The sequence below is a fragment of the Pseudomonas palleroniana genome (assembly GCF_022836895.1).
Classification (GTDB): domain Bacteria; phylum Pseudomonadota; class Gammaproteobacteria; order Pseudomonadales; family Pseudomonadaceae; genus Aquipseudomonas; species Aquipseudomonas palleroniana.
In genome coordinates this window covers 3,972,249-4,086,738 of record NZ_CP092411.1, presented here as the reverse complement: position 1 = coordinate 4,086,738, position 114,490 = coordinate 3,972,249, and the positions used below count along the sequence as shown (strand labels likewise).

The 114,490-nt window shown below is 61.1% G+C and carries 97 protein-coding genes and 1 pseudogene (2 of these 98 only partly in view); 40 read left to right on the top strand and 58 right to left on the bottom strand.

Translation table 11 applies throughout. From position 1 onward, the window contains the following. Positions 1–758: the 3' portion of a cell division protein ZapE gene (gene zapE, locus MJP36_RS18510; RefSeq protein WP_244383708.1), read on the top strand. 364 nt of this gene lie to the left of the window's left edge; only the last 758 of its 1,122 coding nucleotides appear in the window; the start codon falls outside the window, past its left edge; it ends in the stop codon at positions 756–758. Positions 759–908: 150 nt separating this feature from the next. Then, positions 909–1,400: a GNAT family N-acetyltransferase gene (locus MJP36_RS18505; RefSeq protein WP_090371465.1), complete on the top strand. Its 492-nt coding sequence runs from the start codon at positions 909–911 to the stop codon at positions 1,398–1,400. 100 nt (positions 1,401–1,500) lie between these two features. Here MJP36_RS18505 and MJP36_RS18500 read toward each other — a convergent pair whose 3' ends face one another. The 3 genes from MJP36_RS18500 to MJP36_RS18490 all read right to left on the bottom strand — a co-directional run bounded on the left by MJP36_RS18500 (position 1,501) and on the right by MJP36_RS18490 (position 3,943). Then, entirely contained in the window at positions 1,501–1,722 is a 222-nt protein-coding gene (locus MJP36_RS18500) for a hypothetical protein (protein WP_205343669.1), read from the bottom strand. A 158-nt stretch (positions 1,723–1,880) separates the two neighbouring features. Next, on the bottom strand, positions 1,881–3,623 hold the full coding sequence (locus MJP36_RS18495) for a phosphoethanolamine transferase CptA (RefSeq protein WP_090371463.1): 1,743 nt from the start codon (positions 3,621–3,623) through the stop codon (positions 1,881–1,883). A 158-nt stretch (positions 3,624–3,781) separates the two neighbouring features. After that, on the bottom strand, positions 3,782–3,943 hold the full coding sequence (locus tag MJP36_RS18490) for a DUF6026 family protein (protein ID WP_244385645.1): 162 nt from the start codon (positions 3,941–3,943) through the stop codon (positions 3,782–3,784). A gap of 284 nt (positions 3,944–4,227) precedes the next feature. Here MJP36_RS18490 and gnd point away from each other — a divergent pair, with 284 nt between their 5' ends. From gnd to MJP36_RS18475, 3 genes are read left to right on the top strand one after another with little or no spacing between them, the layout of a single operon-like run. Beyond that, entirely contained in the window at positions 4,228–5,211 is a 984-nt protein-coding gene (gnd, locus tag MJP36_RS18485; protein WP_090371461.1) for a phosphogluconate dehydrogenase (NAD(+)-dependent, decarboxylating), read from the top strand. Then, positions 5,208–6,731, top strand: coding sequence for a glucose-6-phosphate dehydrogenase (gene zwf / locus MJP36_RS18480; protein WP_161549500.1), 1,524 nt, complete (start codon positions 5,208–5,210; stop codon positions 6,729–6,731). The genes gnd and zwf overlap by 4 nt, the downstream gene beginning before the upstream one ends. Beyond that, positions 6,728–7,552, top strand: coding sequence for an HAD family hydrolase (locus MJP36_RS18475; protein ID WP_104993468.1), 825 nt, complete (start codon positions 6,728–6,730; stop codon positions 7,550–7,552). Before zwf ends, MJP36_RS18475 begins: the two co-directional genes overlap by 4 nt. Positions 7,553–7,618: 66 nt before the next feature. Here the strand turns inward: MJP36_RS18475 and MJP36_RS18470 are convergent, their stop codons facing one another. Continuing rightward, positions 7,619–7,879, bottom strand: coding sequence for a hypothetical protein (locus MJP36_RS18470; protein ID WP_025857279.1), 261 nt, complete (start codon positions 7,877–7,879; stop codon positions 7,619–7,621). Positions 7,880–8,225: 346 nt separating this feature from the next. On the opposite strand from MJP36_RS18470, the gene MJP36_RS18465 reads away from it, so the two are divergent. Further along, positions 8,226–9,551 carry a sigma-54 dependent transcriptional regulator gene (locus MJP36_RS18465; protein WP_244383707.1) on the top strand — a complete coding sequence of 442 codons (1,326 nt, stop codon included), beginning with the start codon at positions 8,226–8,228 and terminating at the stop codon, positions 9,549–9,551. A gap of 104 nt (positions 9,552–9,655) precedes the next feature. Here MJP36_RS18465 and MJP36_RS18460 read toward each other — a convergent pair whose 3' ends face one another. The 7 genes from MJP36_RS18460 to MJP36_RS18430 all read right to left on the bottom strand — a co-directional run bounded on the left by MJP36_RS18460 (position 9,656) and on the right by MJP36_RS18430 (position 15,661). Then, complete coding sequence (locus tag MJP36_RS18460; protein ID WP_244383706.1) at positions 9,656–10,957, bottom strand: hypothetical protein; 1,302 nt, start codon at positions 10,955–10,957, stop codon at positions 9,656–9,658. A 47-nt stretch (positions 10,958–11,004) separates the two neighbouring features. After that, positions 11,005–11,748: a hypothetical protein gene (locus tag MJP36_RS18455; protein ID WP_244383705.1), complete on the bottom strand. Its 744-nt coding sequence runs from the start codon at positions 11,746–11,748 to the stop codon at positions 11,005–11,007. Positions 11,749–11,785: 37 nt separating this feature from the next. After that, entirely contained in the window at positions 11,786–12,466 is a 681-nt protein-coding gene (locus MJP36_RS18450; protein WP_104993471.1) for a C39 family peptidase, read from the bottom strand. A gap of 61 nt (positions 12,467–12,527) precedes the next feature. Next, positions 12,528–13,274 (bottom strand): hypothetical protein, encoded by a 747-nt coding sequence (locus MJP36_RS18445; RefSeq protein WP_244383704.1) that lies wholly within the window; start codon positions 13,272–13,274, stop codon positions 12,528–12,530. Positions 13,275–13,341: 67 nt separating this feature from the next. After that, positions 13,342–13,893: an adhesin gene (locus tag MJP36_RS18440; protein ID WP_244383703.1), complete on the bottom strand. Its 552-nt coding sequence runs from the start codon at positions 13,891–13,893 to the stop codon at positions 13,342–13,344. Then, positions 13,893–14,342, bottom strand: a complete 450-nt coding sequence (locus tag MJP36_RS18435; protein WP_104993473.1) for a hypothetical protein — start codon at positions 14,340–14,342, stop codon at positions 13,893–13,895. The genes MJP36_RS18440 and MJP36_RS18435 overlap by 1 nt, the downstream gene beginning before the upstream one ends. A 317-nt stretch (positions 14,343–14,659) precedes the next feature. Then, entirely contained in the window at positions 14,660–15,661 is a 1,002-nt protein-coding gene (locus MJP36_RS18430; RefSeq protein WP_244383702.1) for a FecR family protein, read from the bottom strand. Between the two features lie 653 nt (positions 15,662–16,314). Between MJP36_RS18430 and MJP36_RS18425 the strand changes: the two genes are divergently transcribed. Beyond that, positions 16,315–17,343, top strand: a complete 1,029-nt coding sequence (locus MJP36_RS18425) for an Ldh family oxidoreductase (RefSeq protein ID WP_161549504.1) — start codon at positions 16,315–16,317, stop codon at positions 17,341–17,343. Positions 17,344–17,379: 36 nt separating this feature from the next. Here MJP36_RS18425 and MJP36_RS18420 read toward each other — a convergent pair whose 3' ends face one another. Further along, a complete protein-coding gene (locus MJP36_RS18420; protein WP_016979401.1) occupies positions 17,380–17,700 on the bottom strand; it encodes an ElaB/YgaM/YqjD family protein in 321 nt (106 codons plus the stop codon). A 163-nt stretch (positions 17,701–17,863) separates the two neighbouring features. Here MJP36_RS18420 and MJP36_RS18415 point away from each other — a divergent pair, with 163 nt between their 5' ends. Then, a complete protein-coding gene (locus tag MJP36_RS18415; protein WP_060757089.1) occupies positions 17,864–18,118 on the top strand; it encodes a hypothetical protein in 255 nt (84 codons plus the stop codon). Here MJP36_RS18415 and MJP36_RS18410 read toward each other — a convergent pair. Then, on the bottom strand, positions 18,111–19,004 hold the full coding sequence (locus tag MJP36_RS18410; protein ID WP_081087101.1) for a LysR family transcriptional regulator: 894 nt from the start codon (positions 19,002–19,004) through the stop codon (positions 18,111–18,113). The two genes, MJP36_RS18415 and MJP36_RS18410, sit on opposite strands and share 8 nt — an antisense overlap. Before the next feature lie 82 nt (positions 19,005–19,086). On the opposite strand from MJP36_RS18410, the gene MJP36_RS18405 reads away from it, so the two are divergent. Next, positions 19,087–20,013, top strand: coding sequence for a carbon-nitrogen hydrolase family protein (locus tag MJP36_RS18405; RefSeq protein ID WP_244383701.1), 927 nt, complete (start codon positions 19,087–19,089; stop codon positions 20,011–20,013). A gap of 45 nt (positions 20,014–20,058) precedes the next feature. Here the strand turns inward: MJP36_RS18405 and MJP36_RS18400 are convergent, their stop codons facing one another. Genes MJP36_RS18400 through MJP36_RS18390 form a run of 3 tightly spaced genes read right to left on the bottom strand, consistent with a single transcriptional unit; the run spans position 20,059 to position 22,518 of the window. After that, complete coding sequence (locus MJP36_RS18400) at positions 20,059–20,610, bottom strand: GNAT family N-acetyltransferase (RefSeq protein ID WP_244383700.1); 552 nt, start codon at positions 20,608–20,610, stop codon at positions 20,059–20,061. A 5-nt stretch (positions 20,611–20,615) separates the two neighbouring features. Further along, on the bottom strand, positions 20,616–21,077 hold the full coding sequence (locus MJP36_RS18395; RefSeq protein WP_060757085.1) for an LEA/WHy family protein: 462 nt from the start codon (positions 21,075–21,077) through the stop codon (positions 20,616–20,618). A gap of 13 nt (positions 21,078–21,090) precedes the next feature. Then, on the bottom strand, positions 21,091–22,518 hold the full coding sequence (locus tag MJP36_RS18390; RefSeq protein WP_104993477.1) for a nucleobase:cation symporter-2 family protein: 1,428 nt from the start codon (positions 22,516–22,518) through the stop codon (positions 21,091–21,093). 231 nt (positions 22,519–22,749) lie between these two features. Here MJP36_RS18390 and MJP36_RS18385 point away from each other — a divergent pair, with 231 nt between their 5' ends. Next, positions 22,750–24,375, top strand: a complete 1,626-nt coding sequence (locus tag MJP36_RS18385; protein WP_161549507.1) for a methyl-accepting chemotaxis protein — start codon at positions 22,750–22,752, stop codon at positions 24,373–24,375. 158 nt (positions 24,376–24,533) lie between these two features. Here MJP36_RS18385 and MJP36_RS18380 read toward each other — a convergent pair whose 3' ends face one another. The 5 genes from MJP36_RS18380 to MJP36_RS18360 form a co-directional block, all read right to left on the bottom strand. Further along, a complete protein-coding gene (locus tag MJP36_RS18380; RefSeq protein WP_104993479.1) occupies positions 24,534–25,511 on the bottom strand; it encodes an NAD(P)-dependent oxidoreductase in 978 nt (325 codons plus the stop codon). Beyond that, positions 25,508–26,800, bottom strand: a complete 1,293-nt coding sequence (locus tag MJP36_RS18375; RefSeq protein ID WP_244383699.1) for an MFS transporter — start codon at positions 26,798–26,800, stop codon at positions 25,508–25,510. The genes MJP36_RS18380 and MJP36_RS18375 overlap by 4 nt, the downstream gene beginning before the upstream one ends. A gap of 83 nt (positions 26,801–26,883) precedes the next feature. Next, positions 26,884–27,828 (bottom strand): sugar kinase, encoded by a 945-nt coding sequence (locus MJP36_RS18370; protein WP_060757080.1) that lies wholly within the window; start codon positions 27,826–27,828, stop codon positions 26,884–26,886. Continuing rightward, positions 27,821–28,603, bottom strand: a complete 783-nt coding sequence (locus MJP36_RS18365; protein WP_244383698.1) for a sugar phosphate isomerase/epimerase family protein — start codon at positions 28,601–28,603, stop codon at positions 27,821–27,823. The genes MJP36_RS18370 and MJP36_RS18365 overlap by 8 nt, the downstream gene beginning before the upstream one ends. 67 nt (positions 28,604–28,670) lie before the next feature. Continuing rightward, on the bottom strand, positions 28,671–29,684 hold the full coding sequence (locus MJP36_RS18360; RefSeq protein ID WP_279613725.1) for a LacI family DNA-binding transcriptional regulator: 1,014 nt from the start codon (positions 29,682–29,684) through the stop codon (positions 28,671–28,673). Positions 29,685–29,943: 259 nt separating this feature from the next. Between MJP36_RS18360 and MJP36_RS18355 the strand changes: the two genes are divergently transcribed. The 3 genes from MJP36_RS18355 (at position 29,944) to MJP36_RS18345 (ending at position 35,872) form a co-directional block, all read left to right on the top strand. Continuing rightward, entirely contained in the window at positions 29,944–31,191 is a 1,248-nt protein-coding gene (locus MJP36_RS18355) for a hypothetical protein (protein WP_060757077.1), read from the top strand. Between the two features lie 130 nt (positions 31,192–31,321). Continuing rightward, positions 31,322–33,325, top strand: coding sequence for a hypothetical protein (locus MJP36_RS18350; RefSeq protein WP_244383697.1), 2,004 nt, complete (start codon positions 31,322–31,324; stop codon positions 33,323–33,325). 282 nt (positions 33,326–33,607) lie between these two features. Further along, positions 33,608–35,872, top strand: a complete 2,265-nt coding sequence (locus tag MJP36_RS18345; RefSeq protein WP_060757075.1) for an autotransporter outer membrane beta-barrel domain-containing protein — start codon at positions 33,608–33,610, stop codon at positions 35,870–35,872. Between the two features lie 63 nt (positions 35,873–35,935). Here the strand turns inward: MJP36_RS18345 and MJP36_RS18340 are convergent, their stop codons facing one another. The 4 genes from MJP36_RS18340 to MJP36_RS18325 form a co-directional block, all read right to left on the bottom strand. Further along, complete coding sequence (locus tag MJP36_RS18340; protein ID WP_060757074.1) at positions 35,936–36,397, bottom strand: hypothetical protein; 462 nt, start codon at positions 36,395–36,397, stop codon at positions 35,936–35,938. 264 nt (positions 36,398–36,661) lie between these two features. Further along, positions 36,662–37,303 carry a DUF1345 domain-containing protein gene (locus MJP36_RS18335; protein WP_244383696.1) on the bottom strand — a complete coding sequence of 214 codons (642 nt, stop codon included), beginning with the start codon at positions 37,301–37,303 and terminating at the stop codon, positions 36,662–36,664. Positions 37,304–37,340: 37 nt separating this feature from the next. Beyond that, positions 37,341–40,439 (bottom strand): efflux RND transporter permease subunit, encoded by a 3,099-nt coding sequence (locus MJP36_RS18330; protein WP_060757072.1) that lies wholly within the window; start codon positions 40,437–40,439, stop codon positions 37,341–37,343. A 6-nt stretch (positions 40,440–40,445) separates the two neighbouring features. Continuing rightward, positions 40,446–41,600, bottom strand: coding sequence for an efflux RND transporter periplasmic adaptor subunit (locus MJP36_RS18325; RefSeq protein WP_244383695.1), 1,155 nt, complete (start codon positions 41,598–41,600; stop codon positions 40,446–40,448). A gap of 290 nt (positions 41,601–41,890) precedes the next feature. Here MJP36_RS18325 and MJP36_RS18320 point away from each other — a divergent pair, with 290 nt between their 5' ends. The 4 genes from MJP36_RS18320 to MJP36_RS18305 all read left to right on the top strand — a co-directional run bounded on the left by MJP36_RS18320 (position 41,891) and on the right by MJP36_RS18305 (position 45,583). After that, positions 41,891–42,592: a response regulator gene (locus tag MJP36_RS18320; protein ID WP_060757070.1), complete on the top strand. Its 702-nt coding sequence runs from the start codon at positions 41,891–41,893 to the stop codon at positions 42,590–42,592. Positions 42,593–42,595: 3 nt separating this feature from the next. Then, a complete protein-coding gene (locus MJP36_RS18315; RefSeq protein WP_244383694.1) occupies positions 42,596–43,900 on the top strand; it encodes an ATP-binding protein in 1,305 nt (434 codons plus the stop codon). A gap of 35 nt (positions 43,901–43,935) precedes the next feature. After that, entirely contained in the window at positions 43,936–44,706 is a 771-nt protein-coding gene (locus MJP36_RS18310) for a class I SAM-dependent methyltransferase (protein ID WP_244383693.1), read from the top strand. A gap of 91 nt (positions 44,707–44,797) precedes the next feature. Continuing rightward, positions 44,798–45,583: a sulfite exporter TauE/SafE family protein gene (locus tag MJP36_RS18305; RefSeq protein ID WP_060757067.1), complete on the top strand. Its 786-nt coding sequence runs from the start codon at positions 44,798–44,800 to the stop codon at positions 45,581–45,583. A gap of 210 nt (positions 45,584–45,793) precedes the next feature. Here the strand turns inward: MJP36_RS18305 and MJP36_RS18300 are convergent, their stop codons facing one another. Next, positions 45,794–47,038, bottom strand: coding sequence for an acyl-CoA dehydrogenase family protein (locus MJP36_RS18300; protein ID WP_090371410.1), 1,245 nt, complete (start codon positions 47,036–47,038; stop codon positions 45,794–45,796). Positions 47,039–47,304: 266 nt separating this feature from the next. Between MJP36_RS18300 and sfnG the strand changes: the two genes are divergently transcribed. Further along, positions 47,305–48,390: a dimethylsulfone monooxygenase SfnG gene (gene sfnG / locus MJP36_RS18295; RefSeq protein ID WP_161550238.1), complete on the top strand. Its 1,086-nt coding sequence runs from the start codon at positions 47,305–47,307 to the stop codon at positions 48,388–48,390. Here the strand turns inward: sfnG and MJP36_RS18290 are convergent. Beyond that, positions 48,386–48,835: pseudogene (locus tag MJP36_RS18290) on the bottom strand (GNAT family N-acetyltransferase); the annotation flags it as partial. The gene sfnG and the pseudogene MJP36_RS18290 overlap by 5 nt on opposite strands. 94 nt (positions 48,836–48,929) lie before the next feature. Here MJP36_RS18290 and MJP36_RS18285 point away from each other — a divergent pair. After that, positions 48,930–50,516, top strand: coding sequence for a RimK family protein (locus MJP36_RS18285; RefSeq protein WP_244383692.1), 1,587 nt, complete (start codon positions 48,930–48,932; stop codon positions 50,514–50,516). Positions 50,517–50,643: 127 nt separating this feature from the next. On the opposite strand, the gene map is transcribed toward MJP36_RS18285, so the two are convergent. Both map and MJP36_RS18275 read right to left on the bottom strand, forming a co-directional pair. Beyond that, a complete protein-coding gene (gene map / locus MJP36_RS18280; RefSeq protein WP_090371402.1) occupies positions 50,644–51,399 on the bottom strand; it encodes a type I methionyl aminopeptidase in 756 nt (251 codons plus the stop codon). Next, a complete protein-coding gene (locus tag MJP36_RS18275) occupies positions 51,399–51,599 on the bottom strand; it encodes a ParD-like family protein (RefSeq protein WP_060757061.1) in 201 nt (66 codons plus the stop codon). Before MJP36_RS18275 ends, map begins: the two co-directional genes overlap by 1 nt. 272 nt (positions 51,600–51,871) lie before the next feature. On the opposite strand from MJP36_RS18275, the gene ilvA reads away from it, so the two are divergent. Next, a complete protein-coding gene (gene ilvA, locus MJP36_RS18270; RefSeq protein WP_081087100.1) occupies positions 51,872–52,894 on the top strand; it encodes a threonine ammonia-lyase, biosynthetic in 1,023 nt (340 codons plus the stop codon). 250 nt (positions 52,895–53,144) lie between these two features. Then, a complete protein-coding gene (locus MJP36_RS18265) occupies positions 53,145–53,414 on the top strand; it encodes a DUF1652 domain-containing protein (RefSeq protein ID WP_060757060.1) in 270 nt (89 codons plus the stop codon). A gap of 123 nt (positions 53,415–53,537) precedes the next feature. Here MJP36_RS18265 and MJP36_RS18260 read toward each other — a convergent pair whose 3' ends face one another. The 10 genes from MJP36_RS18260 to MJP36_RS18215 all read right to left on the bottom strand — a co-directional run bounded on the left by MJP36_RS18260 (position 53,538) and on the right by MJP36_RS18215 (position 64,704). Continuing rightward, a complete protein-coding gene (locus MJP36_RS18260) occupies positions 53,538–53,819 on the bottom strand; it encodes a DUF2790 domain-containing protein (RefSeq protein WP_060757059.1) in 282 nt (93 codons plus the stop codon). Positions 53,820–53,902: 83 nt separating this feature from the next. Further along, positions 53,903–54,844 carry a carbohydrate kinase family protein gene (locus tag MJP36_RS18255; protein ID WP_244383691.1) on the bottom strand — a complete coding sequence of 314 codons (942 nt, stop codon included), beginning with the start codon at positions 54,842–54,844 and terminating at the stop codon, positions 53,903–53,905. 12 nt (positions 54,845–54,856) lie between these two features. Then, positions 54,857–56,338 carry a xylulokinase gene (gene xylB / locus MJP36_RS18250; protein WP_244383690.1) on the bottom strand — a complete coding sequence of 494 codons (1,482 nt, stop codon included), beginning with the start codon at positions 56,336–56,338 and terminating at the stop codon, positions 54,857–54,859. A gap of 135 nt (positions 56,339–56,473) precedes the next feature. Continuing rightward, positions 56,474–57,955, bottom strand: a complete 1,482-nt coding sequence (locus MJP36_RS18245; RefSeq protein WP_205343684.1) for a mannitol dehydrogenase family protein — start codon at positions 57,953–57,955, stop codon at positions 56,474–56,476. Between the two features lie 16 nt (positions 57,956–57,971). Continuing rightward, entirely contained in the window at positions 57,972–59,075 is a 1,104-nt protein-coding gene (locus MJP36_RS18240; protein ID WP_060757055.1) for an ABC transporter ATP-binding protein, read from the bottom strand. Between the two features lie 37 nt (positions 59,076–59,112). After that, positions 59,113–59,943 carry a carbohydrate ABC transporter permease gene (locus MJP36_RS18235; RefSeq protein WP_060757054.1) on the bottom strand — a complete coding sequence of 277 codons (831 nt, stop codon included), beginning with the start codon at positions 59,941–59,943 and terminating at the stop codon, positions 59,113–59,115. Between the two features lie 10 nt (positions 59,944–59,953). Further along, positions 59,954–60,844: a carbohydrate ABC transporter permease gene (locus MJP36_RS18230; protein WP_060757053.1), complete on the bottom strand. Its 891-nt coding sequence runs from the start codon at positions 60,842–60,844 to the stop codon at positions 59,954–59,956. A 92-nt stretch (positions 60,845–60,936) separates the two neighbouring features. Continuing rightward, complete coding sequence (locus MJP36_RS18225; RefSeq protein WP_425226348.1) at positions 60,937–62,220, bottom strand: ABC transporter substrate-binding protein; 1,284 nt, start codon at positions 62,218–62,220, stop codon at positions 60,937–60,939. A gap of 216 nt (positions 62,221–62,436) precedes the next feature. Further along, positions 62,437–63,342 (bottom strand): AraC family transcriptional regulator, encoded by a 906-nt coding sequence (locus tag MJP36_RS18220; protein WP_060757051.1) that lies wholly within the window; start codon positions 63,340–63,342, stop codon positions 62,437–62,439. 72 nt (positions 63,343–63,414) lie between these two features. Beyond that, entirely contained in the window at positions 63,415–64,704 is a 1,290-nt protein-coding gene (locus tag MJP36_RS18215) for a glycosyltransferase (protein WP_244383688.1), read from the bottom strand. Positions 64,705–64,860: 156 nt separating this feature from the next. Between MJP36_RS18215 and tpx the strand changes: the two genes are divergently transcribed. From tpx to MJP36_RS18180, 7 genes are all read left to right on the top strand, one after another. Next, entirely contained in the window at positions 64,861–65,361 is a 501-nt protein-coding gene (gene tpx / locus MJP36_RS18210) for a thiol peroxidase (RefSeq protein WP_244383687.1), read from the top strand. Positions 65,362–65,592: 231 nt separating this feature from the next. Then, complete coding sequence (locus MJP36_RS18205; protein ID WP_244383686.1) at positions 65,593–66,900, top strand: MdtA/MuxA family multidrug efflux RND transporter periplasmic adaptor subunit; 1,308 nt, start codon at positions 65,593–65,595, stop codon at positions 66,898–66,900. Continuing rightward, entirely contained in the window at positions 66,897–69,998 is a 3,102-nt protein-coding gene (locus MJP36_RS18200) for an MdtB/MuxB family multidrug efflux RND transporter permease subunit (RefSeq protein WP_060757047.1), read from the top strand. Before MJP36_RS18205 ends, MJP36_RS18200 begins: the two co-directional genes overlap by 4 nt. Further along, on the top strand, positions 69,995–73,102 hold the full coding sequence (locus MJP36_RS18195) for an efflux RND transporter permease subunit (RefSeq protein WP_244383685.1): 3,108 nt from the start codon (positions 69,995–69,997) through the stop codon (positions 73,100–73,102). The genes MJP36_RS18200 and MJP36_RS18195 overlap by 4 nt, the downstream gene beginning before the upstream one ends. After that, the gene (locus tag MJP36_RS18190) at positions 73,099–74,574 is read left to right on the top strand and encodes an efflux transporter outer membrane subunit (protein WP_060757045.1); all 1,476 of its coding nucleotides are present in this window, start codon (positions 73,099–73,101) and stop codon (positions 74,572–74,574) included. The genes MJP36_RS18195 and MJP36_RS18190 overlap by 4 nt, the downstream gene beginning before the upstream one ends. A 287-nt stretch (positions 74,575–74,861) precedes the next feature. After that, positions 74,862–76,958: a putative bifunctional diguanylate cyclase/phosphodiesterase gene (locus MJP36_RS18185; protein ID WP_244383684.1), complete on the top strand. Its 2,097-nt coding sequence runs from the start codon at positions 74,862–74,864 to the stop codon at positions 76,956–76,958. A 53-nt stretch (positions 76,959–77,011) separates the two neighbouring features. Further along, positions 77,012–77,758, top strand: a complete 747-nt coding sequence (locus MJP36_RS18180; protein WP_060757043.1) for an SDR family oxidoreductase — start codon at positions 77,012–77,014, stop codon at positions 77,756–77,758. Here the strand turns inward: MJP36_RS18180 and mapR are convergent. The 3 genes from mapR to MJP36_RS18165 form a co-directional block, all read right to left on the bottom strand. After that, a complete protein-coding gene (mapR, locus tag MJP36_RS18175) occupies positions 77,755–79,164 on the bottom strand; it encodes a GntR family transcriptional regulator MpaR (protein ID WP_161550227.1) in 1,410 nt (469 codons plus the stop codon). The two genes, MJP36_RS18180 and mapR, sit on opposite strands and share 4 nt — an antisense overlap. Positions 79,165–79,637: 473 nt before the next feature. Continuing rightward, positions 79,638–81,047: a cytochrome c oxidase accessory protein CcoG gene (gene ccoG, locus MJP36_RS18170; protein ID WP_060757041.1), complete on the bottom strand. Its 1,410-nt coding sequence runs from the start codon at positions 81,045–81,047 to the stop codon at positions 79,638–79,640. A 185-nt stretch (positions 81,048–81,232) separates the two neighbouring features. Then, complete coding sequence (locus MJP36_RS18165; protein WP_060757040.1) at positions 81,233–81,472, bottom strand: DUF3203 family protein; 240 nt, start codon at positions 81,470–81,472, stop codon at positions 81,233–81,235. Between the two features lie 123 nt (positions 81,473–81,595). On the opposite strand from MJP36_RS18165, the gene MJP36_RS18160 reads away from it, so the two are divergent. After that, positions 81,596–82,090 carry an MgtC/SapB family protein gene (locus MJP36_RS18160; RefSeq protein ID WP_090371370.1) on the top strand — a complete coding sequence of 165 codons (495 nt, stop codon included), beginning with the start codon at positions 81,596–81,598 and terminating at the stop codon, positions 82,088–82,090. Here MJP36_RS18160 and MJP36_RS18155 read toward each other — a convergent pair. Next, positions 82,068–82,244: a hypothetical protein gene (locus tag MJP36_RS18155; protein WP_178126910.1), complete on the bottom strand. Its 177-nt coding sequence runs from the start codon at positions 82,242–82,244 to the stop codon at positions 82,068–82,070. The genes MJP36_RS18160 and MJP36_RS18155 overlap by 23 nt on opposite strands. 207 nt (positions 82,245–82,451) lie before the next feature. Between MJP36_RS18155 and MJP36_RS18150 the strand changes: the two genes are divergently transcribed. The 4 genes from MJP36_RS18150 to MJP36_RS18135 are packed head-to-tail and all read left to right on the top strand — an operon-like array spanning position 82,452 to position 91,308. Further along, a complete protein-coding gene (locus MJP36_RS18150; RefSeq protein ID WP_244383683.1) occupies positions 82,452–84,440 on the top strand; it encodes an alpha-1,4-glucan--maltose-1-phosphate maltosyltransferase in 1,989 nt (662 codons plus the stop codon). Positions 84,441–84,487: 47 nt separating this feature from the next. Continuing rightward, entirely contained in the window at positions 84,488–87,841 is a 3,354-nt protein-coding gene (treS, locus tag MJP36_RS18145) for a maltose alpha-D-glucosyltransferase (protein WP_104993506.1), read from the top strand. Then, positions 87,838–90,075, top strand: a complete 2,238-nt coding sequence (glgB, locus tag MJP36_RS18140; RefSeq protein ID WP_244383682.1) for a 1,4-alpha-glucan branching protein GlgB — start codon at positions 87,838–87,840, stop codon at positions 90,073–90,075. The genes treS and glgB overlap by 4 nt, the downstream gene beginning before the upstream one ends. A 51-nt stretch (positions 90,076–90,126) precedes the next feature. Beyond that, the gene (locus MJP36_RS18135; protein WP_060757035.1) at positions 90,127–91,308 is read left to right on the top strand and encodes a GGDEF domain-containing protein; all 1,182 of its coding nucleotides are present in this window, start codon (positions 90,127–90,129) and stop codon (positions 91,306–91,308) included. 3 nt (positions 91,309–91,311) lie between these two features. On the opposite strand, the gene MJP36_RS18130 is transcribed toward MJP36_RS18135, so the two are convergent. The 6 genes from MJP36_RS18130 to MJP36_RS18105 all read right to left on the bottom strand — a co-directional run bounded on the left by MJP36_RS18130 (position 91,312) and on the right by MJP36_RS18105 (position 99,229). Beyond that, the gene (locus tag MJP36_RS18130) at positions 91,312–93,498 is read right to left on the bottom strand and encodes an ATP-binding protein (RefSeq protein WP_244383681.1); all 2,187 of its coding nucleotides are present in this window, start codon (positions 93,496–93,498) and stop codon (positions 91,312–91,314) included. A 167-nt stretch (positions 93,499–93,665) separates the two neighbouring features. After that, positions 93,666–94,520 (bottom strand): CAP domain-containing protein, encoded by an 855-nt coding sequence (locus tag MJP36_RS18125; protein ID WP_060757033.1) that lies wholly within the window; start codon positions 94,518–94,520, stop codon positions 93,666–93,668. 81 nt (positions 94,521–94,601) lie between these two features. After that, positions 94,602–95,927: an MFS transporter gene (locus MJP36_RS18120; protein WP_244383680.1), complete on the bottom strand. Its 1,326-nt coding sequence runs from the start codon at positions 95,925–95,927 to the stop codon at positions 94,602–94,604. Positions 95,928–95,985: 58 nt separating this feature from the next. Further along, positions 95,986–97,179 carry an L-2-hydroxyglutarate oxidase gene (gene lhgO / locus MJP36_RS18115; RefSeq protein WP_244383679.1) on the bottom strand — a complete coding sequence of 398 codons (1,194 nt, stop codon included), beginning with the start codon at positions 97,177–97,179 and terminating at the stop codon, positions 95,986–95,988. Positions 97,180–97,282: 103 nt separating this feature from the next. Next, entirely contained in the window at positions 97,283–97,993 is a 711-nt protein-coding gene (locus tag MJP36_RS18110) for a FadR/GntR family transcriptional regulator (RefSeq protein ID WP_090371356.1), read from the bottom strand. 54 nt (positions 97,994–98,047) lie between these two features. Next, positions 98,048–99,229 carry an MFS transporter gene (locus MJP36_RS18105; RefSeq protein ID WP_244383678.1) on the bottom strand — a complete coding sequence of 394 codons (1,182 nt, stop codon included), beginning with the start codon at positions 99,227–99,229 and terminating at the stop codon, positions 98,048–98,050. Positions 99,230–99,342: 113 nt separating this feature from the next. On the opposite strand from MJP36_RS18105, the gene MJP36_RS18100 reads away from it, so the two are divergent. Beyond that, entirely contained in the window at positions 99,343–100,248 is a 906-nt protein-coding gene (locus MJP36_RS18100) for a LysR family transcriptional regulator (protein WP_244383677.1), read from the top strand. Positions 100,249–100,269: 21 nt separating this feature from the next. Continuing rightward, entirely contained in the window at positions 100,270–100,938 is a 669-nt protein-coding gene (locus MJP36_RS18095) for a GNAT family N-acetyltransferase (RefSeq protein WP_198761677.1), read from the top strand. A 28-nt stretch (positions 100,939–100,966) separates the two neighbouring features. On the opposite strand, the gene MJP36_RS18090 is transcribed toward MJP36_RS18095, so the two are convergent. Beyond that, positions 100,967–101,563 (bottom strand): TetR/AcrR family transcriptional regulator, encoded by a 597-nt coding sequence (locus MJP36_RS18090; protein WP_104993515.1) that lies wholly within the window; start codon positions 101,561–101,563, stop codon positions 100,967–100,969. 83 nt (positions 101,564–101,646) lie between these two features. Here MJP36_RS18090 and MJP36_RS18085 point away from each other — a divergent pair, with 83 nt between their 5' ends. Continuing rightward, a complete protein-coding gene (locus MJP36_RS18085) occupies positions 101,647–102,246 on the top strand; it encodes an NAD(P)H-dependent oxidoreductase (protein WP_161550216.1) in 600 nt (199 codons plus the stop codon). A gap of 1 nt (position 102,247) precedes the next feature. Here the strand turns inward: MJP36_RS18085 and MJP36_RS18080 are convergent, their stop codons facing one another. Both MJP36_RS18080 and aroA read right to left on the bottom strand, forming a co-directional pair. Then, positions 102,248–102,637 carry a hypothetical protein gene (locus MJP36_RS18080; RefSeq protein WP_060757024.1) on the bottom strand — a complete coding sequence of 130 codons (390 nt, stop codon included), beginning with the start codon at positions 102,635–102,637 and terminating at the stop codon, positions 102,248–102,250. Between the two features lie 33 nt (positions 102,638–102,670). Further along, a complete protein-coding gene (gene aroA / locus MJP36_RS18075) occupies positions 102,671–103,927 on the bottom strand; it encodes a 3-phosphoshikimate 1-carboxyvinyltransferase (protein WP_244383676.1) in 1,257 nt (418 codons plus the stop codon). A 358-nt stretch (positions 103,928–104,285) separates the two neighbouring features. Here aroA and MJP36_RS18070 point away from each other — a divergent pair, with 358 nt between their 5' ends. Then, entirely contained in the window at positions 104,286–104,915 is a 630-nt protein-coding gene (locus MJP36_RS18070) for a lytic polysaccharide monooxygenase auxiliary activity family 9 protein (RefSeq protein ID WP_060757022.1), read from the top strand. 6 nt (positions 104,916–104,921) lie between these two features. Here MJP36_RS18070 and MJP36_RS18065 read toward each other — a convergent pair whose 3' ends face one another. Both MJP36_RS18065 and MJP36_RS18060 read right to left on the bottom strand, forming a co-directional pair. Further along, positions 104,922–105,476 (bottom strand): UPF0149 family protein, encoded by a 555-nt coding sequence (locus MJP36_RS18065; RefSeq protein WP_104993518.1) that lies wholly within the window; start codon positions 105,474–105,476, stop codon positions 104,922–104,924. Positions 105,477–105,537: 61 nt separating this feature from the next. After that, positions 105,538–106,806: a chloride channel protein gene (locus MJP36_RS18060; protein ID WP_244383675.1), complete on the bottom strand. Its 1,269-nt coding sequence runs from the start codon at positions 106,804–106,806 to the stop codon at positions 105,538–105,540. Between the two features lie 193 nt (positions 106,807–106,999). Here MJP36_RS18060 and MJP36_RS18055 point away from each other — a divergent pair, with 193 nt between their 5' ends. Continuing rightward, entirely contained in the window at positions 107,000–107,812 is an 813-nt protein-coding gene (locus MJP36_RS18055) for a crotonase/enoyl-CoA hydratase family protein (RefSeq protein ID WP_060757019.1), read from the top strand. A gap of 5 nt (positions 107,813–107,817) precedes the next feature. After that, positions 107,818–108,651: an NAD(+) diphosphatase gene (gene nudC / locus MJP36_RS18050; protein ID WP_060757018.1), complete on the top strand. Its 834-nt coding sequence runs from the start codon at positions 107,818–107,820 to the stop codon at positions 108,649–108,651. Here the strand turns inward: nudC and MJP36_RS18045 are convergent. The 3 genes from MJP36_RS18045 to MJP36_RS18035 all read right to left on the bottom strand — a co-directional run bounded on the left by MJP36_RS18045 (position 108,619) and on the right by MJP36_RS18035 (position 111,296). Continuing rightward, positions 108,619–109,398, bottom strand: a complete 780-nt coding sequence (locus MJP36_RS18045; protein WP_060757017.1) for a TSUP family transporter — start codon at positions 109,396–109,398, stop codon at positions 108,619–108,621. The genes nudC and MJP36_RS18045 overlap by 33 nt on opposite strands. Before the next feature lie 114 nt (positions 109,399–109,512). Beyond that, complete coding sequence (gene pcsA, locus MJP36_RS18040) at positions 109,513–110,232, bottom strand: phosphatidylcholine synthase (protein WP_060757016.1); 720 nt, start codon at positions 110,230–110,232, stop codon at positions 109,513–109,515. 149 nt (positions 110,233–110,381) lie between these two features. Further along, positions 110,382–111,296, bottom strand: a complete 915-nt coding sequence (locus MJP36_RS18035; RefSeq protein WP_244383674.1) for a class I SAM-dependent methyltransferase — start codon at positions 111,294–111,296, stop codon at positions 110,382–110,384. 191 nt (positions 111,297–111,487) lie between these two features. Between MJP36_RS18035 and mdeB the strand changes: the two genes are divergently transcribed. Continuing rightward, on the top strand, positions 111,488–114,166 hold the full coding sequence (mdeB, locus tag MJP36_RS18030; protein ID WP_244383673.1) for an alpha-ketoglutarate dehydrogenase: 2,679 nt from the start codon (positions 111,488–111,490) through the stop codon (positions 114,164–114,166). Between the two features lie 76 nt (positions 114,167–114,242). On the opposite strand, the gene MJP36_RS18025 is transcribed toward mdeB, so the two are convergent. Further along, positions 114,243–114,490, bottom strand: the 3' portion of a protein-coding gene (locus tag MJP36_RS18025; protein WP_060757013.1) for a DUF1289 domain-containing protein. The gene runs 241 nt beyond the window's last position; only the last 248 of its 489 coding nucleotides appear in the window; the start codon falls outside the window, past its right edge; its stop codon occupies positions 114,243–114,245.

The following is a 114,490-nucleotide window of genomic DNA, read 5'->3' as shown; positions in this document are numbered from 1 at the left end:
ATGACATCGGTGACGCGATCATCCTCGGTCGCCTGTTCCAAGTGATGTTCGAGGAAGGGGTAGTGATGGTCTGCACGTCCAACCAGCCGCCGGAGCAACTGTACGCCGATGGTTTCAATCGCGAACGCTTCCTGCCGGGTATCGAGGCCATCAAGCGGCATATGCGGGTGGTGGCGGTGGACGGCGCTGAAGACCATCGTTTGCATCCGGGAGCCGGCCTGCAGCGTTATTGGGTTAATCAGCCGGAGGCGCTTGCCACGCTGTTCAAGCAATTGAGCGAAGGGCAGGCGGTATCCGACGGGCCGCTCAGCGTGGGCCACCGAAGCCTCGCGGCCGTGCGCTTCAGCGACAGCGTAGTGTGGTGCCGCTATGCCGATCTGTGCGAGCAACCGCTGTCGGCAATGGACTTCATGCTGTTGTGCGATCGATTCAAGGCCATCCTGCTCGGTGAGGTTCCCTGCCTGAGTGCGCAGACCCGGCCAGGCCGCATCGCCCGGGGTACCGAAGATGGTGCGCAACGTGTCGAGGCCGGTGATCGAGAATTACCGGCCCTGTCGGTGCACGATGACAGCGTGCGGCGTTTCATCGCGCTGGTGGATGAGTGCTACGACCGCAAGGTCCCGCTGTTTATCGAGGCGCAGGTGCCGCTGCAGCAGCTCTACACCGAGGGCTACCTGGAATTTGCGTTCCGGCGCACCTTGAGCCGCTTGCAAGAGATGCAGTTGCAGCGTTTCGGCGGCGGGGAAAAATCCACGTAAAACCGAGTTGGCGCGTTTTGGAAACGCACAACCTTCGTGCTTTCTGTCGGGCATTTGTAGTTAATCTCCTTCATCTGCGTCCGGCTCCGCGCTTACAATCCTCGTTCTCAAAGGGAACCGGTTCCCTTGTTGTCGCGATCGAGGAAGGCAATGGACACCCCAGATATCCTGGTGCTGCAAGCCAGCTACACAAACCCTGTGCACGCCGAGGCCATTGGCCAAGTGCTTAATCACTACGCGCAGGACCCGATGGGCGGAGGCCATGCCTTGCCGGCCGACCTGTTGGAGCAACTGCCTGCCGAATTGGCCAAGCGCCCCCACGCATTCAGCGTACTGGCGTTCGTCGGTGGCGAGCCGGCGGGGTTGGTCAATTGCTTTGAAGGTTTCTCGACCTTCGCCTGTCGCCCGTTGGTCAACGTCCACGACGTCGTGGTGATGCAGGCGTTCCGTGGCTTGGGGCTGAGCCAGAAAATGCTGCAGAAGGTTGAAGAGATCGCGCGTCAACGCGGTTGCTGCAAGATCACTCTGGAAGTGCTGGAGGGTAACGCGGTGGCGCAATCGGCGTATCGCAAGTTTGGCTTTGAAGACTCGGTCTTTGATCCGGCCCACGGTCGCATGTTGTTCTGGAAGAAGTCGCTTTAATAAACACAGGCATAAAAAAGGCGCCATCAAGTGGCGCCAAGTTAACCTTTGCCACAGGAGCGAAGTGGCACAGGGGTATACGGATTAAGTCAGCGTTAAATCAACTTTTCGGAAGCGACTCTGAACTATTCTGTTCAACACTGGAGGCTTTTACCGACTTGCCATCGGCGGACGCAGTCTGTTCATTCGTGCCGTGGGTTTGCTGCTGGACGAGGTTGAAGTTGTTGTAGAACTCTTTCGAACGCTCTGAACCGCCTTCGGCAAAGGCGGCGGCGGAAGTCAGGGTCATCAGGCTGGCAAGCATTAAAGTCGAAAGTTTCATGGCAGTATTCCCGTTAAGAGTGAAAGGTATCCAGTCGTTCCGTGATTAGATTCATGGAGCGACTATGGGCCTATCTTATTAACTGGGGGTTAACGCGGTGATGACCCGAAGTTAACGTTTTTGTTAACTTCGGGAATATCGGAATAATCAGTCAATGATTACTTGAGAACGACGTCGGAAGCGTCCGCGGCTTTTGGCTTGAGCAAGCTGAAATCAATCAAGCTCTTCTGCTGGCGTGCATAGGGGTCGCCAATCAAGCGGGGGCGTGGCTTGAAGCTGTCGTTGACCAGGCTCTTGCTGCGGTCCCACTCATCGAAACTCAGCCCGGCCAAGTCGGCCCAGGTGTGGATCAGCTGTGCGCTGCTGTACGGGCGCTGCAAGTCTGCGGCGAAGCTCCAGTCGTGGGTTTCACGCCACTTGGGCGAGGCGTAGGCCATGAATGGAATCGTGTACATCGGCGCTGTCGGTTTGCCCTCGTTACGGCCCAGCGTGCTGTGTCCGGCCGAGTCGTAGACGTCCTCGCCGTGGTCCGACAGGTACAGCAGGAAACCGTTCGGATCGGTCTTGGCGTAGTCCTTGATCAGGCTCGAGACCACGAAGTCGTTGTACAGCACAGCGTTGTCGTAGCTGTTGTAGATCGGCAACTGTTCATCGCTGATGCCCTCGGGCACGCCCTGGCGATCGGTGAATTTCTCGAAGGTTTCCGGGTAGCGGTACTGGTAGCTCATGTGCGTGCCCAGCAGGTGCACCACGATGAACTTGCGCTCTGCGGTATCGGCCAGGGCCTTGGAGAAGGGTGCCAGCACGTCACCGTCGTATTGGCGAGCATTCTGGTTACGGTTGTTGTTCAGGTACACCTGCTCGTCGGCCTGCTCGGAGAAGGTCGTGAGCATGGTGTTGCGCTTGGTCATGGTCTGCTGGTTGGTGATCCAGAAGGTCTTGTAGCCGGCCTGTTTCATCACGCTGACGATCGACGGCGTCTTGAGGTAAAGATCCGGGTTCTCTTCGTCGGCGAAGGTCAGCACCTGTTGCAGCGCTTCGATGGTGTAGGGGCGCGGGGTGATGACGTTATCGAACACGGCCAGTTGGTCGCGCAGCTTGTCCAGCTCCGGCGTAGTGTTGCGCGGGTAACCGTAGAGGCTCATGCGCTGGCGGTTGGTGGACTCACCGATGACCAGTACCAGGGTCGACGGTTGGCCGGCCATGGTGTCCTTGAGGTTTTTCAAGGGGGGAATCTGGCTGGCACTGGTCAGCATGCCTTGCATGTTGTTCAGTTGCTCGGTGTAGCGGCGATAGGCAACGATCATCTGCCACGGCACCGCCGGCTCGATGCGGCTTTCGAAGCGCTCAATCGCTTGTTCCCGGGTGTCGCTGGTGGCGAACTGCTTGACCAGTGGGTAACCGACCACGGCTACGACGATCGCGACGGCGGCCAGTATCGACTGGCCACGAGGCAGGTAGACCGGGCGCAGGCGCGTCCACAGGAAAACCGCCATGGCGGTATGGGCGATGAACGCCAATATGATCCACCAGGCAAAGTATTGGGTGGCATATTCGCCGGCTTCAGAGATGTTCGATTCGAACATGATGAAGATGACGCTCTGGGAAAATTCCTGCTGGTAGATGAAGAAATAACCCAGGCTGGCCATGGAGCATGCCCACAGCACGACACCGATCAAGGCGGCGAGCAGGCGCGTGCGGCGCGGGAACAGCAACATGGGTGCCAGCCACAGCGCGCTCAGGAAGAAGGCTTGCCGGAACCCACTGAAGCCGGACGTGCCGGTCAGTTGGATGAGTAGTTGGGTAATACCCGAGAAATACCAGAAAAACAGAAACAGCCAGCCCAGGCCGGCCCAATCAAAGCCTTTCGCAGTCGTCGTGCTGCGTTTGAACATCGCCATCCAGCGCCCCATCAGTCAATGATTGCCGCGCACACGCGCACGGCATCAGGCCGCTCGGTAAGTGAGCGGCATCGCGGATCGGAAGTATCGGGACAGGTATGTGAAAACTTTGTGAGTTTTCTGTAGGCATTGCCTTGCAACGCTCTGGCGTGCGGCGCTTAGCAGAGTGCAGGCTTGGTGCCCGACGGCTGTTCCAGCTGGGCTTGCAGTTGCGAGCGTAGGCGCAGAATCTCTTGCTGCAACTGATCGCGTTCGTCTTTGAGCTGGCGCAGTTCATCGCGACGAACGGTGACGTAGAGGGTTTGCGGCGGTTTGGTCATTTGTACTGCGCTCATTGCTTACCTCGCAAATAGCCGGTAGATCGCGGTGCCGGAGTGCTCGGTTCGAGGTTCTCGGCATCAGTCGAGAGCAAGTCTGAATTCTTTTTTGGATCAAGGGAACTTTTTTATTTTTGGTGGTCGTGTGACTTTTGGTGGGGTGATGTTGAAACGATGGCGACTTTTTTGTCATGAAACTACACGGATCTGCTCTGGACTAATCCTCATTAGCCTCATTGCGCTATAAACTATGTCACACATTTTTTAGTAGTTAGGAGCATCAGCACATGCAACTGGGGATTATCGGACTAGGCCGCATGGGCGGTAACATTGCGCGGCGCCTGATGCTCAATGGGCATACCACCGTTGTATACGACCGTAACGAAGCATTCGTCAAAGGCTTGAGCGAGGAGGGCGCCACCGGCGTTGCCGACCTCAAGGCCCTGGTTGCCGGGCTGCAGAAGCCGCGTACCGTCTGGGTCATGTTGCCGGCAGGCGCGCCCACCGAAGACACCATCAACGAACTGAGCACACTGCTTGAAGACGGTGACGCCATCATCGATGGCGGCAACACCAACTATAAAGACGATGTGCGTCGCGCCAAGGCCTTGGCCGAAAAGGGCCTGCACTACGTCGACGTGGGCACTTCCGGCGGCGTCTGGGGCCTGGAGCGCGGTTATTGCATGATGATCGGCGGCGACGCGCAGACCGTGCAGCGCCTGGACCCGATCTTCAAGAGCCTGGCGCCGGGTCTGGGCAGCATCCCTCGTACCAAGGACCGCGCCGCCGATGCCGACCCACGTGCCGAACAGGGCTACATCCACGCCGGCCCTGCGGGCTCCGGCCACTTCGTCAAGATGATTCACAACGGCATCGAGTACGGCATGATGCAGGCGTTCGCCGAAGGTTTTGACATTCTCAAGACCAAGAACTCGGAAAACCTGCCGGAAGACCAACGCTTTGACCTCAACGTCGCCGACATCGCCGAAGTGTGGCGCCGTGGCAGCGTGGTCTCTTCGTGGTTGCTGGACCTGACCGCCGACGCCCTGGCCACCGACCCGAAACTCGACGGTTACTCCGGTTCCGTCGCCGACAGTGGCGAAGGTCGCTGGACCATCGAGGCCGCCATGGAGCAAGCGGTGCCGGTGCCGGTGCTGTCCACTTCGTTGTTTGCACGTTTCCGTTCGCGCCAGCAGAGCACCTACGGTGACAAAATGCTGTCTGCCATGCGCTTCGGCTTTGGCGGTCACGTGGAGACTTCCAAAAAATGACCGCCAACGGCAAGAAACCCAAGGCCGAACCCGCTCCACCCACCACGCTGTTTCTGTTTGGTGCCCATGGGGATCTGGTCAAGCGTCTGCTCATGCCGGCGCTGTATAACCTCAATCGGGATGGGTTGCTGGGCGATGGCCTGCGTATTGTTGGCGTTGATCACAATGCTATCAGTGACGCCGACTTCGCCAAGAAGCTTGAAGATTTCATTCGCACCGAGGCGGCAAGCAAGGTCAGGGGCAGTGCTGGAAACGCATTGGACCCTGAGCTGTGGGCGCAGTTGGCCAAAGGTATCAGCTACGTCGAGGGCGACTTTCTCGACGACACGACTTACGCCGATATCGGCAAGAAGATCGCCGAAAGCGGCACCGGTAACGCGGTGTTTTACCTGGCCACCGCACCGCGTTTCTTCAGTGACGTGGTGCAGCGCCTGGGCAGCGCCGGGCTGCTCAACGAAACGGACGAGGCCTTTCGCCGTGTGGTCATCGAAAAACCTTTCGGTTCCGACCTGGCCACTGCCGAGGCGCTCAACGCGTGCCTGCTCAAGGTGATGAGCGAGAAGCAGATTTATCGCATCGACCATTACCTGGGCAAGGAAACGGTGCAGAACATCCTGATCAGCCGTTTCTCCAACGTGCTGTTCGAGGCCTTCTGGAACAACCATTACATCGACCACGTACAGATCACCGCCGCCGAAACCGTCGGCGTGGAAACCCGGGGTAATTTCTTCGAGAAAACCGGCACCCTGCGCGACATGGTGCCCAACCACCTGTTCCAGTTGCTCGCGATGGTGGCGATGGAACCTCCGGCAGCGTTCGGTGCCGATGCGGTGCGCGGCGAGAAGGCCAAGGTCGTCGGTGCTATCCGACCGTGGTCCCTGGAGGAAGCCCGGGCCAACTCGGTACGTGGCCAGTACACCGCCGGTGAGATCGGCGGCAAGTCGCTGCCCGGTTACCGCGAAGAGGCGAATGTTGCGCCCGACAGCAGCACTGAGACCTTCGTTGCCCTCAAGGTGATGATCGACAACTGGCGTTGGGTCGGCGTGCCGTTCTACCTGCGTACCGGCAAACGCATGAGCATCCGTGACACCGAGATCGTGATCTGCTTCAAGCATGCGCCCTATGCCCAGTTCCGCGACACCGAGGTGGATGAACTCAAGCCGACTTACCTGAAAATCCAGATACAGCCCAACGAAGGCATGTGGTTCGACCTGTTGGCCAAACAGCCTGGGCCGACCCTGGAAATGGCCAATATCGAATTGGGCTTCGACTACAAGGACTTCTTCGAAATGCGGCCTTCGACGGGGTATGAAACCCTGATCTACGACTGCATGACCGGCGATCAGACCTTGTTCCAGCGCGCCGACAACATCGAGAACGGCTGGCGCGCCGTGCAGCCGTTCCTCGATGCCTGGAAAGAAGATGACGGCATCCAGGCCTACAAGGCCGGTGAAGACGGCCCGGCAGCCGCCGACGCCTTGCTGGCCCGTGATGGCCGCAGTTGGCACTCGCTGGGATGAATGACGTAGCGATTCATCCCATCCGATTCGTCTTGAGTGATATGGACGGGACGCTCTTGCGTCCCGATCATCAGCCCAGCCAACGCACCCTGGATACGGTACGCGCGCTGCGCGATGCCGGCGTGCTCTTCAGCCTGGCCAGCGGGCGGCCGCCCAAGGCCATGTTGCATATGATCGAGGCCTTCGGGATCGATGTGCCGGTTGCGGGCTTCAATGGCGGCACGCTGATCAACCCGGACGGCAGCATCCTGGTCGCCCACCACTTGCCGGCGGAGGCGGCGTTGGTGACGTTGGCGCTGTTCTCCGGTGAGCCGGACGTAGAGGTCTGGGTATTTGCCGATGGCGACTGGTTGCGTCGCGACCCGCCAGGTCCGATGGTACAGCGTGAAGCCGATGGTCTTGGCTACGGTCCGAAAGTGGTCGAGAGCTTCGAGCCGTACCTGGATCGGGTCGACAAGATTGTCGCGGCCAGTCAAAACACCCAGTTGCTGGTGGAGCTGGAAGCACGCTTGCAGCCCAAAGTGCAGGGTTTGGCCCAGGTCTCGCGTTCGCAACCGGTTTATCTGGATGTGACGGCCATGCTGGCCAATAAAGGCGAAGCCCTGAAGACGTTGGCGGCGCACCTTGGCATACCGCTGGAGCAGACAGCCGCCATCGGTGATGGCGGCAATGACCCGGCGATGTTTCACGTGGCGGGTTTTTCGATTGCCATGGGCCAGGCGGAAGAAACCGTCAAGCGCCAAGCCAGTGTCGTCACCGGCAGCAATCTCGAGGATGGCGCGGCGCAAGCGTTTGAGCGCTTTATTCTCGCGGCGCGATAAACCCTTAAGTTCCAATGCCAAACTTGCGCTCGCTGTTCTACAGTGAGCGCAAGTTAGCGCAGCGGCTTACTTGGGCATTGCCCAGGACTGCAACTGGTAGCCATCTTTGTCGAGTTCGGCGCGGGCCTGCAACAACAAGTCTTCCAATTGTGCCGGGTCGGTATAGGCGCTCGACGAAAGTTGTTTGCTGCCAATACGGGTATTAGTGCGGTCGATGACGCTCAGGCTGAGGGCACCATTGCCATCGTGCCAGGCTACGCACTGAAAGGGCTGGAAAGCACGGTCTGCGATCAAAAGAGCTTCGTTGATGCGGAGCGGGGCGTTCATGTGGGTCGTCTCTCTCAATGCCCATTCAAGTGAAATGCCGTCGGTTGGGCTGACCGTGCGGCGGGTTACTTGTACTGATGCACGATGGCGGGGTACGGGTCACATGTTAAAACAAGAAATTTCGACTTTTCCTGATTAGAGTCATGTAAGCGGCTGTTTTGAAAGCTGAATGAAAGTTTGCGCGCGCCGCAACTTTTTTGTAAATGCGCTAAGAAAGTGGCTTTTTGCCGCCTCCTTATAGCGAATTAGTACAAAGCCTGCGTCAAGATCTTGCTAGGGTTATCAGCAGCTGCCACAAACTATTGTTTCTAAATAACTTTAGTCATTTTGACGTCAGGGAATAGTCATGGTTGTTACACCTGTCCAGCGCCGCCTGCTCGTGGTTGACCCCTGTGACGATTGCCACGGGCTGTTACCCGGTTTACGCAGCGCCGGATGGGAGGTGGACAGTTGCGACCTGGAAGCCGTGGGCGAGCGATCCTGCGATGTCGGCCTGTTGCGTTTGCACCCCTCGCACCTGGAACGCCCGGAGGCGGTCAAGGAGTTGATCAGCCGCAGCGGTACCGAATGGATCGCCGTACTCAGCCAGGATGTGCTGCGCCTGCAAAACGTCGGCGATTTTGTCTGTGAATGGTTTTTCGACTTTCATACCTTGCCGTTCGACGTCTCCAGGGTGCAGGTCACCCTGGGCCGTGCCTTTGGCATGGCGCGCCTGCGTGGCAAATGCCACGCGCGGGTCGACGAGCCCGAGCATGAGCTGCTCGGCGACAGCCGCCCGATCCGCGAGCTGCGCAAACTGCTGGCAAAACTGGCGCCCACCGAGTCACCGGTGTTGATTCGTGGTGACAGTGGTACCGGCAAGGAGCTGGCGGCCAAGACCCTGCATCGCCAGTCACAGCGCCAGGGCAAGCCCTTTGTCGCCATCAATTGCGGCGCGATTCCCGAACATTTGATCCAGTCCGAGCTCTTTGGCCACGAAAAAGGTGCGTTTACCGGTGCCCATCAGCGCAAGGTCGGGCGGATCGAAGCGGCCCATGGGGGTACGCTGTTCCTGGATGAGATCGGTGACTTGCCCATGGAGTTGCAGGCCAACCTGTTGCGCTTCCTGCAAGAGAAACAGATCGAACGGGTCGGTGGCAGCCGGCCCATCCCGGTGGATGTCCGGGTACTGGCCGCGACTCACGTCGACCTGGAAGCCGCCGTGGCAAAGGGCACGTTTCGTGAAGATCTGTATTACCGGCTCAATGTGCTGCAGGTGGTCACTGCGCCGTTACGCGAGCGTCACGGTGATGTAGGGATGCTGGCCAACCATTTTTCGCATTTCTACAGCCAGGAGACCGGTCGTCGTCCGCGCAGTTTCAGTGAGGATGCGTTGGTTGCCATGGGCGAGCACCTGTGGCCGGGCAATGTGCGCGAGTTGGCCAACCGTGTACGGCGCGGCTTGGTGCTGGCGGAGGGGCGGCAAATCGAAGCCGCCGATCTGGGTTTGCAAAGCCGGCAGGCAATCGCGCCAGTGATGGCTACACTGGAAGATTACAAGCACCGCGCCGAACGCCAGGCGCTGTGCGATGTGCTCAACCGGTACAGCGACAACCTGAGTGTCGCAGCCCGTGTACTGGGCGTATCCCGGCCAACGTTCTACCGGTTGCTGCACAAACACCAGATCCGCTAGGGCGGGTAAACCAAAAAGCCCCGCAACGACCCTTATCGTTGCGGGGCTTTTTCTTGTCGGGCCTTTCCTTTTGAGTGTTCCAGGCTGCAAAGCAGCCCTTTGCGTCAGAAGTAGTACGGGAACTTCAGGCTGAAACTGAACGAAGGCGCATCCGGCGTGATGCCGATGGCCAGGTTCGGCACGATGGTCAGGTTGTCGGAGGCCGCGATGGTCATGCCCACGTTGAAGTAGCCGGCATTGGCATCGCTGGAAACCACCGACTGCCAGTCGCGGCCATCCGGCTTGAGCTTGCTCTTGCGCTGCACGAGGTCGGACACCGAGAACGACATGCTCATCTTCTCGTTGAGCGCGAAGGCGACGCCGGCGCCGAGCTGGAAGCTGTCGCCCAGGCGCACCTTGCCGCCCGTTTTCTGATTGACGTCGCTGTTGATATCGTCAAACGACTCCTCGAAATTGTGGGTGTAGGACAGCGAGCCAAACAACACCGCCGGGTCAAAGGTCTTGACCAGGGAAATGCCGGGGGTGATCGACCAGACACCGTTACCCGTTGGCAGGCTTTCAGGCAGGAAAAGGTTGTCGTTGTCCGGTTGCTTGATCAGCTTGATGCCAAACGGGTCTTTACCCGTAGGTGCCTTGACCCGCAGAGAAACCACTGCATCCGGCAGGCTCGGAGTTTCGTCGAGGAATTTGTACGCCACGCCGAAGTTCACGTCACCCAGGGTTGGATTGCGGGTGACTGAAGCTTCCGATGTCGCGGTGGCATCGTTGCCGGCGCCGCTCGACTGATAGGTCGACTCGCGGTATACCACCGGGGCGTTCACGTCGAACTGCCAACGGTTATCGACGTTGTAGCGCGCGGTCAGATCAAGGGTCCAGCTATCGGACTTGATCCGGTCCAGGTTGAGATTGCCCAGGAAGATCGAATCCAGCGCCAGGAAGCCGTTGAGGGTCAATTGGCGCGCATCGTAGCGGGCATAGGTAATGCCGGTTTCAACGCTGAACTTGCCATTGCCGAAAAAGCCGCTGGCTTCGTTATAAAGGTTGCTCACACTTTGCGCGGGGGCCGAATCATCCTTGAGAGACTGCCCGTAGGAACTGCCGCCGCCTGCAGCGCCTCCGGACGCCGCTGCGGCACCTGTGCCGGCGACAGCCGTGCCGCCTTTCTTGAAGTCGGCGGGCGACTTGACCAGGCGGCGCGGCGCGGGTGTTGCCGGTTGGTCTTCGACCTGGCGTACGCGCTGTTCCAGCACCGCGAGGGCTTTTTGCTGCACTTCGTAACGCTTTTTGAGCTCGAGGAGCTCCTGTTTGAGGGTTTCGACATCGGTATCTGACGCTGCATACAACATGGATGCGGGCAGGAGTGTACTCAAACAGACCACCGCACGTAGCGATAACGATCGTTGCATGAAATAAGCCGTCCTTTTAATGCTTAAGTGTCGAGGGTCAGCGTAGTTCAATAACCGAGATTGCGTAGGCCTTTGAGTTGATCCAAGTTGCAGTTCAACGCGCGATTGCTCAGACCATTGTTCATCACGACATTGAGCTGGGTCATGTTGTTGACGAAGTTGGAGTTGCCGGTCAATACCGTACCTTGCAACACATTCCCGCCGCCGATCTGCTGCAGGCTGTTGCCTTGGTTATGATTGGCCTGGATCGCCATCTGCAGGCCGCCGTTGTTGGCTGACACGCTCACGCGGCCTGCCGCGCTGTCGCCGGTGACGGTACCGCCGGCGACCAGCACTTGCCCCGATTGCACGGCATTGGCAGGGGCGAAGCCGTTCTGGCTGATGTTGATGCCCACATCGTTGTAGGCGGTGTTGCCATCGCCGGCCGTGCGCACGCTCTGGGTCACGCCCTGGCCGCTGCCCAGGCCCGCGCCGCCTACCACGTTGCCGGTACCGGTGTGCTGGTTAGTCCCGCTACCGGTGGCGCCGGTAGTCTGTACGTAGAACTGCGGGGTGATCGTGGTTTTGTCGATCTGCATGCTGGCCTTGCCGGTAATGGTGTCGCCCACGGCGTTGGTCCAGGTGCTGCTCATCACAATGCCGAAGCTGATGATTCGCCCCGGCATTACGTAACGGCCACGCAGATCGGCCATTTCCGAATCCTTGAGTTCGATCGGTTTGAACCCCGACGACGCATAAGCAGGCATTGAGGCTGCCAGACACAAGACGGTCAGCCAGCGGGAAGTGTTCATCTTCAGCTCCTGGAGCGTCCTGCTCCTTATTGCGCTTCTAGAAGAAGTCGCTTTGGATAAAACCGAAGTCCATCAGCTCGGTATCGGCCAGAGGCTTGAACTTGTTCATCATGTTCCTGGCGGTCAGTGGGGTGGGCGGGTCGAGCAAGACATTGGTCTTGTCGTAACCCTCACCCAGCACGGCGAATACGATGCCGTTCCAGCCCTTGACGAAGTCGTCCTTCGAGTAGCGTTTATGGCCCAGCACGGGGTCGCCGATATACACCCAGTCCTTGTCGGCGCGCTGCATCACCACAAAATGCTTGTAGCCTCGAATTTCCAGCAATACCACTACGGGGATTCTCACCGTCACCAGCGTCTCAGGCGCAATTTTGTAGCCTCGGGCACGCATGCCGATGCTTTCGAGATAGCGCTTCATGTCCAGCATGGAAAAGCCCTGGGTACGCACCAGATTCTGGTCGGCGGTCACCAGCATGCCTTTGATGACATGATCTTCGTCGACGTCCAGCCAATAGGCTTGGCGCAGGATGGTGGCGAGTGCCGCAGCACCGCAGCTGAAATCGGTTTTCTGTTCCACCAGGTTGGCGAAGCGCCGCTCACGAATACTCTCGACCTTCTTGAAGATGACTGCACCGCCAGGCATGGCGGAAACCGCCATGGTGCCCGCCCACGCAGGGCCGGTGAGCAGCATCAGGAGGGTGAGGGTCGCGAGGCGCATGATCGTATGACCTGTTGGACACTGGAATAAAAAAGGGCCTTGTTGCCAAGGCCCCATTGCATCAGAAGCGCACGCCGCTGGCGCAGACGCTGCAACCCTGGCCGATCGACAGGCTGTTGCTGCCTTGGTTACCACCGCCCGATTGCAGGTTCACACCCACGTTACCGGAGTTGTGGTTAACCGAGTTGTCGAGGCTGGAGTTGTTGGACACGTATTGAGGCTTGCTGCCCCAGCCATAGCCATGGCTGGTAGCCGCGGCGTTGAGGTAGGTGTTGTTGAGCGAGTTTTGCTCGGTGTTGGAGGCTGCCGCGATGTTTTTACCATCGGCGGTGGTGATCGCCAGGTTGTTTTTACCCTGGTTGCCCTGGCCGGCTTGACCGTTGTAGCCCACGTTGCCGGAGTTATTGTTCACCGAGCTGTCCAGCGACGCATTGTTTTGCGTGCCTTTGTTGGTGAAGGTGTTGTGGGTGCTGGCTTGATCCACGTCGATCACTGCAAACACCGTTGCAAAGTCGCCTTTGGCACTGGAGATAGCACCGGCGTTGTCAGCCTGGTTGCCCGAACCCGCCTGCGCGTTTACCCCAACGTTACCGCTGTTGTTGGTGACCGAGCCATCAGCCGAAGCATTGTTTTCGGTTTTGGTATCGTCGAATTTGTTGTGTGCACTTTTTTGCACATCGGTCACGACGGAGGCAACAGTACCGGTGGGTTGAGGGGCAGGGTGCCAGCCACCACCTGCTTGAGCAGCAGCAGCCATGAGTGCGGCGAGAGCGAAAACCAGTGGTTTCAGAGCCATTTGAGGTTTCATGGTGTTTCTCCTTGCTTCTAATTAGTTGGTTAAGTGTTGGTACGGTCTAACGTGTGCTACCAAGCGCTTACTTGATAGTGATGCCCAGGGTGTTAGCCACTCGGTTCCCCACCCCGGCACTCTGGTTCACCTGAATCACTCCTCGGCTGCCGGTGAAGGCCTGGTCGCTTGTCACGACCTGGCGGCTGCCAGTGGTGGGGGTGAGCCCTGAGTCGGTTGCCAGCGTCGTGGTGTTCTGTTGCAACAAGACGCTGTCGTCGATGCTGAGCGGGGCAGGGTTTACGCTGATCCGCACGGCATTGACTGATTGGTTATTGGCCCCGGCCGACTGGTTGAAGCCCAGTACACCGTTGCCGTTGCTGAAAGAGGTGCCCTGGATCGCCGCCTTGGCGTTCAGGGAGGGATCGACGTTGCCATCCATTCGCTGGATGTTGAGAGTGGTGGCCTGGCCGCCCAGGGTGACGGCGCGGTTGTTGGCCATCTGTTGCTGGCTGCCTGCAGCCTGGTTGATCGACAGGTTGCCGCCGTAGTCCTGCCCGCTGTTGTTGATTGTCGCGGTGTTGTCGGCCATGGCCGCAGCACTACCCAGCAGGGCAAGTAGCACCAGGGAACGGTTCATCATTTGCCCCCCATCATGCTGCCGATGTTGTTCAGGGGCGCCATGCCGCGCTGGATCGAGTCGCTGATCTGCCCACCCACGCCGCTGCCTGCACCGTGGCCGGCGGCAGAGCCGGCACCCAGGGTCGACATGCCGTTCTGAGTGGCTTGCAAGTGGGTCAAGTTGCTGCTGGATTGGACCGCTTGCACGATGCTCGAACCGCTGCTGATGCCGCCGATCGCCGCATCACTGAGCTCGCCCGTGGCGCCTATGACTTCCCGGCTTGGGTTGGCGTTGGCGGTGGTGGGGTAGGGGTCTGGCCCGAAAGGGGGACGCCCGTACATGTGACCTTGTACATCGCGGCCTGTCACGATAACGCCGTCACCCGCATAGCTCGGAACGCTGAGGCCGACACTGAGTGCACAGCTGATCAGCAGCATGTTCATCGAAACTTGAGTGAGTGTGGCCACGGCGGCGTTCCTTATTCTTCGCGCTGACCCTAAACAGCGCTGTAAGGAATAGAGCAGAAGCTGTGCCGCTTTTTATTTATCGTTGTTATTCAAAGGGTTGAGTTTCTTGTGGGGCGAAGTGATGGCCAGGGTGTTTCATTGATGAAACAACAGCCCTCTGATGGGATATGCCCAGTCTTGTCTGAAGGTGTCTCAGCAATGAAACACTGCGCATGACAAAACGATGAATTCGCCTAGAGTGGGCGATCCAGAGGCGCAAGGTGTTTCAAAAATGGACACTGCGGGCACGAACGAAGCGGCCTTGGCAGGTAGAAGGCTCAACCTTTGGGGGCTTTACGCGGGATGGAATTGAGGACGGGGTTGCCTTCCAGGTTCTGGGTCAGGTAGACCGGCAGCACTTTAGGCAGGGACGGGATGAGGTTGTTGACCTCATTGATGTTGTAGATGCCACCGATGCGAATCGCCCCGGTACTGGCGTCCGCCAGCATCACCGGTTTGTCCAGGTAGCGGTTGATCAAAGGCAATGCGTCGGAAAGCGCCAGGTTGTCGAGGATCAGCTTGCCCTGGCGCCAGGCCAGCGCGGTATCGTTGGGGGCCATCGCCTGCACGCGCGGTGTCGCGTCGCCGGGTTGGTAGCTGGCCTGCATGCCGGGGTTCAGCGGTACGCTGGCGTGCAGGTTGTCGCTGGCGACCTGTACCGAGCCCTCCAACAGCGTCACCCGCACCTGGTCTTCATATTTCCAGACGTTGAACTGGGTGCCGGTGACCCGCACCTGGCCTTCGCCGGCCTGCACGATAAACGGGTGGGCACGGTCATGGCTGACGTTGAAGAAGGCTTCGCCTTTTTTCAGCGTGACCCGACGCTGGTCCTTATAGTTGCTGTAGACCAACTCTGTGCCGAGGTTGAGTTCCACCTGGCTGCCATCGCCCAGGGTGACCTGGCGCAACCCGTGCGTGGCGTCATAGCGTTCATAAGCGCTGGGCACCCAGCCCGCTTCCCAGCCGGTGAAGGCCGCCAGGGGCAATGCCACCAGGCTGATCGCCGCTGCGACCGCATAAGTGCGCCAACGGCTGCGTGGCTTGAACGGCAGCGGTACTGCCCCAGCGCTGGGCTCATGGCGTGGCAGGTGGTCGGCGACGTCCCAGATCTCCAGCATCGCGGCGTATTCAAAAGCGTGCAGGGGGTGGGCGTCGTGCCATTGGGCAAAAGCCTGACGTTCAGCGTGCGTGCAATCGCTGGCGTGCATGCGCATGCACCAATGCGCGGCCGCATCGGTGATGGCGTCATATTCGGCTTCTGAAAGGGACTTTTCGGTCATCAACTCATCCTGATTTCGCACATTCTAACCTCCGTAGCAGGATGACGAGAACTGCCATCATGGTGATTGCATTTCAATTGGGAGTGGTTCTCGTTTGTTGTCTTCCTGAAGCCTGGGTATCTCCATAACTCTGGTGCCAAGCTGGAACCTTGTGGCGAGGGAGCTTGCTCCCGTGGCAGTTTGTCAGTCGACCGGGATGTTAGGTAGATCGCGTACATATCCATTGCTGCGGTAACGGCGGCTTAGGGTTCCGCTCTTACAGCGGGTCACTTTTGGAAGGACCCAAAAGTAACCAAAAGGTCCTTGCCCCACCACTCGGCACCTCGCTCAGGCTCGGTGTGCCCGAACACAGGCTTGAATCCGTGGGCCGCCGTCATGGGCCATCCCTGGCCCAGGACGGCTAACCCGGCGTCCTGCCGGGTTACCCACGGATTCAAGCCTGCGTTCGGCCAGCGTGGTTTGACGGGGCGCTTTAGATCAAAAGCAAGATCAAGATCAAAAACACGGGATCAGGGCCATCATTTGTGCAGATACCTATGCTTCTGAATGCACCGAAAAACGCAGGTTGACAGTGGGCTTGCCCCCCGGTGTTTAATCGTCGGCCTGGCTACCCAGTCTTGTTGCCCCTTCCAATCATAAAATCGGAGCTTCAGATGTCACAGGTCCATGAGCGGGCGTTGGTCCGCATCGGTTTTGCCGAGCTGGTGGCGTTGCTGCATCGGGTCTTCGTATTGCACGGTACCTCGCCGCAGGTGGCCGCGACCTTGGCCCGCAACTGTGCCGGCGCCGAGCGCGATGGCGCGCATAGCCACGGGATTTTCCGTATACCCGGTTATGTCAGCACCCTGGCCAGCGGCTGGGTGAATGGCAAGGCCGAACCGGTGGTCACCGATGTCGCTTCAGGCTTTGTACGGGTCGACGCCGGCAATGGTTTCGCCCAGCCGGCGCTTGAGGCTGCGCGCCCGCTGCTGGTGGAAAAAGCCCGCAGTGCCGGAATCGCACTGTTGGCCATTCATAACTCCCATCACTTTGCCGCGTTGTGGCCTGACGTCGAGCCGTTCGCCGAAGAGGGGCTGGTGGCGTTGAGCGTGGTCAACAGCATGACCTGCGTGGTGCCCCATGGCGCCGACCGTCCGTTGTTCGGTACCAACCCGATTGCTTTCGCCGCCCCGCGTGCCGATGGCGCGCCGATTGTGTTTGACCTGGCGACCAGCGCCATTGCCCATGGTGATGTACAGATCGCGGCACGCAAGGGCGAGCGCCTGCCGCCGGGCATGGGCGTGGACAGCCTGGGCCAGCCGACCCAGGATCCGAAGGCCATATTGGAAGGGGGCGCGTTGCTGCCCTTTGGCGGGCACAAGGGTTCGGCCTTGTCGATGATGGTGGAGTTGCTGGCGGCGGCCTTGACCGGCGGCAATTTTTCTTTCGAATTCAGTTGGGCCGACCATCCAGGGGCGCGTACGCCATGGACGGGGCAGTTATTGATTGTGATCGACCCGAGCAAGACCGCCGGGCAAAGCTTTGCCGAGCGTAGCCAGGAATTGGTGCGCCAGATGCATGCGGTGGGGTTGCGGCGGTTGCCGGGGGATCGGCGTCATCGCACACGGGAGCGGTCGGATGCGCAGGGTATCGAGGTGGATGCCGAGGAGTTGGCGCGGCTGCGAGAGCTGGCCGGCGAATAAAACAGGCTGCGCCAGCGCCGGCGCAGCCCGATTCGATCAGTTGCGGCGGCCCAGCAACAGGCCGACGACCAGGCCGAAGCCTGCGGAAATCGCCACGGTCTGCCATGGGTGGCCACCGATGTAGGTTTCGGTGGCATCGACCACCGGCTTGCTGCGTTCACGTACGTTGGACACCGAGTCCAGCGCTTGCTTGAGTTTGATGGCAACCTGCTCGCGCAGGGTTTCTCCTTCTTCACCCACCAGGGATGCGCTGCTTTTGAGCAGCTTGTCCGACTCTTCTATCAGCGCGGTCAATTCGCTGAAGGCTTGATCCTTGATTTGGTCTTCGACGGCTTGGGCAGCGGTTTTGCGGGCCATTGGGTGACTCCTTGCAAGTGGATGTGACAGTGAACAATGGAGTATCGGGCCTCGGCAAAAGTTGCAGTTTTTTTGCGCCGAGGCCGTTGAAGGCTAAATCCGGATCAGGAAGTTTCGACCTACAGTGTAAGATGTCGCCTATTTGTGCAGCAGGTAATTCAACATGAGCTTCAATCTCGCCAACAAGACCCTCGCCGAGCGCGCCGAGCTGGAAGATGAAAAGTCCCGACTTTACGAGCTGTGGCAGACCAACCTGGGCAAGGCCAAGGGGGAGGCCGCGCGGCTGTTCGGCGAGCGTGCCAAGCGCAAGGGCAAGTGGGCCGAATGGGTCCGCGCGGAACTCGACGGCATGTCGCCGCCGGAGTTTTCCAACATGGTGCGCAGTGAAGTCAACAAGCTGATGGCGGCGGCTAAATAAAGCACGCCACGATCGCCTCGCGTACCTTCAGCAACAGGGGGTCGAGCTGGGCCTGGGTGCGCCAGCCCAACTCCACCGGATAGCGCGGCAGCGCCAGCGGGCAGGGCAGTACGCGCAAGCCGGTCATGCGCGCAATCGCCTCGGCGGCGTGCCCCGGAATGGTGGCGACCGCCTGGCTGCCCTTGAGCAAGTACGGCAGCGCCGCAAAGTGGCTGGTGGATGCACACACCTGGCGGCTCAGCCCCTGCGCCGCCAACCCCTCATCGGTAATCCCGATAAACCCGCCCGACGACACCAGCACATGTTCGCGTGTGACGAACTCGTCCAGGCTGATGCTGGCCTGGTCCGAGTCCACCAGGCAGCGGTAATCACCTTCTCCCACGACTTGGCGACTGAGCCGGCCTTGGGCGAAACCACCGGCGGTGATCGCCAGGTCGAGGGTGCGATCAAGCAGGGCGGCTGCGACAATCTGGCTGTGGGTCTGACGGAAAATCACCCGCAGTTTCGGTGCGCGTTGTGCGATTGCCTCCATCAGCCGACGGCCATAGGCAATCTCGAAATCATCGGACAAACCCACCACCACCGAGCGTCCCTGATACTGCTGGTTACCCGGGTCGACCATTGCCAGGCTTTGGCGACAGCGGTCCAGCGCTTCGCTGATGACCGGTTTCAATTGATTGGCGCGCAACGTCGGCGCCAGGCCACGTCCGGTACGCACAAACAATTGGTCGCCATACACCTCGCGCAGGCGTCGCAAACCCGCGCTGATGGCCGATTGCGTGACGCCCAGGCGCAAGGCCGCCCGGCTGGCACTCGACTCGTCGTGCAGGGCTTCGAAGGTTTTCAGCAGGTTCAGGTCGACCTGGGTGATATTCATTTGGCTCATATCATTTAGCACTGAGGTGGGCTTTATTCATGATCGAGGCTGGCGGGAAAATGGGCAACCCCCCTCATTCGGAGTGAACCTGATGCCTGTTTCGATAGTGGCTGCCCTGCAAATCGGTGCCTTGCCTGGCGGCAAGGCCGAAACCCTTGAGCAAATCCTGGCGTATGAGCAAGAAATCAAACGCAGCGGCGCACAACTGGTGGTGATGCCGGAAGCCCTGCTGGGCGGTTATCCCAAAGGTGAAGGGTTTGGCACGCTATTGGGTTACCGCCTGCCCGAAGGTCGCGAAGCTTTCGCCCGCTATTTTGCCAATGCCATTGATGTGCCGGGCGCGGAGACGCAGGCGCTGGCCGAGTTGTCGGCGCGTACGGGGGCGAACCTGGTGCTCGGCGTGATCGAGCGCAGTGGCAGCACCTTGTATTGCACCATGCTGTATTTCGAACCGACGGGCGGCCTGGTGGCCAAGCACCGCAAGCTGATGCCCACCGGCACCGAACGATTGATTTGGGGCAAGGGCGACGGCTCGACCCTGCCGGTGATCGACAGCGCCATAGGGCGCATCGGCGGCGCCGTGTGCTGGGAAAACATGATGCCGTTGCTGCGCACGGCGATGTACGCCAAGGGCGTCGAAGTGTGGTGTGCGCCGACCGTGGATGAACGCGAGATGTGGCAAGTCAGCATGCGCCATGTGGCCCACGAAGGTCGCTGTTTTGTGGTCAGCGCCTGCCAGGTGCAGCCATCGCCCGAGGCGCTGGGTGTGGAAGTGGCCAACTGGCCGGCGCAGCGCCCGTTGATCGCGGGCGGCAGTGTGATTGTCGGGCCGATGGGCGATGTGCTCGCCGGGCCATTGCGCGGTGAAGCAGGCTTGTTGACGGCGCAGATCGATACGGACGAACTGGTGCGTGCGCGCTATGACTACGACGTGGTGGGGCATTACGCCCGGCCGGATGTGTTTGAGTTGACGGTCGATGAGCGGGCCAAGCCGGGCGTACGCTTCATCGCTGACTAAACGCCGCTCAGCTGTGTGGGAGGGCCGGCTCCCACATTTGCAACCTCATTGGCTCAGGCGTGGGTATTCCAGCCATTGCTCGCGAGTCATTTCCCAGAGGTCCCGCGGGAAGGTGCCTTCAACGAACTTGCCTTGATCCGTGCGCACCCAGCGCATCCCTTCACGCTCGGAAATCCGGCGCGACGCCAGGTTCGGCGCCGCCTTGGGCACCCTCAACAGTGGCCGCTCCAGTACGCCAAACCAGTAGTCGTTCACCGCCGCACAGGCTTCGCGCATCAAGCCTTGCCCTTGCCATTGTGGGCCGAGCCAAAAACCACGGTTGTTATCGTGTTCGTCCATCAGGCTGATATTGCCGATTAACTTGTCCGGCGCGCTTTTCAGGCGGATCGACCAATGCCATTCCTTACCACGGGCCATGGCGGGCAGGGCGATTTGTTCCAGATAGGTGCGTGCGCCATCGGCCGGATAGGGCCAGGGCACCAGGGCGTTGAGGTAGCGCACGACTTCCCAGTGCGGGAATTGCTGTTGGATGCCCTCGGCGTCGGCCAGGGTCAGTGGTCGCAGGATCAGTCGTTCGGTGAGCAAGGTCGGTTGCATGGTCGTTACCAGGTAGCCGTGTTCGGCAGGTCCAACGTGCCACGCTCCACAAAGCGCATGGTGCCGAACAACCCGCCCGCCAGCTTGCCGCGCAGCACGTAGGGCAGGTTGTTCAGGCTTTGAGTCTGGCTCAGGCCCAGGGTTTGGCGCAGTACGGAAAATGCCGACACACTCACCGGCACCATCAGCACGGTCTCGGAAAAGCGCGGCACCGAGCCTGCCTGGTCACTCACGCCTGATGCCAGCGGCCGGCCATTGACGTCCAGGTCCAGGGCGATGCCGCTGTAGTCGATGGCTGTTTCATTGGGGTTCTGCACCCGCAACTTCACGGCGAAACGCACTTCCAGGTCCTGGCTTTGCAGGGGCTCGATCCCCACCACCGTAATGTTGACCGGGTCGCGGTTGGGGAACAGCGCGCAGGCGCTCAAGGTCAGCAGCAGTAACGATAGAACCATGAGCTTGCGCATCTGAAAGTTGCTCCTATTGGGTAACGTCCGGGTCTTGCATGACTTTGAGGGTAGAAGACTCCGGGTCGAATTCGTCTTCTTCCAGCTCTATGAACTCTTCGGGCAGGAAAATGTTCAGCACGATCGCACAAAATGCGCCCACGGTGATCGGCGATTCAAAGATGTTGTGCAGGGCCTTGGGCAGGTCGCGCAACACTTCCGGCACGGCGGCGACGCCCAGGCCCATGCCCAGGGAGATCGCCACGATCAGCACGTTGCGTCGGTGCAGCCCGGCTTCGGCGAGGATCTTGATCCCGGCCACGGCCACGGTGCCGAACATGATCAACGTCGCGCCACCGAGCACCGGCTTGGGCATCAGTTGCAGTACCGCGCCGATCATCGGGAACAACCCCAGCAGCACCAACAGGCCGGCGATAAAGTACGCCACGTAGCGGCTGGCCACGCCGGTCAGCTGGATCACGCCGTTGTTCTGGGCGAAGGTCACCATCGGCAGGCTGTTGAAGGTGGCGGCCATAGCCGAATTGAGGCCGTCGGCCAGCAGGCCGGACTTGATGCGCTTGATGTACAGCGGGCCCTTGACCGGCTGTTGCGAAATCATCGAGTTGGCGGTCAGGTCACCGGCCGCTTCAAGCGGCGAAATCAGGAAGATCACGGCAACCGGGATAAACGCGACCCAGTCGAACGAGAACCCGTACTTGAACGGCACCGGTACGCTGATCAGCGGCACCTGGGGCAGGGCGGCCATGTCCACGCGGCCCATCCACCAAGCCACGACAAAGCCCAGGGTCAGGCCTATCACGATCGAACCCAGGCGCAGGAACGGGTTGCTGAAGCGGTTGAGGACCACGATGGTCAGCAGCACCAGTGCCGCCAGCCCCATGTTGCCCGCCGCGCCCAGGTCGCTGGAGCCAAAGCCGCCGGCCATGTCGGTGACCGCCACCTTGATCAGCGACAAACCCATCAGGGTAATGATGGTGCCGGTGACAACCGGGGTGATCAGTTTGCGCAGTTTGCCGATGAACTGGCTGAGCACCACTTCGATAAAGGCTGCAAAAAAACAGATACCGAAGATCGTCGAGAGAATTTCATCGGTCCCGCCGCCCCGGGCCTTGACCATGAAGCCGGCGCTGAGGATCACACTGATAAACGAAAAACTGGTGCCCTGCAGGCACAGCAGGCCGGAACCCACCGGGCCGAACTTGCGCGCCTGCACAAAAGTCCCCAGCCCCGAGACGAACAGCGCCATGCTCACCAGGTACGGCACTTCACTACCCAGTCCCAGAACACCGCCTACAATCAGGGTGGGCGTGATGATCCCGACGAAACTGGCGAGCACGTGCTGTAACGCGGCAAAAATCGCTGCGGTGAAGTGCGGACGGTCTTCCAGGCCGTAGATCAGGTCGGATTTATAGCGCGGTTGGGGGGCATGAGCGTCAGACAAAATGAGGGCTCGGGTCAGAAAATGGAGACGCAGGATGCCAGAAACTGCTAATCGTCAGAAGTGTAAAAAAATATTTATAAAGACCCTGCATAAACCGCCGGTGCTTGCCGATAGCCTGGGCAGGTCACCTATCAATTACAACAATGGTGACCAAGGTCTGAGCCGCGCGTTGACGCCGACGGATCGTTCGCGGCAGGGACGCATGCAAACACATCTTATGAGAGCGCATCTATGTCCCTTCGCCATCTGAATATTGCCCCTCGAGCTTCTCTCGGTTTTGCATTGATTGCCTTATTGGTCGTGGTATTGGGAATGTTTGCGGTTAATCGCATGACGTTGATGCGTCAGGCGTCGGCGGACATGGCCACCAACCAACTGCCCAGCGTCACTTATCTAGGGGTTATCACGGAGAACGTACTGCGCTTGCGTATCCTGTCATTTCGGGTGCTGGTCAACCGTGAGGCGGCGGGCCTGCAGGAGGCCGAAACCCGTATCGGTGTATTGCTTGATAAAGTGAAAACCGCTCAGGCCGGTTATGCGGTGATGCCAGCCGGCCCGGAGGAGGCGGCCTTGTACAAGACGTTTATCGTCACCCTGGACAACTACATCAAGGCCCAGGCCGAGATGCTGGCTTTGTCCAAGCAAGGCAAGCTCGATGAGATGCGTACCCTGATCAACACCCGCATCAAGGACGGCACCGATCAGATGGGCGAACAGTTGAACAAGCTGATCGCGATCAATGTGGCCGATGCCCGGCAGGCCAATGATGATGCCGAGCAGAGTTATCAAAGTGCCATCATCGGTGTCGTCGTGGTCTCGGTAGTAGCCGCTTTGCTGACAGTGTGTCTGGCCTGGGCGCTGACCAGGAGCATCGTCACGCCATTGCGCAAAGCCGTGGAAGTGGCCGAGACCATCGCCGGTGGCAACCTCAGCAAAGTGATCGAGGACGATGGCAAGGACGAACCGGCGCGTTTGCTCAGTGCCTTGTCCGCCATGCAAGCCAACCTGCGCCAGACCATCCAGCATATCGCCGGCTCCGCCACACAGTTGTCCTCCGCCGCCGAAGAGCTGAGTGCGGTCACCGAGGAAGCGTCTCGGGGCCTGCAACAACAGAACAATGAAATCGACCAGGCCGCCACGGCCGTCAACGAAATGACCGCTGCCGTGGAAGAGGTGGCGCGTAACGCGGTGTCGACCTCCGAAGCGTCCGGCCAGTCCAACCAGGCCGCCCGTGCGGGACGCGACCGCGTGGTCGAAACCGTCGAGGCCATCCAGACGATGACCCAGGATGTGCAAAACACCTCGGTGCTGATCGAAGGTCTGGCGTCCCAGGGGCGTGATATCGGCAAAGTGCTGGACGTGATTCGCGCGATTGCCGAACAGACCAACCTGCTGGCGCTCAACGCGGCGATTGAAGCGGCCCGCGCCGGTGAAGCCGGGCGCGGTTTCGCGGTGGTGGCCGACGAAGTGCGGGCGCTGGCCCATCGCACAGCACAGTCGACTCAAGAGATCGAAAAAATGGTCGCCGGCATCCAGAGCGGAACCGGCGAAGCCGTGCAGTCGATGCAGCAGAGCAACCAGCGTACCCATGCCACCCTGGAAATGGCTCGCGCCGCCGGTGTGGCCCTGGAGCAGATCACTCAATCGATCAGTCTGATCAACGAGCGCAACCTGGTGATTGCCAGTGCCTCGGAAGAGCAAGCCCAAGTGTCCCGCGAAGTGGACCGCAATCTGGTTAACATCCGCGACCTGGCGACCCAGTCGGCGGCGGGTGCCAACCAGACCAGCTCGGCCAGCCATGAACTGTCGCGCCTGGCGGTGGACCTGAATGGGATGGTGGCGCGCTTCGTTATCTGACCTGCAATAAAGCAAAAAATGTAGGAGTGTGTGGGAGGGGGCTTGCTCCCGATAGCGGTGGGTCATTCAGTAAATCAGTGACTGGCCCACCGCTATCGGGAGCAAGTCGAATCGTCGCACCGCCCCTCCCACAATTGCTCTCTTTTTTGTGTCAGAGGCTATGGCTTCCACGCCCCCGGGTTCACCAGGTTCGTCGGCTTTTGCCCGGCCAGCGCCTGCAACAGATTATCCACCGCACACTTGGCCATCGCCTCGCGCGTCTCTTGGGTTGCCGAGCCGATATGCGGCGTGGCGACCACGTTGTTCAACCGCAGCAACGGCGACTCGTGATTGAGCGGCTCACGCTCGAACACATCCAGCCCCGCCGCCCGGATGGTGCGCTGCTGCAAGGCTTCGACCAACGCCGCTTCGTCCACCACCTTGCCCCGCGAGATGTTGATGAAGATCGTCTCCGGCCCCATCCGCCTGAATGCTTCGGCGCCAATCAGCTTCTCGGTTTCGGCGGTCAGCGGCAAGGTCAGGCAGACAAAGTCAGCCTCTTGCAGCAAGTCGTTCAGGCTGCGGTACTGCGCGCCGAAACGCTGTTCCACCTGCGGCTTGGGCGAGTGGCTGTGGTAGATCACCGGCATGCCGAAGCCGAAATGCCCGCGCTGCGCCAGGGCTTCACCAATGCGCCCCATGCCGATGATGCCCAGGGTTTTGCCGTGCACGTCGGTACCGAAGTGCGCCGGGCCGATGTTCTTGTTCCATTGGCCGGCGCGCACCATGTCGGCCAGCTCGACCACCCGGCGTGCGGTGGCCAGGATCAACGCAAAACCGGTGTCGGCGGTGGTTTCGGTGAGCACGTCCGGGGTGTTGCTGAGCAGGATGCCGCGCCGGGTCAGGTAGTCGATGTCGTAGTTGTCGACCCCCACCGAGACGCTGGCCACCGCTTCCAGGTAGGGCGCCAGGTCCAACAGTTTGGCATCCAGGCGCAGGCTGGCGCCGAGCAGGCCATGGGCGCTGGGCAACGCGTCGCGCAGTTTGGCCAGGCCCGTGTCGTCCAGCGCGTCGATCAGCGTGACATCGGCCTGTTCATGCAGGCGAGCCATCAGCGGCGCGGAGAGTTTTTTGTACAGCACAACAGACTTTTTCATGAGGTTTTGACCTTCAACTCCAGGGTTGGCGCCCGTACGCGATCGCTGGCGCCGGGCTTGAGGAAAATCGTCAGCACCACCGACAGCAGCAACGCGCCGCTCATCAGCAGGTACGAGGCGCCGGGCGAGCCGGTGCTGCTATTGAGGTAACCCACCAGGTACGAACCACCGAATGAACCCAGCGCGCCCATGCTGTTGATCAGCGCCATGGCGCCACCGGCGACGTTGGCCGGCAGGATTTCCGGGACGATGGCGAAGAACGGACCGTAGGGCGCGTACATGCAGGCTCCGGCGATCACCAGCAAGGTGTAGGACCACCAGAAATGTTCGGCGCCAAGCGTGTAGGAGCCGTAGAACGCGATGGAGGCAATCAGCAACGGTGGCCACACAAAGCGTTTACGCTTTTGCAGTTTGTCCGAGCCCCACGACACCACCAGCATGCCGATCACCGCCGCGAGATAAGGCAGGGCCGACAACCAGCCGGCCTCGACCATATCCATTTTCAAACCCGCCTTGAGGATCGACGGCAGCCACAACACAAAGCCGTACACGCCGATGCTCCAGCAGAAAAACTGCAGGGCCAGCACGATCACCTTGGGCGAGCGGAAGGCTTCGGCGTAGTTCTTCACCGCCTTGATGCCCACCTGCTCGGCGGCCAGGGCGGTTTCCAGATCCTGTTTCTCGTTATCGCTGAGCCATTTGGCATCCTTGGGCCGCTCATCGGCCAGGCGCCACCAGATAAAAGCCCAGATCACCGCCGGCAAACCTTCGATGATGAACATCCAGCGCCAGCTGAAGTGCTGCACCAGGTAGCCCGAGACCACCGACATCCACAGCATGGTCACCGGGTTGCCGAGGATCAGGAACGTATTGGCGCGCGAACGCTCGGCACGGGTGAACCAGTGGCACAGGTACACCAGCATCGCCGGCATCACGGCCGCTTCAACCACCCCGAGCATGAAGCGGATGGCGATCAGCATATAGGCGTTGGACACCACGCCCGTCAGCGTCGCCAGGCCGCCCCACAGGATCAGGCTGACAAAGATCAGCTTTTTAACGCTGCGCTTCTGGGCATACATCGCCCCCGGCACCTGGAAGAAAAAGTAGCCCAGGAAAAACAGCGCGCCGAGCAGCGACGACATTCCGGGGGTAATCATCAGGTCTTCGGCCATCCCGGAGGCGGCGGCGAAACCATAGTTGGCGCGGTCCAGATAGGCCAGGCTGTAGGTGATAAAAACGATCGGCATGATGTACCACCAGCGGCGGGTGGCGAGTTTCACGGTATCCATGGTGTTGCTCCTGAGCTTGTTGTAGTTGTTGCAACAGGTTGTGGTGTGCGGGCTTGCCCCGCGCCGGGCTGCGGCGCCTTTGCTCAGCTCGCCTTCTGTGCCAGCGGTAGGTCTGCCCTGAACGGCAAGCCTTCCATATCGCCACGGCTCTGCACGGCACGGCTGCCGATCCAGTTACCGCGCTGCACGGCCTCGGGGAAACTGAGGTTTTCCAGCAGGGCACTGACCATGCCGACGGCGAAACCATCGCCGGCACCGACGGTATCCACCACGGTTTCCACCGGCACGGCGGCGATGAAGCCTTGGTCCATGCGGGTCCGGTAGTAAGCCCCATCCGGCCCCAGCTTGATGGCCACGGCCTCGGCGCCCTGGTCCAGGTAGAAGGCGGCAATATCGGCCGGGTCATCAAAGCCGGTGAGCAAACGGCCTTCGCTCAAGCCCGGTAATACCCAGTCGGCCAGGGCGGCGAGGGCATTGATCTCGCGGATCATCTGCTGCTCGTCGGGCCATAGCGATGGGCGCAGGTTCGGGTCGAACGACACGCTGCGCCCGGCCTTGCGCATTTGCATCATCAACTCGCGGGACAGTGCTCGCGTGGCGTCGGACAAGGCCGCTGGAATGCCGGTGGCGTGCAGGTGGCGCGCTTGCAGCAATGCCGGTTGGATGGCCTCGATAGACAAGTGGCTGGCCGCCGAGCCTTTGCGAAAGTATTCGACCTGGGGATCGGCGCCGCCGTCTTCACGGGACTTGAGTTGAAAACCGGTGGGGTGCAGCGGGTCGACCGCTACGTGGCGGCAGTCCAGCCCTTCTTTTTTCAGGCTGTCGAGCACAAAACGGCCCAGGGAATCATTGCCCACCCGGCTCAGCCAGGCCACGTTGAACCCCAGGCGCGACAGGCCGATGGCGACATTGCTGTCGGCCCCGGCAATGCGCTTGTGAAACTGCGCCACCTGCGCCAGGTCGCCGGTCTGTTCGGCGACGAACATCGCCATGGTTTCACCAAACGACAGGATATCGAGCTTAGACATGGGCATTCTCCAGACGGGGCTGGCCAAGGGTGGCGAGGGCGGCGACCTGCTGGGCGGTGACCTGGACCAGGTCATCGCCTTGCAACGGAAATTCCACGGCCCGCGTAATACCTTGGGTCATGTGCTTGAGCAGTTGTTCCCACAAATGCAGGTCGGTGGGGCCGGGCGGCAGGGCGACGAGCTTGCCGTCCTGGCGACGGGCCACGGCTTTGCAGTGCAGGTAGTCCACATGCCGGCCGAGCAGGCGGGCGGCGGTGAGGGCGGACTGGTCCTGCCACTGCCAGTTGCCGATGTCGAAGGTCATCTTGACCGGCAGGCCGAGGCGCTCCACTTCACTGAAAAAGCGTTGCATCGGCTCGATACGCCCACCGTGCAACGTCTGGTCGTTTTCCACCAGGAGCCGGACCGGGTGACGGCTGAGCAGGGCGTGCAGGCTTTGCAGGTCGTTGGTGTCGGTGAAGTAACCCAGGGACACCTTCAACCAGCGCGAACCGAAAGCCAGGGCGCGATCCAGGGTCGCGGCCAGTTCCGCATTGGGCTGGGCGCGACCGGCGACCCAGAGTTCCAGGGGCGATGAGAACACTGATTCCAAATGCTGCTGCGCCGCTGCTTGCGCCAGTTCGCCCGGTTGCTCGTCGGTCAACAGTTCTTCGCGCCATTCGATGCGTTGGGCGCCGGCAGTGCTGAGCACCTGGACAAAACTCAATTGGCCCTGCTGGCGTACCAGGTCGGCGCCGTAGCTGGAAAGGCTGATGGAGACGGGGTATTTATGCATTGTTGTGTACCTCTGAAACCGGTTTCATTTTTTGTGCAAGGAAGGTGCAAAGAAAGGTGCAAGACATTTAAAGGCGCCGAGTAGAGCCCCGCACGATCAACTCGGGCAGGAAGTCCAGGGTACGGGTGGGATCGGTGTCGCCGCGCAAGCGCTTGAGCAGACAGTCAAACGCACTGGCGCCGATCGCCTCGGTCGGCTGGGCGAGGGCGGTGATGCCGCTGCCCACCAGCGGATACCAGTCCAGGTCATCCAGGGCGAGCAGGCCAACGTCGTCGAACAGGTGGCAGCCCAACGCCTTGAGCGCACGGGTGCAGGCCAGCGCGGCGACGCCGTTGGCGCAGAACAGCGCCTTGGCGCCGGGCTTGGCGAGAAAGGTGTGCAGGTTGTTTTCCAGGGCGTCATCGAGCTCCAGCACTTTGCCGGTCAACCCCGGGCGGCGCTCGATCTCGGCAATGAAACCGGCCTGGCGCTCCAGGCGCGAGCTGGTGCCGTCGGCCGCTTCACTGACCATCAACACGTCGCGGTAGCCCTGCTGCTGCAGATGCTCGAGCGCCATGTGCACGGCGGCCGGGTTATCCAGGCCCACCAGGTCGCTGTGCAGCGGTTCGACCTTGCGGTCGACCAGCACCAGGGGCATTTCCCGTTGCAGCTCCAGCAGTTGGTCGAGGTGATGGCCGAGGGTGTTCACGATCAGCCCTTCGATGTTATACGAACGCAGCGCCGCCAGGTGCTGGCGCTCCTGCTCGTCATCGCGGTCGGTGTTGCACACCACCAGGCTGTAGCCGTGCCGGCGGCAGGCGGTTTCGACGCCATGCATCACCGCAATGGAATAGGGGTTGCGGATATCCGCCACCAACATGCCGATCAGGCGTGTGCGGCCACGTTTCAGGCCACGGGCCATCTGGTTGGGGCGGTAGCCGAGGGCTTCGATGGCTTGTTCGATGCGCAGGGCAATGGCATCAGAGAGCAGCGCGCGGTCATCGCCGATAAAGCGCGACACGCTGGCCTTGGAGACCCCGGCGCGCTCGGCGACGTCGAGCATGGTCACGCGGCTGCGCTGGGCGGCGGAAAATGAAGTCACGGCAGAACCTTTCTTATTGGATTTGGTGTTTCACTGAAACCGGTTTCAGAAAACACTAGTCAACCGGCCTCGTCAAGAATTTCTTGGTGATGGCTCTGTCGTCAGACGCTGAAAAGCGGACGAATGGCGCTGCTACCTGTGAAATCTGACAGTATCAGCCGGCGTAAAGGAGGTGTTCAATTGCACCAACAGCGCCTGAGCCGTCTGAGTTTTTAGACAAAAAGGCGCATCGAGAGTGATTGAGTTGCGGGAGGTTTCGATGACCACTTCCAATACAACCCAGCCGAATGCGAATGGTCCTTCGGGCCCTGGCGGTATCCTCGTGCTGGATAAGCCAAAAGTCGTCGATGCACTACCGGATGGGTTGATCCCCGCTAAATTTTATTTCGACGATTTGAAGATGTTGCTTGAAACGCCTTGGGCGGTTTTACCCGCTACAGGCAGGTTCCAATATGTGATTTTTGAGTGGGCTGTCCATGGCGCCAGACCCGCCGATACCCCCCCGTTCGAACTGGTTGGCCCGCTGACGGATGCCGACTTTCCCATATCGCTGACGATTCCTCGGGCCTTTTTACTGAGCAGCGCTGTCGTTGATCTCAGGTATCGGATCCATAACACCCGGCCAGATAGTCCCAGCGTCGATACCTCTGAAACGGTGACTATCAGAATCGACCGCGATGCCCCTGGTGCTGGCGCGTTCCTTCCTCCTGCGATTTTCCCGATAGATCCGATAACTCAGGACTACCTGGACAACAATCCCATGGTGCCCATGGAAATCCCTCCGGGCTATCGAGGACGTGAGGTCGGTGACAAGGTACATATGTATTTTTCTGACCTGAATATGCTGCCAACGGGCTTGCCGACACTGACCTCGCTACCGCTGACCAGTGCCAATGGCCGCATTTTTGTAGAGGTGCCCAACGACGTGTTCCGCAGGTTCCCGGGTGCTCTCTGGCTGTTCTGTTTTTATCGTCTGGAGGATCGTGCCGGAAATGTGAACCCGGAATTTTCACAGGTGGCGCGGGTCGGGCTGCAAACCGACCTTCCTCCCATCATGTACACACGCCCCCGGTTTCCCCAATCCGAGTCCCACCCCAACCGGTATTTGACCTGCAGCACTCAGCCGCCGATTTGGTTAGGGGTCGAGGTGCACATTCCCCCCGATCCGAACATCCTTGATGGGGATTTGATCACGCTCAGGTTTCAAGGGTATGGCCAATACCCTGATGTCAATCCAGACCCCAACATTGTGGAAACCCTTGAGCATTATTGGGACGCGGGAGGGGATGCAGCCGGCTTCAACTTCTGGATCCGTGATGTGGAACGTCTGATCCGCCCATTGAAAGAGAACGCAGGTGGAGAGGCTAGCTATTTGGTGTCCAGAGCGGGGGCGATCATAGGCCGCTCCGCCTCCAGGTTCGTGCAGTTCGACCGTGTGGTGCTGACGTCGCCACCGCCGCCCGACCCCATCTACTGCTGGATTGACGGTAATGGCCCCGAGCCTTGAGCCGAGTCATCCCAGCGCATGAATGTTGGGCTACATCGCTCTGATGGATGTTTTTTCGAGTCAGCGTGGTTGGCTGAATGCCATCGACGGGAGCGAGCGTGTCTGTTTAAAACACCAAGGAGAGACCGAAATGACTAAAAAACGTGGTTCGACTACTGCACCTGCGCCTTTGGTTCTCAATGCGCCTACGATCGTTGAAGCGCTGGATGATGCAACCGGCCTTATTCCTGCGTCGGTTGCACCTGTAGGTATTAACGTGGAATTGAGTACGGGGGTAGCGTCAAGGAACACCGATTGGATGAGCATCGAGATTCGCGCTACTGATGTGATTCCGCCCACGTGGGTCACCTTGGTAGCGCCCTATCAACTAACCGCCATTACCCCCCCGGTTCCGCCCGTTATCAACAGGTTCGTGCCCGCGCCGGCACCCCAGTTTCGACACGGTTTCTACGAGCTTAGAAATACCCAGTACCGTAATCAAGCGGGCATACCGGGAACCCCCGTCGACAGCTCCAATCCGGGGGCATTTCGGGTCGATACCATTGCGCCTTATGCCGTTGAGTCATCCCGTGAGCAACCGGATGTTCCGGAGTTTGTCAACGCGCCGCCGGGCACCGTGATCAACAATGCGTTCCTGATACAAGAAGGTGGCCTGGAGATCCGCATTCCAGCGAACGGTTATCCCTCGCAGCCGGGGCAATTCGAAGAAGGGGACAGGTTTTTTGTTTACTTCAGTCCGGTAATGGACCCGCGTCCCGAGCATTTGGTCAGCGATCCACTAGGGATACATATGCTGACTACGGGGGGCACTTTCTTCCTACCGGCCGCTCAGATAATTTTGAGTGGTTTGTACTATGTTTTCTACACCATCCGTGATCGGGCCGGTAACGTCAGCCGCCCTTCGTTCAATGATTTTCGTACCGTTGCACTGCTTGACGATCCCCAGCCATTGCCAGTCTTCATTCCATTGGCGCGCGCCCCGCTCGACGGCAGCACCGATGATCTGCTCGATATTGCGGATTATGTGCAAGGTATTGACGTTCATATTGAAGAGTACCTTCATCATGCGATCGGGCTGGACAGGTTCGAGTTGCAATGGGGTACGCAGCCATATGGGACGCAAACGCCAGCGCTTAGCGGATTTGACGTTATCTTCAGTAATATGAACGACGCGATCAAGGCCGCATATACCGCAACACTGGGGCCGCAGACTGTGATCGTGCGCTATCGTATCGACCGAAATGGCGTTCTCTTTGACTCTCCCGACAAAACCGTGCGACTTGATTTGTCGGTGGAAGGCCCGATTCTTCCTGGCACCCTTGAACCGGGAGATGTAAACCCTGGACTGCAACTGGCACAGGTGTATGGTGCGGTTTCGACTCCCGAGTTGAATACCCTGCGCATCGTCGACGCGAATCAACCTGTCACGATTGTGATTCCGCTCTGGACCGTTGCAGCGGCGCCCCATGCGAACAACAGGTTTTTCCTGTTCTGGGGCGTCACCCGAGAGCGCGTCGGGCCTTTTAACCTCAGTACCCTGACGCCCGGGGCGGATGCGACGTTCACCATCCCGTGGGACGTAGTGGCTAGACATGGTAATGGCATGCAGCCGGTCAGCTACGTAGTCACCGGCCCCGGCACCACTAATGAAAACCCATCGGGTGTTACCACCGTCAACGTGATCGATGCCGTGACGGAGATATTGCAAGCTGCTCAATTCCGGCATCTTGATGCCAACGCTGAGTGGAGCTGCGTGTCCTTGCAGAGTCGTGGCCCTGGGGTGCCACCGACGCTCTTTGCCGAGCTTTTCATTCCAGCAGATCCAAGACTGGTGGTCGGTAATGATGTGAGAGTAACCGTGACTATTTGGAGCGAGGCCTTTGGTTTTCCACCGGGCCCATTCACGCAAGTCTTTACCCACCCATCGTTGAGCCAGGATGACGTGGATAATGGCTTCATTGTCGAAATTATTTACGGTGCATTCCTCAAGCAGTCTGTGATTGGGCCTTGCGAAGTGACCTACAGCACAGTGGTGAGCAGCGGAGCGACCGGTAACAGTGAACTGGCCGAGGTTTACTCGGTATTTTCCAATCCGGAGACCTACTGCGACGGTATGACTATCGTGAGACCTTAAGCGAGCTGTTCGTTGGAACCGTCAAAGGGAAGCGTCGCTTCCCTTTGACGTATCCGGCAGTTGGTAGTTGAAAATAGGCATTCTAGAAGCTGAGCTCGCAGGTTCACCTCGATCGCCTTATATTTCTGAAGCTATGTATTGCCCGCCGCTACATCCTGTTCAGATTAATCCTACATCCTTGGGTAAGTTCACTCAGTAATCTCTGCGCCGCACAGGTAAGGCTCCATTCCGAGGGAACGAGCCAAACCGTTTCAAAGGCACTAGCCCAGAGAGTGAAAACCTATGTCCGTGTTAACCAACTTCGAGCTCAAACCCTTGAGCAAGATGATGAAAGTTCCAACTATTACTTTTCTTATGTTTGCCGCTTTTCAATCGAGCGCACACGCTGTTCAACTGATTGGCGAGTCAAAAACCATTGAGGCCGGTGAACTACCCAATGACTGGCAACTGGATATGAAGTCCGAGCTGACCGTTAATGGTGCCCGGGCACAGCATATTCTGGTCAACGATTCGGCGTTGATTGTCAATGCGGGCAGCCTGATTGATGATGTCCGTGCCACCCAGGGATCGTCCGTCAGCCTGAACGGCGCTACCGTCGATTCATCTCACGCTGTGTTCGGCGCAGTACGCCTGGATGACAGCAATGCTCTCATTCATGACAGCAACATCACTAGCCATACCACCGTAGGCCTGCAAACATTCCAGAGCTTCGACTCCGATAAAGGGGGCGTTGCCGAAGTATTCAATAGCACCATTCGTGGCCATATCGGCGGGGCGATGGCGGCGGGCAATAGTGAACTGCACTTCAGTCAAAACACATTGGTTGAAGGCACCGGCGCCGACAGTTTTGGCGTGTTTGTCGACAGGGCAACGGTCACTGCCAGCCAAAGCCGAATCATCGGCGGCAAAAACGGCGTGTTGTTCTCTGATGACTATGACGAAGGCGGCGTGGGTAAACTGGTGCTGGATAACTCCAGTGTCGAGGGCCGCAGCGGTTCCGCCATCGTGGTTAATGGTGAGCAGGGTTCGACCCCACGAGCAGAAATCGATGTGCGTAACGGCTCCACGTTGATCGGTGGCAACGGCACATTGCTGGAAGTTAACGGCGGCGCCACGGCGAGTATGAATGTCGACAACAGCCAATTGAAGGGTAACGTCATTGTCGAGGATGGCAGCAGCGCAGATTTGAAGCTGCAGAACCACGCCAGCCTGACCGGCCAATTGCAGAATGTCACCCGCCTGGATATCGGCGACCAGTCTTTTTGGGAACTCACAGGCGACAGCCAGGTTGGCGCACTGAGCCTGGCGGGCGGTACGGTGAAGTTCGGTCACACCGACGCGTTCTATCAGCTGGATCTGGACAGCCTCGACGGCAACGGCACCTTCGTCATGGGCACCGATTTCGCGCGTGGCGTCACGGACTTCCTGAATATCGAAGGCGAGGCCAAAGGCAATCATCGCCTGTTGCTCGCGGCCAGTGGTGCGGAACCGGTCAATCCGGAGGATATTCGCATCGTGCATACCGGCGGAGGCGACGCGCAATTTTCCCTGGTCGGTGATGTGGTCGACGTAGGTGCTTACTCCTACGGCCTGAAGAAGGAAGGCACTGACTGGTTCCTTGACCCGAACAACCGCGTGATAAGCCCAGGCACTCGCTCGGTACTGGCCTTGTTCAATACCGCACCGACCGTATGGTACGGTGAGGCGACCTCACTGCGTACACGCATGGGTGAGTTGCGTTTCGAGCCGGGTCAGGCGGGGGTGTGGATCCGGGGCTATGGCAATAAGTACAAGGTGGCCGACAGCACGGGTGTTGGTTACAGCCAGAACCAACAGGGCTTTACCTTGGGCGCCGATACTCCGTTGGCCGACAGTCAGTGGCTGGTGGGGGTAATGGCGGGTCACAGCACCTCGGACTTGAACCTCAAGCGCGGCACTTCCGGTAACGTGAAGAGCTACTACCTGGGTGCCTACGCGACGTGGTTGGACGAGGAAAGCGGTCTGTATTTCGATGCGGTCGCCAAGGTCAACCGGTTCCATAATGAGTCCAAGGTTGGGCTCAGTGACGGAACTTCGTCCAAAGGCAAGTACAACAACACCGGTGGCGGTTTGTCGGCGGAGGTCGGTCGCAACATCAAGTTGGACGATGGATTCTTCGTCGAGCCGTATGCGCAGATGTCCACCGTAGTCATCCAGGGCGGCAGTTACAGCCTGGATAACGGTCTGCAAGCCAAGGGCGAGCGCACCCGCTCGATACTGGCCAAGGCCGGTGCGACCGTGGGGCGTGACATCCAACTCGACAGCGGCAGTGTGCTACAGCCTTATTTACGGGCAGCGATGGTGCATGAGTTTGCCAATAACAATAAGGTTTCGGTCAATAACAATGTGTTCAACAACGATCTGTCCGGTTCCCGAGCAGAATTCGGTGCGGGTGTGGCTGTGAAGTTGTCGCAGAACCTTCAATTGCATGCCGATCTTGAGCACAGCAGCGGCGGTAAGGTTGAGCAGCCTTGGGGCGCCAACGTGGGGGTTCGTTACACCTGGTAATTACACGCTATGCAAAAACGCCCGTATCGAGAGATACGGGCGTTTTTGCATGTGGCATGACCATCAACTGGTCAGGTTGAAGTCGACTTCGACCAAATGTGGATTTCCGTTGGCATCGGCATCGGTAGTAGCATGCAATGTACCTCTGATTTTAATGACACCTGGGGCCAGCCCCATGATGATCAAATCGCCTTTAATGCCACTGACCGTATAGTGTGCCGTGGGCGATTTTACCGAGTACCAGACTTCAACGCTGGTAAATTCCTGCTCCTCCAATTTGATTACCTTGCCGACTTCAATACTATCGGGCACCTGAATAAATAGTTCTTTGATGGTGGCCGCGTTATCGGCATGCCGGGCATTGACTCTAAAGACCGCCAGCTCGTAATTGCGGGATAGGGTGGTGGTCTGAAAATGAACGGGAGCGGAATCGATACGTGCGTCGAAGGTACCCGACGCATTGATTCGTTTTGGGCCCAATGCCTTTTGTTGCTCGGGGGTTAAAATTTGCGCTTGTACAGTCATGATCGCTTCTCCATCGCGGGTGGTTGTGCGAATAACAGAGGCATCAGCGGCTCTGTCTGAAGCATGTAATAGCAGAGTGTCTAACCTGTAAACTGTCAGAAATAACAGTATACGTAGACCGTAATGTATGAGCGTTTCTCGACGGATCAAATAGTCTAAGTACACATTTTTAATTCGTTTGAGTACTAACTCAAACCGCTTCTGGCAGGTTCACATGGGGATACTCGGCCCAGTCCAACTCAGCGTCTAAAAGCAGGTGCGGTGTCAGCCGAACAGCCCGGCGGCGATATTGATCGAGAACCCCAGAATCGCCGTATTGAACAGAAACCCGATCAACGATTGCCCCAGCACCACCTTGCGCAGGCTGCGCGTGGCCACGCCCACATCGGATGTCTGCACCGCCACGCCGATGGTGAAGGAGAAATACAGGAAGTCCCAATAGTTCGGCGTGAGCAGCCCTTCGGCAAAGCGCAGTGCCGGTTCCTTGCCCTCCCAGGTGTAATAGAGGCGAGCGTAGTGCACGCTGAAAATCACCCCGATCAACAACCACGAGCCGATGACCGTCAACCCGGTGAAGCCGTAATGCAACAGGCGCTCGGTGGGGGCCAGGTCTTTACTGCCGATCAGCTCGAACGTGATGGCGGCGAGGCTGGCGATGGCCGCGATGCAGACCATGAACAGCACCAGGCCGGCGTTTTCATCCTCGATTTCCGCGATGCGTTTTACATCCGGGGCCTTGGCGCGGATGGTCAGCCACAGCATCAGGACCAGATAGGTCCACACGCCGGCGTTCCAGCCGATGAGGATTTTGCTCAGGAGGGTGTTGGACGGTGCCAGGATGCCCACCGCAATGCCCATTACAGCGGCGGTGGAGAGGCGAGGGTGGGTGCGGGCTAGAAAGGGCATAGGTGCTCACAACTCAGGGGTTGTGAGCACCATAGCATCACTCGGTCTTATGGCGCTTGCGCACCACCTTCATGACCACCACAAAGAACACCGGCACAAACACCACCGCCAGTGTCGCCGTGATCATCCCGCCGATCACCCCCGTACCAATCGCCTGCTGGCTCGCCGAACTGGCACCGGTGGCAATCGCCAACGGCACCACGCCGAGAATGAACGCCAGCGACGTCATGATGATCGGCCGCAGGCGCAACCGTGCAGCCTTCAGGGTGGCGTCGATCAGGTCGTCGCCCTGCTGGTACAGGTCCTTGGCGAACTCGATGATCAAGATCGCGTTCTTCGCCGACAGGCCGATGATGGTGATCAGGCCCACCTTGAAGAACACATCGTTGGGCATGCCGCGCAAGGCCACGGCCACGACCGCGCCAAGCACACCCAGCGGCACCACCAGCAATACCGAGGTCGGGATCGACCAGCTTTCATACAGGGCCGCCAGGCACAGGAACACGATCAGCAGCGACAGGCCAAGCAACAGCGGCGCCTGGGAGCCGGACAAGCGCTCCTGCAACGACAGTCCCGTCCATTCCTGGCCCAGGCCCGCCGGCAGTTGGCTGACCAGGCGCTGGATCTCTTGCATGGCCTCGCCGGTACTGTGACCCGGCGCCGGTTCACCACTGATGGCGATGGCCGGGTAGCCGTTGTAGCGCGTCAACTGCGTCGGGCCCTGAGTCCATTTGGCTTCGACAAACGCCGACAGGGGCACCATCTTCCCGGCGTTGTTGCGTACGTTGATCTTCATCAAGTCCGCCACCTGGCTGCGCTGGTCGCCTTCGGCCTGCACCACCACCCGCTGCATGCGGCCCTGGTTGGGGAAGTCGTTGATATAGGCCGAGCCGACGGCCGAGGACAACACATTACCCACATCGGCGAACGAAACGCCCAAGGCGTTGGCTCGCTTGCGGTCAACCTGCAACTGTACTTGAGGCGCTTCGGCCAGCGCGCTTTCGCGTACGTTGGCCAGGATCGGGCTTTTTTCCGCCGCCGCCAGCAGCTCGGTGCGGGCTGCCATCAAGCCGGCATGGCCGACGCCGCCGCGGTCCTGCAAACGGAACTCGAAACCGCTGGAGGTGCCCAGGCCATCGACCGGCGGGGGCAGGATCGCGTAGGCAACGGCGTCCTTGAGTTCGGTGAAGGCCATGTTGGCGCGCTCGGCAATCGATGCGGCAGCGTCATCGCTGCCACGTTCCGACCAGTCCTTGAGCGTGGTAAACGCCAGCGCCGCGTTCTGCCCGGAACCGGAGAAACTGAAGCCCATGATCATGGTGGTATCACCCACCCCAGGTTCTTCGGCGTTGTGCGCTTCGATCTGCTCGGCCACCTGCACCGTGCGGTTCTTGCTCGCACCCGGCGGCAGTTGGATATCGGTGATGGTGTAGCCCTGGTCTTCCACCGGCAGGAACGAGGAGGGCAGGCGGCTGAACATCCACCCCAGGCCCACCAGCAATACCACGTAGATCAACAAATAGCGGCCGCTGCGCTTGAGCGCATAGGCCACCCAGCCTTCGTAGCGGTCGGTGAGGTTTTCAAAGCGCCGGTTGAACCAGCCGAAAAAACCGCCCTTGGTGTGGTGTTCGCCCTTGGCAATCGGCTTGAGCAGGGTCGCGCACAAGGCGGGCGTCAAGGTCAGGGCCAGAAACGCCGAGAACAGGATCGAGGTGGCCATCGACAGCGAGAATTGCTGGTAGATCACCCCCACCGAACCCGGCATGAACGCCATCGGCAGGAACACCGCGACCAGCACCAGGGTGATGCCGACAATCGCGCCGGTGATCTGGCCCATGGCCTTGCGCGTTGCCTCCTTGGGCGACAGGCCCTCGGTGGCCATGATGCGCTCGACGTTCTCGACCACCACAATCGCATCGTCCACCAGGATGCCGATGGCCAATACCATGCCGAACATGGTCAGCACGTTGATCGAGAACCCCAGCAACAGCATGGTCGCAAAAGTGCCCATCAAGGCAATCGGCACCACCAGGGTCGGGATCAAGGTGTAGCGCACGTTCTGCAGGAACAGGAACATCACCGCAAACACCAGCGCCATGGCTTCCAGCAGGGTGTAGACCACCTTGGTGATCGAGACCTTGACGAACGGCGAGGTGTCGTACGGGATCTTGTATTCCACGTTGGCCGGGAAGTAACGTGACAGCTCATCCATCTTCGCCCGCACCAGGGTCGCGGTGTTCAGGGCGTTGGCGCCGGGTGACAGCTGCACGCTGACCGCAGTGGACGGCTTGCCGTTCAGGCGGGTGGAAAACTGGTATTCCTGGCTGCCGATTTCCACCCGCGCCACATCACCGATGCGCACGGTGGAGCCGTCCGGGTTGGCTTTAAGCACGATGTCGGCGAATTCCGCCGGCGTCGACAGCTGGCCCTTGACCAGGATCGCTGCGGTGATTTCCTGGGTCCTGGTCCCCGGCAAATCGCCCAGGCTGCCCGCCGAAACCTGCGCGTTCTGCGCGCTGATCGCGGCGTTGACGTCGGCCGGCGTGAGGTTGAAGCCGATCAGCTTCTGCGGGTCGATCCAGATCCGCATGGCGCGCTCGGCACCATACAGTTGGGCCTTGCCCACGCCGTCCAGGCGCTTGAGTTCGTTCATCACGTTGCGCGCCAGGTAATCGCTGAGCGCCACGTCGTCGAGCTTGCCGTCGTTGGACGTCAGGGTCACCAGCAGCAGGAAGCCCGCGGAAACTTTCTCCACCTGCAAGCCTTGCTGGGTCACCGCCTGCGGCAGGCGCGATTCCACCGCCTTGAGACGGTTCTGCACGTCTACCTGGGCCATTTCCGGGTTGGTGCCCGGCTGGAAGGTCGCGGTGATCGTCGCCGAGCCGAGGCTGCTCTGGGATTCGAAGTACAGCAGGTGGTCGGCGCCGTTGAGCTCCTGCTCGATCAGGCTGACCACGCTTTCGTCCAGGGTCTGGGCCGAGGCGCCCGGGTACACCGCGTAGATTTCCACCTTCGGCGGTGCGACGTTGGGGTACTGCGCCACCGGCAACTGCGGGATGGCGATTGCGCCGGCCAGCAGGATGAACAGGGCGACCACCCAGGCGAAGATCGGGCGGTCAATAAAGAACTGCGGCATGGCGGGTTATTCCTTTACGAGACGGCCCGAGGCAGGGCTGTCATCCACTTCGACTTTTTCACCGGGGCGCGCATGTTGCAGCCCTTCGACGACGATGCGGTCGCCGGGCTTGAGGCCACTGCTGACGACCCAGCGGTCCTCGATCACGGCGCCCAACTCCACGGGTTGCTGGCTGACGGTCTGTTCGGCATCCAACAGCAGCACCATCGGTATGCCGGCGCTGTCTCGGGTAATGGCGCGTTGCGGCACGCTGATGCCTTGCTTGTCGACGGCCTGTTCCAGGCGCACCCGCACAAAGCTGCCGGGTAGCAGGTCGAGGTTCGGATTGGGGAACTCACTGCGCAGGGTGATCTGCCCGGTGCCCGGGTCGACGCTGATGTCGGTAAACAGCAATTTGCCCGGCAGCGGGTACGGGCTGCCGTCATCCTGGATCAGCGTGGCCTTGGCCTGGTCCTGGCCGACCTGCTTCAGACTGCCGGCGCGGAAGGCGCGGCGCAGGTCATTCAGCTCACGGGTGGACTGCGTCAGGTCGGCGTGGATCGGGTCCAGTTGCTGGATGATCGCCAGGGGCGTGGCTTCGTTCTGGCCGACCAGTGCGCCTTCGGTCACCAATGCGCGGCCAATACGCCCGGAAATCGGCGCGGTCACGGTGGCATAGCCCAGGTTCAGCCGGGCGCGTTCGACGGCCGCCTTGTTAGCGGCGACTTCGGCATTGGTCTGGCGCAGGTTGGCGCGGGCATTGTCGTAGTCCTGGGCGCTGATGGCGTTGCCGTCGACCAACTGGCTGTAGCGCTGTTCCTGCAAGCGAGCCTGGAAGGCATTGGCCTCGGCTTTGCTCAGGTTGGCCTGGGCACTGTCCAGGTCGGCCTTGAACGGTGCCGGATCGATGCGAAACAGTACGTCGCCCTGTTTGACGTCATGACCTTCCTTGAACACCCGTTGCATCACCACGCCGGCCACTCGCGCACGCACTTCGGCAATCCGCGGGGCGGCGATGCGTCCGCTCAACTCGCTGGTAATGGAGAGGGGCTTGGCCTGCAGGGTTTCAATGCGGACTTTGGCCAGGGGCATTTCCGGCGCTTCGTCCGCCGAGTTGCCGCAAGCGCTGAGGGCCAGCGCCAGGGCCAGCAGGCAAAACGGCGCAAACAGATTCTTCGACATGCTCTTATCCCAATAATGACGGCTGCATCCTAAGGTCACCTGCGCCGTGGTGCTGTGAAGCTGTGTAGCGTGTCTGTGAAGAAATGTAAGGTGCGGCGCGCTCGGCGCCGCGGGCGTATATCCTTGCACAACCTTGCCGGCACGGGAGATCCGATGTGGGAGGGGGGCTTGCTCCCGATAGCGGTGTATCAGCTGAAATAGGCGGCGCTGAACCACTGCTATCGGGAGCAAGCCCCCTCCCACATGGGATTTTTTGTTCGACCAATACTGTATTTTCTGGAAACACCTTTATGCCCAACATCCTTCTGGTGGAAGACGACGTCGCACTCTCGGAACTGATTGCCAGCTACCTGGAACGCAACGGCTACCACGTCAGCGTGCTCAGCCGTGGCGACCATGTACGTGAACGTGCGCGTCTCAACCCGCCGGACCTGGTGATCCTCGACCTGATGCTGCCCGGTCTCGACGGCCTGCAAGTGTGCCGTCTGCTGCGCGCCGACTCGGCGGGCCTGCCGATCCTGATGCTGACCGCCCGCGACGACAGCCACGACCAAGTGCTGGGCCTGGAAATGGGCGCCGACGACTACGTCACCAAACCCTGCGAGCCGCGTGTACTGCTTGCCCGTGTGCGCACCTTGCTGCGCCGCAGCAGCCTGTCCGAACCGCAGATGGCCAATGACCAGATCATCATGGGCAACCTGTGTATCGACCTGTCCGAACGCACGGTGACCTGGCGCGAGCAGCCGGTGGAGCTGTCCAGCGGTGAATACAACCTGCTGGTGGTACTGGCCCGGCATGCCGGCGAAGTGCTCAGCCGCGACCAGATCCTGCAACGCCTGCGCGGTATCGAATTCAATGGCACCGACCGCTCGGTGGACGTGGCCATCTCCAAACTGCGTCGCAAGTTCGACGACCATGCCGGTGAGGCGCGCAAGATCAAGACGGTGTGGGGCAAGGGTTACCTGTTCAGCCGTTCCGAGTGGGAATGCTGATTCATGTTCCGTGTGCTGATTCGTCTCTACCTGATCACCATCGTCACCTACAGCGCGGCGATCTTCCTGATTCCCAAGCTGGTCATCCAGTTGTTCGAACATCGCTACATGGACTACAACGTCGAACAGACCCGTGGCCAGCAGGCACTGATCGTCAAGCAATACCAGCGAGCGCCGGTGGAGCGCTGGTCGCAGGTCACCGAGCAGCTCGGCCGCGACTTTGCCCCGCTCAAGGTGCAATTGCTGTTGCGCCAGGACGCCAGCTACACGCCCGAGGAGGAGAAGCTGTTCGAGCAAGGCAAGCCGGTGATTCGCCTGGGGGAGTGGGGGTGGGTCGAGGACATCAGTTCACCGATCAACCAGCAGTTCGTGGTCAAGCTGACCGTTCCGCCCGACCCGATGGACATGAACCTGCTGTACTGGTCGATGAATGTGTTGATCGGCGCGGCGCTGCTGGCCTGCCTGCTGGTCTGGCTGCGCCCGCACTGGCGTGACCTGGAGCGCCTGAAAACCACGGCTGCGCACCTGGGCAGGGGGAACCTCAGTGAGCGTACGCACATCCCGCCTAGCTCCAACATCGGCAGCCTGGCGTCGGTGTTCGATACCATGGCCGATGACATCGAGCACTTGCTCAACCAGCAACGCGACCTGCTCAATGCGGTCTCCCACGAGCTGCGCACGCCGCTGACGCGCCTGGATTTCGGCTTGGCGCTGGCCTTGTCCGAAGACTTGCCCCAGGCCAGCCGCGAACGCTTGCAAAGCCTGGTGGCCCATATTCGCGAACTGGATGAACTGGTGCTGGAATTGCTCTCCTACAGCCGCCTGCAAAACCCGGCGCACTTGCCGGAGCAGGTGGACGTGATGCTCGACGAGTTTATCGACAGCGTACTGGGCAGCGTCGATGACGAGATGGAAAACCCCGAGATCGTCATCGATGTGGCGCTTGACTGTGCTGTCGAGCGTTTCGCCCTTGACCCACGCCTCACCGCCCGCGCGTTGCAGAACCTGCTGCGCAACGCCACGCGTTATTGTGAAAAGCGCATTCAGGTGGGGGTCAAGGTGTGCCCCAAGGGCTGTGAGATCTGCGTGGACGATGACGGTATCGGCATCCCGCTGGACCAGCGCGAGCGCATTTTCGAACCCTTCTATCGCCTGGACCGCAGCCGCGACCGCGCCACCGGCGGCTTCGGCCTGGGGTTGGCCATCAGCCGGCGCGCCGTTGAAGCCCAGGGCGGAACATTGACCGCGTTGGCCTCACCCTTGGGCGGCGCACGGTTCAGGTTGTGGTTGCCGGCGGCAGGCGCATAATCAGGCTCCCCGATTCGACTGAGGAGCGTTCGACAATGACCGATGTTCACGCGTCTGCCCAGCAGGGCTTCTCGACCCAGGCCGCCACCTACGTCCAGGGCAGGCCCGACTACCCACGGCAACTCATCGGCTGGCTCGGTGAGGCGCTGGGGGTTGAGCCGCAGTCGACGGTGATCGACCTGGGCGCCGGTACCGGCAAGTTCACCCGCTTGCTCAGCACCTTGACGCCTGCGTTGATCGCCGTCGAGCCGATTGCGGCGATGGCGGCGCAGTTGGCCAGGTCGCTACCCGATGTGCGCCTGGTGGAAGGCACCGCCGAATCGATCCCGCTAGGGGACGCCACCGCCGACGCAGTGGTCTGCGCCCAAGCGTTTCATTGGTTCGCCACGCAAGCGGCACTCGCGCAGATCCACCGTGTACTTAAACCCGGAGGGCGCCTGGGGTTGGTGTGGAATGTGCGTGATGAGTCGGTGGACTGGGTCGCCGCCATCACTGCAATCATCACACCTTATGAAGGTGACACGCCGCGCTTTCATACCGGGCGTTGGCGCGAAGCGTTCACCGGCAAGTATTTTTCCGCGCCTGAACTTACCTGTTTTCCCTACCAGCATGTGGGCAGCCCGCAGGAAGTGATCATGGACCGTTTCCTGTCGGTGAGCTTTATCGCCGCGCTGCCCGATGCCGAAAAGGCCAAGGTCAGGGCGCAGTTGCAGGCACTGATCGACACTCACCCCGCGTTGCAAGGGCGCGATAGCGTAGCGTTCCCGTACCAGACTCAAGCGTATGTGTGCCACCGACTAAGCTAAAAGGCATAAAGTCAGATCATATTGGTATAAGTCGTTATAAGAAAAATCGCTATCCTGCCGCCAGAAATTTATAAGGCCATGGGTAGCTGTAATGGATGTGGGTAATCTGGGGTTTGTCGTCGCTGGCCTGATCGTCGGTTTTATCGTGGGCATGACCGGTGTCGGCGGTGGTTCTTTGATGACGCCGATCCTGCTGTGGTTCGGTATCAACCCGGCGACGGCCGTGGGCACTGACCTGTTGTACGCCGCCATTACCAAATCCGGTGGGGTGTTGGTCCACAGCAAGAACCGCAATATCGACTGGAGCATCACTGGCTGGCTGACCCTGGGCAGCGTACCGGCGGTGTTGCTGACCCTGTGGTTCCTTGCCAGCCTGCACACCGATCCCAGTGCGATGAACGCGGTGATCAAGCAGGCTCTCGGCGTGGTGCTGCTGCTGACGGCCCTGGCGATTCTGTTCAAGAAAAGCCTGTTGGCCTTCGCTCAACGTCATGCCGGCGATGATTACCACATGAGCCCGCGCAACCTGAACGGGCTCACGGTGGTGACCGGCGCCATCCTCGGCACCATGGTTGCCCTGACCTCCATCGGCGCCGGCGCCCTGGGCACCGTTGCGCTGTTTATCCTCTATCCCTTCCTGGCCACCCGCCGCCTGGTGGGCACCGAGATCGCCCACGCCGTGCCGCTGACCCTGGTGGCGGGCCTGGGCCACGCCAGCATGGGCAACATGGACTGGCACCTGCTGGGGTTCCTGCTGATGGGCTCGCTGCCGGGCATTTACCTGGGCAGCCACATGACCGGCAAAGTCCCGGACGGCGTGCTGCGCCCGTGCCTGGCGATCATGTTGATGAGCATCGGCTACAAGCTGGCTTTTTAAGATAAGCACCGGTCAGTGTGGGAAGGGGCTTGCCCTAATGCCTGTCAGTTAAGCGATAAAGCAGACGAAGAATAAATTGTGGGAGGGGGCTTGCTCCCGATAGCGGTGTGTCAGGTTCAGAAACCGTGACTGACACACCGCCATCGGGAGCAAGCCCCCTCCCACAGTGACAGCGTTAAGCCTTAACTGACTGGCATTGGGGCTTACCCCTTACTTTTTAAGCCCCGCCGGGCCATTGCCGATCTGCCACACAAACGGCGGCTCGGTGCCATTGATCACCCAATCGCCGACAATCCGCGCCTTGTAGATCACCGGGTTGTGGGACGACACGGTGCGCGCATTGCGCCAGTGTCGGTCAAGGGCTTTGCCCTGGCGTACGTCCGACGCGCCCAGCGCGTTGAACAATTCAGTGGTGGCGCGCTGGATCAATGCCGACACCACCACCTGCGCCGTCGCCGACTCAATTTCAGCCGCCACATTGGCCTCGCGTTCTGCCGCATCATCTCCCGCAAAGCGCGCCAGGTAGGCCCGTTGCGCCGGTACGGCAGCTTTCAAGGCACTGGCTTTGGCGGCATACACCCACGCGGCGACTTCACCCACCACCTGCTGAACCTGTGCGTCCTGGCTGACATGCGCGGCATTGCCATGGCTGTAGATACGCTTGCGGCTGCGCACTTGGTGAGCCACGTCATTGAGTGCCGCCTGGCCAATCCCGGCCAGGCTCGCCAGCAACACCAACTGGTAGAACGCCGTCTGGTATTTGAAGCGGGTGGAAAAGTCGATGACGTTTTCGGCTTCCACCTGCGCCTCGATAAAGCGTGTGGTGCCACTGCCGGTGGTGCGCTGGCCAAAACCGTCCCAGTCGTCGCTTTGCACCACGCCGGGCTGGTGCGTGCGGGTGGCGGCGATCACATCGGCGCCGGTGTCGCTGCGCTGGGCGTAGACGTCGATCCAGTCCGAGAACAGGCTGCCGGTGCTGTAGAACTTTTCACCGTTGAGCCGCCATTTATCACCGTCGGGGCTGACCTGCGTGACCACCTCACCGATGGCGACATTGCCGATTTCGGTCCAGGCACAGCCGACGAGGTCGCCGTCGACAAAACGCTTGAACCACAGGTCGCGTCCGGCACTCGGTGCTGCATTCAAGCGGTCTTCGGCAAAGGCAAAATGCCCGCGCAGGGCTTGGGGGACGTTCGAATCGGCGGCGGCCAGCTCGATCAACAACTCGAACAACTGGGGCAACGAGGCGCCGCCACCGCCGTATTCCACTGGGACCCGCACGGCGCCAAAACCGGCTTGCTTGAGCCACTCGATCGGCTCGTGGGGCAGGGTACGGGTGTGTTCGCGGGCGACCGCGCCCTCGGCGATACGCTGGAAGATCGGCCGGAACCGTGCGGCCAAGGTGGCGTAGTCAACGCCGACGGACAGCGGGTTGATGATGTGTTGCTCAGTCATGGGGAACAGCTCCTTGGCAGTGATCAAGTCTTGAGGCAATTGCACAGTCCGTGCCGGGCCTGCGGGCCAGTGTTTACGGGGCAAGCGCGGCGGCGCACTGTTGCTCCAGCAACAGCGGATCGACAAATAGACAGGTTGCGCGCCAGCCGCCGCCCGGCGTGCCGACCCGCTTTATTCGCCGCAGCGCCTGTCGCACGGGCCTTTGCCTGAGCCTGGCATGCTTGCTGCTCAAGCCCTCGTACATCCCTTGTGTGAGGTACAGCCAGATGAGTCAGCAAGCCGTGAAATTCGCCTATTGGGTGCCCAACGTCAGCGGTGGGCTGGTGGTCAGCAAAATCGAACAACGCACCCATTGGGGCATCGACTACAACCGCAAACTGGCACAATTGGCCGAAGCGGCGGGCTTTGAATACGGCCTGACGCAAATTCGCTTTACCGCAGGTTACGGTGCGGAAAACCAGCATGAATCCGTGGCGTTCAGCCATGCGCTATTGGCGGCGACCACCAAGCTCAAGGTCATCGCCGCGATCCTGCCGGGGCCCTGGCAACCGGCGCTGGCGGCCAAGCAGTTGGCGACCATCGACCAGCTCACCAACGGCCGTATCGCGGTGAACATTGTCAGCGGCTGGTTCAAGGGCGAATTCCAGGCCATTGGCGAGCCCTGGTTGGAGCACGATGAGCGCTACCGCCGTTCCGAGGAGTTTATCCGCGCCCTCAAAGGCATCTGGAGCCAGGACGACTTCACCTTCAAGGGCGACTTCTACCGTTTCAACAACTACACGCTCAAACCCAAGCCCCTCGGCCAGCCAGAAGTGTTCCAGGGCGGCAGCTCGCGGGCCGCGCGGGACATGGCGGCGCGGGTGTCGGACTGGTACTTCACCAACGGTAATACCCCCGAAGGCATCAAGGCCCAGGTCGATGATATTCGCGCCAAGGCCGCAGCCAATCACCATGCGGTTAAAATCGGCGTGAATGCCTTTGTGATCGCCCGCGACACCGAAGAAGAAGCCCAGGCGGTGCTGGCGGAGATAATCGACAAGGCCGATGCGCAAGCGGTGAATGCCTTTGGCGATGCAGCCCGACAGGCCGGCCAAGCGTCACCGGAAGGCGAGGGCAACTGGGCCAAGTCCAGCTTCGAGGACCTGGTGCAGTACAACGACGGCTTCAAGACCAACCTGATCGGCACACCGCAGCAAATCGCCGAGCGCATTGTTGCGCTCAAGGCCGTGGGAGTGGACCTGGTGCTGGCCGGCTTCCTGCACTTCCAGGAGGAAGTCGAGTACTTCGGCAAGCGGGTATTGCCGCTGGTACGCGAGCTGGAGGCCAGGGCCGGCGTCAAACAGGTGGCCTGAGCAGCGGTTTTTCCAGGCGCAGGGCGGCGGTGTGGTCGGCATAGTAGTCGTTGATCAGGGCGAAGCGCCGATAACCGTTGCGCTCATACAAGGTGAGGGCAACCGGGTTGTCGGTGCGCACCTCCAGGCGCAGGGCGGCGCAGCCCTGCTCCCGTGCGCGGGCCTCCATATGCGTCAGCAATTGCACACCCAGGCCGCAGCCGCGCGCAGCCTGGGTGATCGCAATCGAATACAGGCGGGCCAGGGCGCTGCCGCGCCGCAGCAGCAGCAGCGCATAGCCGAGCAATTGCCCATCACGTTCAGCGACCCACAACTGTCCATGCGCTCGGCTGATCATCCACTGAAAACTGCGTAACGAAAGCCGATCGCTGGTGAAGCACTGCTGTTCCAGTGCCATCAATTCGGGCACGTCCGCCAAGGTTGCAATGCGCAAAGAAAGAGCCATATGACCGCCGTAAAAGTTGCGTAACGAAACGGGACTTCTCTAAAAGATCGTGCTTAATAGAAAAGGTCGAGTTCTCTAAAGCGGATCAAATATTATGTCGGCGGTAAACAGTCATTGGCGTGAAGTATCCGAGCAAACTGTCGCGGCGACAATAACCTCCGAGGGTTATTTTTCCAGCGTGCCCAGACGTCCAAGCCAAGTTGTGATCATTGTCGAGCGCAAGGAAGACTGGGCTTCCTACTTTCCCAGCGAAGACATCGTCACTGCCCAGGAATACCTGGAACAAACCCGCGAAAGCGAGCCGGGCAAGCGCGTGCAGGTCATCAACCTGTGCCGCAGCTACAAGTACCTGGGGCACGGTTACTATTGCTCGTTGCTGGCCGAGGCGCGCGGGCACAAGGTGATTCCGTCGGTGCGCACCATCAGTGAATTGACCAGGAAGTCGCTGTATGGCTTGTCCCTGGATAACTTTGATAAAACCCTCGATAAAGCCTTGAGTCATCATCTTTACAGCAATACCGAAGGGTTTACCCTGATCCTTTACTTTGGTCGAACGCATATAGACGCGTTGCAGGAATTGGCCCGCCAGTTATTTGAAACGTTCCCCTGTCCGATTTTGTTAGTTGAGTTTCGCAAACATAACGGTTGGCATATCGAAGGGGTCAAGTCCGGCGTATTGCATAAGTTGCGCGATGATCAGGAAGACCAGTTCGCCCATGCCCTCGACAACTACAGCCGCAAGATCTGGCGCCAACCGCGCTCCCGTCGATTGGCGCGTTATGACTTGGCCATCCTGCATGATCCCCAGGAGCAACTGCCACCGTCCAACGCCCGCGCACTGGAGAATTTCGTGCGGGTCGGTAGGGGCCTGGGGATTGATGTGGAACTCATCGAGCGCAAGGATTACTCACGCCTCGCCGAATATGACGCCTTGCTGATCCGCGAGACCACCAGCGTCGACAACCACACGTATCGCTTCGCCAAAAAGGCCGAGAGCGAAGGGCTGGTGGTGATGGACGATCCGGCATCGATCCTGCGCTGCACCAACAAGGTCTACCTCACCGACCTGCTCAACAGCCATCAACTGGGCATGCCCGCCACCGAAATCCTCTATAAGGAACGCCCGCAGGATTTCGAGCGAGTCGGCGAACGCCTGGGTTTCCCGCTGGTGTTGAAGATCCCCGACGGTTGTTTCTCCCGTGGCGTGATCAAGGTGGAAAGCCAGGCGGCCTTGCTCAAGGCCACTGCCGAGTTGTTCGAACATTCCGTACTGTTATTGGCCCAGGAGTTTTTCTACACCGAGTACGACTGGCGCATCGGCGTTCTCAACCGCAAGCCGATTTTTGCCTGCCAGTACTTCATGTCCAAAGGCCATTGGCAAATCTACAACCACAAAGCCATCGGCCAGGACATCAACGGCGAGTGCCGCACCCTGGCCGTCCACGAAGCGCCCAAGGCGGTGGTGGAGCTGGCGGTGAAAACCGCCAACCTGATCGGCGACGGCCTCTACGGCGTGGACCTCAAGCAATCCGGCGACAAGGTGGTGGTGATCGAGGTGAACGACAACCCCAACCTTGATGCAGGCATCGAAGATGCCTACCTGCAAGATGACCTGTACGGCCTGGTGCTGGAGGAGTTTGTGCGGCGCCTGGAGTTGAAGCGCCAAGGGCAGGTCTGGTAATACCCGGCATTTGCCGCCTGTAGGAGCGAGCTTGCTCGCGAAAAACGTCAACGATAACGCGTGCTGCCTGAATGAACGCGGCGCCTGTGGGGTTTTCGCGAGCAAGCTTGCTCCTACAACAAACGGGTCAAACGGCGGGCTGCAGCGTCAGCACCTCGAACCCGTCCGCCGTCACCGCCACGGTATGCTCCCACTGTGCCGACAAGCTATTGTCCCGGGTCACCACGGTCCATCCATCCTTCAGGCTGCGCACTTTCGAGCTGCCCTGATTGAGCATCGGCTCCACCGTGAACACCATCCCTTCACGCAACTCCATCCCGGTGCCGGGCCGGCCGAAGTGCAGGATCTGCGGTTCTTCGTGCATCTGGCGCCCAATCCCGTGGCCGCAATACTCACGCACCACACTGTACCCATTGGCCTGCGCATGGCTCTGGATCGCATGCCCGATATCCCCCAACCGTGCGCCGGGCCTGACCTGGCGGATGCCGGCCCACATCGCCTCAAAGGTCTTTTCCACCAGCCGCTGGGCTTTGGGGGCCACATTTCCGATCATGTACATCTTGCTGGAGTCAGCGATAAAGCCGCCTTTTTCCAGGGTGATGTCGATATTGATGATGTCGCCGTCCTTGAGGATATCCTTGGCGCTGGGCATGCCATGGCACACCACTTCATTGATCGAGGTGTTGATGCAGAACGGGTAGTCGTATTGCCCCAGGCTCGCCGGGCGGGCCTTGAGGTCGTTGCGGATGAACGCCTCGACGGCACTGTCCAGCTCCAGGGTGGAGCGGCCGGCGGCGACAAGGCCGTCGAGCAGGGTAAACACCTGGGCCAGCAGGCGCCCGGCTTCACGCATCACGGCCAGTTGTGCGGGGGTCTTGATCATCAACTGCGGCCTCGGATCAGGTCGGGTTTGTCCAGCAACAGCTTGTTGATCAGTTCGTTGTAGGGCAGGTGCGGGTTGAGCTCGGCGAGCAGGCCGATCTTGATCCAGAATTCGGCCTGGGCGTTGATGGAGCGGTCCATGGCGGCGCTGGCCAGGCGTAGTTGTTCGTGCAACGGGTCGGTGATCTTGATGATGCCCATAGGGTTCACTGCGTAAATGGAATATACAAAGCGTATATGTTTCATATATCGCTCGTAAAGCCCGGCGGATAAATGGAGCGTGAGCATTGACTTGCCTGCGGGTCGCCGGTTAATTTCGTTGCATGACATTTCAAGCCTTCCGCAGCCAGCCAAGCATTATTACCGCCATTCCTCATTTGGCGGGATAGCACACGGCTGCACCCAAACCCGCCCTAGAGGCGGGTTTTGTTTTTCCGACTCCTGGGCGCCTCACACACCACCAGGAGCCACCCATGACTACCCGCCGCGCCGTCCAGGCCACCGACACGAGCCTGCTTGAGCACTACGTGAAAAAGATCCTCGCCGCGCCGGTTTATGACCTGGCGGTGCGCACCCCCTTGCAAGCCGCGCCGGCGCTGTCGGCGCTGCTGGGCAACCAGGTGTTGCTCAAGCGCGAAGATCTGCAACCGACGTTCTCCTTCAAGATCCGCGGGGCCTACAACCGCCTGGTGCAACTGACGGCCGAACAAAAGGCCCGAGGCGTAGTGACGGCGTCGGCGGGCAATCATGCCCAGGGGGTGGCACTGGCGGCGCGTGAGCTGGGGATCCGCGCGCGCATTGTCATGCCGTGTACCACGCCGGAGTTGAAGGTGTTGGGCGTGCGCTCGCGTGGCGCCGACGCGGTACTGCATGGGGAGAGCTTCCCGTTGGCCCTGGCCCACGCGCTGCAACTGGTCGAGACCTCGGGTTGCACTTTTGTCTCGCCCTTTGATGACCCGGATGTGATTGCCGGCCAAGGCACGGTTGCCATGGAAATACTGCGTCAGCAGCAGGGGCCGTTGGACGCGATCTTCGTGCCGGTGGGGGGCGGTGGTTTGATCGCTGGCATCGCGGCGTATGTCAAATACCTGCGGCCGCAAGTGCGCATCGTCGGGGTCGAGTCCGAAGGCTCCAGTTGCCTGTTGGCCGCCCTGCAAGCGGGCGAGCGGGTGGTGCTGCCCAGTGTCGATGGGTTTGCCGATGGCACGGCGGTGGCGCAGATCGGCGCGTACGGGTTTGAGATCTGCCGCAACTGGGTGGATGAAGTCATCACCGTAAGCAACGACGAATTGTGCAGTGCCATCAAGTTGATCTACGACGATACCCGCGCCATCACCGAGCCTTCCGGCGCACTGGCGGTGGCTGGGCTACGCCGTTATGTGGCGCAACGGGATGTGCGCGGGCAAACGTTGGTGGCGGTTAATTCAGGGGCTAATATCAACTTTGATAGTTTACGACATGTTGCTGAAAGGGTCGCCGCACAAGGTCCGGTTTAATACAAGTGCGTACGTTAAACGTTTAATCAGCGGGTTTCGACGAAAGTTCACTCGGTATAAACGGGGCATGCGTCAAGTTATATGAATCAGCGGTGTGCTTATGAGGAATGGTTACAACGCACCTTGAGTTTGCCGAGTAGGCTGATGGAGGTAAGCGTCTTCCAGGGTCGGCAAGACGTGGCAGGGCACATGCCTGCCGGACACACCATGATGTAGTTGGCAGTCTCATAAATATAAGGAGAGGTTGGTCATGCTTTCGGAATTAGAACTTCGCAGCATTATTGAAGGAAGTTTCCTGCCCAAACGGTGCGAATGCACCAAAGCCGAAGATGCTTCGCTGACGATCAAAGTCTTTGACGACCAGGATCGTGACCGGGTGGATTTGGAAGTCAAAGGGATAAACGCGGACACACTCGACAGCAGTCGAGCGATTTGCAACCTGATCACCGGGTTGCGTGAAGACCTCCGGCAAGCCCATGCACCCGTCCTGCAAAGAGTTGGCGGACGTGGCTATTACTAGGCCGACGCCTGAGGTTGAGTGACTGAAGACCGGTGGGCCTGGATAAATCCCAGGCCCAGTGCCGTTACCGTGGCCGCCGCGAGCAGGCGGGCGGGGTGTGCATTTTCCTGATGCTTCAACGCTTCAATTCTGAAAGTCGCAGGCTTCGGACATCTTCCGGTAGCCCACGTCTTCCACCTTGCCTGCCTTGTCCACGAATTTGATATCCGCATTGATGACCTTGCACTCGTCGGTATCGGTTTCGTGCATGGCGATCACTCTGTCGATGTTCAATGGCATCCCGTATTGATATTGCACGGGTTTGGCCGCAGCCGGCGAGGTATCGGCCTGGGCCATGCCCGAGCCTGCCGCCAGAGCCAATGTGCCGGTGAACAGGCCGGTAAACAGTAAGGTACGCAGTTTCATGATGGTGCTCCGCAAAGGGTTCGACTTCACTGTCGACCGGCGGGATTAACCATCGATTAATTTTTTCCTGGCTGACAAAACTTTCATGAACCCAACTGGTGGCGATACGGCAGGTCCGGTCCGGTCTTGCTGCAGGTCATGGCGGCGGCGCGGATGGCAAAGCCGAGCATGCTGTCCACCTGCGCGCGGGTCAGCTGCTGCAGGCCCTCCACCGAATCCAGCTGTTGCTCGGTCAACCAGGCAATCAGCGCAGCCTGGAAGGTGTCACCCGCCCCCACGGTATCGGCCATCACCACCTTGACTGCCGGTTGCGACCACGTGCCGTGCTGGCGGCTGAATACGCTGGCGCCATCGCCGCCGCGGGTGAGGAATACCAGCTGGCAACGGTGCTGCAGCCAACCTTGCAGCACGCTTTCCGGCGATTGCTCGGGGTAGAGCAGGTGCAGGTCTTCATCGCTGACCTTGATCAGGTCGGCATGCTTGACCAGCTCGGCCACGCGGTCGCGCCATAGCTGGATGTCCGGCTGCGGGTTGAGGCGCACGTTGGGGTCGAGGCTGATCAAACGCTTGCCGCTTTCGCGCTTGACCAGGCTCAGCAGGGTGTCGCCCACCGGCTGTACCACCAGTGAAAATGAGCCGATATGCAAGCCACGAATGTCGGCGCCCAGCTCGGGTAGATGGGCGATCTCCAGCAGTCGGTCGGCACAGCCTTCACCACGGAAGTTGTACTGCGGCGAGCCATTGGCACCCACGGCAACCATCGACAACGTGGTGGGCGCGGCAAACTCCACCAGGAATTGCTCATCTACGCCCTCGTCCTTGAGCACCTGCAGCAGGCGTCGCCCCAGGAAGTCGGTCGACAACCCGCCGAACAGACCGGCCGCGATACCGAGACGGCGCAGGCCCACCGCGACGTTGAACGGCGATCCCCCGGCAATCGCCTTGTAATTGACCTTGGAAGCCTGCCCGCCGGCATCTTCTTCGCTGAAAAAATCGAACAGCGCTTCGCCACACACCAGATACATAGTCGTTCGCTCTTAAAGGGTTGCCACGAGCTGCTGGTAGCGCTCGTAAGCCTGTTGATAGGCACTGACATTGCTTGCCACCGGCAGGGTACGGCTGGTGGGGTCGACACTCACACATTTGTCGCAGAGGCTGGCCAGGGATTCGCCGGACTGGCTCCACGCGGCCTGGATCGCCGCGCCCAGGGCGGCGGCTTCGCTTTGTTCGGTGCACACCACTTCGGTGTTCATGATATCGGCGACCATCTGCCGCCACACCGGGCTTTTCGAGCCACCGCCGATCAGTCGGATACTCTGGCTTTGCAGGCCGGTCTGGCGCAGCAGATCCAGGCCGTAGCGCAGGCCGAAGGTGGTGCCTTCGACCACGGCGCGGCACAGGTTGGCGCGGGTCAGGTTGGTCATGGTCAAGCCGTGCAGGCTGCCGGTGGCGTGGGGCAGGGCGGGCACGCGTTCGCCGTTGAGGAACGGCATCATGCTCACGCCCTCGGCGCCGATCGGGGCTTGCGCGACCAGGCTGTTGAATGCCGCCAGGTCGAGCTCGAACAACTCGCGAACCACCCCGGTGGCATTGGTCAGGTTCATGGTGCAGATCAGCGGCAGCCAGCCGCCGCTGGATGAGCAGAAGGTCGCCACCGATGCCTGCGGGCTGACGCTGGGTTGGTCGGCAAAGGCATACACGGTGCCCGATGAGCCCAGGCTCATGGTGATCACGCCCGGGGCAATATTGCCGGTGCCGATGGCGCCCATCATATTGTCGCCGCCACCGCTGGAAACCACCGCGCCGGGATTGATGCCCAGGCGTTCGGCGATGGCCGGCAGCACGCTGCCCACCGTCTGGTTCGCCTCGATCAGCTGCGGCAGCGCGGCCTCCAGGCGGCCGCTGGGGTCGATGTGCTGGAGCAGGTCCAGATCCCACCCGCGGGTGCGCACATTGAAATAACCGGTGCCTGAAGCATCGCCGTATTCCGCGACGGCGCGGCCGGTCAGCCAATAGTTCAGGTAGTCGTGGGGCAACAGGATATGGGCGATGCGGGCGAATACATGCGGATGTTGTTCGCGGGTCCAGAGCAGTTTCGACACGGTGTAGCCCGGTGCGATCGCCACACCGAGACGTTCCAGCGAGCCTTGTTCGCCCCCCAGATACGCGAGCAGGCGCTCGTTTTCAGGCGTGGTTTCGGTGTCGCACCACAGTTTGGCCGGGCGCAGCACCTGGCCCTGATCATCGAGCAAGACCAGCCCGTGCTGTTGGCCGGAAACACCGATGCCGAGGATGTCCTGGCCATCCACACCAGCCTGTTGCAGGGCGCGGTGAGTGGCTTCGGTAAAGGCGTCGAGCCACTCCTGAGTGTGCTGCTCGCGCCGGCCGTTGGCACCGCTGATCAGTGTATGCGCGGCGGCGCCCAGGCCCAGGACTTTGCCGCTGGAAGCATCAAGGACGATGGCCTTGGTGCCCTGGGTGCCACAGTCGATGCCAAGGAACAGGTTTTGCCGGGTCATGGTGGGGTGCTCAGCATTATTGTTTGATGGTAAATGCGGTCACTGTGGGAGGGGGCTTGCTCCCGATAGCGGTGCACCAGTCAATACAGACTTAACTGACCCACCGCTATCGGGAGCAAGCCCCCTCCCACAGTTTCAAGCCGGTTTCTTCAGCAGGTGCTCCAGGGTTCGGGTGACGCCGTGATCGCGCAAGCTGGAAAAGCACCGCTCAAACGCTGCCACAAACTCAGGCGAATTGGGAATAGCCGTGCCGAAAATCTCTTCAACCGCGAGCAGGCGTCGGCTGATCAAGGCGTCATCGCTCACCAGCCCCTGGCAGAATTCGGCACGCGGGTCGGGGATCTTGTAGCTCACGCCATTCTCATCCACACCCTTCAAATACAGCGCCCAGGCGGCGACTACCAGTGCTGCGCGTTCAGTCTCCCGGCCGTCGGCAATCAGGCGATTGATCGTCGGTACGGTGAACTTGGGAAACTTCGACGAGCCGTCGGAACACACGCGCTCCAGCTGGTCGGCAATCGCCCGGTTGGAAAAGCGCTCCACCAGGCTCTGTTTATAGTCGCTCAGGTTGATGCCCGGCACCGGTGCCAGGTTCGGCGTGACGTCCAGGTCCATGTAGGCACGCATATAGGCCACAAACAGCGGGTCGTTCATGGTCTCGTGCACAAACCGGTAGCCCTTGAGAAAACCCAGGTAGGTCAGCGCCAGGTGGCTGCCATTGAGCAGGCCGATCTTCATTTCTTCATACGGTGTGACGTCGTCGGTGAACTGCACGCCGACCTTCTCCCACGCCGGGCGGCCGTTGACGAAGCGGTCTTCGAGTACCCACTGCACAAAGGGTTCGCACACCACTGGCCAGGCATCGTCGATGCCATGCTCATCATGCAGTTGCAGGCGATGGGCGGTGCTGGTCATCGGGGTGATGCGGTCGACCATGGCGTTGGGAAAACTCACGTTGGCCTTGATCCAGTCGTGCAGCTCGGCGTTGTGCAGGGCGGCAAATGCCAGCAGCGCTTTGCGGGTGACCGCGCCGTTGTGCGGCAGGTTATCGCAGGACATCACGGTAAATGCCGGAGTGCCCGCCGCACGGCGTTGGGTCAATGCCGCGCAGATGAACCCGAACACCGTTTTAGGTGCGTTCGGGTGGGCCAGGTCGTGCTGGATCTGCGGCAGATGGGCCATGAACTCGCCAGTGCTGTCGTCGATGCAGTAGCCGCCTTCGGTGATGGTCAGCGAAACAATGCGAATCTCGGGGCTGGCCAGTTTGTCGATCAGCGCCCGGGCACCGTCTTCGGCCAGCAGCATGTCGCTGATCGAGCCGATCACGCGCACTTCGGTGTCGTCGGTATCCCCCAGTTCATACAGGGTGAACAGGTAGTCCTGGCCGGCCAGGTCGTCGCGCGCCTTGCGATCCTCGCTGCGCAGGCCGACGCCGCAGATGCTCCAGTCCAGGCCCTCGCCGGTATTCATCAGGGCATCGGTGTAATACGCCTGATGCGCACGGTGGAAACCGCCGACGCCAATATGGGCGATGCCTTGGGTGGTGTCGGCAATCGCATAGGCCGGCAGTTTCACCTGCGGCGCCAGTTGAGTGAGGTGCTGTTTATTCAGTTTCATCACAAGTCTCGCGAAATCAGGCGGCGGCGCGCAGTGGGCGGGCCACGGCGACACCCTCGGTATCGAACAGATGGCAGTGCGCCGGGTCCAGGTGCAGGTGCAGCGTTTCGCCGTACTGGCTGGCCATGTCGCCGCGAATGCGCAGGGTCAAAGGCTCGCCGCTGGCGGTCACGACATGGCAGAAGGTGTCACTGCCCAGGCGTTCGCCGACGTCGGCGGTGACGGTCAGCGTGGTCTGGCCGGGTGCGGCGATTTCCAGGTGCTCCGGGCGAATCCCCAGGGTTACGGCACTGCCTACGCTCAAGCTGGCGCTGCTCAAGGGCAGGTTGATCAGGGTGCCGGCGTCCAGCTGCACGGCGCAGCCTTGGCTGTCGACGCGGGTGACCTGGCCTTTGAGGAAGCCCATTTTCGGCGTGCCGAGAAACCCTGCCACAAACAGGTTGGCCGGCCGGTGATACAGCTCCAGCGGCGAGCCGACTTGCTCGATGCGGCCGCTGTTGAGCACCACCACCTTGTCGGCCAGGGTCATGGCTTCGACCTGGTCATGGGTCACGTAGATCATGGTCGCTTGCAGTTCCTTGTGCAGGCGTGCCAGTTCCAGGCGCATCTGCACGCGCAGCGCGGCGTCGAGGTTGGACAGCGGCTCGTCGAACAGGAAGATCTTCGGATTGCGCACAATCGCGCGTCCAATCGCCACGCGTTGGCGTTGGCCGCCGGACAGTTGCTTGGGCTTGCGCTCCAGCAACGGACCCAGTTCGAGAATGCGCGCCGCTTCGCTGACTTTGCTTTCAACCAGTTTTTTGTCGACACCGGCCAGGTCCAGGGCAAACGACATGTTCTTGCGCACACTCATGTGCGGGTACAGCGCATAGGTCTGGAACACCATCGCCAGGTCGCGCTTGGCCGGGGTCACTTCGGTGATGTCGCGGCCATCCAGTTCGATGGTGCCTTCGGTCACCTCTTCCAGGCCGGCGATCAGGCGCAGCAGGGTCGATTTACCGCAGCCCGATGGGCCGACGAACACCACGAATTCCTTGTCATTCACTTCCAGGTCGACGCCCTTGATGATCGAGAAGCCTTCGAAGCCTTTTTGCAGATTGTTGATTTTCAGGTTGGCCATGATGGGCCTCCATCTTCAAATTTTTATCAGGAAACCGTTATTTCACGGCGCCGAAGGACAAACCGCGTACCAGTTGTTTCTGGCTGATCCAGCCAAAGATCAGGATCGGCGCACAGGCCAGCGTCGACACGGCCGACAGCTTGGCCCAGAACAAGCCTTCGGGGCTGGAGTACGAGGCGATCAGCGCGGTCAGCGGGGCGGCGCTGGACGAGGTCAGGTTCAGCGACCAGAACGCCTCGTTCCAGCACAGGATCAGCGACAGCAACACGGTGGAGGCCAGGCCGCCCTTGGCGATCGGCAGCAGCACGCGGACCATTTCCTGCCACAGGGTGGCGCCATCCAGGCGGGCGGCTTCGAGGATGTCCTTGGGGATGTCCTTGAAGTAGGTGTAAACCATCCAGACCACGATCGGCAGGTTGATCAGGGTGTAGATGATGATCAGCGCAATCCGCGTATCCAACAGGCCAAAGCTCTTGGCCAGCAGGTAGATCGGCATCAATACCCCCACCGGCGGCAGCATCTTGGTGGACAGCATCCACAGCAGCGTGCCTTTGGTGCGCTGTGTTTCGTAGAACGCCATGGAGTAGGCGGCCGGCACCGAGATCAGCAGGCACAGGGCGGTAGCGCTGAAGGAAATCACCACGGAGTTCCAGGCGTACGCAAAGTAATTGCTGCGCTCGTTGATGTGCAGGTAGTTCTCCAGCGTCGGCGTGAAGATGAACTGCGGCGGTGTGGCAAAGGCATCGATTTCAGTCTTGAAGCTGGTCAGCACCATCCAGAAGATCGGGAAGAAAATCAGGATCGCGATGGCCCAGGCCAGCGTGCCGAGCAACACACTTTGCAGGCGGCGGGATTGTTGAAGCGTCATGGCGCGGCCCTCAAGGCTTGTCAGTCAGGTTTTTGCCGATCATCCGCACCAGGATGATCGCCGCGATATTGGCGATGACCACGGCGATCAAGCCGCCGGCCGAGGCCATGCCCACGTCGAACTGCACCAGCGCCTGGTTGTAGATCAGGTAGGCGAGGTTGGTCGAGGCGTAGCCCGGGCCACCGTTGGTGGTGGTGAAGATTTCGGCGAACACCGAGAGCAGGAAGATGGTTTCGATCATCACCACCACGGCAATCGGACGCGCCAGGTGGGGCAGGGTCAGGTGCCAGAAGATCGCAATGGCGCCGGCACCGTCCAGGCGCGCCGCCTCCTTTTGTTCCTGGTCGAGGGATTGCATGGCGGTCATCAGCAGCAAAATGGCGAAGGGCAGCCATTGCCACGACACGATGATGATGATCGACAGCAACGGGTAGTGCGCCAGCCAGTCCACCGGCTCGGCCCCGAACAGCTTCCACACGGCGGCGAGAATCCCCGAGACCGGGTGGAAAATCAGGTTCTTCCAGATCAGTGCACCGACGGTGGGCATGATGAAGAACGGCGAGATCAGCATCACCCGCACCAGGCCGCGACCGAAGAACTCACTGGCTTCCAGCAGGGCACTGATCAGCACGCCGAACACCACGCTGATCAGCAGTACGCTGCCCACCAGTAGCAGGGTATTGGTCGCGCCGGGCAGGAAGCCCGAGTCGGTGATGAAGTAGGTGAAGTTTTCCAACCCCACGAATGAGTTTTCGCCGGGGTAGAGCAGGTTGTAGCGGATCAGCGAAAAGTACAGGGTCATGCCCAGCGGTACGATCATCCACAACAGCAGCAAGGCCACCGAAGGGCTGACGAGGAACCAGCCGGGGTTGGCCAGGCGGTTTTTGGCGGGTGTATTCATGGTATTCAAGGCCAGTACAGAGCGAGAATCGGAGTGCGGTCAGGGTGAGAGGGGGCAAACCCCCTCCCACATTTGACGGTGAGATGCCTGGGTTACATGGGGTAACCGGCCCGCTTCATTTCACGCTCGGTGGTGGTCTGCGCTGCGGTCAAGGCCTGGTCCACCGTCTGCTGGCCCGTCAGCGCACCGGAGAAGAACTTGCCGACCTGGGTACCAATCGCCTGGAACTCAGGAATGGTCACCAACTGGATACCGATATACGGCACCGGCTTGAGCGTCGGTTTGGTCGGGTCGGCGACTTTCAGCGATTCCAGCGTCACCTTGGCGAACGGCGCGGCCTTCATGTATTCGTCGCTGTAGGTCGACTTGCGCGTGCCTGGCGGCACATTCGCGATGCCGTCGGTCTTGGCCACCAGTTGGCTGTATTCCTTGGAGGTGGCCCAACTGGTGAACACCTTGGCGGCGTCCTTGGCTTTGGAACTGGTCGGGATCGCCAGGCTCCACGAGTACAGCCAGGACGTGCCCTTATCGGTTTTCTCGTGGGGGGCGAAGGTGAAGCCGACGTGGTCAGCCACCTTGCTCTGGGTTTTGTCGGTGACGAATGAGCCGGCCACGCTGGCGTCGACCCAGATCGCGCATTTGCCACTGTTGAACAGCGCCAGGTTTTCGTTGAAACCGTTGCTGGACGCACCGGGCGGACCGGATTTCTTCATGTTGTCGACGTAGAAGGTCAGCGCGTCCTTCCACTCAGGCCCATTGAATTCCGGCTGCCACTTCTCATCGAACCAGCGTGCGCCGTAGCCGTTGGCCAGGGTGGTGATCAGCGCCATGTTCTCGCCCCAACCGGCTTTGCCACGCAGGCACAGGCCGTACTGCTCTTTGGTCTTGTCGGTGAGTTTGGCGGCGAATTCGCCGATCTGGGTCCAGGTGGGGTGTTCGGGCATCGTCAGCCCAGCGTCCTTGAACAGGTCGGTGCGGTAATAGGTGATCGAGCTTTCGGCGTAGAAAGGCAACGCGTACAGCGAGCCTTTGACCGACAGGCCGTCACGCACCGAAGGGAATACGTCGTCGAGGTCGTAGGACGCCGGCAGATCCTTCATCGGCTCCAGCCAGCCTTTGGCGCCCCACAGTGCGGCTTCGTACATGCCGATGGTCAACACGTCGAACTGCCCGCCTTGGGTGGCGATGTCGGTGGTCAGGCGTTGGCGCAATACGTTTTCTTCGAGCACCACCCAGTTCAGCTTGATCTCCGGATGCTCGGTCTCGAAGGTTTTCGAGAGCTTTTGCATGCGGATCATATCGCTGTTGTTCACGGTGGCGATGGTCAGGGTTTGCGCGCCAAAGCTGACGGCGCTGAGGGTCATGCAGGTGGTCATGCAAGTAAAGGCAAGCAGAGATTTTGCTGTGAACTTCATCGCGCACTCCATTTCCGCGCCCAGAGGGCTACAGAAGGACAGTTATTGTTGTTGTGTCTTCCCACAGGGAGTCAGGAAGAGTGTGCGTTGATTACAGCCTTGAAATGGGGAGGTGACAAATCCTTGGGAGCACTTCGGCTGATACTTTTTTGCACTCGCGGCCGGTGACTGAAAGCTTCAGGCCAGGTTCTGCTCAGTCAACCGTTGCACCGCCAAACGCCGATAGTGGGACGGGGTCATGCCCTTGAGCTGCTGAAAGCGTCGGTTGAAGTTGGAGATGTTGTTGAAGCCGGATTCAAAACACACATCCGTCACCGCTTTATCGCCGTCGGCCAGCAGTTCGCAGGATTTGCTGATGCGCAGTCGATTGACGAATTCGATAAACGTGCGTCCGGTGGCCTGTTTGAAGACCCGTGAAAAATAGGTCGGCTTCATCCCCAGGTAGTCCGCCACTTCTTCCAGCGGCAGCTCGCGTGCGTAGTGGGCAAAGATATAGTCCACCGCGCGGTTGGTGCGGTCGATGCTGTGTTCATCCGCCAGTTGCGGGGTGGTGACGCCCGAGAGCAACTGGTAGTCCTCGCAGGCGCTGAGCACCTCCAGCAGGATGAAGAAGTGCCCCAGGCGCGCCATGCCCTGGGCGTCTTCGATACGTTGCATCAAGGTCATGGCTTGGGCGATGGTCTTTTTGCAGCGAAATTCGATGCCGTACTGTGCCCGCTCCAACAGCGGCGCCAAGGTCTTGAGTTCGGTAAAGATCTGGCTGCCGTTCTCCAGCAACTCATCGGTGAAATTCACCAGCATGTCGCGCTTGGGCACCACCTCGTCTTCCTCCACCTGGCTGATCCAGTTGTGGGGCAGGTTAGGGCCGGTGAGGAACAGGCTTTCCGGGTAGAAATTGCCGATATAGTCCCCGATAAACACCTTGCCGGAGCTGGCGACGATCAGGTGCAGCTCGTATTCCTTGTGGAAGTGCCAGCGCACCAGGGGGCAGGGGAAGCCATGCTGGCGATAGATGATGGACAGGCCGTTGTGGTCGTCCATCAGCTCGTAGGAAGGGTCGGTGATTCGCGTTGCTCGGGTCATGCTGCCGTCGCTTTATTGTGGTTGCTGCGTAGGATAATGCCCCGTTGCATGCAACCCCGCCAGCCTCGGCGTTTAAGGCAGGCGGTTTTTTGCCTCGATCCACTGGGACATGTACTGGGTGCTTTTATGGGCATGGTGACGCAGCATGCTGCCGGTGAAGTTATCCCGTCGATGGGCCGCAAGCCGGCTGCGGCACTCCTCCAGGCACGCCACCAACGCCGGGCCGTGGACGTTCTGATCATAGCGCCGGGCCAGTAGCTGGCGGCCGTTTTCCTGGGCCTGGGTCCAGCGCTCGCGGTCTTGATACAACGCCACGGCTGCCGCAGCCAGGGCGGATGCACTCTGCTCGATCATGCCGGGCCAGGGTTGCTCGTCGCCCATGGCTTCGGCGCCGATCGGCGTGGTGATGTTTGGGGTGCCGCAGAGCATGGCATCCGCCAGTTTGCCTTTGATGCCGGCACCGAAGCGCAAGGGCGCCAGGCAGATACGCGCTGCGGTCATCACCTGCAAGGCGTCTTCGGCCCAGTTCATCACATGGAAACCCTGGGCTGGGTTGTGCAGGGCCGTGGCTTTGGGCGGGGTGTAGGCGCCGTAGATATGCAGCTGGACGCCGGGCAATTGCTGGCGGATCAGCGGCCAGAGGCTGTTTTTCATCCAGAGCACCGCATCCCAGTTCGGGGCGTGGCGGAAGTTGCCGATGCTGAGGAAGTGCGCACGGTCTTCAAAGGGCGCAAAGGGCTCGGTGGGGGGTGCCATCATCAGCGGGCACCAATGGAGCAGGGCCGCCGGCACCTTGAACTGCTCGGTGAGCAGGCGGATTTCCAGGTCGGAGATCATCAGGCTGATGTCACAGCGGTAAATCGCGGCGATCTCGCGCTTGGCCAGGTCGGTGTCGGCCATGCCTTGGAACGCCGGTTGCAAATCGGCGCAGAACAGGGCGCTGAAGTCATCACCGTCGGGGTCAGCCTTGAGGTGCTCCTTGAGACGCTGATGGCGCGCGTCGCGCAGGCTTTGCAGGTCTGAGGTTTCCAGTACGCGCAGGGCATCCGGGCAGCATTTTTCCACGCGCCAGCCGAACTGTTCTTCCATCATGAAACGGTCGAACAGCACGATATCCGGGGCCAGTTCGCGGATAAAGTCATCGAAACTGCTGTTATTGAGTTCGATGTTGCGTTCGGCAATGCCCAGTGCCGACAGGTCAGCCTTATGTTCGCCAACGGTGGCGGGGCTACTGAAGGTAATGTCCCAACCTTGTGTAAGAAAACTCTCCAGTATCTGCATCATATGCCCGCCTGCGGCAGAAGAACGGGGTTCCGGCCAGACGTAACCAATGACCAGGACTTTGGTGGCGGGCTGATTCATCAACGACGAGTTCCTTGAGGGGCGGGCGAAAGCGCGCAATTAAACCACAACGGCACGACATGACAATTTGTGTACGGCGGTAGGTAGCGACGGGACTTTGTGGTTAACTTCCGCCTCTCGAATTCGTTTCAATAAACCAGCATAAGGATTCTGTTCATGGCTCAAGTCACCCTTCGTGGTAACCCTGTGCAAGTTGAAGGCGAACTGCCGCAAGTCGGCTCCCAGGCCCCAGACTTCACCCTGACTGCCGTTGACTTATCGGAGGTCACCTTGGCGACCTTCGCCGGCAAGCGCAAAGTGCTGAATATCTTCCCAAGCGTCGACACGCCGACCTGCGCGACTTCGGTGCGCAAGTTCAACGCCCAGGCCAATGACCTGAGCAACGCTGTCGTGCTGTGCATCTCCTCGGACCTGCCATTCGCCCAAGCGCGCTTTTGCGGTTCCGAAGGCCTGGAAAACGTGAAGAACCTGTCGGACTTCCGCAGCGCTGCGTTCTCCGAAGACTACGGCGTGAACATCGTTGATGGCCCGCTGCGCAGCCTGACCGCGCGTGCCGTGGTGGTACTGGACGAAAACAACAACGTGCTGCACAGCGAGCTGGTTTCCGAAATCGGCCAGGAACCGAACTACGAAGCAGCCCTGGCTGTTTTGAAGTAACTGTTTCTGCGCGTGACTGTCGTTTTGCAGTAACACGCGTGATGCATGCTTGCGGCCTGGCCTAGTCCAGGCCGTTTTTATTTGCGTCTCAGATGCTTAGCGAAATAGCGGGCCGACTAAGCTCAGAAGTTAAAACTTGTAAGTCCAAGGTAAATAGCCGGTAAAGGCGCTTTTCTTAATGCGCCCCAGTGCTTATCTTTCAGCCTCCCAAAGAAGAAGCTCTCGCGCCCAATGGTTGATCAATCCATGCAATCCTCCCCCCATAAGTCCCGCCGCTGGTTGTTCGGCCTGTTTGTGCTGCTGGTCATCGCCGGCCTGTGCTGGAAGTTCTGGCCTGGCAGCAGCCACAAGGACGCCGCCGCACCGAAGTCGGAAGGCCGCGCCGGCAAGTCGGGGATGATGCGACCTGGCTTTGGCGGCTCCACCGGCCCGATCCCGGTTCGCGTGGCGCCGGCGGTGCAGGGGGAGTTCCCGGTGTACTACAAGGCATTGGGCACGGTCACCGCGCTCAATACCATCAATGTACGCAGCCGGGTGGGCGGTGAGTTGGTGAAGATTGCCTTTGAAGAAGGGCAGATGGTCAAGGCCGGCGACCTTTTGGCGGAAATCGACCCGCGCAGTTACCAGAACGCCTTGCTTCAGGCCCAGGGCACGCTGTTGCAGAACCAGGCCCAGTTGAAAAACGCCCAGGTCGATGTGCAGCGTTATCGCGACTTGTATGCCCAGGACAGTATTGCCAAGCAAACCCTGGACACTGCCGAAGCGCTGGTCCTGCAATACCAGGGCACGGTCAAGACCAACCAGGGCGCGGTAGACGACGCCAAACTCAACCTCGAATTCACCAAGATCCGCGCCCCCATCAGTGGGCGAGTGGGCTTGCGTCAGGTCGACGTGGGCAACCTGGTGTCCGCCAATGACACCACCTTCCTTGCAGTGATCACTCAAACCCAGCCGATCAGCGTGGTCTTCACCCTGCCGGAAAACACCCTCGACACCGTGCTCGCCCGCTTTCACGCCGGCAACAAGTTGCCCGTGGAAGCCTGGGACCGTGGCGACGTAAAGAAACAGGCCGTCGGTGTGTTGCAGAGCCTCGACAACCAGATCGACGTCACCACCGGCACCCTGAAGTTCAAGGCGCGCTTCGATAACAAGGATCAGGCGCTGTTCCCCAACCAGTTCGTCAATGTGCACCTGCTGGCCGACACCCTGCACAACGTGGTGCTGGCTCCGTCCGCCGCGATCCAGTTCGGCAATAACGGCACCTTTGTCTACAAGCTCGACGGCGACAAGAAGGTCAAGATGCAGCCGTTGGTGGTCGGTGATTCCGATGGCGACAACACGGTGATCAAGGAAGGTCTGGTCGCCGGTGACCGTGTGGTGCTGGAAGGCACCGACCGCTTGAAGGATGGCAGCGAAATCGAAGTGGTCAACGACAGCAGCGAAGTGCCGACGACCCCGACCGAGCACCTGCAAGGCAAACCCGCAGCAAAGGAGAAGACCGGTGCTGACGCCGGCAAGGCGCAAAAGGTCGGTTCATGAACCTGTCGCGGCTGTTTATCCTTCGCCCGGTCGCCACCACCCTGAGCATGCTGGCCATTGTCCTGGCCGGCATCATCGCTTATCGCTTGCTGCCGGTATCGGCACTGCCCCAGGTGGACTACCCGACCATCCGGGTGATGACCCTGTACCCCGGCGCCAGCCCGGACGTGATGACCAGCGCCGTCACCGCGCCCCTGGAGCGCCAGTTCGGCCAGATGCCCGGCCTGACCCAGATGGCATCCACCAGCTCCGGCGGCGCGTCGGTGCTGACCCTGCGTTTCAACCTCGACATCAATATGGATGTCGCCGAGCAGCAGGTACAGGCCGCGATCAACGCCGCCACCAACCTGCTGCCCAAGGATCTGCCGGCACCGCCGGTGTACAACAAGGTCAACCCGGCGGACACTCCGGTACTGACCCTGGCCATCACCTCCAAGACCATGTTGCTGCCCAAGCTCAATGACCTGGTCGATACACGCATGGCGCAGAAAATCGCGCAGATCAGCGGTGTCGGCATGGTCAGCATCGCCGGTGGCCAGCGCCAGGCCGTGCGCATCAAGGTCAACCCTGAAGCGCTGGCGGCCAACGGGTTGAACCTGTCGGACGTGCGCACCCTGATCGCCGCATCCAACGTCAACCAGCCCAAGGGTAACTTCGACGGGCCGACCCGTGTGTCGATGCTCGACGCCAACGACCAGTTGGTCTCGCCGCAGCAATATGCCGAACTGATCCTGGCCTACAACAATGGCGCGCCGCTGCGCCTGAAAGACGTGGCACAGATCGTCGACGGCGCCGAAAACGAGCGTCTGGCCGCCTGGGCCAACGAAAACCAGGCCGTGTTGTTGAATATCCAGCGCCAGCCGGGCGCCAACGTGATCGAAGTGGTGGACCGCATCAAGGCGCTGTTGCCGAGCATCACCGACAACCTGCCGGCCGGCCTCGATGTGACGGTGCTGACCGACCGCACCCAGACCATCCGTGCCTCCGTCACCGACGTGCAACATGAACTGCTCATCGCCATTGCCTTGGTGGTAATGGTGACCTTCCTGTTCCTGCGTCGTTTCAGCGCCACGATCATTCCGTCGATCGCCGTGCCGCTGTCGCTGGTCGGCACCTTTGGCGTGATGTACCTGGCGGGCTTCTCCATCAATAACCTGACGCTGATGGCCCTGACCATCGCCACCGGTTTCGTGGTGGACGATGCGATCGTGATGCTGGAGAACATTTCGCGTTATATCGAGGAGGGCGAGACGCCACTGGCGGCGGCACTCAAGGGGGCCAAGCAGATCGGCTTCACCCTGGTCTCCCTGACCCTGTCGCTGATCGCGGTACTGATTCCGCTGCTGTTCATGGCCGATGTGGTCGGTCGGCTGTTCCGTGAATTCGCCATTACCCTGGCGGTGGCGATCCTGATTTCCCTGGTGGTGTCCCTGACCCTCACGCCGATGATGTGCGCACGTTTGCTCAAGCGCGAACCCAAGGAAGCCGAGCAGGGCCGCTTTTACAAGGCCAGCGGCGCCTGGATCGACTGGCTGATCGAAGCCTATGGGCGCAAATTGCAGTGGGTGCTCAAGCATCAACCGCTGACCTTGCTGGTGGCCGTCGCCACCCTGGGCTTGACGGTATTCCTGTACCTGGTGGTGCCCAAGGGTTTCTTCCCGGTGCAGGACACCGGCGTGATCCAGGGGATTTCCGAGGCGCCGCAGTCGATTTCCTTTGCGGCCATGAGCCAGCGCCAGCAGGAATTGGCCAAGATCATCCTGGCTGACCCGGCGGTGCAAAGCCTGTCGTCCTACATTGGCGTGGATGGCGACAACGCCACCCTCAACAGCGGCCGCTTGCTGATCAACCTCAAGCCCCATGGGCAGCGCAACTTGAGCGCGGCCCAGGTGATTACACGCCTGCAACCGCAAATCGACAAGCTGGTGGGGATCCGCCTGTTCATGCAGCCGGTGCAGGATCTGACTATCGAAGACCGCGTCAGCCGCACGCAATACCAGTTCAGCATGTCCTCACCGGACGCCGAGCTGCTGGCGCTGTGGAGTGACAAACTGGTGCACGCTCTCAGCCAGCTGCCGGAGCTTACCGACGTCGCCAGTGACCTGCAGGATAAGGGCTTGCAGGTGTTCCTGGTGATCGACCGCGATGCGGCCTCGCGCCTGGGCGTCAGCGTGTCGACCATCACCGATGCCCTCTACGATGCGTTCGGCCAGCGGCAGATCTCCACCATCTACACCCAGGCCAGCCAATATCGCGTGGTCTTGCAGGCCCAGTCCGGTGAAACCCTGGGCCCGGCGGCGCTGAACCAGATCCACGTGAAAACCACCGACGGCGGCCAGGTGCGGCTGTCGAGCCTGGCCCATGTGGAACAGCGCCAGGCCCAACTGGCGATTGCCCACATCGGCCAGTTCCCGGCGGTGATGATGTCATTCAACCTGGCCCCTGGCGTCGCCTTGGGCAAAGGCGTGGAGCTGATCAACCAGACCCAGAAGGACATCGGCATGCCGATCGGCGTGCAGACCCAGTTCCAGGGGGCGGCCCAGGCTTTCGAAGCGTCGCTGTCGAGCACTTTGCTGCTGATCCTGGCGGCGGTGGTCACCATGTATATCGTGCTGGGCGTGCTGTACGAGAGCTACATCCACCCGATCACCATCCTGTCGACCTTGCCGTCCGCCGCCGTGGGGGCTTTGCTGGCGTTGCTGCTCAGCGGCAATGACCTGGGCATGATCGCGATCATCGGCATCATTCTGCTGATCGGTATCGTGAAAAAGAACGCGATCATGATGATCGACTTCGCCCTCGACGCCGAACGCAACCAGGGCCTGGACCCACAGACGGCGATCTATCAGGCGGCGCTCTTGCGTTTCCGGCCGATCCTGATGACCACCCTGGCCGCGTTGTTCGGCGCGGTGCCGCTGATGCTGGCCACCGGCTCCGGTGCAGAGTTGCGCCAGCCGCTCGGGCTGGTGATGGTCGGTGGTTTGCTGGTGAGCCAGGTCCTGACCCTGTTCACCACGCCGGTGATCTACCTGTACTTCGACCGCCTTGGCCGTCGCTGGCGCAAAGAGCCGCAAAGCCTGGAGCCGGTTGAGTCATGAACCTGTCCGGACCTTTCATCCTCAGGCCGGTCGCTACCATGCTGCTGAGCCTGGCGATCCTGTTGCTGGGCGGCGTAAGTTTCAACCTGTTGCCGGTGTCGCCGCTGCCGCAGATCGACTTCCCGGTGATCGTGGTGTCGGCCAGCTTGCCCGGTGCCAGCCCCGAGGTGATGGCATCGACCGTGGCGACGCCGCTGGAGCGTTCGTTCGGCGCGATCGCCGGCATTACCACCATGAGCAGTTCGTCGAGCCAGGGCTCTACGCGGGTGATCCTCGCATTCGACTCCGGGCGTGATATCAACGGCGCCGCACGGGAAGTGCAGGCGGCGATCAACGCCTCGCGCAACCTGCTGCCCAGCGGCATGCGCAGCATGCCGACCTACAAGAAGATCAACCCGTCGCAGGCACCCATCATGGTGCTGTCGCTGACCTCCGATGTGCTGCAAAAGGGCGAGCTGTACGACCTGGCTTCGACCATCCTGTCCCAGAGCCTGTCCCAGGTGCCGGGTGTGGGCGAAGTGCAGATCGGTGGCAGCTCCCTGCCTGCGGTGCGTATCGAGCTTGAGCCCAAGGCCCTCGACCAGTATGGCGTGGCCCTGGATGACGTGCGCAACACCATCGCCAATGCCAACCAGCGCCGGCCCAAGGGCTCCCTGGAAGACAGCGAACGCAACTGGCAGATCCAGGCCAACGACCAGTTGGAAAAGGCCAAGGACTACGAGCCGCTGCTGATCCGCTACCAGAATGGCGCTGCCCTGCGCCTGGGCGATGTGGCCAAGATCAGTGATGGCGTGGAAGACCGCTACAACAGCGGCTTCTTCAACAATGATGCGGCGGTGCTGCTGGTGATCAACCGCCAGTCCGGCGCGAACATCATCGAGACGGTGCGCCAGATCAAGGCCCAGTTGCCGGCCTTGCAAGCGGTGCTGCCGTCCAGCGTCAAGCTCAACCTGGCCATGGACCGCTCGCCGGTGATCACCGCCACCTTGCATGAAGCCGAGATGACCTTGCTGATTGCGGTGGCCCTGGTGGTGCTGGTGGTGTACCTGTTCCTGGGTAACTTCCGCGCCTCGCTGATCCCGACCCTGGCGGTGCCGGTGTCGTTGGTGGGGACCTTTGCGGTGATGTACCTGTTCGGCTTTTCGCTGAACAATTTCTCGCTGATGGCGCTGATCCTGGCCACCGGGCTGGTGGTGGACGATGCCATTGTGGTGCTGGAGAACATCTCCCGGCATATCGACGACGGCGTGCCGCCGATGAAAGCGGCCTACCTGGGCGCCCAGGAAGTCGGCTTTACCTTGTTGTCGATGAACGTGTCGCTGGTGGCGGTGTTCCTGTCCATCCTGTTTATGGGCGGTATCGTCACCAGCCTGTTCCGTGAGTTTTCCATCACCTTGTCCTCGGCGATCATCGTCTCGCTGGTTGTGTCGCTGACCTTGACCCCGATGCTCTGCGCCCGTTGGCTCAAGCCCCATGTCAAAGGGCACATGACCGGTTTGCAGCGCTGGAGCCAGCGGGTCAACGACCGCATGGTCGCGGCGTATGCCACCAGCCTGGACTGGGTGTTGCGTCATCGGCGCCTCACGCTGCTGAGCCTGTTGATCACCGTCGGGGTGAACATTGCGCTGTACGTGGTCGTGCCCAAGACCTTCATGCCGCAGCAGGACACCGGCCAGTTGATCGGTTTTGTGCGCGGTGACGACGGGCTGTCGTTCGGCGTGATGCAGCCGAAGATGGAAACCTTCCGCAAGGCCATCCTCAAGGACCCGGCCGTGCTCAGCGTGGCCGGGTTTATCGGCGGCAACAACGGTACCAATAACGCGGTGATGCTGGTGCGCCTCAAGCCCATTGCCGAACGCAAGATTTCGGCCCAGGCAGTCATCGAGCGTTTGCGCAAGGATGTACCGTTGGTGCCGGGCGGGCGCCTGTTCCTGATGGCCGACCAGGACCTGCAATTTGGCGGCAGCCGTGACCAGAGCAGTGCGCAGTATTCCTACATCCTGCAAAGCGGGGATCTGGCCGCGTTGCGCGAGTGGTTCCCGAAAGTGGTGGCGGCGTTCCACTCACTGCCGGAACTGACGGCCATCGACGCCCGTGAAGGCCGTGGCGCCGCACAGGTGACGTTGATCGTCGACCGCGACCAGGCCAAGCGCCTGGGTATCGACATGAGCATGGTCACGGCGGTGCTGAATAATGCTTACAGCCAGCGGCAGATTTCCACCATCTACGACAGCCTCAACCAGTATCAGGTGGTGATGGAGGTCAACCCGAAATATGCCCAGGACCCGATCACCCTCAATCAGATGCAGGTGATCACCTCCACGGGCGCGCGGGTGCCGTTGTCCACCATCGCTCATTACGAAAACAGCCTGGCCGCCGATACCGTGCGGCACGAGGGCCAGTTCGCTTCGGAAAACATCGCCTTCGACCTGGCGCCTGGCGTGACGGTGGAGCAGGGCACTGCCGCCATCGAACGAGCGGTGGCCAAGGTCGGTTTGCCGGAAGATGTGATCGCCAAGATGGCCGGCACGGCCGATGCGTTTGCGGCGACCCAGAAGGGCCAGCCGTTCATGATCCTCGGCGCGTTGGTAGCGGTGTACCTGGTGTTGGGCATTCTGTATGAAAGCTACATTCACCCCCTGACGATCCTGTCGACCTTGCCGTCGGCGGGGGTGGGCGCATTGCTCTCCATCTATTTGCTGGGCGGCGAATTCAGCCTGATCTCCTTGCTGGGGCTGTTCCTGTTGATCGGGGTGGTGAAGAAAAACGCGATCCTGATGATCGACCTGGCCCTGCAACTGGAGCGCCATGACGGCATGAGCCCGCTGGAGTCGATTCGCAGCGCCTGCCTGTTGCGCCTACGGCCGATCCTGATGACCACGCTGGCCGCCATCCTCGGTGCCTTGCCGTTGCTGCTCGGCGCCGGCGATGGCGCGGAAATGCGCCAGCCTCTGGGCCTGACGATCATCGGCGGGCTGGTGTTCAGCCAGATCCTGACCCTTTACACCACTCCGGTGGTCTACCTCTATCTCGACCGCGCGCGCCACCGTTTCAACGCCTGGCGCGGCGTGCGTACCGATGCTGCCTTGGACACTGCGCTATGACCGATTCAACCTTTGCCCAATTGGCCATGAGCATGCCCCGTGGTTCCCGCCTGGCCGGCCTGGTGCTCTGCGGCGCTTTGCTCAGCGCCTGTGCCATCGGCCCGGACTACAAGCGCCCGGACGTTGCCGAGCCCGCGCAATTCAAGCAAGCCCAGGGCTGGCGCCAGGCGACCCCCAGCGACGCCCTGGCCCGTGGGGCCTGGTGGGAGTTGTACGGTGATCGCCAACTGAATGAGCTGGTGGAACGCCTGAATAATTCCAACCAGACCGTGGCCCAGGCCGAAGCGCGTTTTCGCCAGGCCCAGGCCCAGGTGCGCAGCGCCCGCGGTGCGTTTTTCCCCACGGTTGACTTGAGCGTCGGGAAAACCCGCGCCAGCCAGGGCACCGGCAGCAGCAGCGCCAGCCTCAGCAGCTCCAGCAGCGGCATCCGCGACACCCTCAACGCCCAACTGGGGGTGAGCTGGGAGGCGGATGTGTGGGGCAAGCTGCGCCGTGGCCTGGAGGCCAACGAAGCCACCGCCGAGGCCAGCTCGGCGGACCTGGCGGCGATGCGTTTGAGCCAGCAGTCAGAGCTGGTGCAGGACTACCTGCAACTGCGCGTCATGGATGAACAGACCCGTCTGTTGCAAGCCACGCTGGAGACTTACCAGCGCTCGCTGAAAATGACCGAAAACCAATACCGCGCCGGTGTGTCGGACAAGGCGGCCATCGCCCAGGCGCAAACCCAGCTCAAGACCACCCAGGCCAGCCTGATCGATCTGATCTGGCAGCGCGCGCAGCTGGAAAATGCCATCGCCGTATTGATCGGCGAAGCTCCGGCCAACTTCAACCTGGCGGTGAGCAAGAGCATTCCGACGCTGCCGCAGGTGCCGGTCAGCGTGCCTTCACAGTTGCTTGAGCGTCGCCCGGACATTGCCTCCGCTGAACGTTCGGTAATCGCCGCCAACGCCAATATCGGTGTGGCCAAAGCCGCTTACTACCCGGATTTGACGCTGAGTCTGGCGGGCGGTTATTCCAGCAGCACCTATGCTGACTGGATCAGCCTGCCTAACCGCTTCTGGTCGGTGGGGCCGAAACTGGCCATGACCCTGTTCGATGGCGGCCAGCGCTCGGCGGAAGTCGACCGTACCGTGGCTTCTTATGATGAGACTGTGGCCAAGTACCGCCAGACGGTGCTCGATGGTTTCCGTGAAGTCGAAAACTACATGGTGCAGTTGAAGGTGCTGGAAGACGAGGCGGTGGTCAGCAACGAAGCGCTGCAATCGGCCCGCGAATCGCTGCGCTTGACCGAGAACCAGTACAAGGCAGGGCTGATTGGTTATCTGGATGTGGTCACGGTGCAGGCGACAGCCTTGAGTAATGAACGCACCGTGTTGACCTTGCTGCAGACTCGGTTGGTGGCGAGTGTGCAGTTGATAGCGGCGTTGGGCGGGGGATGGGATGGGCATACGTCGGCAGAGGGCAAGGACTGATAGGGGCCGAACCGTTGTTGCGGTAACGGGGCCCCGGCGGCCGGCTTTTTGGAGCGACTGGAATGTAGAAGCGAGCTTGCTCGCGAAAAACCTCAACGATAACGCGGGTTGCCTGAATGAACGCGGTGCCTGTGAATTCTTCGCGAGCAAGCTCGCTCCTACAGGGGCAAATGCCACTAGTGGCATTTTGACGATTAAGCGAGCCGCCGATAATTTTTCTCGCTACAATCGCCGCCTTTTCCATCTGGTACGGGTTTTTTTCAGCCCCGTCGGTTCTGAGAAAACCCATGCTCATCGGTAGTTATTCTCCCTCTTTGGTGGTGATCTCCCTGTTCGTGGCGATCCTGGCGTCCTATACCGCACTGGACATGGCCGGCCGCATCGCGACCACCCAGGGCCGTGCGGTGTATTTATGGATGACCGGCGGCGCATTGGCGATGGGCGTGGGGGTGTGGTCCATGCATTTTATCGGCATGCTGGCTTTGCGCCTGCCGTTTGCATTGGGATTCGACGTCGAGATCACCGCGCTATCGTTGCTGATTGCGGTCTTGTCCAGCGGCTTTGCCCTGTGGCTGGTCAGCCAGCAACGCCTGCCTGTTTGGCAACTGGGGTTCGGTGCGTTGGTGATGGGCGCGGGCATCAGCAGCATGCACTACACCGGGATGGCGGCCATGCGCATGACCCCGGGTATCGACTACGACCCCAGCCTGTTTGGCGCGTCTTTGCTGATCGCCGTGGTGGCCTCGGGCGCTGCGTTGTGGATCGCCTTCAACCTGCGGCGCAATACGCCCTATGTCCGCTTGGCCCGCGCAGGCGCGGCGGTGGTCATGGGGGTGGCCATCGTCGGCATGCACTACACCGGAATGGCGGCCGCCCAGTTTCCCGAAGACAGTTATTGCGGCGCCGCATTGTCGGGGTTGAGTGGCAAAGGCCTGGATAATCTGGTGCTGGTCACCAGCCTCTCGGTACTGATCATCGCCTTGTTGACCTCCTTGCTAGATGCTCGCCTGGAGGCACGTACCGCCGTGCTGGCCGACTCCCTGACGCAGGCCAACCAGGAACTGACCCACCTGGCCTTGCACGACATGCTCACCGGGTTGCCCAACCGCATGTTGCTTTCCGACCGCATCCAGCAAGCGATGCAGACGGTGAACGAGCAAGGTGGCTGCTTCGCGTTGATGTTTATCGACCTGGACGGTTTCAAACCGGTCAACGATGCCTTCGGCCACCACATGGGGGACCAGTTGCTGCGCGAAGTGGGTGTACGCTTGCGCGAAGACCTGCGCAGCCAGGACACCCTGGCCCGTATCGGTGGCGATGAGTTCGTGCTGCTGGTGCAACTGATGCAACCGGACGACGCCATGAGCCTGGCCGCGCGCCAGGTCGACCTGATCAACCGGACGTTCAGGGTGGCCGAGCATGACCTGCAGATTTCCGCCAGCGTCGGTATCGCGTTGTTCCCGGGCAATGGCAATAGCCCCGAAGACCTGTTGATGAACGCCGATGCCGCCATGTATCACGCCAAGGGCATGGGCAAGAATGGCTACAGCTTCTTCGATGTCTCGATGAACACCAATGCGCGCAAACAACTGCAGTTGTTGCAGGACTTGCGCAACGCAATCGAACAGCAGCAGTTGCGCCTGCATTACCAGCCCAAATTCGATGCGCTCAGTGGTCGGGCGGTGGGTGCCGAAGCCTTGCTGCGTTGGGAGCATCCGCAACAGGGCTTGTTGTTGCCCGCCACCTTTATCGAATTGGCGGAAAAGACCGGCTTGATCATTCCCATCGGTGACTGGGTGCTCAATGAAGCCTGTCGGCAGATGGCCCTCTGGCGCGCCGAGGGCTATCAGGATTGGCGGATCGCGGTGAACCTGTCGGCATTGCAGTTCTGCCATGCCGGGTTGGTCAAGAGTGTGGCCGCCGCCCTGGCCCGTCACCAATTGCCGGCCAACAGCCTGACCCTGGAAATCACCGAGACCACCGCGATGAGCGACGCCGATGCCAGTATGGCGGTATTGCAGCAGCTCTCGGACATGGGCGTCGACCTGTCCATCGATGACTTCGGCACCGGCTATTCCAGCCTGATGTACCTCAAGCGCCTGCCGGCCAACGAGTTGAAGATCGACCGTGGGTTCGTGCGTGACCTGGAGCACGACAGCGACGATGCGGCGATCGTCTCGGCGATCGTCGCGCTGGGCCAGGCCCTGGGGCTGCGAATCGTTGCCGAAGGCGTGGAAACGGATGTTCAGCAAAGCTTTCTGACGCGCCTGGGCTGCAACGCTCTGCAGGGCTACTTTTTGGGCCACCCGTTACCGGCCGACAGGTTCATGGCGGATATCCGGCGGGCCGAAGACGCGGCAGCGCCTGACAAGAACGAGGTGTGACAGGTATTCTGGATTCAACCCTAAACGTTTGGTTGAATCAGGAGGCAGCACCCATGGATAAAGTCGTCATTATCACCGGAGGTAGCCGAGGGATCGGCGCCGAGACGGCACTGTTGGCTGCCCGGCAGGGTTATCGCATCTGCATCAACTATCAGTCGGATGAAGCCGCGGCCCTGCGCGTGCTGGAACAGGTCCGCGCGCTAGGGGCGCAGGCGATCGCCGTGCGGGCGGATGTCAGCATTGAAGATGAGGTGATCGCACTGTTTCATCGCGTGGATACCGAGCTGGGGCGTGTCACCGCGCTGGTCAACAACGCCGGTACGGTGGGGCACAAGTCGCGAGTCGATGAGATGTCCGAATTCCGTATCCTGAAAATCATGAAAACCAACGTGCTGGGCCCGATCCTGTGTGCCAAGCACGCGCTGCTGCGCATGTCGCCAAGGCACGGAGGGCAGGGCGGCAGTATCGTCAACGTGTCGTCGGTGGCGGCGCGGCTGGGTTCACCGGGTGAGTATGTCGACTATGCGGCGTCCAAGGGCGCTCTGGATACCTTCACCATTGGCCTGTCAAAGGAAGTGGCGGGCGAGGGCATTCGCGTCAATGCGGTGCGCCCCGGCTACATTTTCACCGACTTCCATGCCCTCAGTGGCGACCCGGACCGCGTCAGCAAGCTGGAGTCCGGTATCCCGATGGCCCGTGGCGGGCGCCCGGATGAGGTGGCGGAGGCGATTATCTGGCTGCTGTCGGACAAGGCTTCCTATACCACGGGGACGTTCCTCGACTTGGGCGGCGGGCGTTAGAACGAGCGCACAATACGCCCCAACGTCTCCATGGCCTTCTCTGAAGCCTCGGTCCAGGGGCTGCCGTAATTCAAGCGGATACAATTTCTGAAACGCTGGGTTGCCGAAAAAATCGGCCCCGGCGCAATGCTGATGCCTTGGGCCAAGGCCATCTGGAACAGCTTGAGCGAATCGGTCTGCTCCGGCAGTTCCAGCCACAGGAAATACCCGCCGGCCGGTTGGCTGACCCGCGTCTGTGCGGGGAAGTAGCGGGCGATGGCGGCCAGCATGGCACTCTGCTGTTCTTCCAGGGCGTAGCGCAATTTACGTAAGTGTCGGTCATAGCCACCGTGTTGCAGGTAGTCGGCAATCGCCGCCTGCGCCGGCATGGAGGGGCACAGCGAGGTCATCAGCTTCAAGCGCTCGACCTTCTGTGCAAAGCGCCCGGCCGCCACCCAGCCGACGCGGTAGCCCGGCGCCAGGCTCTTGGCAAACGAGCCGCAGTGCATCACCAAGCCTTCGGTGTCGAAGGCTTTCGCCGGTTTGGGCGGCTGTTGCCCGTAGTACAACTCGGCGTAGACATCGTCTTCGATCAACGGCACCTGGTGGCTGCGCAACAGTTCCACCAACGCCTGTTTCTTGGCTTGCGGCAGTGTCGCGCCCATGGGGTTCTGAAAGCTGGTCATGGTCCAGCAGGCTTTGATCGGGTAGCGCTCAAGGGTTTGTGACAAGGCATTGAGGTCGATGCCGTCACGCGGGTGCACGGGGATTTCCACGGCCTTGAGTTTCAAGCGTTCTAGCACTTGCAGGCAGGCATAGAACGCGGGCGCCTCGATGGCTACCAGGTCGCCCGGTTCGGTCACGGCTTGCAGGCAGAGGTTCAGGGCTTCGAGGGCGCCGTTGGTGATCAGCAACTCCTCCATGGGCAGCATCAGGCCGCCGACCATGTAGCGCAGGGCAATTTGCCGACGCAGTTGCGGGTTGCCCGGCGACATGTCGGTGACCACCAGGCGCGGGTCCATCGCACGGCTGGCGCTGGTCAGGGAGCGCGCCAGGCGTGGCAATGGGAACAGCATGGGGCTGGGGAAGGCCGAGCCGAAGGGCACGGTATTCGGGTCCTTGATGGAGTCGAGTACCGAAAACACCAGTTCGCTCACATCCACTTCGGTGGACTCGTGCACGTGTTCGCTCACGACCGGTTCGGAAAACGGGCGGGGGGCATGGGTGTTGACGAAGTAGCCCGAACGCGGCCGTGCGCGGATCAGCCCGCGGCGCTCCAACAGGTAGTAGGCCTGGAACACGGTGGATGGGCTGACGCCGTAGGTCTGGCTGGCATAGCGCACCGATGGGACGCGCTGGCCGGGGCCGAGGACGCCGGTGCGGATCAGTTCTGCGATGTCGTCGGCGAATTTTTCGTAGCGTTTCATGGGGGCCTTGGGTGGTTTTTTAGAATGAGCACGGCTAAAGGTGTGGGACGGGGCTTGCTCCCGGTGCCAAGTTGAAACCTGTGGCGAGGGAGCTTGCTCCCGTGGCGGTCTGTCAGCCGACCGGGATGTGGGTCGTGTACATATCCATTGCTGCGGTAACGGCGGCTTAGGGTTCCGCCCTTACGGCGGGTCACTTTTGGAAGAGCGCCAAAAGTAACCAAAAACGCTTTGCCCCACCACTCGGCACCTCGCTCAGGCTCGGTGTGCCCGAACACAGGCTTGAATCCGTGGGCCGCCGCCACGCGCCATCCATGGCGCGGGGCGGCTAACCCGGCGTCCTGCCGGGTTACCCACGGATTCAAGCCTGCGTTCGGCCAGCGTGGTTTAACGGGGCGCCTAAGATCAAAATCAAAAGCAGATCAAAAGCAGATCAAAAGCGCAGCAGTCAGTGCCAGTGTTTCAACACTGGGTTTTCATCGGTTCATCGGCGCCACAAAGCGGCTATCGGCGGCGCTATGGATCCAGGGCTCGTCGATGTCCGTCACCTTGAAGCGCAGGGTCTGCGAGCTGGTTGTCGGTTTGTCCGCCAGCAGGACCACCGACACCGGTATATCGCTGATTTCCCCCGGTGCCAGGCTGATCTCGGTCTTGCCTTGCAGCTGAAAGCCTGCGGCGTCTTCCAGTTCCAGGCGGTAGTCCTGGCGCTGTTGGGTCTTGTTGATGACCTTGAGGCTGTAGATGTTCTCGATCAAGCCCTGGCTGTTCTCGCGGAACATGCCACGGTCCTTGGTGACGTCCAGCGACACCATCGGCCGCCCCACCAGGGCTACCACCAGTGCGGCGATCATCACTAGCAGCACGGCACTGTAGCCGATCAGGCGTGGCCTGAGCAGGTGGGTTTTGCCGCCTTGCAGTTGGTGTTCAGAGGTATAGCTGACCAGGCCACGGGCATAGCCCATTTTGTCCATGATCGAATCGCAGGCGTCGATGCACGCCGCGCAGCCGATGCATTCCATTTGCAAGCCGTCGCGGATGTCGATGCCGGTGGGGCAGACCTGTACGCACAGCTGGCAGTCGATGCAATCGCCCAGCCCGACGTCGGAGGGTTTGACCTCGCGTTTGCGCGGGCCACGGTGTTCACCACGGGCCGCATCGTAGGAAATGGTCAGGGTGTCTTTGTCGAACATCACACTCTGGAACCGCGCATAGGGGCACATGTGCATGCACACCGCTTCGCGCAGCCAGCCCGCGTTGAGGTAGGTCGCGCCGGTAAAGAACAACACCCAGAACAGACTGACCCCGCCCATTTGCAGACTCAGCAGTTCGGCGGCCAGGGGGCGGATCGGTGTGAAATAGCCGACAAAGGTCAACCCGGTCAGCACACTGATGCCCAGCCATAAGGTGTGCTTGGCCGAGCGCCGCGCCAGTTTGTTGAGACTCCAGGGCGCCGCCTGCAGCTTGATGCGCTGGTTGCGTTCGCCTTCGGTGACCTTCTCGCACCACATGAACAGCCAGGTGAACGAACTCTGTGGGCAGGTATAGCCGCACCACACACGACCGGCGAATACGGTGATGGCAAACAGCCCAAAGGCGCAGATGATCAGCAACGCCGACAGCAGGATGAAGTCCTGGGGCCAGAAGGTCGCACCAAAAATGTGGAATTTACTCTCCGCCAAGTCCCATAGCACCGCCTGGCGCCCACCCCAGTTCAGCCACACGGTGCCGAAAAACGCCAGGAACAGAAAGCCCGCACCGGCCATGCGCAAGGTGCGGAACAGGCCGGTGAAGCTGCGGGTATGGATCAGGTTGTCGCTGGATTTGGCCTTCACCTTCTTTGGGTGGATGGGCTCAAAGGTTTCCACGGTAGGGATTCTTTCGCTCATGGTCGTTCGCTCATCAGCCTCCATCAGGCCAATGAACTATGCGCGTGGCGCTGTTTGCATAACAGACTCAGCTATGGCGATAAAAAGCAGATCAGATGGGCTGTGACGCAACGTCTGCGACAATCTGCTGCACCCAGTGCTATGCACAGTGCAGCGGTGATTCAGCGCAGCTGGATGCGGATCAGTCAAATCACCGAATCATCATCCGTCGCCTTCACATGCTTGCGACCATCCTGGGCGCCTGCGACGGTCAAGGCATCCGCCTCAGCTTCGGTGATGTAGAGGCGCCGGTCATCGAGTTGCACATAGGACATGGACTTTGCGCTGTCTGTGCTCACGGTCACGTCGGCGGCGTCGAGACGTTGCTCCTGGCCGCTTTCGTCGATCTTGAAGTAACAGGTCTGGTGTTCGATACGGACGGGCATGCTGATTTCCTTTTTTTTACCCCGGATAACATTTAGGGCTAGCGGTTTGCCTGGGGTTCAAGGCAACTGACTGGCGGTCGCTGCTGTCCATCCGGTAACCATCATAAAAAAAGGACAAGCTTAATGGACACGTGGTTGCACGAAGTGTGGCGCACCCTGTTGGCCGAGTTCGCCGATATCGGCGATGCCAGGCAGCTCACCCAAGTCACTGTACGGCTGGTGATTGCCGCGATCCTGGGGGGCATCCTCGGCTTTGAACGGGAACAAAAAGGCAAGGCGGCCGGGGTCCGCACTCACATGCTGGTGGCCTTGGGCGCGGCCTTGTTCGTGCTGGTGCCGCAGATGTCCGGCAGCCAGGCGGACGCCATGAGCCGGGTACTGCAGGGGGTCATTGCGGGGATTGGCTTTCTGGGGGCCGGCACCATTCTCAAGGGCAAGGAAGATGAGGAGGGCCAGCACGTCAAAGGGCTGACCACCGCCGCAGGCCTGTGGATGACCGCCGCGATTGGCGTGGCGGCGGGAATGGGGCGTGAGTCCACGGCGGTGCTCAGTACGCTGTTGGCCCTGGCGGTGTTCAGCATCATGCCGCGGATCGTCAAGCTGTTGGAGAAGGACTGACGATTACCGGCGGCATGGTGGTCGGCGGTTCTTCCACCGGCGGCGGCTGGGTTTCCGGGGGTTCTTTCTCCGGGATCGGCTCCGGCTCTGTCGGCGGCAGGGTCGGTTTGTCGATATTCGGGTCCGGGGTTTCCGCCGGGATCGGGATAGTCATCGGTGTGGCCTCCTTTGTGCTTTGCTCTATCGGTGGACAGCCACCCGGGCGAATTGATTCCCCGCCCGATGGCGGCATATCCGCCTGAACTTTTAACACTGGCCCAGGCTCGGACCTATGACGGCCCGATCCAGGTTGAGCACTGGGCGTCTGGCCATTGGATCAAGCACACAAGCGCGTCCACAGGGCGTTAGGGGGAGAAGCTCGATGACTGCTGAAATACAGGCTCCAGAAGATTCCCGATTACCGCTGTCCCAGGCGCTGTTATTGCCCCGGATCGCGATTGAGAGCACCACACCTGTGATCGACGGCGGCGAGTTTGCCGTGAAAGCCGTGGTCGGACAGCGCGTCAACGTCACCAGCAAGGTGTTTGCCGACGGCCATGACCAGCTTGCGGTGCTGATCCGCTGGCGCGCCCTGGATGAGCAGAGTTGGCACAGCGTGGTGATGACGGATGTCGGCAACAACGGCTGGGAAGGCGCGTTCACCGTCACGACCCAAGGCCCCCACGAATTTTGCATCGAAGCCTGGATCGATACCTTCGCCAGCTTTTGCTATGAACTGCGCAAGAAGCATGAGGCCGGGGTGCCGGTCAGCCTCGAGTTGCAGGAGGGCCGCAGCCTGGTGCTGCAGGCCGCCGAACGCAGTGACAATGAGCTGCGTGACCGCCTGATGCTGCTGCATCACGAACTCTCCGGCTTGCTGGAAACCGAGCAGGTCGCGCAGTTCCTGCACGAAGACAGTGCACACCTGATGACCCAGGCCGACCATCGCGCCTACCTGAGCATCAGTAAGATCTACCCGATCGACGTGGAGCGCGAGCGGGCTCAATTCGCCAGCTGGTACGAGCTGTTTCCCCGCTCGATCACCGACGACCCGGCGCGTCACGGCACGTTCAACGATGTGCACTCACGCCTGGCGATGATCCAGGACATGGGCTTTGACGTGCTGTACTTCCCGCCGATCCATCCGATTGGTCGCAGCCACCGCAAGGGTCGGAACAACGCGTTGACGGCAGGCCCCGATGACCCTGGCAGCCCCTACGCGATTGGCAGTGAAGACGGCGGCCACGAGGCGATTCACCCGCAATTGGGCAGCCGCGACGACTTCCGCCGCCTGGTCCAGGCGGCTGCCGAGCATGGCCTGGAGATTGCGCTGGACTTCGCCATCCAGTGCTCCCAGGACCATCCGTGGCTCAAGCAGCACCCGGGCTGGTTTAACTGGCGCCCGGACGGCACGATCAAATATGCCGAGAACCCACCGAAAAAATACCAGGACATCGTTAACGTCGACTTCTATGCCGCCGATGCGATCCCTAGCCTCTGGACCGAGCTGCGCGACATTGTGGTGGGCTGGGTGGAAGAGGGCGTAAAGACCTTTCGCGTGGATAACCCGCACACCAAGCCGCTGCCGTTCTGGCAATGGTTGATCAGCGACGTGCGCGCCCAGTACCCCGAGGTGATCTTCCTGGCTGAAGCGTTCACCACGCCGGCGATGATGGCGCGCCTGGGCAAGGTCGGTTATTCCCAGAGCTATACCTATTTCACATGGCGTAATACCAAGGCCGAGCTGAGCGAATACTTCACGCAGTTGAGTCAATCGCCATGGCGCGAGTGCTATCGGCCGAACTTCTTCGTCAACACGCCGGACATCAACCCCGGCTTCCTGCATGAATCCGGCCGCCCCGGCTTTTTGATCCGCGCCGCGCTGGCCACCATGGGCTCGGGGTTGTGGGGCATGTATTCGGGCTTTGAGTTGTGTGAAGCCGCGCCGGTGCCGGGCAAGGAAGAGTACCTGGACTCCGAGAAGTACGAGATCCGCCCACGGGACTTCACCGCGCCCGGCAACATCATCGCCGAGATCGCCCAACTCAACCGCATCCGTCGCCAGAACCCGGCATTGCATACGCACTTGGGTTTGAAACTGTACAACGCCTGGAACGACAACATCCTGTACTTCGGCAAGCGCACTGAGGAGGGCGACAACTTCATCCTGGTGGCGGTCAACCTTGACCCCTATAACGCCCAGGAAGCGCACTTCGAACTGCCGTTGTGGGAGCTGGGCCTGCCGGACGACGCCCAGACCCAGGGCGAAGACCTGATGAGCGGCCATCGCTGGACCTGGTATGGCAAGACCCAGTGGACGCGGCTTGAACCGCATATGCCGTTCGGCATCTGGCGCATCAGCGTTGCTTGAGTCCTGTGGGATCCGGCCTGCACAAATAGCCTATTCAGGAGTTTCCAATGGCGAAGAGACCCAGTTCCGCGACGTTCATCAAAGACCCACTGTGGTACAAGGACGCGGTGATCTATCAGGTTCACGTCAAATCCTTTTTCGACGCCAATAACGACGGCATCGGCGACTTTGCCGGGCTGATCGACAAGCTTGACTACATCGCCGACCTGGGCGTCAACACGATCTGGCTGCTGCCGTTCTACCCCTCGCCACGCCGCGACGACGGCTACGATATCGCCGAGTACCAAGGCGTGCACAGTGACTACGGCACCCTGGCCGACGCCAAGCGTTTTATCGCTCAAGCGCATCAACGCGGGTTGCGGGTCATCACCGAGCTGGTGATCAACCACACCTCCGACCAGCATCCCTGGTTCCAGCGTGCGCGCAAGGCCAAGCCGGGTTCGGCGGCGCGGGATTTCTACGTGTGGTCCGATGACGACCAGAAATACGATGGCACCCGAATCATTTTCCTCGACACCGAAAAGTCCAACTGGACCTGGGACCCGGTCGCCGGCCAGTATTTCTGGCACCGTTTTTACTCCCACCAGCCCGACCTGAACTTCGATAACCCGCAAGTCATGAAGGCGGTGCTGTCGGTGATGCGGTACTGGCTCGACATGGGTATCGATGGCTTGCGCTTGGACGCCATTCCCTACCTGATCGAGCGCGATGGCACCAACAACGAGAACCTTCCCGAAACCCACGCGGTGCTCAAGCAGATCCGTGCGGAAATCGACGCCCATTACCCTGACCGCATGCTGCTGGCGGAGGCCAACCAGTGGCCGGAAGACACGCAGCTTTACTTCGGCGAACAAACGGGCGATGACGGCGATGAATGCCATATGGCCTTTCACTTTCCACTGATGCCGCGCATGTACATGGCACTGGCCCAGGAAGACCGTTTCCCCATCACCGATATCCTGCGCCAGACCCCGGAGATCCCCGCCAATTGCCAGTGGGCGATTTTCCTGCGCAATCATGATGAGCTGACCCTGGAAATGGTCACCGACAAAGAGCGTGACTACCTGTGGAATTACTACGCGGCCGACCGTCGTGCGCGGATCAACCTGGGGATCCGTCGGCGCCTGGCGCCGCTGATGGAGCGCGACCGCCGCCGGATCGAGTTGCTCAACAGCCTGCTGCTGTCGATGCCCGGCACGCCGACCCTGTATTACGGCGATGAAATTGGCATGGGTGACAATATCTACCTCGGCGACCGCGACGGGGTGCGTACGCCCATGCAGTGGTCCATCGACCGTAACGGCGGGTTCTCGCGTGCCGACCCGGCCAGCCTGGTGTTGCCGCCGATCATGGACCCGCAATACGGCTACCTCTCGGTCAACGTCGAAACCCAGACCCAAGACCCGCATTCATTGCTGAACTGGACCCGGCGCATGTTGGCGGTGCGCAAGCAGTCCAAGGCGTTCGGCCGGGGCAGCTTGAAAATGCTCTCGCCGAGCAACCGCCGCATTCTGGCCTACACCCGTGAATACACGGGGGAAGACGGGCGTACCGAAATCATCCTGTGTGTGGCCAACGTGTCACGCAGCGCCCAGGCCGCCGAGCTGGACCTGTCGGCGTTCGCCGGCATGGTGCCGGTGGAGATGCTCGGGGGCAACGCGTTCCCGCCCATCGGCCAACTGCATTTCCTGCTGACCTTGGCGCCCTATGGCTTCTATTGGTTCGTGCTGGCGGCGCAAAACCAGATGCCCAGCTGGCATGTGGAACCTGCGCAAAGCATGCCCGACTTCACCACCCTGGTACTGAAAAAACGCATGGAAGAATTACTCGAAGAACCGTGTCGCACCACCCTGGAACAGACCGCGTTGCCGACCTGGTTGCCCAAGCGGCGTTGGTTCGCCGGCAAGGACGCGACCATCGACCGTGTGCATATTGCCTATGGCGTACGTTTCGGCGATCCCGCGCACCCTGTACTCCTCAGCGAAATCGACGTGACCAGTGGCGGCCAGGTCAGCCGTTACCAGTTGCCGTTCGGCTTCTTGCCCGAAGACCAGTTCACCAGCGCCTTGCCCCAGCAACTGGCCATGGCCCGCGTACGCCGGGCGCGTCAGGTCGGGCTGGTGACCGACGCGTTCAGCCTTGAGCACTTTGTGCGCGCCGTGATCCAGGGGTTGCAGGCCGGTTCGGTGCTGAATACCGCAGAAGGCGATCTGCGGTTCGAAGCCACCGAGCATCTGGGCAGCCTGGGGCTGACGGAGAGCGCCGAGGTGCGCTATCTCTCGGCCGAGCAGTCCAACAGCTCGGTGGTGGTGGGTGAACACCTGGTGCTCAAGCTGATCCGCAAGGTCAGCAGCGGCGTGCACCCGGAACTGGAGATGAGTGCTTACCTGACGGCCGCCAACTACCCCAATATCTCGCCGCTGTTGGGCTCGGTGATCCGCCGCGATAGCCAAGGCCAGGACAACCTGTTGATGATCGCCCAAGGCTATTTGAGTAACCAGGGCGATGCCTGGGCCTGGACGCAAAACAACCTGGAGCGGGCGCTTCGCGATGAGCTGGCTCAGGCCGTGTCCGAACAGGAGCAGCATTACAACGCGCTCGGCGAACTCAAGGATTTCGCCGGTTTGCTGGGGCAACGCCTGGGTGAAATGCACCAGGTACTGGCCAAGCCGACCGCCAACCAAGACTTCAAGCCTGAAGCCACCACGCTCAAGCACACCCAGGCCTGGGCCAAGGATGTCGGCGCACAAATCGAGCGTGCGCTGCAATTGCTCAAGCTTCATCAACAACAGTTGAACCCCGCCGACCAGGCGTTGGTCAGTGAACTGCTGGCGCAGAAAAAGGCCATCGCCGGGCATGTCCAGGCGCTGGCGAAAGCCACTGCGGGCGGGCTGCGGATTCGCGTGCATGGCGATTTGCATCTGGGCCAGGTGCTGGTGGTCAAGGGGGATGCGTTCCTGATCGATTTTGAAGGGGAACCGGCGCGGCCGCTGCATGAACGGCGTGGCAAGCACAGCCCCTACAAAGATGTGAGCGGCGTGTTGCGCTCCTTTGATTACGCGGCGGCGATGGCCCTGAGTGTGCAGGGGCAAGGCGTGGATAACTCGCCTGAAGCCGAGCAGGCGCGCAAACGCGTGACCGATCGCTACCTCAAAGAGGCCAGGCAAGCGTTCACCGAGGCTTATCAGGTGGCGACGTCTACACTGGCGCATGACTGGCAGGATGCCGGTGGCCAGGATGCAGCGCTGACGTTGTTCAGCCTGGAGAAGGCCGCGTACGAAGTAGCCTACGAAGCGGAAAACCGCCCGAGCTGGTTGCCGGTGCCCTTGCAGGGGCTGCACAGCTTGCTCAATGGGCTTGTACCTATATCGAAAAATGCACGCGGTGGAGAGATGTCATGAGTTATACGCACAAAGAACCGCTGCAGCCCAAGTTGACTGCAATGCCGGCGTCCAGGGACGTCGAAGCGCTGGTGCGCGCCGAGCACCCGGACCCGTTCTCGATCCTGGGACCGCACGATGACGAGCAAGGGGGTCAATTTATCCGCGCATTTTTGCCGCAGGCCCTGAGTGTCCAGGTACTGAGCCGTGATAGCGGCGAGCCGATCGGCAGCCTGGATCAGACCCAGGTGCCGGGGCTGTTTGTCGGGCAGTTCGGCACCCGCCAGGCCTACCTGCTGAAAATCCACTGGGCCGGTGGTGAACAGATCACCGAAGACCCCTACAGTTTCAGCCAGTTGCTCCTCGGGGAAATGGACCTGTACCTGTTTGCCGAAGGCAATCATCGTGACCTGGGCAGTTGCCTGGGCGCCCAGGTCACCACGGTCGATGGTGTGCAGGGCGTGCGTTTTGCCGTGTGGGCACCGAATGCCCGGCGCGTATCGGTGGTGGGCGATTTCAACATCTGGGACGGCCGCCGCCACCCGATGCGCCTGCGCCATCCCTCGGGCGTATGGGAAATCTTTATTCCACGCCTGCAACCGGGCGCGGCGTACAAGTTCGAGATACTCGGCGCCCACGGGATTCTGCCACTCAAGGCCGACCCCATGGCCCTGGCCACCCAGCTGCCGCCGGACACGGCATCCAAAGTCGCCGCCCCCTTGCAGGTGGACTGGCAGGACCAGGCGTGGATGCAGTCACGCAGCGAACGGCAGAAGAGCAGCGCCCCGTTGTCGATCTACGAACTGCATGTGGGCTCCTGGCAATGCGAGCTGGACGAGGCGGGCGAAGTAGCCCGCCAATACGGCTGGCGTGAACTGGCCGAGCGGTTGATTCCCTATGTGCAGTCACTGGGCTTCACCCATGTCGAGTTGATGCCGATCATGGAACATCCGTTCGGCGGCTCCTGGGGCTATCAGGCGTTGTCGCAGTTCGCGCCGAGCGCCCGATTCGGTTCGCCGGAGGATTTCGGCTATTTCGTCAATGCCCTGCACCAGGCGGATATCGGGGTGATCCTGGATTGGGTGCCGGCGCATTTTCCTACCGATGCCCATGGCTTGGCGCAATTCGACGGGACGGCGCTGTACGAATACGCCAACCCCCTGGAAGGCTTTCACCAGGACTGGGACACCCTGATCTACAACCTGGGGCGCACCGAGGTCCATGGCTTCATGCTGGCTTCGGCCTTGCACTGGCTCAAGCACTTTCACGTCGATGGGCTGCGAGTGGATGCGGTGGCGTCGATGCTATACCGCGACTATTCCCGCAAGGCCGGCGAATGGGTGCCCAACCGCCATGGCGGTCGGGAGAACCTGGAAGCCATCGACTTCCTGCGCCACTTGAACGATGTGGTCGCACTGGAGGCGCCAGGGGCGCTGGTGATCGCCGAGGAGTCCACCGCCTGGCCAGGCGTCAGCCAGCCCACCCAACAGGGCGGCCTGGGTTTCAGCTACAAATGGAACATGGGCTGGATGCACGATTCGCTGCATTACATCCAGCAAGACCCGGTGTACCGCGCCCACCATCACAACGAACTGAGTTTCGGCCTGGTGTATGCCTGGTCCGAGCGCTTTATCCTGCCGATCTCCCACGACGAAGTGGTGCACGGCAAACACTCGCTGATCGACAAGATGCCCGGCGATCGCTGGCAGAAGTTCGCCAACCTGCGGGCCTACCTGAGTTTCATGTGGATGCACCCCGGCAAGAAACTGCTGTTCATGGGCTGTGAGTTCGGCCAGTGGCGTGAGTGGAACCACGACCAGCAACTGGACTGGTACTTGTTGCAGTACGCCGAGCACAAAGGTGTGCAGAAGCTGGTGGGTGACCTGAACCGCCTGTACCGCGAGGAGCCGGCGCTGCACGAACAGGACGATGTACCCCAGGGCTTCCAGTGGCTGATCGGCGACGACGCGATCAACAGCGTCTATGCCTGGCTGCGCTGGAGCAAGGAGGGCCGGCCGGTCCTGGTAGTGGCTAACTTCACCCCGGTGCCGCGCGAAGCTTATAGCGTTGGCGTACCGTTTGCCGGGCGTTGGAGCGAGGTGATCAACAGTGATGCCGACACCTACGCCGGTTCCAACTACGGCAATGGGGGCACCGTGTTCACCCAGGAAGAACCGCGCCATGGGCAACCGGTGTCGCTGTCGTTGAATTTGCCGCCGCTGGGGGTGTTGATTTTGCGTCCTGAAGGGCTTTGAGGGCTCTGGCATCGGAGAGACGGTTGTCCCAGCTGCTGGCCGGATGCCACAATGCTGGCTTTATCATGGCAATCGAAGCAGGCTGACTTCATGAGCAACCTTGGGCATGGGCTGGACCCGGATTGCGTGATCGAAGAGCAGGTGCGAACGGACCGTTTGCACCAGCTGTTTCGCCAATCGTTCGCCGCGATCTTCGGCAGTTTCCTCGGCGCCGCCATGCTCTGCTGGCTGTGTTGGGACCGCTTCAACCACCAGGTCATGCTGATCTGGTTGGTGGCGTTGTCGGTGTCCTCACTGTTGCGCCTGAAAATGTTCATGGACTGGTTTCGTTGCCCTGATATCGACCGCACGCCCGCACGCTGGGAACGACGTTATGCGGTCACGTTGATGTTGTCGGCCGGGATCTGGGGCATGGGCGCGTTGGCGGTGATGCCCCCCGACGACCGTGTGTCCCAGGTGCTGGTGATGTTGTTTACGGTGGGCATGTCGGTCAGTGCGGTTTCGTGTTATTCGGCCTATCGCTACATGACCCTGGGCGCCATGGCCTTGGTGTTATTGCCATGTACGCTGTGGTTGCTGTTTCAGCCGACCCTGATGCAAGTGGGCGTGGCGATCGCAGTGCTGGTGTTTTCAACCTTCGTGGTCAGCGCTACGCGTAAATTTTCCGACGCCCTGGAAAAGGCCTTTCGCCTGACCCGGCAAATGGAACGCGCCCATAACGCCTCCACACGGGCCGCCCAGACTGATGAACTGACCGGGCTGATGAATCGCCGTGCGTTCTTCGAACACGCGCAGCAGCGGTATGCGCAATGTCGCGATAACCAGCAGCCGGTGTGCGCATTGATGATGGACATGGACCATTTCAAAAGCGTCAACGACACCTACGGCCACCAGGCCGGTGACCACGTGCTGCGGCAGATTGGTGGGGTGATCAGTGCATCGTTTCGCCATTCGGATGTGTATGGTCGCCTCGGCGGCGAAGAGTTTGCGGTGTTGCTGCCCAACACGTCGCTGGAAACCGCGCGCGATATCGCCGAGCAATTGGTCAAGACGATTTCCGGCCTGACGGTCGAGCCGGTGCAGGGCCTGACGGCCAGTCTCGGCGTGGCCCTTGTACGCAGCCCCGATCAGGATCTGCACAGCTTGATGAACAGCGCAGACAAGGCGCTGTATCGCGCCAAGGCCATGGGGCGTAACCAAGTGGCTGTGGCGGAGTGGGGCGTGGCGGAGTAGGGCTCAGTCCCGGCGCATCGATTTGGCCAGCGTCCATGCCACCTGATCGGCGGAATAGGGCTTGGCCAGGAATTCGAAGCCCTCATAGCCACTGTCGGCCAGCTCTTCGCTGTAGCCTGAGGTGAGCACCACCGGCAAGTCCGGCCGTCGCTGGCGCAGCAGCTTGGCCATGGCCACGCCGGTCATGCCGGGCATCACCACATCCGAAAAGATGCCGTCGAAGGCCATCGCGTCCTCACCCGCCAGCGCCAGTGCCTGTTCGGCATCGGTAGCCCAGGTGGTCCGGTAGCCCAGGTCCTGGAGGATCTGGTTGGCGAAACGGCCGACTTCGAGGTTGTCTTCGACGATCAGGATATGCCCCATGGCCATGTCCCGCAGTGGGCTGTGTGCCGGGTCCGGCGCCGTGTGCTGGGCGACCGGCGCTTCCACCTCGGGCAGGTAGAGGGTAAACACCGTGCCTTGGCCCAGGGTGCTGGCCACTTCGATGTTACCGCCGGACTGCTTGGCAAACCCGAACACCTGGGACAGGCCCAGCCCGGTGCCTTTGCCGACGGCCTTGGTGGTAAAGAACGGTTCGAAAATACGCTCGAACGTCTCACGCGGGATGCCCGTGCCCGTGTCGGTGAGGGACACCGTCACGAACGGCTGTTGGACTGGGGCATCGCCACGGATGCGCGGCAGCGCTGAGACGCACGCGACGCGCAGGGTCAGGGTGCCTTGGCCACCCATGGCATCGCGTGCGTTGAGGGCAATGTTGATCAGCGCAGTCTCGAACTGGCTGGCGTCGACACACACATGGCAGGGACGCCCAGGCACTTCGACCTGCACATGAATGCGTGAACCGGTGACGCTTTCGAGCATCTCGCCGATATTTTGCACGCGCCGGCTCAGGTCGAAGGCTTCCGGGTTCAGCGGCTGGCGGCGGGCGAACGCAAGCAACTGGCTGGTGAGCTTGCTGGCCCGCTCGACGGTGTCGGAGACGGCGCCGAGGTAGCGCCGGCGGCGTTCCTCGGACAGCCCTGGCTGGCGCAGAAAATCCACGGACGAGCGAATGATCGTCAGCAAATTGTTGAAGTCGTGAGCCACGCCACCGGTCAATTGGCCGATGGCTTCGAGCTTTTGCGATTGGTGCAGCGCGGCTTCAGCCTGGGTGAGTGCGAGGGTGCGCTCTTGCACCCGTTGTTCCAGGGTGGCGTTCAGTTCGGTGATGGCCGCCAACCCCTCGCGCACGGCCGCGTCAGCGCGTACGCGCTCGATATGGGCCCAGGAGCGCTCGGTGACTTCACCCACCAGCGCCAGGTCATACGGCGACCAGACGCGCGGGGTTTTGTGATGCACCGCCATCAGGGCCGTCAGGCGACCCTCCTTGATCAGCGGGAAACACACCGTCGCCGTGGCACCCAGGGCCTGGTAGCGGGCCGACTCCTCGGGCGTGAACTCTAGCCGGTTGTCGCGAATCACCAGGGGTTCGCCCGAGCGCAGTTTGCGCACTGCGCGTGCCCCAAACGAGGCCAGGCGATAGCGCCCGACAATGCTGGGCGAACCGGGCGCGGCCCAGTTGCCGCGAATGGTGAAGCCGTCTTCATCGGCATCCATATCGGCATAGGCGCAATTGGAGACCTGCAAGTGTTCGGCCAGCAGGCGCGTGGTGAGGCTCATGATCGCTTGCGCGTCGGTGGCGCCGGCCACGGCATTGCCGATGGCATCCAGCGCAGCGAGGCGGCGGGCGAGGAAGACGGTGGTGGTGGTTTCGGTGACGGTGTCGAGCAGGCCCACGACCTTGCCTTGGGAGTCGCGGATCGGGCTGTAGCAAAAGGTGAAATACGCCTGCTCAGGGCCGGCGCCACGCTCGATCACTAGGGGATAGTTTTCGATGTAGGTGGCATGGCCTTGATAGGCCGCGTCGGCGATCGGGCTGATTTCGTGCCAGGCCTCTTGCCATATCTCACTGAACGGGCGTCCGAGGGCAAATGGCTTGTCGCCCAGAATCGGCACAAAGGCGTCATTGTACAGCGTCGTCAGGGACGGCCCCCAGACGATGGCCTGCGGGAAGCTTGAAGCAAAGCACAGCGCGACCGTGGTCTTGAGCACGTCCGGCCATTGCTCCAGTGGCCCCAGTGGGGTACTGGCCCAATCATGGCGGCGCACCTGCTCGGCCATGTCGCTGCTGCTTTGCAGCCAATTCATCATTGCACTAACACCTTGTTTGCCACGTACTGTCGATGCCTGAAAGGCAGCCTGACAAGCAACAGACCGGAATCAACGCGGCCAGTTCAGCGCGATTATCCAGGAGATGGCAATTTGATGTCGTCTTTATTTGAGTCGACACCCGCCCAGCATGCCGGGCGGGTGTGCCGCTACTGTTGTGCGCCGAAATCCGCCGTCCAGTAGATCCCCGCATCACTCTTCGGGTCCATGGCGTAGGCCGCACCCAGCTCGCGGAATTGCGGGTTCATCAGGTTCGCGCAATGCCCTGGGCTGGCGAGCCAACCGTCTACCACCTTGCGTGGCGTATCGAGGCCGGCGGCGATGTTTTCGCCGATGTTCTTCGCGCTGTACCCGGCCAGTTCGGCCCGATCGCCCGGAGTGCGGCCGTCGTGGTCCAGGTGGTCGAAGAAGTTGCCGTTGGCCATGTTGCGGGTGTGGCTGTTGGCAGCTCCCGCGAGGTCGTCGTTCCACGTCAGTGGCGTGGTCGCGTTGAAGGCCTGGGTGCCGCACTGGCGCGCCTGGGCGCGGGCGGCGTTGATCAGGTTGAGCAGTTGCTTGCCTTCGGTCGACCAGTCACCCAGGCCGCTGGTCAGCAGCGGTCGGGCCAGCACGATGCGCCAGTCCTGGCCGCTGTTGCTCACGCCGATGTCGACGAATTGCGGGTCCAGCACTACGCGGCAGAAGCTCTCGCGCACGGCTTTCATCGCCGCTTGCGCATCCTTGGGCCCGGACAGGCTGATGGCCTGCACGTTGACCATCGGATACGCCGCCCGCGCCAGAGATTGCTGCAAATCGCCGACGTTGGTCGCCGGCAGTACCAGCCGTGTGTCGCTGGTCAGCGGCGGCAGTTCCTGGGAACCCTGGTCACCACAGCGTTGCACCTGGCTGCGGTACTGGTTGATCTGTTGTACCAACTGACTTTCTTCATTCGCCATCGCGCTGGCGCAGAACACCGTAGTGGCGGCCAGCGTCGTCAGGCCCATCATCAATGACAGAACGCGCATGGACGTTACCCTTGAGCTTGAAAGTGCCCATGATGCGCGATCCGGGTGCATCCATGCACCCATTGATCTGAACTTTTTGCCTCAGTTCTTGAATGTCGAGTGTTTGCGACCCTGGTCGCACAAGGCGAACACCACTACTAGCAACGCCGAAACAGCGAGGATGATCACCACGCCATCGGTGGAGTGGGTGGCCGACGCCGCCACCATTGACAGCGCACCCAAGGGTGCCAGGCCGCCGGCGATGGCGGTGCCGATTTCACGTCCGGTGCCGAAGCCCGAGGAGCGCGTCTGGGTCGGGAACTGGCGGCTCAGGAACGAGCCCTGCGGGGCAAACATCATCGGTGCGAGAATGCCGGTGCCAACGCCGATGGCGAGGTAGATCATCAGGCTTTCGCCACTGTTGAGCAGGGCCAGGAACGGGTAGGCGAACAGCAGCGAAAACACCCCGCCGAGCATCAGTACGGTCTTGCTGCTCCACTGGTCGCACAGCCAGCCGAAGCAGGGCACCGCGACGATGGCGATCAGGCTGGCGATCGTCACCGACAATGAGGTGACATGCACATCGACACCTTTGAACTGGGTCAGGTAGGCCAGGGAGAAGGTCTTGAAGATGTAGCTCAGGGCGTTATAGCCAACGGCCACAAAGAACACCACCGCCAGCCCCTTCAGGTCGTTCTTGAATAAGGCCTTGAGCGGCGAAGCCTTGACCTTGGCGGCCTCTTGGCTCAGTTCCTTGAACTGCGGGGTTTCCGGAATGCTGTTACGCACCCACAGGCCGATCCCCACCAGCACGATGCTGCACACGAACGGAATGCGCCAGCCTCCGGCCAGCAGGAACTCATTGCCGTTCATGGTGAGCAAGTACACGGTGAGTGACGACAGCAACAGGCCCAGGTTCAGGCCCAGCGCCGGCCACGCCCCCTGGCTGCCGCGTTTGCCCTGGGAGGCGTGTTCATAGGACGTCACTGCGGCACCCGACAGCTCGGCACCGGCGCCCAGGCCTTGAATGATGCGGATAAACACCAGCACGATCGGCGCCCAGATACCGATGGAGGCGTAATTGGGGATCAGGCCGATCAGTGTGGTACATACGCCCATCAGGCAGAAGGTCAGCACCAGCACTTGCTTGCGGCCGAACTTGTCGCCCAGGTAACCAAACAGGATGCCGCCGAACGGGCGGGCGATAAAACCGATGGCAAAGGTGGAGAACGCCATCAGCGAAGCGGTCTTCGGGTCGCTGTTATCGAAGAAAATCTTCGAGAACACAATAGCCGCCATGGTGGCGTACAGGTAGAAGTCATACCACTCCAGCATGGAGCCGAAGATGGTCGCGGCGGCGACTTTGCGCAGGCGTTTGCGGGTTTGCTCGGGCGTTTCGTGGGTGGCGATAGAGACGGGGGCCGTCATGCTGTACTTCCTTCTGAGTCTTTATAGTTATTGTCAAATGGACGCGTATTGCCGGGTGTTACTGGGGAGTGAACAGGCGGTCGGCGATCATTGCGCCGATGGGCATGGCTGACGTGGCGGCCGGCGAGGGCGCGTTGCAGACGTGCAGCATTCGTGGGGTTTGGGCGAACAGGAAGTCGTGCACCAGGCTACCGTCGCGCATCACCGCCTGGGCGCGAATACCGGCTTCGCAGGGCAACAGGTCGTCGAGGGTCAGCGATGGGCAGTATTTGCGGCACTGCTCCAGATAGCCGGACTTGAACAGTGAGTTCTTCATCTCGGTGGTGCCCGAGCCGAGGTTTTGCCAGAGGGTTTTCCAGAAACCGGGGAAACTGGCGTACTGCGCCACGTCGCGCCAGTTCACCGAGAACTTGCGGTAGTTCTCGCGGCCCAGGCCCAGCACCGCGTTCGGGCCGACGGTCACGCTGCCGTCGATCATGCGGGTCAGGTGCACGCCGAGAAACGGCAGCTCCGGGTCAGGAATCGGGTAGATCAGATGGTTGACGAGGGTGTTTTTCGACGCGGGCAGGCGGAAGTACTCGCCACGGAACGGGATGATCTGGTGATTGATCGCCACCCCGGCCAGGGTGGCCAGACGGTCCGACTGCAAGCCGGCGCAGACCACCAGGTGCCGAGCCTGCCAGGTTTCGCCGAGGGTGCTGACGCTGACTTTGTCGGTGTCCTCGTGGATCGCGGTGACGGTGCGTTCCAGGCAGATCTCGCCGCCGCCGCGAAGGATCACTTGGGCCATGGTTTCGCACACCTGGCGGTAGTCGACGATGCCGGTGGCGTCGAGAAACAGCGCGCCCAGGCCGACGATGTTCGGTTCACGCTGACGCAACTGGTCGGCGTCCAGGCGTTCGACGTGCATGCCGTTGAGCTGGGCGCGGGCGTACAGCGCTTCCATCCGCTGCATTTCCAGGGGGCTTGAGGCCACCAGCATCTTGCCGCACACCTCGAACTTGATGCCGTGCTCGGTGCAGAACTGTTTGGTAGCTGCGGCGCCGCGCTTGCACAGGTCTGCCTTGAGACTGCCTGGTGCGTAGTAGATGCCGGCGTGGATGACACCACTGTTGTGACCGGTCTGGTGCCTGGCCAGCACCGGTTCTTTTTCCAGGATCACCACCGAAGCGCCCGGTTGGCGCTTGAGCAGCTCCATCGCGGTGGCCAGGCCGACGATGCCGCCACCGATAATGCAAAAGTCGTGAATCATTGCGTGAAATACCTATCGTTATACATTTTGGTCTGCTTATCAGGTTGTCAGACTAATGTTTTTGTTAAAAAAGGGGCGTGTCCAGGACACGCTATTCATAGGATCAGGCGGTAGTCGGCAGTTCCAGGCTAAGGCGCCGGGCTGCGGCTCGCAAATGCGCCTCGGCACTGGCGGCGGCGCGTTGCGCATCACCGTCGGCAATCGCCTGGTAGAGCCGTTGGTGTTCCTGCGTCGCATCAGCGGAGCCGGTGGCAAAACGCGACGCCGAGTTTTCCCAGGCGGTTTTGCGGGCGCTGGCCAACTGGCTACGCAGGAAGTCGTGAAAGGCCACGAAGTAGTCATTTTTACTGGCGTCGGCAATGGCGCGATGGAACTCCACATCGGCGATGGCGGCGGCTTCGAAGTTATCGCGGTTGTCCTGCATGGCTTGCAAGGCGCCTTTCATGCGCTGCAGGTCGGCCTCATCGCGGCGCCGGGCAGCGATTGAAGCGGCTTGGGTTTCGATCCACAGACGCACCTCGAACATTTGCGCCAGGTCTGGACGGCGGCCATCTTGCTGCGGAAAACGGAACACTGTGCCGGCCGGCGTCTGTGAAATGAACGAACCCAGGCCCCGTCGTGCGGTGATGACGCCATCGGCCTTGAGCTGTGCGATGGCTTCGCGCACCACGGAACGGCTGACGTTGAGCTGCTCGGCCAGTTGCTGCTCTGTGGGCATGCGGGACTCCGGCGGCAGTCGGCCGGAATCGATTTCTGCGCGAATGGCGCTGACAACCCGTACGACCAGCGAGTCGGGGCGTTGGAGCTCAAGCATGGGACAGCCTTGTTGATCAGGTTGTCAGACAATAGTCGTTACGATTTTATCTTGTCAATATTTGTGTCGTATTACGACCGCCAACAGGATCAGCCCCAGCGCGACGCTGAAGGTCGCATGCAGGCCGTTGGCGACCGATTGTGCGGGGGCATTCGTAACATCCGGCGTGGCCCAGGCAAACACTGCGCCGAGGGCCGAAGTGCCGATAATCAGGCCCAGGTTGCGCGACAGGTTCAGCAGGCCCGAGACCGTGCCTCGGTGGGTCGCGTGCACGTCGCTCATCACCGCGGTGTTGTTGGCCGCCTGGAACAGGCTGTAGCCGCAGGTCAAAACCACCAGTGCCGTCAGGTACGCCGGCAGGCCGCTGGCGCATGACAACAGCAGGGCGCCACAGAACAACAAGCCCAGGCCGGCAAGGGTCATGCGGCGGCTGCCGAAGTGGTCGGTGAGACGGCCCGCCGGTACGCCGGCGCAGGCCGCCACGCAGGGGCCAACGGCCATGGCCAGGCCCATCCAGGTCGCATCGAGCCCCAGGCCACGGGACAAATAAAACGGACCGACGACAAAGGTCGCCATGATCACGGCGGCAATCAGCGCGCTCATCGCCAGGCCGGCGCGCAACGGCCCGTCTGCCAGCGCGACACGCCAGCCCAGGCCGGTGGCATTCGATCTGCGTAGCCGATCAGTCGGCAGGTAGCGATAGGCGAGGGTGGTGGCCAGCAAGCCCAATGGCAGGCCGACCAGAAACAGCGCCCGCCAACCCCACAGGCTGAGCAGTACTCCGCCGATGCTCGGACCCAGGGCGGTACCCAGCGCCGACATTGTGCCGAGCAACCCCATGACACGGCCCGTGTGCGCTTTGGTGACGGTGTCGCCGACCAGCGCCAAGGTCATTGCCATCATGCTCGCCGCCCCCAGCCCCTGCAGTCCCCGTGCGACCACCAGCCATGGCAGCGACGGCGCGGCCGCACACAACCCGCAGGCCAGTGCAAACAGCAGCAGCCCGATCAGCAATAAGCGCCGGCGCCCCACGCGATCACCCAGGCTGCCGGCCGCCACAATCACCGCCGTGATTGCCAGCAGATACACCAGTACCACCCACTGCACGGCATGAAATGACGTCTCGAACACCTGCGCCAACGAGGGTAAGCCGACATTGGCAATGCTGGTGCCGAGCGAGGCCAGCAACATGGACAAACACAGGCTCCAAAGAGCGCCTCGGGAGGAGGTCTGCATGGACGATTCCTTGAATGAATGCGGATGTCACCAATCTACGACCTCGTTTAACATGGCGGAAGACGCATGGTTTGCAGTTAATACGTGCGTTTAACGCCTTGTCAGGAGTGCCGATGCCCGATCTCAATCTGCTGATTACCCTGGACGTCTTGTTGAGCGAAGGCAGCGTCGCCGGTGCCGCCAAGCGCCTGGGCTTGAGCCCGTCGGCCATGAGCCGGGCACTGGCGCGTCTGCGCGAAACCACCGGCGACCCGTTGCTGGTCCGCGCCGGTCGCCGACTGGTGCCCACGCCACGTGCCCAGGCATTGCGCGAACAGGTCGGACTCCTGGTGCAGCAGGCCCAAGGCGTGCTGCGCCCCGCACAATCCCTGGATATGCGCCGCGTGGCGCGCAGCTTTACCCTGCGCACCAGCGAGGAGTTCGTCGAAAGCTTCGGCCCGGCGCTGCTCGCGCGCATCGGCCGGGACGCGCCGGGCGTGCGGCTGCGCTTCATCAATAAAACCGACAAACACACGGACTGGCTCCGCGACGGCAGTGTCGACCTGGAAACCGGCGTGGTCGACGCCGGCGCCGGCCCCGAGGTGCTGACCCAGGCGCTGTTTCGCGACCGGTTGATCGGGGTGGTGCGCAGCGGCCATGCGCTGAGCCAGGGTGAAATCAGCGCTGCGCGTTTTGCCGAAGGCGGCCACGTGTATGTCTCGCGGCGCGGCCAGGACCGTGGCCAGATTGACGATGCGCTCGAAGCGCTGGGCTTGAGCCGGCAGATCTACACCGTTGTGGCGGGGTTCTCCACCGCTGTCGCCCTGGCCCGCGCCAGCGATCTGATCGCCAGCGTGCCCGAACGCTACACCGCCAATCAGCCCGAGGGGCTGTTCCGGTTTACCTTGCCGGTTGCGCTACCGCCTTTCACCGTGGCGATGCTCTGGCACCCACGTCAGGACGCCGACCTGGCCCATCGCTGGCTGCGCGGCTGTTTGCGTGAGGTGTGCCTGCAACAGGTACAATCGCCGTTGCCTTGACGCGAAACCCCAGGAATTTGCATGTTCAGCCTTACCCGTTACACCACGCCGTGCCCCGAAGCCATCAATGGCCAGATCCTGCAGATGGTGGTGGACAACCTCACCGACATCAGCAGTGTCGCGCTGCCGCCGAGCAACTTGCTCTACAACATCTACCAATACGCCATCGGTTTTGAGGTGCACCTGTACCTGGAGGCCTTGGATGGGGCAAAGGGCATCGCTGTCGAACTGGTCGTGGCGATGGAAGAGGAACAGGTGGTGGGCTTTTGCCTCTATCTGCCGGTGAAGGATGATCCGCACGCCTGCGGTATTGCCTTCATGGCCGTGCAAGCCGGGTATCGGCGCCAGGGAATCGCGCGGGCGATGCTGCAGGACGTACTCGCACGCTATCCCCATGCCGAGCTGGCGTGCGCCGTGGAAAAGGTCGCGACCTTCGAGGCCATGGGGTTTCAAGTGCGTGGTGCGCGTGGCACGCAGGTGCTGATGAACACTCGCGACTATGGCACCGACGGCCTGATGGGCGTGCTGGATGTCGCGGCCATCTACCGCTCGTTGGAAGTGCGGCAGATTCACACCTACCTGCTGCAAAAACACGGCAAGCGCGCCATGGTCGATGCCGAGAAGCAGCGCGATCGCCATCTGGATCAATTGGCGCGCAAGGTGCAGTTGTTTCTACAGGCTCGCGGCTGAAACACGCGCCCTTGCGGCAGATGTACGTTTAACTGCGATTGACCATCGCGAGGATCGTCGCCAGCAGTTCCTGTTGCGCCTCTTCACGGCTGAGTTCGCCGCTGGCGGCGGCCTGGGACAGGGCTTCCGCTGCCCCCAGCATGGCCCGCAGCCCGGCTTGGGAAACCTGCCTGCCAGGGGCAAATGGCGACAGCGCCTCACGGCATTTATCGAGGAAGATCGCCTCGTATCGTCGCTTGAGCGCCTCCAGTTCCGGCGAGCTGCTGAGTGCGGCGATCACCCCGGGAATCTCCCGGCCCTGCAGTAACACGCAATCGACGTAACACGCGGCGATCACCCCGGCCCGATCTTCCAGGGTGGCCGCGCTGGCTTCGATGGCCTCGGCAAAGAGCTGATTCTGCCGCCCGTCAAAATCTTCATACAGCGCAGCCAACAACCCCGCCCGCGTGACGAAATGGTCATACACCACCGGCTTGGTGACACCTGCCAGTTCCGCCAGGCGGCCCAGCGTGAGCGCGTCGGTGCCTTCTTCACGCACCAGTTGCCAGGCCACTTCGAGCAATTGGCGAAAACGATCTTCGCGAGACAAGCGTCGACGTGGGGCAGGGGATTCATGACTTGACATGCTTATATACCAAACGTAACTTACTGGAGGTAACTTACTAAAAGTAATTTATGTGCAGCCTAAACCGAAAGGGAGTCATTGTCATGCACGCTTTGATCGTTGTTGCTCACCACGACCCGGCATCGCTCACCCACAGCCTGGCGGCGCAGGTCGCTGCTGGCCTCACTGCGTCCGGGCACAGCTATGAAATCGCTGACCTTGCGGGCGAAGGCTTCGATCCGCGCTATACCCTGGCCGATCACCGGGTGCATCGCGCCCGTGCCACCCCACCGGCTGACGTGCTTGCCGAACAGGCGCGTATCGACCGCGCGGATGCGTTGGTGCTGGTGTTTCCGATTTATTGGTGGTCGTTGCCGGCTTTGCTCAAGGGCTGGGTGGACCGCGTGTTCGTCAACGGTTGGGCGATCGATTACGGCCCGGATTTGCCGGTGGTGAAAAAGCTGCGCCATGTGCAGGTGCACTTGCTCGCAGTCGGTGCGGCGGATGAGGGGGCGTTTGAGCGGCACGGTTACGCCCAGGCCATGCGCACGCAAATCGACTACGGCATCTTTGATTACTGCGGGGCGCAGGTGGTGACATCGCAGCTGTTGCTGGAATCGGAAAGTGGCACTGCGCAGGCGCATTTGCAGACGGCGAAGGCCATCGGGCAGAGGGTGTTTGAGGACGAGCCGGTCGCCAGCTGATTCAGCCTTCGCGAAACAGGTCGTGGGCATCCAGCAAGCGGTAGGCAATTTCCGGGCGTTTCTCCATGCCGCGACGAATCGCCGCCGGGATCGCCTGCCGGGTCTTGCGACACATACCCGGCAGTTCATCGATGACGATCTGGATCCCGCGCATGCTCTTGACCTCGGTATGCCCCGGCGCGATATGCAGGCGGATGCCCAATAACTCGTACATCCGCTGTTGCATGTGTTCCAGGTCTTGCAGGCTCTTGAGGTCTTCGAGGCGTTCGATCAGGCGTTTCTCTTCCTGGCGCGTCAGATGCAGGATACGTAAGTCGGCACCGGGCACGTCCAGCAATTGTTCGCGATCGCAAACGCAGGCGCCGGGTGGGCAGGGTTGGCGAATTGTCATGTGCACGACCTCCCCATTCCGACGCCGCCGGCTTCAGTAGCTCAGCGTAACCCCAAGGCTACCCAGGGCCTTCCAGTATTCAGGATAGGTCTTGGCCACGCAGTCGGGGTCTTGGATGCGGATACCCGAGACTTTCAGCCCGGCCAGGGCAAAGCACATGGCGATGCGGTGGTCGGCGTGGGTGTCGATCAGCGCCGCGCATGCGGTGCCGGCGAGTGCCGGGTCGCTTGCCACCAACAGATCGTCGCCTTCGATGGTCGCCAGGCCCGGGCGGATTTCGTTGAGGCCGTCGTGCAGGGCCTGTACGCGGTCGCATTCTTTTACGCGCAGGTTGGCCAGTTCCGTGAAGCGTACCGGCGTGTTGTTGAAGGCGGCGAGCACTGCCAGGGTCGGGATCGCGTCCTGCATCTGCGAGCCGACGACCTCGGCCTGCATGTTCGGGAATTGCGCGATCATGGCCTGGGCCTTGGCGTCCGGCTGGGTGAAGTCCTGCGCCGCCACGCCGATATCGATGCGACCACCGGTCAACACTTCAGCGGCCCACAGATAGGTGGCGGCGGAGGCGTCGGGTTCGATCAGGTAGTCATGCGCGGTATAGCCGGTCGGAGCCACGCGCCAGGTGCTGTCGTCGACCACCTCGACCTGCGCGCCGAAGGCCCGCATGCAGTCCAGGGTCAGGTCCACGTAGCCGCGGGCGCCGATGTCCTTGCCGGTCAACGCCACGTCAATCGGTGCTTCGCCGCAGGCCGCGAGCATCAGCAGGGCCGACACGTACTGGCTGGACAAACCGCCATCGATCTCGAAACGCTTGGCTTGCACCTTGCCCACGCCGTGCACCGTCACCGGCGGGCAGCCGGTGGGGCTGTCGACGCGGATACCGTTCTGGCCAAGGGTCGCCAGCAGCGGGCCGATCGGGCGTTTTTGCATATAGTCGTCGCCGGTCAGTACCACGGTGCCTTGCACGGTGGCCACGGCGGCGGTGAGAAAACGCATGGCGGTGCCGGCATTGCCGAGGAACAACGGTTGTGCAGGCAGTTGCAGTTTGCCCGTGCTGGTGACGACAAAGGTGGTGTCGTCCGGCTCATCGATGGTCACGCCCATCTGGCGCAGCGCCACCGACATATGGCGGGTGTCATCGCTCTTCAGCGCACCACTCAGGCGGCTGGTGCCCTTGGCCAGGGCCGCCAGCAACAGGGCGCGGTTGGTAATGGACTTGGAGCCGGGGGGCGCGACCTTGCCGTTCAGGGGGAAGTTGGGCGGTGTCACGGTCACGGTTTTCTGCGAACTCAAGGTACAAGGCTCCTGGTCAAGGCAAGGTGGCTGGCGCGGCCAACGGGCGGACCCGAATAATCGGGTATAGGCGCGGTGCTTGTCGAGCGGGGATCACCGCCGAGCGGCATTTTCCACAGTGCGCTCGGTGCTCGGGTGGTTCAGGCCGCTACCGGTCCCAGGACAAGAGCTGTAGGTGGATGCCCCCTTGCAAGGTAGGCACATACCCAAATCCGACGCAGGACAAATGCGTCTGCTCAATGGGACGTGCGTGCCATGTAACTTTTCCTACGCTGTGGCTCGGTGGACAAGCGCGGGTGGTGGGGTAAGTTCAGGTCGCTCCCCATCCCGGGGAGTTTTCAATCAAGGAGTGACTGAAATGAACAAACCCCAGACTCAACTCAAGCATGGTCGCGTCGTGACCCCGGCCAGCCGTGGCTCGGTCGCGGTGGAACGCGGGCTGCTGGGCAACTGGCAAGTCAACGAAATGGAAGGCGGCAAGAACTTCCCGGCACTCAACGCCGGGCCGTTTCCCGCGCCTTATCAAACCGATGACCAGAGTGTCACGCCACCTGCCGATGGGCATATCCTGAGCGGCGGCAAGACTGACGATCGCGACTGCCTCAACTTCACCGATGAAGAGATGAGCAAGAAGCTCAATACGCCGTTTACCTGGCCGTTGTTGAACGTCGAGGCCGGCCAGGTGTTCAAGGTGCAGTGGGAATACACCGCGCCCCACGTCACCCGGGGCTACCGCTGGCTTATCACCAAGGATGGCTGGGACCCGAAACAGCGCATCAGCCGCGCTCAGTTGGAAGCCAAGCCGTTTTTCGAGGATTTCTACACCCAAGTGCCGTACTACCAACATGCCGACGCGCTCAAAGCCAAGGTCGAGCATCAGGTGACGCTGCCCAAGGGCAAGAAGGGCCGGCACGTGGTGGTGCTGATGTGGATCGTGGCCAACACCGGCAATGCGTTCTACCAGGCGTTTGATCTGGACTTCAAATAAGCCGGCTTAACGCTTGGCCAACCAGTAATCATGTAGCGCCCGCGCAGCCGGTTCGATTTCGCTGACCCGCTGTTGATGGGCGCCTACATCCAGGTCTGCCGGCAACTCGAAGTTATCCTGCTCGGCGCACCAGGAGATCTTCTCCAGCGCCGCGGCTTCGGCAGCCGGCAACTCTGGCCAGTTGCCGATGGCCGCACCACGGATGTAACCAAAGCACCACTCTTCGGCGAGCGTGACGGCTTGGCCCTGATGGTCGGTGTCATCAAAACGTGCCTTGAACGCCTGGGCGTCGGTCGCCAACTGCGCCGCCAGTGTATTCATATGCCGTACGCACAGTTCCAGGAAGCGCTGGGCCTCGTCCACGCTTTCCCAGTCGGGATTTTGCCCACCCCAGATCGCCGGAAACCACTCGCCGACTTCCACCTGCGCGGGGCTGGAGACCAACGCCGTGAAATAGCCGTCGAGTTCGGCCAGGTTCAGCACCGAATGATCGTCGCCGTACTTGAGCAGGGTGTCTTCGAGAAATTCGAAATCGGCGGGGGCGAGGGGTTGGGCGTGCATGGGCATATCCTTTAAGCGTCGAGCGCTGCGGGTGGGCAGCTTAGAGCGCGAAGGATGGCGCTTAGGCCGGCTTTTTTCCAGTGTTTTCCCAGCGTTGGCACAGCTTGCTCACGCACACCGAGCCGATGACGGCCAGGATGATCGGCACCAGAAAGTCATGCTCGATACGGGTGAATTCCGCCACCAGCACAATGGCGGTCAACGGCATGCTCATGCTGGCCGCCAGGAAGGCCGCCGCGCCGATGATTGCAAAGGCACCCAGCGGTACGCCGGGGAGCATCAGGCTCCAGGCACCGCCCAGGATGATCGCCAGTAATGCGCCATTGGCCAGGCCGGGTGTCAGCAGGCCGCCCTCGGCACCGGCGCGCAAGCTGGCAGCGGTGACCAGCACCTTGGCGACCAGCAACACGGCGGCCAGGCCAATGCCCAGTTCATTATCAAAGCCCAGTTGCGCCGGGCCTTTGCCGTTGCCGAGGATCTGCGGCAGCAGCATGGCCAACCCGCCAATCAGGCTGAAGTTGAGCAGCGCCAGCACCGGCAGGCGCCACCCGCGTGCCGCATGGGCCCTGGCGGCGCCGGTCAGGCGGGTAAAGCCGTAGGCGGCCACGCCGAACACCGGCCCGCACACCACGGCCCAGGCGATCAGCGCCGGGCTCAGCACAAAGTGCGGCACGACGTATTGCGCTTCCGCCCCCAGCCCGAGCCATGCCACCGCTGCGCCGATAGCCGACGTGGCCAACGCCATCAGTGCGGCCGGCCAGCTGAATGCGCCCACCAGCACTTCCAGCACAAACACCGCGCCGCCCAACGGTACGTTATACACCGCCGCCAGCCCGGCGCCCGCACCACAGGCGACGAGCAGCCGGTGCATCTCCGGCGTTAGTCGTGCGCGTTGGGACAGCCAGGTGGCGGCCAGCGCGCCAACCTCACGGGGCGCCACTTCACGGCCCAGGGGCGAGCCGAGCGCCACCGTGATGATCTGCAAGACGGCGTGGGCGAGGGTGGTCTTGGCCGGCATGATCGGCAGGCTTGCCGACACGGCCTGCTTGACGCTCACCAGCGGGCGGCCATAGCGATAGAGCGTCCACCAGCCCAGCCCGGCCACCAGCCCGCACACCATCAGCACGTGCAGGCGGCGTTCGGGTGTCGCGGCGGTCACGCCCCACAAAAAGGTTTGATGGCTGACCAGGCTGTCAAGGCTGTAGCCGTACGCCAGGTGTTGAATGCCGTGCAGCAACAACGCCAGGCACATCCCGCCCAAACCCGCGCCGACACCGGTCAACACGACCACCAGGGCCAGCGTCAGCGACGAACGAAACGTGGGCGGCATAAGGTTGCTCCAGGCTAGGGCCCTGATGGTATAACCGATCAGTCTCGTCTGCTGGAGGAAATGTATCGGTACTGCATGCAGGGGCGCGCCTGCAACATTGCATTACTTTGCCAGTCCCGTTTTTGGCCGATGCGCCGTCGCGCACCCTTGTTATAGTTCGAGCCTTATCACTCGCCAGTCAGGGATCACTGCCATGTCCGAATACCAAGCTTTCGTCGTCGAACTCACCGGCAACGTTGCCCATGTGCAGATCAACCGCCCGGAAAAGATCAACGCGATGAACGCGGCGTTCTGGACCGAAATCATCGACATCTTCCAATGGATCGAAGACACCGATGCCGTACGTGCGGTGGTGCTCAGCGGCGCAGGCAAGCATTTCTCGTCGGGCATCGACTTGATGATGCTCGCCTCGGTGGCCAACGAGTTCGGCAAGGATGTCGGGCGCAACGCACGCCTGCTGCGGCGCAAGATCCTCGAACTGCAAGCCTCGTTCAATGCCGTCGACAATTGCCGTAAACCGGTATTGGCGGCGATCCAGGGTTATTGCATCGGCGGTGCCATCGACCTGATCAGCGCCTGTGACATGCGCTATGCCGCCGAAGGGGCGCAGTTCTCGATCAAGGAAATCGACATCGGCATGGCCGCCGACGTCGGCACCTTGCAGCGCCTGCCGCGCATTATCGGTGACGGCATGCTGCGCGAGTTGGCCTACACCGGCCGCCAGTTCGGTGCCGAAGAAGCGCGTGACATCGGCCTGGTCAATCGTGTGTATGCCGACCCGGAAAGCCTGCTGGCCGGGGTGATGGAAATCGCCCATGAGATCGCCGCCAAGTCGCCGATTGCCGTGACCGGCACCAAGGCCATGATCAGCTACATGCGTGATCACACCATCAATGACGGTCTGGAATACGTTGCCACCTGGAACGCGGCTATGTTGCAATCCAACGACCTGCGCGTGGCCATTGCGGCCCACATGAGTAAGCAGAAACCCGAATTCGTGGATTGACTGACATGACCCCAGGCTGGATAACCACAACCCTGCTCGACAACGACACGCCAGGCGGCTGGGCCGTCGCCCGCAGCCGTGACGGCTTTTTGCATGACAGCAATGGCCCGCTGTTTCCCAGGGAGTGGCTCAAGCGCCAGGACCTGTCGGTGTTCGCCGAGCATGGCATCGGCCACCTCGACGGTGAACCGGTGTACTTGCTGGAGCTCAACTCGGCCGCCCAGGTGCCGGGTTGCAGTTGGCAGGGCTTGCGCGGCTTTATGCTGCAAGGTGATCACACGCTGTACAAAGTGCTGGGCTACGCCGCGCAGATCGGCACCTGGGCGCGGGAGCACCGTTTTTGCGGCAGCTGCGGCCAGGCGATGGTTCAGGTTCCACGCGAGCGTGCGATGTATTGCCAGGCCTGCGACCTGCGCAGCTACCCACGGATCTCGCCGAGCATGATCGTGCTGGTGACCCGTGGCGACGAGATTCTACTGGCGCGTTCGCCGCGCTTTGTCACGGGCGTCTACAGCACCCTGGCCGGGTTTGCCGAGCCGGGCGAGTCGGCCGAAGACTGCCTGATCCGCGAGGTGCGCGAAGAGGTGCAGGTGGAGGTCAAGAACATCCAGTACATGGGCAGCCAATGCTGGCCGTTCCCGCATTCGATGATGCTGGGGTTCCATGCCGAATACGCCGGGGGCGATATCGTGCCCCAGGCCGACGAAATCGAAGATGCGCAGTGGTTCAACATCCACGAGCTACCGCCGTTGCCGGCCTCACGCTCGATTGCGCGTTACCTGATTGACCTCTACCTGGCGCGTCGTCTAGGCCACGCTGAACCAGTGCTGCCAGGCTAGGCGTACCGTCAGGCCGAGCACCACAGTGATAAACACCGGCCGAATGAATTTGGCGCCGCCGCTGATCGCGCTGCGCGCGCCAAAGAACGCGCCGCACATCACCGAAAGGCCCATGGCCAGGCCGACGATCCAGTCCACCGAGCCATTGATGATAAACACCGTCAGCGCCGCCGCGTTGCTCACGAAGTTCATGCTGCGCGCCACGCCGCTGGCCTTCACCAGGTCGATCGGGTGCAGCAGCATGGTGCTCACCGTCCAGAACGCACCGGTGCCGGGGCCGGCCACGCCGTCGTAGAAGCCCAGGCCAAAACCTTGGGTGGCTTGCCATTTCTTCTTGATCGGTGCATCGGCATCCAGCGGTGCCTTGGGTGTGCCGCCGAACAGCAGGTACACGCCACAGGCGAACACGATCACCGGGAGCATTTTGTTCAGGGTTTCGGCAGGCAGGTAGTGGGCGACCACGGCACCGGTCAGCGCGCCGACCAGCGTACCGATGATGGCGTGCACCCACTGGCGCGGGTTGAACAGCTTGCGTCGATAGAAGGTGAAGCTTGCCGTGGCGGAGCCGAACGTCGAGCTGAGTTTGTTGGTGCCCAACACCAGGTGCGGCGGCATGCCGGCGGTAAGCAGGGCCGGCGTGGTGAGCAACCCGCCGCCGCCGGCGATGGCGTCGATGAAACCGGCAATGAAGGCTACGACGGCGAGAATGGCTAGGGTGGTGAGGTCAACGCTGAGTTCGAAGGGCATGGGCAGGGCTTATTATTGGCAGGGCGCTAAGCGAGAGGCGGTCATCTTACCCGTGTGATGCACCCAGATCCAAATGTGGGAGGGAGCAAGCCCCTCCCACTTTTTCCAGCGTGATCAGCTGTGGCGTTTGTCGAGCCATTCCAGCGCGGTGCGCCACACGCAGATCCCGAGGAAATAAGCCGACATCAGCGACCACAACCCGAACGTCCACGGGTTGGTATTCGGGTAATCCACCACCATCAGAAAGCTGCACAACAGCCAGATCGTGGTCACCGCGATATTCAGCGGCATGAAACGCTTCACTCGAAACGGATGCAGAAACTTCATCGGCGTCACGGTCAGCAGCGCCAGGCCAATCACCGTCAACAAGGTGACCCAGGCTTCGGGCTGGATGATATACACGCACAACGCCACCACGTTCCACGCGGCCGGGAAGCCGACGAAGTAGTTGTCCTTGCTCTTCATGTTCACATTGCAGAAGCAGAACAGCGACGACACCAGGATCACCGACACCGTAAACAGATGGGTAAAGTCCGGCAGGTCGATATAGCGGTAGATAAACAAGGCCGGAATGAACACATAGGTCAGGTAATCAATCACCAGGTCCAGCACCGAGCCATCAAAGCTGGGCAACACCGTGCTCACATTGACCCGTCGCGCCAGCGAGCCGTCGACGCCATCGACCACCAGCGCCAGGCCCAGCCACAACAGGCAAGCCTTGGGCGAGTTTTCCAGCAGTGCCAGGGTCGCCAGGAACGCCAGCACCACACCGGTGGCGGTAAAGCCGTGGGCGCCCCAGGCTTTGAGTCTGGCTACATGCAGGGTCGATATCACGGGCGGATCTCCAAAAGGTGAAACAGGGCAGCCGACGACGTGACGCCGTCGAGTCTGGCCAGGGAATGCAGTTATCGACCGGGAAGGGGGGTATAAGGTTCACCACCCCGGCGTATCCCTTAGCGTAGCAAGCGTAAGACGTTTCGGCATCAGCCCTGACGGAACACCAGGGCCTTTAAACCGCTTTGAGGGTCGATGTCGGGGAATTCCGGCGGGTTTGCCAGGCGTTCCACAAAGCGCAGGCCCGGCGCTTCGCGAGTTACGCCCTCAATCAGGAAATCTTCGCCGAAGGCCGGGTCGTTCATGCAGGCCAGCACCGTGCCCTGTGCTGTAAGCAGGTCCGGCAGGCGGCGCAACACGCGCTGATAGTCCTTGGTCAATAAAAAGCTGCCTTTCTGGAACGACGGTGGGTCGATGATCACCAGGTCGTAGGGGCCGCCGTTGATGACCTTGGCCCAGGATTTGAACAGGTCGTGGCCCAGAAACGTGACTTTGCTCAGGTCATGTCCATTCAGGCGATGGTTGTCGCGGCCACGGCTTAGCGCGCCACGGGCCATGTCCAGGTTCACCACATGTTCGGCGCCGCCTTCGATCGCCGCCACCGAGAACCCGCAGGTATAGGCAAACAGGTTGAGTACCCGCTGGCCTGTGGCCTGTTCGCGTACCCAATTGCGGCCGTAGCGCATATCGAGGAACAGCCCGCTGTTCTGTTTTTTACCCAGGTCGATCAGGTAGCGCAGGCCACCTTCGGTAATCGTCAGCTCATCTACCGCGTCGCCCACCAGCCATTCGGTGGTGCTTTGCGGCAGATAACGGTGTTGCAGGGCGACGGTGTAAGCACCCAAGTGCGTCTGCAGCAACTGTTTCAAGGTTTCCAGCTGGGCAGGCTCCGGCTCCTTGAACAACGCGACCAGCACCACGCCCTGCAACCAGTCCACGGTCAGTTGCTCCAGGCCCGGCCAGCAGCGGCCACGGCCGTGAAACAGGCGGCGGGTCTCCGTCGGTGGGCTGGCCAGGGCGGTGAGCAGGTGAGCGTGCAGGGTGGCGAGTGCGTCTGGGGTCATCGTCGAGCGTCGGTCATTGAGCGGGCGGCATTTTAAACACAGTTGGGTGGTTTCGGGGGGCTTGAGCACGATGTGCTGGTAAAAAGCCGATTGGCAGTGATTCATGCTCAAACCGCTGCAAACCGCGCCTGATAACAGGCAAAAAATCCTCAAGCACCCACATAAACTGGAAAAAAAGCCCGGAGGTGCTCATGAACGGTTTCGCAAGTGCAGTCAATCACACGGCGTTGGATCAGCAAGAGCTGGACGAATGGCGTGACGCCCTGGCTTCACTGGCCTCCCACGCCGGGCCTGCGCGGGCGCGGCAGATCCTCGACCTGCTCGCCCGCGAGGGCAGTGCGCCGCACATCGACTGGAAGCCGCGCCACGGCACGCCGTATATCAACAGCATCAGCGTCGAGCAGCAGCCGGCCTTTCCCGGCGACCTGGCCACCGAAGAGCGCCTGGCCTCGTGGGTGCGCTGGAATGCCTTGGCCATGGTGGTGCGGGCCAACCAGGCCTACGGTGAACTGGGTGGCCATATCGCCAGCTACGCCAGTGCCGCGGACTTGTTCGAAGTGGGCTTCAATCACTTTTTCCGTGCCCGCAACGAGCATTTTGGCGGTGACCTGGTGTTCTACCAGCCGCATTCCGCGCCAGGCATCTATGCCCGGGCCTTCCTTGAGGGGCGCTTGAGCGAGAACGACCTGGCACACTATCGCCAGGAACTGGGCGGCGCAAAATCCGGCGCACGCGGCCTTTGCAGCTATCCGCACCCTTGGTTGATGCCGGACTTCTGGCAGTTCCCCACCGGTTCCATGGGCATCGGCCCCATCAGTTCGATTTTCCAGGCGCGTTTCATGCGCTACCTGCAGCACCGCGGCCTGCAGGACACCACCGACCGCCACGTGTGGGGCGTGTTCGGTGACGGCGAAATGGACGAGCCGGAAAGCATGTCGGCGCTGACCCTGGCCGCCCGTGAAGGGCTGGACAACCTGACCTGGGTCGTCAACTGCAACCTGCAACGCCTCGACGGCCCGGTGCGGGGCAACGGGCGGATCATTGATGAATTGGAAGCGTTATTCGCCGGCGCCGGCTGGAACGTGATCAAGCTGGTGTGGGGCTCGGACTGGGACGCTTTGCTCGCCCAAGACACCGACGGCTCGCTGGTCGATACCTTGTCGAACACCGTCGACGGCCAATTTCAGACGTTCGCCGCCAAGGACGGTGCCTACAACCGCGAACACTTCTTCGGCCAAAGCGCGGCCATGGCCAAGCGGGTCGAAGGCATGAGCGATGAACAGATCGACGGCCTCAAGCGGGGTGGCCACGATATGCTCAAGATCCACGCGGCCTACCACGCCGCGCGCCGGGTCAAAGGCAAGCCCACGGTGATCCTGGCCCAGACCAAAAAGGGCTTTGGCATGGGTGAGGCCGGGCAGGGCAAGATGACCACTCACCAGCAGAAAAAGCTCGATCGTGAGGCATTGATCGCCTTTCGTGACCGCTTTCGCTTGCCGTTGACGGATGAGCAGACCGAATCCCTGAGCTTCTATAAACCTGGCGATGACAGCCTGGAAATGCGCTACCTGCACCAGCGCCGCGCAGCCTTGGGCGGTTATGTGCCGAGCCGTGCCCAGCAGGCAGCGCCGGTCAGTGTGCCGCCGCTGACGGGTTACGCCGGTTTCGCCACTGGCGCCGACGGTAAGGAAATGTCCACGACCATGGCCTTTGTGCGCATGCTCACCAACCTGCTCAAGGACAAGGCGCTCGGCCCGCGCATCGTGCCCATCGTGGCGGACGAGGCGCGTACCTTCGGCATGGCCAATCTGTTCAAGCAGATCGGTATTTATTCCAGCGTCGGCCAGCGTTACGAGCCGGAAGACATCGGGTCGATCCTCAGCTACCGCGAAGCCACCGACGGGCAAATCCTTGAAGAAGGCATCAGCGAAGCCAGCGCCATCAGCTCCTGGGTCGCGGCGGCCACCAGCTATTCGGTGCACGGTCTGCGCATGCTGCCGTTCTACATCTATTACTCGATGTTCGGCTTCCAGCGCGTCGGCGACCTGATCTGGGCCGCCGCCGATCAACGCGCCCGGGGCTTTCTGCTGGGGGCTACCGCCGGGCGCACCACCCTGGGGGGCGAAGGCTTGCAGCATCAGGACGGCAGCAGCCACCTCACGGCGGCCACCGTGCCCAATTGTCGCGCCTACGATCCGGCGTTTGCCGGCGAGTTCGCGGTGATCCTCGACCACGGCATGCGGCAAATGCTCGAGCAGGATGTGGATGAGTTCTACTACGTGACCCTGATGAACGAAAGCTACCCTCAGCCCAGCCTGCCGGTGGGCGTGCAAGCGGCGATCATCAAGGGTATGTATCGCCTGGAAGGCGCTGCCGAGGCACAAGTGCGCCTGCTCGGGGCCGGTACGCTGGTGCGCGAGGTCCAGGCGGCGGCACAACTGCTGGCGGACGATTGGCAGGTGGCGAGCGAAGTGTTCAGCGTGACCAGTTTCAGCGAGCTGGCCCGGGATGCACGGGAAGTGGAACGGTGGAATCGCTTGCATCCGCAGGGCGTCAAGCGGGTCAGTCACCTGGCTGAATGCTTGCCCAAAGGCGCGCCGGTGATCGCGGTCTCCGACTATGTACGGGCCGTGCCGCAGATGGTGGGCTCGTATCTGGACTCCAGCTACACCGTGCTCGGCACCGACGGCTTTGGGCGCAGTGATACACGGGCGGCGCTACGGGATTTCTTTGAGGTGGACCGCCATCACCTCGTGCTGGCGGCGCTGACGGCGTTGGTGGAGCAGGGCAGTTTGGAGCGCGAAGTGTGCCGGCAGGCGATTGAGCGATATGGCTTGCAGGCGGAGCGTGACCCGTCCTGGATCGCCTGAACCACAGAGATCAAATGTGGGAGGGAGCAAGTCGAATCGTCGCACCGCCCCTCCCACATTTTATTTATGTTGCGGGTCAGGCTGTGGCGATCAACGCCGGCTCGAATGCGTCCTGCAGAAATCGTGGTGCGATGTACCGCTCGTAATGCGCTTCGGACAGCAGGAAAAACTCCCGGTCAATCGCATCCCGCAGATCGGCCAGGCTGCGCTCACGAAATTCCGGCAGCAACGCCAGGCCATAGGCCTCCAACTTGGAAATCACCCGCGCGCCCCGGGCAATCAGCTGGTACGCCCAGCAATAGGGTGACTGGTGCGGCACGAAGC

What these genes read in the sequence shown, in the direction of transcription:
- MJP36_RS18420 (WP_016979401.1), bottom strand. Translation starts at nt 17,700, where the DNA reads ATGGCCCGCAAAACCGCTGCCCAAGCCGTCGAAGACCAAATCAAGGAT.
- MJP36_RS18375 (WP_244383699.1), bottom strand. Translation starts at nt 26,800, where the DNA reads ATGGATACCGTGAAACTCGCCACCCGCCGCTGGTGGTACATCATGCCG.
- MJP36_RS18365 (WP_244383698.1), bottom strand. Translation starts at nt 28,603, where the DNA reads ATGCATAAATACCCCGTCTCCATCAGCCTTTCCAGCTACGGCGCCGAC.
- MJP36_RS18205 (WP_244383686.1), top strand. Translation starts at nt 65,593, where the DNA reads ATGGTTGATCAATCCATGCAATCCTCCCCCCATAAGTCCCGCCGCTGG.
- MJP36_RS18305 (WP_060757067.1), top strand. Translation starts at nt 44,798, where the DNA reads ATGGATGTGGGTAATCTGGGGTTTGTCGTCGCTGGCCTGATCGTCGGT.
- MJP36_RS18100 (WP_244383677.1), top strand. Translation starts at nt 99,343, where the DNA reads ATGCCCGATCTCAATCTGCTGATTACCCTGGACGTCTTGTTGAGCGAA.
- MJP36_RS18400 (WP_244383700.1), bottom strand. Translation starts at nt 20,610, where the DNA reads ATGCAACCGACCTTGCTCACCGAACGACTGATCCTGCGACCACTGACC.
- MJP36_RS18440 (WP_244383703.1), bottom strand. Translation starts at nt 13,893, where the DNA reads ATGAACCGTTCCCTGGTGCTACTTGCCCTGCTGGGTAGTGCTGCGGCC.
- MJP36_RS18300 (WP_090371410.1), bottom strand. Translation starts at nt 47,038, where the DNA reads ATGACTGAGCAACACATCATCAACCCGCTGTCCGTCGGCGTTGACTAC.
- MJP36_RS18370 (WP_060757080.1), bottom strand. Translation starts at nt 27,828, where the DNA reads ATGTCTAAGCTCGATATCCTGTCGTTTGGTGAAACCATGGCGATGTTC.
- MJP36_RS18065 (WP_104993518.1), bottom strand. Translation starts at nt 105,476, where the DNA reads ATGCACGCCCAACCCCTCGCCCCCGCCGATTTCGAATTTCTCGAAGAC.
- MJP36_RS18465 (WP_244383707.1), top strand. Translation starts at nt 8,226, where the DNA reads ATGGTTGTTACACCTGTCCAGCGCCGCCTGCTCGTGGTTGACCCCTGT.
- MJP36_RS18105 (WP_244383678.1), bottom strand. Translation starts at nt 99,229, where the DNA reads ATGCAGACCTCCTCCCGAGGCGCTCTTTGGAGCCTGTGTTTGTCCATG.
- MJP36_RS18255 (WP_244383691.1), bottom strand. Translation starts at nt 54,844, where the DNA reads ATGTATCTGGTGTGTGGCGAAGCGCTGTTCGATTTTTTCAGCGAAGAA.
- MJP36_RS18265 (WP_060757060.1), top strand. Translation starts at nt 53,145, where the DNA reads ATGCTTTCGGAATTAGAACTTCGCAGCATTATTGAAGGAAGTTTCCTG.
- MJP36_RS18310 (WP_244383693.1), top strand. Translation starts at nt 43,936, where the DNA reads ATGACCGATGTTCACGCGTCTGCCCAGCAGGGCTTCTCGACCCAGGCC.
- zwf (WP_161549500.1), top strand. Translation starts at nt 5,208, where the DNA reads ATGACCGCCAACGGCAAGAAACCCAAGGCCGAACCCGCTCCACCCACC.
- MJP36_RS18405 (WP_244383701.1), top strand. Translation starts at nt 19,087, where the DNA reads ATGCCTGTTTCGATAGTGGCTGCCCTGCAAATCGGTGCCTTGCCTGGC.
- MJP36_RS18070 (WP_060757022.1), top strand. Translation starts at nt 104,286, where the DNA reads ATGAACAAACCCCAGACTCAACTCAAGCATGGTCGCGTCGTGACCCCG.
- mapR (WP_161550227.1), bottom strand. Translation starts at nt 79,164, where the DNA reads ATGAAACGCTACGAAAAATTCGCCGACGACATCGCAGAACTGATCCGC.
- ccoG (WP_060757041.1), bottom strand. Translation starts at nt 81,047, where the DNA reads ATGAGCGAAAGAATCCCTACCGTGGAAACCTTTGAGCCCATCCACCCA.
- MJP36_RS18180 (WP_060757043.1), top strand. Translation starts at nt 77,012, where the DNA reads ATGGATAAAGTCGTCATTATCACCGGAGGTAGCCGAGGGATCGGCGCC.
- gnd (WP_090371461.1), top strand. Translation starts at nt 4,228, where the DNA reads ATGCAACTGGGGATTATCGGACTAGGCCGCATGGGCGGTAACATTGCG.
- MJP36_RS18160 (WP_090371370.1), top strand. Translation starts at nt 81,596, where the DNA reads ATGGACACGTGGTTGCACGAAGTGTGGCGCACCCTGTTGGCCGAGTTC.
- xylB (WP_244383690.1), bottom strand. Translation starts at nt 56,338, where the DNA reads ATGACCCGGCAAAACCTGTTCCTTGGCATCGACTGTGGCACCCAGGGC.
- MJP36_RS18200 (WP_060757047.1), top strand. Translation starts at nt 66,897, where the DNA reads ATGAACCTGTCGCGGCTGTTTATCCTTCGCCCGGTCGCCACCACCCTG.
- MJP36_RS18455 (WP_244383705.1), bottom strand. Translation starts at nt 11,748, where the DNA reads ATGAACACTTCCCGCTGGCTGACCGTCTTGTGTCTGGCAGCCTCAATG.
- MJP36_RS18190 (WP_060757045.1), top strand. Translation starts at nt 73,099, where the DNA reads ATGACCGATTCAACCTTTGCCCAATTGGCCATGAGCATGCCCCGTGGT.
- MJP36_RS18185 (WP_244383684.1), top strand. Translation starts at nt 74,862, where the DNA reads ATGCTCATCGGTAGTTATTCTCCCTCTTTGGTGGTGATCTCCCTGTTC.
- MJP36_RS18285 (WP_244383692.1), top strand. Translation starts at nt 48,930, where the DNA reads ATGTCGGCGGTAAACAGTCATTGGCGTGAAGTATCCGAGCAAACTGTC.
- MJP36_RS18425 (WP_161549504.1), top strand. Translation starts at nt 16,315, where the DNA reads ATGTCACAGGTCCATGAGCGGGCGTTGGTCCGCATCGGTTTTGCCGAG.
- MJP36_RS18155 (WP_178126910.1), bottom strand. Translation starts at nt 82,244, where the DNA reads ATGACTATCCCGATCCCGGCGGAAACCCCGGACCCGAATATCGACAAA.
- MJP36_RS18135 (WP_060757035.1), top strand. Translation starts at nt 90,127, where the DNA reads ATGCTGGCTTTATCATGGCAATCGAAGCAGGCTGACTTCATGAGCAAC.
- MJP36_RS18320 (WP_060757070.1), top strand. Translation starts at nt 41,891, where the DNA reads ATGCCCAACATCCTTCTGGTGGAAGACGACGTCGCACTCTCGGAACTG.
- MJP36_RS18460 (WP_244383706.1), bottom strand. Translation starts at nt 10,957, where the DNA reads ATGCAACGATCGTTATCGCTACGTGCGGTGGTCTGTTTGAGTACACTC.
- MJP36_RS18315 (WP_244383694.1), top strand. Translation starts at nt 42,596, where the DNA reads ATGTTCCGTGTGCTGATTCGTCTCTACCTGATCACCATCGTCACCTAC.
- MJP36_RS18385 (WP_161549507.1), top strand. Translation starts at nt 22,750, where the DNA reads ATGTCCCTTCGCCATCTGAATATTGCCCCTCGAGCTTCTCTCGGTTTT.
- MJP36_RS18410 (WP_081087101.1), bottom strand. Translation starts at nt 19,004, where the DNA reads ATGAGCCAAATGAATATCACCCAGGTCGACCTGAACCTGCTGAAAACC.
- MJP36_RS18095 (WP_198761677.1), top strand. Translation starts at nt 100,270, where the DNA reads ATGTTCAGCCTTACCCGTTACACCACGCCGTGCCCCGAAGCCATCAAT.
- MJP36_RS18430 (WP_244383702.1), bottom strand. Translation starts at nt 15,661, where the DNA reads ATGACCGAAAAGTCCCTTTCAGAAGCCGAATATGACGCCATCACCGAT.
- MJP36_RS18345 (WP_060757075.1), top strand. Translation starts at nt 33,608, where the DNA reads ATGTCCGTGTTAACCAACTTCGAGCTCAAACCCTTGAGCAAGATGATG.
- MJP36_RS18380 (WP_104993479.1), bottom strand. Translation starts at nt 25,511, where the DNA reads ATGAAAAAGTCTGTTGTGCTGTACAAAAAACTCTCCGCGCCGCTGATG.
- MJP36_RS18120 (WP_244383680.1), bottom strand. Translation starts at nt 95,927, where the DNA reads ATGACGGCCCCCGTCTCTATCGCCACCCACGAAACGCCCGAGCAAACC.
- MJP36_RS18355 (WP_060757077.1), top strand. Translation starts at nt 29,944, where the DNA reads ATGACCACTTCCAATACAACCCAGCCGAATGCGAATGGTCCTTCGGGC.
- MJP36_RS18080 (WP_060757024.1), bottom strand. Translation starts at nt 102,637, where the DNA reads ATGACAATTCGCCAACCCTGCCCACCCGGCGCCTGCGTTTGCGATCGC.
- MJP36_RS18035 (WP_244383674.1), bottom strand. Translation starts at nt 111,296, where the DNA reads ATGACCCCAGACGCACTCGCCACCCTGCACGCTCACCTGCTCACCGCC.
- MJP36_RS18110 (WP_090371356.1), bottom strand. Translation starts at nt 97,993, where the DNA reads ATGCTTGAGCTCCAACGCCCCGACTCGCTGGTCGTACGGGTTGTCAGC.
- MJP36_RS18245 (WP_205343684.1), bottom strand. Translation starts at nt 57,955, where the DNA reads ATGAAACTGAATAAACAGCACCTCACTCAACTGGCGCCGCAGGTGAAA.
- MJP36_RS18275 (WP_060757061.1), bottom strand. Translation starts at nt 51,599, where the DNA reads ATGGGCATCATCAAGATCACCGACCCGTTGCACGAACAACTACGCCTG.
- MJP36_RS18495 (WP_090371463.1), bottom strand. Translation starts at nt 3,623, where the DNA reads ATGGCGATGTTCAAACGCAGCACGACGACTGCGAAAGGCTTTGATTGG.
- MJP36_RS18490 (WP_244385645.1), bottom strand. Translation starts at nt 3,943, where the DNA reads ATGACCAAACCGCCGCAAACCCTCTACGTCACCGTTCGTCGCGATGAA.
- MJP36_RS18395 (WP_060757085.1), bottom strand. Translation starts at nt 21,077, where the DNA reads ATGCGCAAGCTCATGGTTCTATCGTTACTGCTGCTGACCTTGAGCGCC.
- glgB (WP_244383682.1), top strand. Translation starts at nt 87,838, where the DNA reads ATGAGTTATACGCACAAAGAACCGCTGCAGCCCAAGTTGACTGCAATG.
- MJP36_RS18330 (WP_060757072.1), bottom strand. Translation starts at nt 40,439, where the DNA reads ATGCCGCAGTTCTTTATTGACCGCCCGATCTTCGCCTGGGTGGTCGCC.
- treS (WP_104993506.1), top strand. Translation starts at nt 84,488, where the DNA reads ATGGCGAAGAGACCCAGTTCCGCGACGTTCATCAAAGACCCACTGTGG.
- MJP36_RS18415 (WP_060757089.1), top strand. Translation starts at nt 17,864, where the DNA reads ATGAGCTTCAATCTCGCCAACAAGACCCTCGCCGAGCGCGCCGAGCTG.
- MJP36_RS18230 (WP_060757053.1), bottom strand. Translation starts at nt 60,844, where the DNA reads ATGAATACACCCGCCAAAAACCGCCTGGCCAACCCCGGCTGGTTCCTC.
- MJP36_RS18090 (WP_104993515.1), bottom strand. Translation starts at nt 101,563, where the DNA reads ATGTCAAGTCATGAATCCCCTGCCCCACGTCGACGCTTGTCTCGCGAA.
- MJP36_RS18195 (WP_244383685.1), top strand. Translation starts at nt 69,995, where the DNA reads ATGAACCTGTCCGGACCTTTCATCCTCAGGCCGGTCGCTACCATGCTG.
- nudC (WP_060757018.1), top strand. Translation starts at nt 107,818, where the DNA reads ATGACCCCAGGCTGGATAACCACAACCCTGCTCGACAACGACACGCCA.
- tpx (WP_244383687.1), top strand. Translation starts at nt 64,861, where the DNA reads ATGGCTCAAGTCACCCTTCGTGGTAACCCTGTGCAAGTTGAAGGCGAA.
- MJP36_RS18045 (WP_060757017.1), bottom strand. Translation starts at nt 109,398, where the DNA reads ATGCCCTTCGAACTCAGCGTTGACCTCACCACCCTAGCCATTCTCGCC.
- MJP36_RS18475 (WP_104993468.1), top strand. Translation starts at nt 6,728, where the DNA reads ATGAATGACGTAGCGATTCATCCCATCCGATTCGTCTTGAGTGATATG.
- MJP36_RS18240 (WP_060757055.1), bottom strand. Translation starts at nt 59,075, where the DNA reads ATGGCCAACCTGAAAATCAACAATCTGCAAAAAGGCTTCGAAGGCTTC.
- MJP36_RS18085 (WP_161550216.1), top strand. Translation starts at nt 101,647, where the DNA reads ATGCACGCTTTGATCGTTGTTGCTCACCACGACCCGGCATCGCTCACC.
- MJP36_RS18060 (WP_244383675.1), bottom strand. Translation starts at nt 106,806, where the DNA reads ATGCCGCCCACGTTTCGTTCGTCGCTGACGCTGGCCCTGGTGGTCGTG.
- MJP36_RS18335 (WP_244383696.1), bottom strand. Translation starts at nt 37,303, where the DNA reads ATGCCCTTTCTAGCCCGCACCCACCCTCGCCTCTCCACCGCCGCTGTA.
- MJP36_RS18350 (WP_244383697.1), top strand. Translation starts at nt 31,322, where the DNA reads ATGACTAAAAAACGTGGTTCGACTACTGCACCTGCGCCTTTGGTTCTC.
- sfnG (WP_161550238.1), top strand. Translation starts at nt 47,305, where the DNA reads ATGAGTCAGCAAGCCGTGAAATTCGCCTATTGGGTGCCCAACGTCAGC.
- mdeB (WP_244383673.1), top strand. Translation starts at nt 111,488, where the DNA reads ATGAACGGTTTCGCAAGTGCAGTCAATCACACGGCGTTGGATCAGCAA.
- ilvA (WP_081087100.1), top strand. Translation starts at nt 51,872, where the DNA reads ATGACTACCCGCCGCGCCGTCCAGGCCACCGACACGAGCCTGCTTGAG.
- map (WP_090371402.1), bottom strand. Translation starts at nt 51,399, where the DNA reads ATGATCAAGACCCCCGCACAACTGGCCGTGATGCGTGAAGCCGGGCGC.
- MJP36_RS18450 (WP_104993471.1), bottom strand. Translation starts at nt 12,466, where the DNA reads ATGCGCCTCGCGACCCTCACCCTCCTGATGCTGCTCACCGGCCCTGCG.
- MJP36_RS18470 (WP_025857279.1), bottom strand. Translation starts at nt 7,879, where the DNA reads ATGAACGCCCCGCTCCGCATCAACGAAGCTCTTTTGATCGCAGACCGT.
- MJP36_RS18225 (WP_425226348.1), bottom strand. Translation starts at nt 62,220, where the DNA reads ATGACCACCTGCATGACCCTCAGCGCCGTCAGCTTTGGCGCGCAAACC.
- MJP36_RS18235 (WP_060757054.1), bottom strand. Translation starts at nt 59,943, where the DNA reads ATGACGCTTCAACAATCCCGCCGCCTGCAAAGTGTGTTGCTCGGCACG.
- MJP36_RS18260 (WP_060757059.1), bottom strand. Translation starts at nt 53,819, where the DNA reads ATGAAACTGCGTACCTTACTGTTTACCGGCCTGTTCACCGGCACATTG.
- MJP36_RS18215 (WP_244383688.1), bottom strand. Translation starts at nt 64,704, where the DNA reads ATGAATCAGCCCGCCACCAAAGTCCTGGTCATTGGTTACGTCTGGCCG.
- MJP36_RS18325 (WP_244383695.1), bottom strand. Translation starts at nt 41,600, where the DNA reads ATGTCGAAGAATCTGTTTGCGCCGTTTTGCCTGCTGGCCCTGGCGCTG.
- MJP36_RS18165 (WP_060757040.1), bottom strand. Translation starts at nt 81,472, where the DNA reads ATGCCCGTCCGTATCGAACACCAGACCTGTTACTTCAAGATCGACGAA.
- MJP36_RS18150 (WP_244383683.1), top strand. Translation starts at nt 82,452, where the DNA reads ATGACTGCTGAAATACAGGCTCCAGAAGATTCCCGATTACCGCTGTCC.
- MJP36_RS18220 (WP_060757051.1), bottom strand. Translation starts at nt 63,342, where the DNA reads ATGACCCGAGCAACGCGAATCACCGACCCTTCCTACGAGCTGATGGAC.
- lhgO (WP_244383679.1), bottom strand. Translation starts at nt 97,179, where the DNA reads ATGATTCACGACTTTTGCATTATCGGTGGCGGCATCGTCGGCCTGGCC.
- MJP36_RS18055 (WP_060757019.1), top strand. Translation starts at nt 107,000, where the DNA reads ATGTCCGAATACCAAGCTTTCGTCGTCGAACTCACCGGCAACGTTGCC.
- MJP36_RS18445 (WP_244383704.1), bottom strand. Translation starts at nt 13,274, where the DNA reads ATGAAACCTCAAATGGCTCTGAAACCACTGGTTTTCGCTCTCGCCGCA.
- MJP36_RS18505 (WP_090371465.1), top strand. Translation starts at nt 909, where the DNA reads ATGGACACCCCAGATATCCTGGTGCTGCAAGCCAGCTACACAAACCCT.
- MJP36_RS18125 (WP_060757033.1), bottom strand. Translation starts at nt 94,520, where the DNA reads ATGCGCGTTCTGTCATTGATGATGGGCCTGACGACGCTGGCCGCCACT.
- MJP36_RS18500 (WP_205343669.1), bottom strand. Translation starts at nt 1,722, where the DNA reads ATGAAACTTTCGACTTTAATGCTTGCCAGCCTGATGACCCTGACTTCC.
- MJP36_RS18130 (WP_244383681.1), bottom strand. Translation starts at nt 93,498, where the DNA reads ATGATGAATTGGCTGCAAAGCAGCAGCGACATGGCCGAGCAGGTGCGC.
- MJP36_RS18340 (WP_060757074.1), bottom strand. Translation starts at nt 36,397, where the DNA reads ATGACTGTACAAGCGCAAATTTTAACCCCCGAGCAACAAAAGGCATTG.